We start from the raw sequence: 114466 nt of genomic DNA, 5'->3' as shown, positions 1-114466 counted from the left end.
GGCCATGAGGATCCTGGCCGGCGATTACGGGGAAGGGGACACGGCCGTGATCGGCGTGGACAAGGCGGGCCAGTTCGCCTTCGGCAAGAAATAGGCGGCCGGCACCGCCGCCGCGTGCCCCTTTCGCCCGGTTCGTAATATAATAGGCCGCACCTTCGCGCAACGGAGACACAGATCATGACCAAGAAGATCCTGATAGCGGCCCTGGCGGCCCTTGCCGTTCTGCCCTCGATCGCGCCGGCGAACGGCCTCAACCTGAACAGCCTCGGCTCGCGGGCCCAGGCCATGGGCGGCGCGTTCGTGGGCGTCGCCGACGATTTCAGCGCCGTGTTCTGGAACCCCGCCGGCGCGGCCTGGTTCAGGCAGACGACCTACGGCTTTTTTGCGACCGACCTCATGCCGAAGACGAGCTACGGCCTCTCGATCAAGCCGGGATTTGTCTACATCCCGGAGTATCCTCCGCCGGCCGTTGACGCCAGGACCAGGAAGGCCAATTACCTGGGCTTCCTGGGGGCCTACTACAGGCCGGTCGGCCGCAAGGTCGTCGTCGGCCTGGGCTTCGGCACGCCCTCCGGCATGGGGACGAAATGGAACGGCGCCGACTTCGCGGACCTGGCCGGCGGGACGACGTACGACTGGTCGAGCAAGATCTGGGTTTTCTCCCTCTCCCCGCTCGTGGCCGTGAAGCTCGGCGACCGGATCTCCGTCGGGGCCACGGTCAACATCCAGTATGGGAATTTCAGCCTCAAGATGCCGGCCGGGTCGGCCGACCTGGGCGAGGGGACCGTCGACCTCGGCCAGTACGAGGAGAACATGAACGGCTGGGCGGTCGGGGCGACCTTCGGCGTCCTGGCCCGGCCCAGCGACCGGCTCAGCCTCGGCCTGACGGTGCGGACGCCGTCGACCATGACCTACAAGGGCTCGGCCCTGATGTCCTATCTCCCGATGTACGGCCTGCCCGGCGCCTCGCGGCTCGAGCGCAAGATGACCTGGCCGCTCTGGATCGCCGGCGGCGTCGCCTTCCGGCCCGTCCCGCGGCTCGTCCTGAGCGCCGACGTCCAATGGACCCAGTGGTCGAAGCTCGACCACATCGCCACGGACTATTTGGATCCGGCCTGGGCGGCCATCATGACGGCGAACGGCAACGACGTCCGGGCCTTCGACTGGGCCGACAGGACCCAGCTCCGGATCGGGGCGGAATTCAAGCTGAACGCGACCACGGCCCTGCGGGCCGGCTGCTACCACGACCCCGCGCCGGGGCCGGCCTCGACCCTCAACGTCTTCCTGCCGAACTTCACCTATAACACGGTGTGCCTCGGCCTGGGCAAGACCCTCAGCGGCGGCCTGCAGCTGGATTTCGGGCTGGAGTACTATGCGGGCCGGGAGCGCGTCCAGGATTCCGAGACCTACGATATCAGGTACGGGATGCACATCGTCGTCCCGTCGGTCTCGGTCAGCTATAAGTTCTAGACCGCGGCCGCCGGCCCGGGCCCGCCCGCCTCATTCGTGGGCGTGCTCCTCGCCGTGCCGGCAATGCGGGCAGGGGACGAATCCCCGGCGCTTCGCCTCCCCGGCCGTGTCCGGGGAGAAGAGCCGGACCTCCTCCGCGGGGATGCGATCGATCCCGCAGCCGCCCGAGATCATCAGCGGGGCCTCATAGACCGAATCGTGGAAGATCTTCAACCTGTTGTCCCCGATGAACCTTTTCCCGTCGAAGGGAGAGTGAAAGCGCGTCATTCCTGCCTCCCGGACCAGCCTGTCAGTCCGCCGTCCTGAGACCCGGCCCGCTTTCCCCGGCCTCCGTCGGCCGGCGGCAGGGTCGCCTGAAGACTTTCGCGACGACGCGCCCCCCGCCCGCGGCGTCAAGGTAATGGAAGAAATCGTCCCGCCAATGGAAGATCTTCCTGGTCCGGGCCTCCCGGCCGACCTCGTCGAGCTCGTAGAGCGCGACGCTGCACTCCGACGGGTGCGCGAGCAGGAACTCTTCGCCGGCGGCGGTGGCTTCCTCAAAGGTCGGAAATCGTGTTTCGATGCCGCCGGGCCGCACGAGGATGACGCCGGATGCCTTGTCCAAGTCCTTTTCTCCTTCTTCCATCAGCTCGCCTCCCGGCCGCCGGCGGTCAGGCCGGAGCCCTCCGGCCGGCAACGCTCCTGTCATTCCCACGTTGCCTCCTTCCTTCCGGCAAGCGCAGAAATCGGCCATGGTATATAAAAGAGCGTTTTGGAGGGCGAAAATTACCGGGACCGGAAAAAAACCCTCAAAAGGAGTCTCCGGGGAGCCGGGCCGGCGGCATCGTCCTCGCCGGCGGGAAACGGCGGATGGGGACGATCACCGGGATAGAAAAGAAAAAATGGCTAGGGACGGAATTGAACCGCCGACGCAAGGATTTTCAGTCCTTCGCTCTACCAACTGAGCTACCTAGCCATTTGGACCGCCGAACGAGCGCCCGACGGCGGGACAAGTATAAATATTCCACCCGATAAAGTCAATATTCCGAGCCGGATGCCCCAAGCGCCGGACTCTCGGCCCGGAAACCGGGGAGAACATGCGATACTGGCTTCCCCGGAGTGGGCCCATACTTCCGGCGCCTGCCCGCCGACCCCGGGAGGAACGGATCCCTGCGGGGGAAGTCCCCGAAAGCCGTTCCCGCCCCAAATTGAAACGACCCGGTCGATATGATATTCTGGCCGCGGAGGGAACGAACGTATGGATGAACAGGCGCTCAAAGAGCTTCTCCTCAGGGAGAACGCGGAATTTCGCCGGGCCCACGACGACCACCAGGCCTGCGACAAGGCCCTCGAGGCGCTCCGCGGCAAGTCCCATCCCTCGCCGGCCGACGCCGACCGGGAGCGGGAGATCAAAAAGAAGAAGCTCGCCCTGAAGGACCGGATGTACCAGCTGATGGCCGAATACCTCCAGACCCGATAAGGACCTCGATGACCCCGCCCAAATCCCGCAAACCCCGCCTGGGGCTCGTCGGCTCCGATACGCTGAGAGGCAAGGAGATCCTCGAGGTCCTGACGGTCCGGAAGTTCCCCCTGGCCTCGCTCGAGCTCTTCGATCCCGAGGTCGAGGAGGAGTACAGCAAGCTCGGCCAGTTCCGCGGCGAGGCCAAGGTCGTCCACGCCCTGACGCCGGCCGCGCTCGATGGCCTGGACCTGGTCTTCCTGGCCGCCGACGAGAAGACCAACCGCCGCTGCGGTCAGATGGCCGGCGAAAAGGAATACCTGGCCGTGGACCTGGCGGAGACCTTCAACGCCGACCCCGCCGTGCCGCTCGTCGTGGCCGGCATCAACGAGGCGGTCCTGCGGCGGGCCAAGACCTCCCTCGTCGCCAATCCGCACCCGGCGACGATCGTCCTCTCGCACCTGCTCGCGTCCCTCCGGGCCGGCTTCGGCATCGAGCAGGCCATCGCCTTCGTCCTCGAGCCCGTCTCGGCTTACGCCGAAGAAGGCATCCAGGAGCTGGCCGAGCAGAGCTATGCCATGCTCGGGAGCTCGGCCATGTCGAAAAGGGTCTTCCCCGACCAGGTCGCCTTCAACCTTCTGGCCCGCACCTCCAAGCCCGACAAGAACGGCTTCTCCGCCCTCGAGAGCCGGGTCACGGCCGAGGTCGGCCGGGTGCTCGGGCCGGAGCCGGTCCCGCTCGCCCTGTCCATCGTCCTGGCCCCGGTCTTCCACACCTATTCGATCATGGTCCACGCCGAGATCGGCCGCGACGCCTCGATCGGCGAGGTCGAGGCCGCGCTCCGGCAGGACCCCGTGCTTCACGTTCCGGCGGGCGGCGAAGCGGCCGTCTCGCCCGCGGCCGTCGCCGGCAAGGAGCGCATCCACCTGGGGCCGATCAAGAAGGATCCGGTCCTGCCTCGGGGCTTCTGGTTCTGGGCCATCGCCGACAACCTGACCGTCGGCTCGAGCCTGAACGCCTACGGCATCGCCCGGGCCCTCTTCGGGGGCGAGTGAGCGGGGACGGGCGGCGGGCGCGGGACGAGCGAGGAGAGAACGCATCATGATCCTGGGCATGACCGGATTCGCCGAAAAGAGCTTCGTGTCGCCGTCGATGCGGCTGAAGATCGGCGTCAAGACCCTGAACCATCGCTTCTTCGACTGGTCCTACAAGGGCGCTCCTCTGGGCGAGGCCGAAGGCCGCCTCAGGGCCCTCTGCGAGAAGAAGATCCGGCGCGGCCGGGTCGAGGTCTTCATCGACCTGACGCCGCTCGGCGCCGCGGGCTGGGACTTCTCCCTGAACGAGGGCCTGCTCGAGAAGATCCTGCGCTCCCTCGACCGGGTCAGCCGGCGGACCGGGCTGCGGCTCGAGATCTCGCTCGACAGCCTCTTCCGCGTGCCCCAGCTCATCGATGTCGGCCGCCGGGCCCTCAGCGCCCGGGACGCGGCCTTCCTCGAGCGCTCGTTCGTCCGGACGCTCGACGACGTCCTGGCCCTGCGTCGCCGCGAGGGCCGGGAGACGGCCCGGCTCCTCCGGACCCACATCGCCGCCGTCAGGCGCTCCGTCGCCCGGGCCGAGGCCCAGTTCAGGCGCCAGCCTGCCCGCCTCAAGGCCCGGATCGAGAAGCGGCTGGCCGGTCTCAACGGCGGCGCCCAGGTCTCTGAAGGCAAGCTGGCCGAGGAGGCCTCGATCCTGGCCCAGCGCTACGACCTGGCCGAGGAGATCGGCCGGCTCAAGACCCACCTCGACTCGTTCGAGTCCTTCCTCTCGCCCAGGGTCGGCGAGCCGGTCGGGCGCCAGCTCGATTTCCTGGCCCAGGAGCTCAACCGCGAGGCCAACACGCTGGCCTCCAAGTCCCAGGACATCCGCATCACCCGCGAGAGCCTGGCCATCAAGAACGAGCTCGAGAGCATCCGCCAGCACGTCCAGAACATCGAATAGGGGAGTCGACGCCATGGTCTTCGTCATCACCGGGCCGTCCGGCTGCGGCAAATCGACCCTCATCAAGCGGGTCCGCCGGGCCCTCGGCGGTTTGGAGTTCTCCGTCTCGCACACGACCCGGCCGCGCCGGCCCTCGGAAAAGGACGGCCTGGACTACCACTTCGTCTCCGAGCTCGTCTTCGAGCGCATGGTCCGGGAGAAGCGCTTCCTCGAACACGCCCGGGTCCACGGCAATCTCTACGGGACGGCCCGGGCCGAGGTCGAGACGAAGGGCCGCCGCGGCGACATCATCCTCGACATCGACGTCCAGGGCGCCCGGCAGGTCCGGGCCCGGGTCGAGGGGGCCGTCCTCGTCTTCATCATGCCGCCCGTCGCGTCGGAGCTCCGCCGCCGCCTCATGGCCCGCGGCGAGGACAGCCGCGAGGCGGTCGAGCGCCGGCTGCGGAACGCCCGGGCCGAGGTCCGGGCCTACGCCGAGTTCGACTACGTCGTGGTCAACGACGATCTCGCCCGGGCCGTGGCCGACCTCAAGACCATCATCGGCGCCGCGCGGCACCGCCCCGAGGCCATGTCCGGGCGGCTGAGGCCCATCCTGCGCAGCTTCGCCAAGGGGCGGCCATGACCGGGAGAAAGACCAAGATCGCCCTGGGCGTGTCGTCGTCGATCGGCCTCTACAAGGCCTGCGAGGTCGTCCGCGGCTTCCAGAAGGCGGGGATCGCGGTCCAGGTGGTCATGACCCCGAACGCGGCCCGGCTCATCTCGCCCCTGCTCTTCAGCTCGCTGGCCGGCACGAAGACCATCGTCGACACGTTCGAGGAGCCGGAAGCGAGGTCGATCCGGCACGTGGCCCTGGCCAGGGAGATCGCCCTCCTGTGCGTCGCCCCGGCCACGGCCAACGTCATCGGCAAGTTCGCCGGCGGCGTGGCCGACGATTTCCTGTCGACCCTGTTCCTGGCCACGACGGCGCCGGTGCTCGTCGCCCCGGCCATGAACGAGGCCATGTACCTCGACCGGGCGACCCAGGCCAACATCTGCCGCCTCAAGGCCCTCGGCGCCGAGTTCGTCGAGGCGGAGAAGGGCTATCTCGCCTGCGGCGACGCCGGCTGGGGCCGGCTGGCCGAGCCCGGGACGATCGTCCAGGAAGGCTTGCGGATCCTGGCCAGGACGAAGAGCCTGGCCGGCCGGACCGTCCTGGTCACGGCCGGGCCGACGCGCGAGCACCTCGACCCGGTCCGCTTCCTCTCCAACCCGTCGTCGGGCAAGATGGGCTACGAGCTGGCCCGCGAGGCGGTCGCCCGCGGCGCCAGGACGGTCCTCGTCTCCGGCCCGACGGGGCTGGTCCCGCCGGCCGGCGCGCGGACGGTGGCCGTCGAGACCGCAGCCGAGATGGAGAGAGCCTGCCTGAAGGCCTTCCCGAAGGCCGACATCGTCGTCATGGCCGCCGCGGTCTCCGATTTCCGGTTCAAGGACGCGCGCCGGCGCAAGGCGGCCAAGGAGGAGATCGGCCTGTCCCTGGCGGTCGAACGGACCCCCGACATCCTGGCCCGGCTCGGCCGGTCGAGGAAGCCCGGCCAGGTCCTGGTCGGGTTCGCCGCCGAGACCCACGACGTCGCCGAACACGCCCGGCGGAAGATGGCGGCGAAGAAAGCCGACCTCATGGTGGCCAACGCCGTCGGCGGCGGCCGGGGGTTCGGGACCGACGCGAACGAGGCCCTGATCATCGCCCCGTCCGGCCAGGTTCAGGCGACCGGCCTGCTCAGCAAGCGCGAGATCGGGCGCATCATCTTCGACCGCATCGAGGCTCTCCTTGACAAAAAAAAGCGCCGCTGAGATCCGCGAGGACCTCAAGGCCCACGTCGACTTCCTGGCCGAGGCCGGGGCCGGGTTCGTGCTGCGCCGGCCCGGTGAGGAGCCGCGCCGCGGGACGTACCGGCCCCCGGCCGGGACCGCGGCCCGGGCGTCGTCCCGGCCGGCCGCGCCGGCGGCTCCTTCGGCCCGCCGCGGGACGGGGCTCCAGCCGGCTCCGGCCGCCGCCGCCGCTCCCGCGCCTTCCCCGGCCTCCCTGGCCGGCCGGCCGCCGCAGACGGACGCCGAGCGGGCGGCCCTCGAGGAGATCGAGCGGCAGGTCCGGGCCTGCACGCGCTGCGCCCTCCACCGGTTCCGGACGAAGGCCGTGCCCGGCGAGGGCAATCCCTCGGCCGAGCTTATGTTCATTGGCGAGGGTCCAGGCCGCGACGAAGACCTCCAGGGCCGGCCGTTCGTCGGAAGGGCCGGGCAGCTGCTGCGCCGGATCATCGCCGCCATGACCTTCCGCGAGGACGAGGTCTACATCGCCAACATGGTCAAGTGCCGGCCGCCGGAGAACCGCGTCCCCCACGGCGACGAGATCGAGGCCTGCTCGCCCTATCTCGTCCGCCAGATCGAGCTCATCCGGCCGAAGGCCATCGTCACCCTGGGCAAGACCCCGACGGACTTCTTCGCGCCCGGCCGCGAGGGCATGACGGCCCGGCGCGGCCGCTTCGGGGAATACCGCGGCATCCCGGTCATGCCGACGTTCCACCCGTCCTACCTCGTCCGGAACGAGAACAACCGCGAGCTCCGGCGGATGGTCTGGGAGGACATGCAGAAGGTCATGGCCCTGCTCGGCAGAAAATGACGGTCTTCGCCCGGGTCGTCTTTCCGCTGCCCCTCGAGCAGTCCTTTCTCTACGCCGTCCCGGAGGCCTTCCGGGCCGCGGCCCGGCCCGGGGCGCGGGTGGTCGCGCCGCTCGGGGCCCGCCGGCAGAACGGCTTCATCGTCGCGGTCACGCCTGAGCCGCCGGCGGAGGGGGTCAAGGTCAAGGAGCTTCTCCAGGTCCTCGACGACCGGCCCTTCAGGGACGAGCGCTTCCTCGAGTTCACCGGCCGCCTGAGCGCCGAGTTCCGCTCCTCGTGGGGCGAGATCCTCCAGACGGCCCTGCCGCCTTCGCTCGCCGTCAAGACGCGGGTCGTCGTCGCCCTGACCGAGGCCGGGCGGGACGCGCTCGAGAAGGGCGGTCTGGGCCCGAAGGCCCGGGTCCTGGCCCGGGCCCTGGCGGTCGCGCCCAAGGGCCTGAGCCCGCTGGCCCTGCGGCGGAAGCTCGATGGCGGCGACGTCTCCGGCCTCGTTTCGCGGATGGAGAGGACCGGGCTCGTCGCGGTCGAGCACAAGGCCGGAGCGGCCCCGCGGCCCGTCCAGGCGGGGGAAAGCGCCGCCGGCGCGGTTCAACTGGGGCTGGCCTTCCCCGAGTCGCTCCGCGAGGCCGGCGCATTGGCACCGGTCGAGCGGGCGATCGTCGACGGCCGGGCCGGCGCCTGGTACCTCTTCGGCTCGGACGGACCGCGCCGGGCGGCTTTCCAGGCCCTGGTGCGGCGCGCCGTCGGGGCGGGCGGGCGCGTGCTCTTTCTCCAGCCCGAGGTGGCCCCCTCGGAGTCGCTCGTCTCCGGCTTCAAGGCCGATTACGGGCGACAGGCCGTCGTCTTCCACGGCCGGATGACCGGCCGGCAGCGTGAAGAGGCCTGGCGGACGCTCCGGAGCGGGCGGGCGGCCCTGGCGTCCGGCACGCGCTCGGCGCTCTTCGTCGAGACCGGGCCCCTGCGGCTGGTCGCCGTCGACGGCGAGCAGGAGGAATCATATGCCCAGGCCGAGAGCCCGGCCTACGACGCCCGCCGCGGCGCCGTGCTGCGGGCCGGGTCCGAAGGCGCAGTGGCCGTTCTCGGGTCGTCCCGGCCGACGGTCGAGGCCATGGCCGAGGCCCGGCGGCGCGGCATCCTGATCGACGTGGGGCGGGAGCCGCGGCGGCCCGCGGCGACCGTGGTCGAGCACGCCGGCGACGCCCCGATCGTCTCCCGCGAGCTCGAGCGCCGGCTCCGGGCGCGCCTGGAGAAGGGGGAGCCGGCCATCCTTTTCCTCAACCGCCGGGGCTACGCCGCCCAGATCGTCTGCCGGAAATGCGGCTCGGTCCCGCGCTGCCCCCGCTGCGACGTCGCCCTGGTCTACCACAAGGCCGACGACCGCCTGATCTGCCATTATTGCGATCACGCCGTGGACGCGCGCCGGGCCTGCGCCCGGTGCGGCGGCGAGCTGGCCGTCCGCCGGGGCGCGGGAACGCAGGCCGTCGAGGAAGAGCTGGCCCGGCTGTTTCCCAAGGTCCCGGTCGCCCGCTTCGACGCCGACACGGCCTCGAAGCCGGAGGACCGGGAGCGCCTCCTGGCCGAGTTCGCCAGGGGCAAGGTCCCGCTCCTCGTCGGGACCCAGCTCCTTGTCCACCAGCCCGGCGTGCCCAAGGCCGGCCTGGTCGGCGTCCTCCGGCCCGAATACCTCCTGGGCTTCTCCGACTACCGGGCGTCGCAGAAGACCTTCGAGGCCGTCTCGGCGATGCTCGAATTCGTCCGCGACGCCGAAGACGCGGAGGCCGTCGTCCAGACGGCCGGGCCCGTGCATTTCGCGATCGCGGCGGCGGCGGCCGGCGACTACGCGGCCTTCTACGACCGGGAGATCGAGTTCCGCCGGGTCCTTGGCTACCCGCCGTTCGCCAGCCTGGCCGAGGTCGTCCTGCAGGGGCGCGATGTCCGCTCCCTGGGGGCGAGGTCGCGCGAGCTTCGGGCGCTCCTTCAGAAGAACGCCCCGGGGCTCGAGGTCCTGGGGCCGGCCTTCGCCCCGGTGGCCCGCATCCGGGACGTCTCCCGCGTCCAGTTCATCCTCAAGGCCGCCGACCGGGCAGCGATCGACCGGGCCCTCGACGAGACACTGCCGAAGATCCGCCTGAAAAAGACGGTGACCTTCTCCTACTCGCCCTTCGGCGATCAGGGTCCATGCCCTGAGCCAGGCCGGAGAGAGGAATCCCCGGAAAATTAGCGGACTTTCCGGGCCCGTCATGACCGGCCGCCGAGGGGCCTCGGGGATCGTCTCCGCTCGCTGCGGTGATCCTTCACGCCGTCACGGTCCGGAGCCGACGTGTCCGTCTCCGTCCCGATGCCGGCTGAATCGCCGCTTTATGCTCGCTCCGACGCACCCCGCGGCCCCTTCTTCGGCGGCCTCTGCCGGGCATCCTGTCTGACCGGACCGGCGTCGTTATGCGGAATACAAAAAAAGGCCCGTCCCGGAGGACGGGCCATGGTCTGACGCGGACGGGAGAGGTTACTTCTTGATCGGCGCCACGGTCTGGTAATCGGCGAAGTAGATCGTCAGGTAGCCGGTCGCCGTGACCGGATGGTCCGACAGGTCGTGGCCGAAGATCTCGATCTTGGCCCGCCGCTCGAGGACCGTGCTCGTGCCGATCAGGCCGACCAGCGGGGCGGCCTGCTTGGCCGCCTCGGTGACGACCACGAAGGGGATGGACGTCGTATCGTCGACGGCGCAAAGGACGGTCGAGAAGTTGCCGTCGAAGGGCAGGGGGACGTCGGTGCCCGGCGTGCCCGGCCCGCTCGCCAGCTCGTAGGTGACGCGATAGTTCGTCAGCACGACGTCGTTGAACTGCGAGGGCCCGCTTCCCGAGTTGGGGTTGACCAGGCTGACCAGGATGTTGGCCGTGGCGTTGCTGACCCGGACGAGGCCGTCGCTGTCGAGGACGTCGGACTGGAGATAGGCGACCTCATCTCCGTCGACCGTCGTGCCGGTGAGGCTCTCGATGATGATCATGCTGCTGGATTCGGCCTCCCGGGAGATCTTGTTGCATCCGGCCAGCATGAGGAAGGCGGCCGCGGCCGCCAGGACCTTGAGAGTCGTTGTCATCTTGCTCATGTCTCGTTCTCCTGTTACTTGATGATCCGGGGCGTGATGAAGATGAGCAGCTCCCGGCTGGTCTTTGTCCGGGCGAAGTTCTTGAACAGGGTGCCCAGGATCGGGATCTGGTTCAGGAACGGCGTGCGCTCCCGCGTCACCGAGTCCTCCGTCCGGTAGATGCCGCCGATGACCGTCGTGCCGCCGTCGGGGACCATGACCGTGGTCTTGGCGCTCTGCATGGTGATCGGCGGGATGCCGTTGACGAGGTTGGCGAAGTCGGCCGCGTTGTTCTGGATCTCGATGTTCATGATGATCGTCCCCTCGGCGGTGATCTGCGGCGTGGCCCGCAGCTCGAGGGCGGCGTTGACGTACCGGGTCGTCACCGTGAAGTTGGCCACGGTCTGCACGGGGATCTGGCGGCCCTGGATGATCTCGGCCTGCTGGTTGTTCTGGGTGACGACGGAGGGCCGGGAGATGATCTTGCCGTCGCCGGCCGTCTCCAGGGCCGACAGGGCGACGTCGACCCGGAAGGAATCGAGGACGTTGGCGAAGGACAGGCCGAGGGCCGAGTTGAAGGACGGGGCCGGCAGGTTGACGGCGTAGCCGCCGAGAGGGCCGCCGATGCCCTTGGTCACGGTGCCCTGCGGGATGATGGCGCCGTCGACCTGGATGCTGTTGGGGAACTGGAGGTTGGTGGCGTTGCCGTAATACTGGCTCGCCTCCGCGTTGAAGCCCCACTGGATGCCCAGGTTGCGGACGAACGTGGTCGAGGCCTCGACCACGCGGGCTTCGATGGAAACCTGGGGCGTCGGCGTGTCAACGACGCTGATGAGCTTCTCGAGCAGCTCGAGCTTGTCGCGGACCTCGGAGATGAGCAGCGTGTTGGTCCGCTCGTCGACGATGATCTCGCCCCGGCTGGAGAGCTTGGACCGCAGCAGGGTGTTCACGTCCTTGGCCTTGGAATAGGACAGGGTGATGGTCTTGACCGTGACCGGCCCGGACAGCTCCTTGCTCTCCTTGAGCCGGCGCTGCTCCTCTTCCTCGCGCGTCAGGACCGAGACGGGGGCGACCCGCAGGATGTTGCCCTCGATCGTCTTGCCCATCTTGTTCTGCTTGAGGATGATGTCCAGGGCCTGGTCCCAGGGGACGAGCTGCAGGTTGACGGTGACCGTGCCGCGGACGTCGGGATCGAAGACGACGTTCAGGCCGGCGAACTCGGCCAGGTAAAGGACGACGTCGCGGAGGTCGGAATCCTTGAGCTTGAGGCTGAGGACCTCGCCGGAGTACTTGTCCTCGTCGGCCGCGATCGTCCTCGGCTGGAACTTGACCGACTTGTCGTCGACGACGACGGCTTTCTGCTGGGCCTTCGGGGCCGGCGCGGCGGCGGGGGCGGGAGCGGGGTTCGACGACGGCGCGCAGAGCGTCGTCACCGGGACCTCCCTGGCCGCGGCCTTCGCCTCGGCCCCGGGCTCGGGCTTGGGCTCGACCTTCGGGGCGGCGGGCTCGGGCCGGGCGGGCTCCGTCCGGGCCGGCGCGGGCACCGGGGCCGGCGCGGAGGCCGGGGCCGGCTGCACCAGCGCGGCCGGCGCGGCGGCCGCGGCGGCGAAGAAGGACACGACCAGGCCGTTGCCGCGGGAATCCAGGTCGTAGAGGCCGGCCTCCTTGAGGTCGAAGACCATCCGGGTGATGGGGCGCGGGCCGGCGGTCTGGAACTGGGCGACCCGGACCCGCTGGACCGTGGAGCGCGGGTCGTCGATCGGCCAGACGTCGGACTTGGTGGAGAGGAGCGTATCGAAGAGGTCGACGACCAGGCGCGGCGGGTTCTCCAGGGCGAAGACCTGGGTGACGACCGAGCCGGTCAGGGCGGCCGTGACCGACAGCGATTCGGCGCCGGCGGCCGTGTCGACCCGGCTGAGCCGGATCTCGCTCTTGGCCTTGCGGTCGAGCTCGGCCTGCGTCGCGGCGTCGATGACGTAGCCGGCCTGGCCCCTCTGGATGCCGTTGAGCTCGACCACGGTCCGTCCGGCTTCCCGGACGAGCCGGGCCGGCACGCGCTCGGCCAGACGGACGAGGAGGCGGAGCGCGTCGGCCCCGGCCTTCTCGACCTGGACGTCCCGCACGAGCCCGGTCCCGGAGGAGGGGAGGGCCGGCGCGGCGGCCGTCGAGGCCCTGGCGATGTCGAGGACGAGCGTCCGCGGCGTCTCGGCCGGATAATAGGCCCGGTCGACGGCCAGCGGCCCGTCGGTCTCGAGGACCAGCCTGGTCGCGAGCGCGCCCGGCAGGACCTGGATCTTGCTGATATGCACGGCGGGGGCCGGCGCCTGGGCGTTCAGGCCAAGGAGGCCGAGCACGCACAGCCCGGCGAGGACGGCCGGAAGGGTTCTCTTTTTCATGTTACAGCTCCTCCGTGATTTCCTTGATGACGTCTCTCGGCCTCATGAGGGGGATCCCCCGCTCGTGGGTCTTGCGCAGGACCACCTGCGTATCGCTGATGGACAGGACGTATCCGTCCGCGAACTTGTCACCGACCTTGGCGAACATGGGAAAGCCCTGGGGCATGCCGATCAGGGCGGTGTAGACGCTCTTGTTCTTGACGATGCCGAAGAGGATGAGGTCGTCGATGAAGTACTGCTCTTCGCCGACGGCGTTCTTCTCCCTGAGGTCGCGGCCGGCCAGGAGGTCCTTGAACGGGTCGCGGCGCCCCTCGGGACTGTAAGTGAAGCCCGTCTGGACGGTCAGGGCCGGCATGGCCGCGGACGGCGGGGCCTGCTCCTGGGCCCGGGGCGTTTCCTGGGCGAGGAGAGGGACCAGGCCCGCGCAGACGATACCGATCAGAAGAACGGCGGTTTTTTTCATCGTTTGGGCCTCGCTTGCTGTTTTTTGGCCGGCGCCGCGGCCGCCGCCGGCTCGGCGAAGAAGTAGGTCTTGGCCGTCCAGTTGGCGGAGATCGTGTTCAGATCGGTCTGCCGGCTCAGGGACTTGATGCTGAAGTTGTCGATGGTGAAGACCCGGGCGAACTTGCTGAGCTTGTCGAAGAAGAGCCCGAGGTTATGGTAGTTCCCGGAGACCTGGATGGGGATGGGCCACTCGGCGTAGAAGTCCTTGGCGACCTCCTGGCCCGGGGCGAAGCGGAGAACGTCCAGCCGGGAATCATAGGCCAGGGCCTGGATCTGCCGCAGGATGTCCGCGATCTCTTTCCTCTGGGGGATGTTGACCTCTAGGGTCTTGAGCTTGGCCGTCATGGCGGCGATGTCGGCCTCGATCTTGTCCAGCTCGCGCTTCTTCTGCTTCAGGTTCTGGACCTCCTGCTCGACCTTGACCCGGTCGGCCTTCAGGGCCCTGAGCTTGGCGTCCTGGGGCTTGAAGTAGAACATGAAGGCCAGGGCGAAGATGAAGACGGCGAAGACGAGGTGTCCGTACCAGGGCCAGTTTTTCATTTCTTCACCCCTTTCTTGGCGGCCGGCTCGGCCGGGCCGGGCGGCGGCGGGACGGGCTCCGGCTTCCTTTCGACCATGGCCCGCAGCTGGAACTCCAGGTACTGGTCGCCCTGGACGGTCCTCTGCGTCGAGGCGACGAGGTTGACGTTCATGACCTGGGGGCTGGCTTCGAGGTTGGTGATGTAGTCGGCGATCAGGTTGTTGGACAGGGCCCGGCCCTTGAGAGAGATGCCCTTGGCGTCATAGACGACCTCGGTCAGCCAGACCCAATCGGGGAGCCGTCGGCTGAATTCGTCCAGGAGGCGGGGGGCCATGTCGCGCTGGGCGTTGAGGCTCTCGATGAGGGTGATCTTCTTGTCCAGGGCTTCCCGGGCCGCCTGCTGCTTCTTCAGCGCGTCCTCGACGTAGGCGAGCTTGGCCTTCTCCTGCCGGGCCGAGGCCAGCAGCGCCCGCTCCTGGTCCATGGCCTTCTTCTGGAAGAAGTAGAACGCTCCAAGGGCGATGACGAGGGCGAGGAAGATGAGGTTGCCGACGTTCGGCCCCTTCCTGCCCCCCCGGCCGCCTTCCTCGACGGCGCCCGGGGCGACGATCGGTTCCTTGTCCCTGGTTTCCGGCTTGAGGAGATTGATCCGTATCATGGTTACTTCTCCACCTTTCGGGTTGCCAAGCCGACGGCGACGCCGAAGATCGGCGCCATGTCCGTGAAGTAGACCGCGTCGAACTTCTTGTCATCGACCCGGATATTGCTGAAGGGATTGAGGATCTCCGTCTTGATCCGGAACTTGGTCTCGAAGGCGCTGACCATGTTCTGGACATTGGCCAGCCCGCCGCTGAGGATGATCTGCTCGATCTTCCGCTCCCGCTTCTCCGAGGCCTCGTAGAACGAGAAGGTCTTCTCGATCTCGTCAAGGAGGTCCCGGACGTTCATCTGGAGGAGCGCCGTGAACTGGTCCGGGGCCGCGGCCTTGCCGGGGATGCCCTTGAGGAGCTTCTCGGCCTCCTCGAAGGAAATGCTGAGCTCCTTGCGGATGTTCTCGGTGAAGAAGAAGCCGCCGAGGGACAGGTCGCGGAACAGCTGCGGCGTGCCGCGCTCGACGATGACGACGTTGGTGATGTTGGCCCCGATGTTGATCAGGGCGATCGTCTTGCCGGAGAAGCTCTCCGGGTAGGAGATCTCGAGGACGTTCTGCAGGGCGAAGACGTCGACCTCGATGCTTTGCAGGTTCTTGCGGGCCTGGGCGATGACGTTGCTGTAGTTGGCTATCTTGTCCTTCTTGGCGGCGACGAGCAGGATGTCGAGGTTCTTCTCGTCCGTCGATCGCGACGGCTTGAGGATGGCGTAGTCGACGTTCGTCTCCTCGTAGGGGTAGGGAATGTTGTGCTTGGCCTCCCAGATGATGCTTTCGGCCAGCTCCTGCTTCTCCATGACCGGGAGGGAGATCTTCTTGATGATGACCGAGTTGCCGGAGATGGAGATGGCCACGTCCTTGGTCGAGATCTTGTTCTCCTCGAAGACGAGGCGGATGGTCTCGACGACCGCGGAGGAGTCGATGATCGTGCCCTCGACGATGGCGTCATGGGGCAGCGGCTCGTAGCCGATCTTGACGAGGTCGTAGGCCTCCTCGCCGCCCTTCTTCCGGGAGCGGAGCTCGACGGCCTTGACGGCGTAGGATCCAATATCCAGCCCGACCACGCTTTTTTCCCGAGAGAGTCCGAACATGTTTGCCCGCCTTTATGGGATTTGGACCTTTTTCGACCTGCGCAACTTGTCCCGGAGCTTCCGGACCACGGACCCGGGAACGAGGCCCTCGACCGAGCCGCCTAGGCCGGCGACCTCCTGGACCACGCTCGAGCTGAGGAACGTATAATCGACGCTCGGCATCATGAAGAACGTCTCAATGTCCGGGGCCAGGCTCCGGTTCATCAGGGCCATCTGGAATTCGTATTCGAAGTCCGAGAGGGCCCGCAGGCCCCGGATGACCACGGTCGTCCCCTGGTCCCGGGCGAAATCGACGAGCAGGCCGTCGAAAGCCCGGACCTCGACCTCCGGCCTCGAAGCAAAGATCTCTTGGATCATTTTTACCCTCTCTTTAGTCGTAAAGAGAGGGTGCTTTTTGGGGTTTTTCAGGACGGCCACGACCACCCGGTCGAAGATCTTGAGCCCGCGCTCGATTATGTCCACATGGCCGTTGGTGATGGGGTCGAACGATCCGGGGTAGATGGCATTCTTTTCCGGCATCTCGACTCCCAGTTAGTTCCACATCGGATTTGCTTATCCAAATATCATGAAATCAGGTGATTGTCAACGAAAATCCCGGGGGGAGAAGGCCCCCAAAGCGCCCTCCGGAAGGGGCTGGTTCGCCGCGCCGGGATGTGCCATAATTGGGGGCGGAGGGACCGCCCATGAGGGGCTCGGCAGACGAGGGGGACCCGACAGGGAGGGGACAGAATCATCTCCGCCCTAACCCGCTGTCACCGCTGGGGGTGATGGCCCTGGGCCTGCTCCTGGCCGCCGCGGGCGCCGGCAGCCCGGCGCAGACCGAGGCGGACTTCGCCGCCAGGCGGAAGGCCATGGTCATGCTCCAGATCGCGGCCCGGGGCGTCCGCGACTCCCGCGTCCTCGCGGCCATGGCCGAGATCCCCCGCCACCTCTTCGTCCCGGCGGAAGCCGCCGGCCAGGCCTATGAGGACCATCCCGTGCCGATCGGGGCAGGGCAGACCATCTCCCAGCCCTACGTCGTCGCCTTCATGACCGAGTGCCTGAAGCTCCGGGGGCGGGAGAAGGTGCTCGAGGTCGGCACGGGGTCCGGGTACCAGGCGGCCGTGCTCGGACGCCTGGCCGCGAGCGTCTTCACCATCGAGATCGAGGCCGGGCTGGCCCGGCGGGCCGCCGCCCTCCTCGGGCGTCTCGGCTTCGCCAACGTCCACGTCCGGGCCGGGGACGGCTTCTTCGGCTGGCCCGAGGAGGCCCCCTTCGACGCGGTGATGGTCACGGCCGCCGCGCCGGAGGTCCCGCCGGCCCTGTTCGCCCAGCTGGCGGAGGGAGGCCGCCTGATCATCCCGCTCGGCGACCCTGCGGCGTTCCAGCGCCTGACCGTGATCACGAAACACGCCGGCCGGCCCCGCGTCGAGCGCGTCCTCGACGTCCGCTTCGTCCCCATGACCGGGGAGATCCTCAAAAGGAAATGACCGCGGGGAATGAGGGCCGGCGCGTTGCTTTTGGGGGGAGTTTGTGCTAATTTCCAGACAATGATCATCCGTTTCGGCACATCCGGCTGGCGCGGGGTGATGGGCGAGGACTTCACCTTCCACAACGTCCGCGTCGTCATCCAGGCGGCCGCCAACTACCTCAAGGGCCGCTACGGCGACGCCCCGGTCGCCGTGGTCGTCGGCTACGACACGCGGTTCCTCTCGGACCGCTACGCGTTCGAGGCGGCCAAGCTCCTGGCCCGCAACGGGATCCAGGTCCTCCTGGCCGACCGCGACGCGCCCTCCCAGGCCCTGGCCTGCCAGATTATCAAGAGAAAATGCCAGGGCGGCATCAATTTTACCGCCTCGTTCAACCCGCCCCGCTACAACGGCCTCAAGTTCAACGGGGCCGCGGGCGCTCCGGCCATGCCCGAAGTGACCGACGCCATCGAAGCCGAGGTCCGCCGGCTGATGCCCCGCTTTTCCGGCCTGACCACGCATCTCATCGACGCCGACATCTCCCGCATCGACCTCCAGGCCGACTACCTGGCCCATCTGCAGAGCCGGATCGACTTCGACGCCATGCGCCGGGCCGGCCTCAAGGTCGCCGCCGACCCGCTCTACGGCACTAGCCGCGAGTACCTGGACGAGATCCTCGAGGAGAACGGGATCGAGGTCGAGGGCCTCCACGGCTACGTCGATCCCTACTTCGGCGGGGTCAGCCCTTCCTGCACCGAGGAGAACCTGGCCGAGCTAAAGGCCCACGTCGTCGCGACCGGGTGCCGCGTCGGCCTGGCCACCGACGCCGACGGCGACCGCTTCGGCATCATCGACGAGCAGGGCGGCTTCGTCCACCCTAACATCATCCTGGCGCTGCTGCTGCGCTACCTCGTCGAGGTCAAGGGCTGGCGCGGCGGCGTGGCCCGGTCGTTCACGACCACCCATCTCCTCGACCGCATCGCCCGCCGGCACGACCTGCCGCTGACGGAGACGAAGGTCGGCTTCAAGTACATGGCCGACCTCTACCTCAAGGGCCAGATCATGTTCGGCGGCGAGGAGAGCGCCTGCATCGCCGTCAGGGACCACCTGCCCGAGAAGGACGGCATCTTCGCCGGCCTGCTGGTGGCCGAGATGATCGCCGCGACGGGCCGCAGCCTCGGGGCCCTGCGCGAGGAGCTCGTCCGGGACTACGGGACCCTGACCGGCGGCCAGCGGACGCTGCCCCTGACCCCGGAGCGGGCCAAGAAGCTCAAGGCGCTCGTCCAGGAACCGCCCTCGAAACTGGGACGGCGCAAGGTCGAGGCCGCGGAGACGCTCGACGGGCTCCGGCTGAACTTCGGCCAGGGCCGCTGGGTCGTCCTGCGCCAGTCGGGGACCGAGCCGGTGATCCGCTGCTACGCGGAGGCGGAGTCCGGCGACGAGGTCGCCGCGATCCTGAAGAAGGGGATCGAGGCGGTCCGGTGAAAAAGAAGATCCTCGTTCTCGGCGGCGTCTGCGTTCTCCTGATCATGGTCTTCACGGCCCTGTTCGGCAAGAAGGGCGTCATGGAGCTGCGCCGGTCCCGCCGCGAGCTGGCCGCCCGGGCCGAGCGGATCCGGGCCCTAGAGGTCGAGCGGGACCGCCTCGAAGCGGAGATCCGCCGGCTCGAGACCGACCCGCGGGCCGTCGAGAAGCCGGCCCGGGAGAAGCTCGGCCTGGCCGCGCCCGGCGAGAAGATCGTCGTCGATCCCGCCCCGCCGGCCGGCAAGAAGTAGGCCCGGCCCGCCGCCATGCCACGCCCGCCGGAGGAAAAGGCCCTGCTCGAGGGCCTCAATCCCGCCCAGCGCCGGGCCGTCCTGCACGGCGGGGGGCCGCTGCTCATCGTCGCCGGCGCCGGGACGGGCAAGACCAAGGTCCTGACCCACCGCATCGCCCGGCTGATCGCGGCCAAGGCCGCCCGGCCCGACCAGATCCTGGCCGTGACCTTCACCGAGAAGGCCGCCAGCGAGATGGAGGCCCGGGTCGACGTCCTGGTGCCCTACACCTCGTCCTTCGCCGAGATCAGCACGTTCAACTCCTTCGGCGAGCGCGTCCTGCGCGACTACGCCCTGGACGCCGGCTATCCGCCGGACTTCCGGCTGCTGGCCGACGTCGACCAGGCCGTTTTCTTCCGCGAGAACCTGTTCCGCCTGCCGCTCGACTATTACCGGCCCCTCGGCCAGCCGACCCGGCACATCCAGGAGGTGCTCGAGGCCATCCGCCGTCTGAAGCAGGAGGACGTCCGGCCCGAGGACTATATCCGCTACGCCGAGGATCTCGGCCGCCGGGCCGCTGACGAGGCCGCCCGGGAAACGGCCCGCAAGCACCTGGAGATCGCCCGGGTCTTCGCCGCCTACCAGGCCCTGCTCAAGGACCGGGGCCTGATCGACTTCGAGGACCAGGTGACGCTCGTCGTCGACCTGCTACGCCGCCGCCCCTCGGTCCTCGACGAGGTCCGCCGCCGCTACCGCTACATCCTCGTCGACGAATTCCAGGACACGAACTATGTCCAGTTCGAGCTGGTCAAGATGCTGGCCGCGGAGCACCGGAACCTGACCGTGGTGGGCGACGACGACCAGAGCATCTTCCGCTTCCGCGGCGCCTCGCTCAGCAACATCCTCGGCTTCGAGGCGGTCTACCCGGAGGCGGAGCGGATCGTCCTGACGCGCAACTACCGCTCCACCCAGCCCATCCTCGACGCCTCCTATCGCCTCATCCGGCACAACGATCCGAACCGGCTCGAAGCCCAGGACCGGGTCGACAAGCGGCTCAGGGCGGCCTCGCGCGGCCGGGCCAAGAGCATCCACATGCTGTCCTTCGACACCCTGGCCCACGAAGCCGACGCCGTGGCCGGCCGGATCCTCGGGATCCGCGGGCAGGGCGCGGCCTGGCGGGACATGGCCGTGCTCGTCCGCCGCAACGCCGACGCCGACCCGTACCTGCGCTCCTTCAACATGAAGCAGATCCCCTACCGCTTCTCCGGCAGCCGCGGCCTCTACCAGCAGGAGGAGATCAAGGTCCTCGTCGCCTTCATCCGGGCGCTGACGGATTTCGAGAACAGCCGCGATCTCTTCTACCTGGCCCTATCGGACGTCTACAGGGCCGACGCGTACGACCTCAGCCGCGTCGCCGGCTACGCCGAGAAGAAGAACATCAGCCTCCACGACGTCTTCAAGACGATCGCCGCCGGTCCGAGCCCGGTCGAGATCGCGGCGCCGACCGCGGAGACGATCCGGCGCGTTTTCGCCGACATCGCGGCCTTCGCCGAGCTGGCCGGGGCCAAGAGCGCCGGCGAGGTCGTCTACGCCTTCCTCGAGCGGACCGGCTACCTCAAGGCCCTGGTCGAGCCGATGACCCTGGAGTCCGAGGTCCGGGTCAAGAACGTCCGCCTGTTCTTCGACAAGATAAAGGGCTTCTCCGAGTTCGTCGAGAACGCCTCGATCCGCTCCTTCGCGCGCTACCTCGACCTCCTGGCCGAGGTCGGCGACAATCCGGCCACGTCGGAGGCCGAGCTCGACGAGGACGCCGTCAGCGTCCTGACCGTCCATAAGGCCAAGGGGCTCGAGTTCGGGACCGTCTTCATCGTCGGCCTGATCGAGGACCGCTTCCCGGGCCGGGAGAGGCGCGACCGCATCCCCGTGCCGGACGGCGTCCTCAAGGAGACCCTGCCGGGACGGGAGAACTACGTCCAGGAGGAGCGGCGGCTCTTCTACGTGGCCATGACCCGGGCCAGGCGGGCTCTCTACATGACCTGGGCCCGGGACTACGGGACGAAGCGGTTCAAGCGGATCAGCCCCTTCATCCTCGAGGCCCTGGACATCCCCAAGATGCCCGAGGACGTGCTCAAGGCCTCCGTGCTCGAGGAGATCCGCCGCTACGCCCTGGCCGCGGGCCGGCCGGCGGCGCCGGCGTCCGTCCGTCCGTCCGGGACGCCGCGGCTAAGCTTCGTCCGGATCGAGGACTATCTCCTCTGCCCGCTCAAGTACAAGTTCCGCCACGACATGCGCGTGCCCATCCTGCCCCACCACGCCATCGTCTTCGGCCGGGTCCTCCACGGGGTCGTTTACGATTACCTCAAGAAGCGGATGCACGGCCGGGCCGTCACGATCGAGGACGTGCTCAACGATTACCGGGCCAGCTGGGTCAACGAGGGGTTCCTCAGCCGCGAGCACGAGGAGCTGCGCAAGGCGGCGGGGGAGAAGGCCCTGCGCCTCTTCTTCGAGCGCGAGGAAGGGTCCGGCCGGCGGCCTGCTTTCCTGGAACGGCCCTTCCGCTGGCAGGAGCGCGGGCTGCGCTTCTCGGGCCGGTTCGACCGGGTCGACTTCGAGGACGCCGGGGCGGTCATCATCGACTACAAGACGGCCGAGGTCGCCTCCCGGAAGGAGGCCGACCGGGCCGCGGCCGACAGCCTCCAGATGGACGTCTACGCCCTGTCTTTCCTGAAAACGGAGGGAATGGCCCCGGCCGAGACCAGGCTCCATTTCCTCGAATCGGACATCGTCGGCCGGGCCGCGAAGGGGCCGCAGGAGCTGGCCCGGGCGGCGGAGAAGATCCGCGAGGCGGCCGAGGGCATCAAGGCGGGCGACTTCGGGGCCAGGCCTGACTGGCACAGCTGCTCGGCCTGCGAATTCAAGACGATCTGCCCCTCGTCATTCGCCTATTGAGGGGCTGCACCCCAGGGAAGTCGCTTTAAGAGAGGGATCCCCCGAAATTCGAAGAGCCCGTCCTACTGCGGCTTGACCCAGAAGGGCATGACGGCCCAGATCCGGGTCTGGTTCATCATCCGGGCGGTCTCCAGGATCCGGTCGCGCCCCGCCGCGCTCTTGATCTCGGCCCCCAACCCGGGCCGGCTGAGGAGCGACTGCCAGAAGGTCCGTTTCCGCGGCCAGACGTCCAGGCGGACGTCCTCGTCGGCGTCGATCCCGGCCTCCTTCTTGGCGATGCCGATAGCCATGGTCAGGCCGCCGAGCTCGTCGACCAGCTTGAGGCCCTTGGCCTGACGCCCCGTCCAGATGCGGCCCTTGCCGACGGCGTTGACCTGGTCCCGGGTCAGGCCCCGGCCCTCGGCCGTCCGGGTCAGGAACTGCTCGTAGGTCCAGAGGATCTCGTCCTTGAGGATCTTGCGCTCCCGGTCCGTGAACGGCCGGAAGACCGAGAAGACGTCGGCCTTCTCGCCGAAGGTGACCTTTTCCGCGGTCACGCCGAGCTTGCTCAGCAGCCCGTCGATGCTGAACTTGCCGGCCAGGACGCCGATGGACCCGGTCAGGGTCTGGGGCGCGGCCACGATCCTGGTCGCCGACATGGCGATCCAGTAGCCGCCGGATCCGGCCACGTCCGACATGGAGACGATGACCGGCTTGGCCTTCTTGGCCAGGGCGACCTCGCGCCAGATGACGTCCGAGCCGACCGACGACCCGCCGGGGCTGTCGATCCGCAGGACGATGGCCTTGATGCCCGGGTCGGTGCGGGCCGTCCGGATCCAGCGGGCCACCGTCGAGCCGCCCATGATCGGGGACAGGCTCTCGCCGGTCATGATCGTGCCCACGGCGTAGATCAGGGCGACCGTGTGGGGGCCGGTCTCCAGGCCGAGCGACGAGGGCTTGACCCGCGTGTAGTCGTCGAACCGGACCGGGGCGGTCGTCCCGCCGTTGCGGCGGAGAAGCTCCTGGATCTCGTCCTCGTAAAGGCAATCGTCGACCAGGCCGGCCGCCTTGGCCTCGTCGCCCTGGAAAAAGCCGCGGTCGACCAGGGCCCGGAACTCGGCCTCGGTCTTGCCCCTGGCCTTGGCGACGGCGCTCACGTACTGGGCGAAGAGGTCGCCGTAATAGGATTCCGTCTCCTCGCGATGGGCCGGGGTGAAGCCCTTCTCGGTGAACATGTTGTAGGCGGTCTTGTACTCCTCGACGTGCTCGAACTCAGCACGGATGCCGAGCTTGTCCAGGGTCCCCTTCAGGAACGGGACGTAGCCGCCGATGCCGTTGACGCCCAGCCAGCCCAGGGGATGGAGGATGATCCGGTCGCAGGCCGTGGCCAGGAAGTACTCCATGTCGAAATCGGGCGCCTCCTCGATCACGGCATAGGCCTTCTTGCCCGAGCGGCGGAAGTCGAGGACGGCCTCGCGCATCTCGTTGGCCTTGGCCCAGTCGCACTGCATGAGGCCGAGGCGCAGGACGACGGCCTGGACCCGGTCGTCGACCTTGGCTTTCCGCAGGTTGGCCCAGAAGTCGTGGACGGCCAGCGGCCTCGTCCCCGTGATAAAGGCAACCAGGGCGTCGGGCGGCGCGATCTCGGCGATCTCGCCGGAGAGGCGCACGTCGAGGTAGCCGCGGGCCGGGATCTCGACGGCCCGCCCTCCGACGTCCTCGACCAGTACGAAGAACGTGCCCACGGCCGCCAGGGCCAGGAAGAACAGGACGATGAGGACGATGTACGTGGATTTCTTCATCGGGATGCTCCTCCGTTTCCGGGCTTCTCGATTCTATCAGAAACGTGCTTGATTTCAATCCGTGAAATATGGACAATGGGCTCTCGGGAAAAACAGGAGGTGTGGGGAATGTCGCTTTCAAAGCTCTACGTCGGGAACCTCAACTACCGGACCACCGAAGACGCGCTGAAGCAGCTGTTCGCCCAGCACGGCGAGGTCGCATCGGTCAACATCCTGCAGGGCCGCGGTTTCGGCTTCGTCGAGATGGCGACGCCGGAGGCCGCCCAGGATGCCAAAGGCAAGCTCAACGGGACGGAGTTCGACGGCCGCAAGCTCATCGTCAACGACGCCCGGCCGCGGGCCGAAGGGCCCGGCGCCGACCGGCGCTTTCCCGGCGGCGGCGGCGGCGACCGCCGCGGCTTCTCTCGCTTCTGATCGCCTCCGGGTTCCCTCCGGGACCGGCCCTCCGCCGGGAGGCCGGCGCCTCCACGGGCCCGTCCTCTCTCCATCCTCCGGCGGGGGCGGGGATCTCGTCCCTGACCGCGGCTTGATATCGTCTCGCGAAGGCGTAAACTTTGGGCGGTCCGGGTTCGTTGATCCCTATGAGGGCCCATGAGTGAAGTCCCCGTGGAAAAAGAGGTCGGAGCGGCGGAGATCGCCGCGCTCCTCGAGAAGGTCCGGGACGGGGACCGCGAGGCGTTCATGACGATCACGAGGCTCTATCAGCGGAAGGTGTTCGTCATGACCTACTCCATCCTGCGCGACCGCGAAGACGCCCTCGACGCGGTCCAGGAGACCTTCCTCCGGCTCTACCAGAAGGCCGGAATGTACAAGCCCGGCAACTCGTTCCAGGGCTGGCTCCTGCAGATGGCCAAGAACATCAGCATCGACCATTACCGCAAGAACAGGAAGAAGCGGCGGGAGTGGGAGACGACGACGCCGGTCGACGAGATCCAGGTGGCAGCCGATCCGGTCCGCGAGGGCGATTCGGCCGCCACGGATCTGCGGCAGGCCTTCGCCCGGTCCGTGGACACGCTGGCCGAGCGCCAGAAGATGGTCTTCATCATGAGACATTACAACGAGCTCCAGTTCAACGAGATCTCCGAGGCCATGGAGATCTCGATCGGGACGGCCAAGTCCCTCCATTTCAAGGCCGTCCAGAATCTCCGGAAGCGCCTGGCGCCGGTCCTGGGGATCGAGTCATGAGCCGGCGCAAGACGGCCGGGACGGAGTGGGCCGACATCCTCGCGGAGGGACCGGGGGAGGGAAGGAGAAAGGCGATGGACGAAAAGAAGGGGAACAGCCACGGAAGCCGGGCCGGGGCGGCGGCCGCGGCCGTCGACCGGCTCCTCGGGGAGACGGCGGCCGTCCGGGCCGAGATCCGCCGGGCGGCCGATTCGGTCGACTGGGACTCCCTGCCGGCCATCATCGCCGGCCTGGCCATGGCCGGGGGAGAAAAGGCCGTCCCCGGGAGGGCGCGCTCCCGGGCCCGCCTGTCCTGGCCGGCGGCCTTCCGGATGCGGCCCGCGCTGGCCGGCCTGGCCGCCGGCCTGGCCGTCGGCGCCGTCGCCATGTACGTCGTCCTGAAGGCCCCGGGCTCGCGCCCGGGCCGCGACGACGCCTATTACGCCTCCGGCGAATTCCTGGACCGGGCCGAGCGCGAGATGGCCCGCCGGAACACGCTCGATTACCTGGAGAAGAGCCAATACGTGCTCCTCGATGTCTTCGAATCGGCCGGCGAAGGCCCCGTCGTGCCGGCGGCCGTCCGTACGGAACGGGCCCGGGACCTGCTGCAAAAGAAGAAATACCTCAACGCCCAGCTCGAGACGCTCCAGATGGCCAAGGCCAAAGCCATCTGCGACCAGATCGAGACGCTCTTCCTCGAGCTCTCCCAGATCGACAACGAGCTGCCGGCCGCCGAGCTCGGGAGGATCCGAAGCTATGTCGAGGAGCGCCAGCTTCTCCTCAAGATCAACCTGGTCAAGAAAGAACTGCAAAGCGGGATCTGACATGAGAAAAACCACCCTGACATTCTGTCTGGTCCTGGCTCTCGGGCTGGGGCAGGCGGCCTCCCTCAGGGCCAGCGTCCAGGCGGCGACGGATGAATCCCTCTTCCGCGAGGCCAAGCTCCTCGTCTTCGACAAGAGCTGGACGGCGGCCCTCGACAAGATCGACGAGCTCATCGACAAGTTCCCCTCGAGCCCGCTGGCCGGCCAGGTCCTCTTCTATAAGGGAGAGTGCCTGAGCGGCATGGGCGGCCGGGAGAAGGACGCCCTGCGGGCCTATAAGAGCTATATCCGGCTGGAGGACGCCAAACCCAGCCTCGTCGAGGAATCGGAAGGTTCGATCGTCGACCTGGCCTTCGACCTGTACCAGGGCGGGGACGAGTCCGCCCTCCGGGACATCGAGAGCCGGCTCGACCACGCGAACAAGGTCGTCCGGTACTACGCGGCCTACAAGCTGAGCTTCGTTTCCGACAAGAAGGAGGCCGCCAAGGCCGCCCCCGTCCTGGCGAGGGTCGTCGAGACCGAGAAGGACCCCGAGCTCCTCGACCGGGCCCGCATCGCCCTGCTGCGCGTCTCGCCGGAGAGCCTCAAGTCGGCCGAGGAGAGAAAGCCCCGCGTGGAATCGACGGTCCGCATGCTCCGGATCCGGATCCGGGAAGCCGGCCGGAAGGAACCGGCCTTTTCGATCAACATCCCCTTCGCCCTGGCCGACCTGGCCCTGAACGCCATGGACGAGGACGCCAAGGCGGCCATGCGCAAAAAGGGCTACGACATCGCCAAGATAATGAGCGAGCTGGCCAAGTCCAAGGAGAGCCTCCTGCGCATCGCCGGCGAGGATGGCTCGGTCATCGAGATCTGGATCGATTGACGGAGAGACAAGGAGGATCGTCATGAAGAGGACAGCGTTCGCGGCCATTCTCATCCTGAGCGTCGCCGTCCCGGCCGTCCCGGCCGGGGCCGCCAGGCGCAACGACTTCCGGGTCATCCAGAACGCCGTGAAGAACTCTCCCGCCCCCGAGAGGAGCCGGGACCGGGAGCCCCGCTGGCTCAAGGTCACGATCCAGGACGCCGGCTCGGGCGAGGCCGGCGTCAGGATCACCCTGCCCGTCGCCCTCATCGAGGCCGTCCTCGGCTCGAAGGACTGCCGGCGCTTCAAGCTCGACGAGGACTGCTGCGAGATCGACCTCAAGGCCGTCTGGAGCGCGCTGAAGAAGGCCGGGCCGCTGGCGCTCGTCGAGATCAAGGGCGACGATGGAGCCGTCATCAAGGTCTGGTTGGAATAGCCTCGAGGTCGCTTCCCCCCGAGACTCATCTCGCCCGTCTTCGGACCGGCTGGATCAGCGCTTAGGCTCGCGTCGACGACGCCCTCGGCCAGGCGATCGCCGGACGCGTTGACAAGGCCTCCGGCGCCCCATAAAATGGGGTTTCAGGAGGTCGAACGTGGGAAAGACGCTGTCGGAAAAGGTCCTCGGCCGCAAGGCCGGCAAGGACGTCCAGGCGGGCGAGGTCGTCACCGTCTCGCCCGACTACGTCCTGTCGCACGACAACTCCGCGGCCATCATCAAGGAGTTCCGGAAGCTCGGCGTCGGGAAGGTCAAGGCGCCGGGCCGGATCGTCATCGTCCTCGACCACGTCGTCCCGGCCGCCGACGAGAAGTACGCCCAGAACCACAAGTCCATCCGCGAGTTCGTCGCCGAGCAGGGCATCCCGAACTTCTTCGATATCAACGCGGGCGTCTGCCACCAGGTCCTGCCCGAACAGGGCTTCGCCCTGCCGGGCCTGGTCATCGTCGGCAGCGACTCCCACACCCCGAGCTACGGGGCCCTCGGCGCCTTCGCCACCGGCATCGGCCGGACGGAGACCGCCTGCACCTGGGCCACCGGCGAGATCTGGCTCCGCGTCCCGGAGACCATGCGCATCGACCTCTCCGGCCGCCTGGGGCGCGGCGTCTTCGCCAAGGACCTCAGCCTGAAGCTCATCGGCGACCACGGCGCCGAGATGGCCAACTACAAGGCCGTCGAGTTCGCCGGGCCGTCCGCCGGCGGCTTCAGCGTCGGGGCCCGCCTGACCCTGGCCAACATGTCGGCCGAGATGGGGGCCAAGAACGGCTACTTCGCCCCGGACGACAAGGCCCTGAAGTGGCTCGAAGGCCGGGCCCGGCAGCCCTTCACGGCCCTGTCGTCCGATCCCGACGCCCGGTACGAGTCGGTCCTGGCCGTCGACCTCGGCGCGCTCGAGCCCCAGGTCGCTTGCCCGCACACGGTCGACAACGTCAAGCCGGTCGCCGCCGTCGCGGGCAAGCCCGTCAACCAGGTCCTGATCGGCACCTGCACCAACGGCCGGCTCGAGGACCTCGAGGCCGCGGCCGCGATCCTCAGGGGCCGCAAGGTCCATCCCGCCGTGCGGGCCCTGGTCCTGCCGGCCTCCTGGCAGGTCTATCGCGAGGCCCTCGCATCCGGCGCCCTGTCGGCCCTCGTCGAGGCCGGCTGCGTCATCCTCAATTCCGGCTGCGGGCCGTGCCTCGGCGCCCACGAGGGCCTCATGGCCGCCGGCGAGGCCTGCCTGAGCACCTCGAACCGCAACTTCCGCGGCCGCATGGGGAACCGCGATTCCGAGATCTATCTCGCCTCGCCGGCCACGGCCGCCGCGACCGCCGTCACCGGGCGGATCACCGATCCGAGGGAGTTCTCATGAGCCAAGGCAAGGTCTGGAAATACGGCGACAGCGTCAACACCGACGTCATCTTCCCCGGCCGCTACACCTACCAGATCATGACGCCCGAGGAGATGGCCAAGCACGCCATGGAAGACCTCGATCCCGGCTTCGCGGCCAAGGTCAAGCCGGGCGACGTCGTCGTCGCCGGCAAGAACTTCGGTTGCGGCTCGTCCCGGGAGCAGGCCGCCGCCTGCCTCAAGGCCGCCGGGGTCCAGGCCGTCGTGGCCAAGTCCTTCGCCCGCATCTACTTCCGCAACGCCATCAACCTCGGCCTGGCCGTCCTCCAGTGCGCCGAGGCCGTCGACGCCCTGGAAACGGGCGACTCGGCCGACATCGACTTCGCCCGCGGCGAGATCAGCTCGGCCAGGGGGCTCTTCCATTTCAGCCCCCTGCCGGAATCCGTGCTCGGCATCATCGCCGCCGGCGGCCTGATCGAATACACGAAGAAAAAGCTCGAAAAGGAGTGACCATGCCCAAGTACAGGATCGCTGTTCTCCCCGGCGACGGGGTGGGGAAGGACGTCGTCGAAGCGACGATGATCGTCCTCAATAAGATCGGCCTGGACGCCCAGTTCATCTATGGCGACATCGGCTGGGAATTCTGGTGCAAGGAGGGGAACCCACTGCCAGACCGGACCCTCAAGCTCCTGCGGGAGACCGATGCCTGCCTCTTCGGCGCCATCACCTCGAAGCCCAGGGAAGACGCCGACCGCGAGCTCGACCCGTCGCTCCGGGGCAAGGGCCTGTCCTATTTCAGCCCGATCGTCCGGCTGCGCCAGGAGTTCGACCTCTACCAGAACCTGAGGCCCTGCAAGGCCTACGCTGGCAACCCCCTGAACTACAAGGAAGGCATCGACCTGGTCATCTTCCGCGAGAACACCGAGGGCCTGTACGCCGGGGTCGAGTTCTTCCCCCTGTCCCAGGTCGTCCGCGACGCCCTGCTGACGAACCCCAAGATGAAGCGGTTCAAGGACGTCCCGGCCGGCGAGATCGCCATCTCGACCCGGATCATGACCAAGCCGGCCTGCGCCCGCATCGTCCGGGCGGCCTTCGAGTTCGCCCGCAAGTATCACCGCAAGTCGGTCACCCTGATCGAGAAGCCAAACGTCCTGCGCGAGACCGGCGGCCTGATGCTCGACACGGCCCGCGAGGTCGCCAAGGGCTATCCCGACATCAAGTTCTGGGACGCCAACGTCGACGCCATCTGCATGTGGCTGCTCAAGAACCCCCACGACTACGATATCCTCGTGGCCGAGAACCTCTTCGGCGACATCGTCTCCGACCTGGCGGCCCAGCTCGTCGGCGGCCTGGGCTTCGCCTGCAGCGGCAACATCGGCGACAAGTACGGCGTCTTCGAGCCGACCCACGGCTCGGCCCCGAAATACGCGGGGATGTACAAGGTCAACCCCATCGCCACGGTCCTGGCCGCCAAGATGATGCTCGACTGGATCGGCGAAACGGCCAAGGGCGCGGCCATCGAGGCCGCCGTCGCCGAGGTCATCAGGGAGGGCCAGGTCCGGACCTACGACATGGGCGGAAAAGCGACCAGCCTCGACGTCGGCCGGGCTATCGCCGCCAAGCTCTAGGCAGGCTTCAGGCAGCCGGCCGTGCTCATTCTTGCAGTCGACACGACGACGCCCGGGGGCTCCGTGGCCCTCCTCGAGGACGAGACGCTCCTGGGCGAAGTCAACGTCGAGTCGGCCGCGACCCACTCGGCCCGGCTCTTCCGGTCGATCGATTTCCTGACGGGCGCGCTCGGCCGCGACATCCGGGCCGTCGACGGCTACGCCGTGGCGGCCGGGCCCGGCTCGTTCACCGGCATCCGCATCGGCCTCGGCGCCGTCAAGTCGCTGGCCTTCGCCTCGGGCCGGCCCGTCGCCCCGGTTTCGACCCTCCGGGCCCTGGCCGAGAAGCTGGCCGCCGACGGCGCAGGCGGGGGCCTCGTCTGCCCGCTCCTCGACGCCAAGAAAGGCGAGATCTACGCCGGGCTCTTCGAGGCCCGGGAAGGCGGGCTCGTCGAGGTCCTGCCCCAGGGCGCCTACGATCCGGGCGAGCTCTTTGCCCGGCTGCCCGCCGGCCGGGTCATCGCCTTCGCCGGGAGCGGCCTGGCCGCCTACGGCGACGCGCTCCGGTCGCGGGTCGGGGACCGGGCCCGCTATCCCCGCCGCTCGCCGTTCATCGCGGCCGAGGTGGGTCGTCTCGGCGGCCGCCTGCTCCGGGAGGGCAAGGGCGTCGACGCGGCCTCGCTCGAGCCGCTCTATTTCCGGAGATCCCAGGCCGAGGAGACATGCCGGACCTGACCCAGGAAGGGGAGCGCTTCTTCATCCGCCGGATGAGGGAGTCCGACCTGGCCGCCGTCCGGGCCATCGAGACCCTGTCCTTTTCCAATCCCTGGAGCGAGAACACCTTCCTCGGCGAGATCCAGAACACCTCGGTCTCGTTCCCCCTGGTTGTGGTCAAGCGGCCGGCCGGCACGGTCGTGGGCTATATCATCTACTGGCAGATCAGGGACGACGTCCAGGTCAACAACCTCGCCGTCCATCCCGACTGCCGGGGCCTGGGGCTGGGCGAGGCCATGCTGCGCCACGCCATCGCCAAGACCCGCGAAGCCGGCGCGGCCTTCATGACCCTGGAGGTCCGGCAGTCCAACACGCCGGCCCTGACCCTCTACAAGAAGCTGGGCTTCGAGATCATGGGCGTCCGGAAGAACTATTACACCAGGCCGGACGAGGACGCCTTCGTCATGGCCCTCGTCCTCGATCAGTAGTCGATCCGGACGAGGGTCAGGCCCCTGGCCGCGGCCGTCGGCCCGGCCAGGGAGCGGTCCTTGCGCCTGAAGATCCCGTCCAGCTCCTCCGGCTCCAGCCGGCCCCGCCCGACCTCGAGGAGCGTGCCGACGATCGTCCGGACCATGTAGCGGAGGAAGCCCGAGGCTTCGATCGTGTAGACGATCTCGTCGCCGGAGATCCGCAGCTCGGACCGGGTGACGGTCCGGACAGGGGAGCGGTCCCGGTTCGAGGAGAAGGCGGTGAAATCGGCCGTCCGGGCGAACAGGCGGGCCGCCTGCCGCATCTTGCCGGTCCGGAGCGGGTAGGGCCAGTGCAGGACGTAGCGCCGGTCGAGCGGGCTCGGCTGGGGCGCGTGGACGATCCGGTAGCGGTAGAGCTTCGACCGGGCGGACTTGCGGGCGTGGAATTCCGGCGGCGCCTCCTCCAGGGAGAAAACCCGGACGTCCCCCGGCAGCACGGCGTTGAGCGCCCGGAGGAGGACCTCGCCGGAGAGCTTGAAGGCGCCCCGGAAGCTGGCCACCTGTCCCAGGGCGTGGACGCCGGCGTCGGTCCGGCCCGCGCCGTGGACGACGGTCCTCTTCCCGGTGATCTTGTGGAGAGCCGCCTCGAGGACGCCCTGGATCGTCCGGGCCTCGGGCTGGCGCTGCCAGCCCTTGAAATCCGTGCCGTCGTAGCCGAGGACGATCCGGTAGTTCTTCATCTCAGCCGGCCAGCCCCTCGAGGGCCCGGCGGACCGCCTCTTCGGGCGTGGCCGCCGCTTCGACGCCCTTGACCTCCCAGGAGCCGAGCCCGACGACCCGCTTGCCGTGGATCTTGCCGTAAGCGATCTCGGACAGCGTGCCGTACTCGCCGTCCACGGCGATGACCGCGTCGGCGTTCATGACCACCAGGGCGTTGCGGGTGTAGCCCAGGCCGGTGGCGATGGGCACGTCGACCCAGGGATTGGCGTCGGCCGGCGAACTGCCGGGCAGGATCCCGACGACCAGGCCTCCTTCCTCGCGGGCGCCGCGCGAGGCCGCTTCCATGACCCCGCCGAGCCCGCCGCAGACGACGACGGCCCCGGCCCGGGCGATGAGCCGGCCGACTTCGACGGCCGCCTCGACGGCCTGCCGGCCGGGCCGGCTGCCGCCGATCACGGCGACGCGGATCCTCTTGCGGAGATCTTTCATGGGCGTCCTCTCCCGTTCGATCGTCCGCCCCATTTTACCACACGCGCGGGGCGGTCATCGGACTTGATAGGTTCGTCCGGTTTTTGGCATAATAGCCGCAACAACGGGAAGCACCATGCCATTCATCAATTACGCCACCAAGTCGATCGCCATCAAGATCGTCTATTACGGCCCCGGCTTGAGCGGCAAGACGACCAACCTCCGCTACATCTACTACAAGCTCGACAGCGCCTCCCGCGGCGAGCTCGTCTGCCTCGAGACGGATACGGACCGGACCTATTTCTTCGACCTCCTGCCCATCCGGGCCGGGATGATCGCCGATTTCAAGGTCCATTTCCAGCTGATGTCCGCCCCGGGCCAGGTCTTCTACGAGGCCTCGCGCAAGAGCGTCCTGCGCGGCGCCGACGGCATCGTCTTCGTCGCCGATTCCCAGATCCCGCTGCTCGACGCGAACCTCGAGAGCTTCGACGGCCTGCGCCGCAACTGCGTCCAGAACGACATCGACCTGATGAAGATCCCGCTCGTCTTCCAGTACAACAAGCGGGACCTGGAATACCTCATCCCCGTCGAGACCTTCAACAACCTGCTCAACCCCCGCCGCTCGCCCTGGGTCGAGGCCGTGGCCGTCAACGGCGTCGGCGTCTTCGAGACCCTGCGCGAGATCTCCAAGCTGACCGTGCCCATCGTCCGGGACCGGCTCTTCGGCCCCAGGCCCCGGCCCGAGGCCGAGCCCGCCACGATCGCGGCGCCCGTCCCGCTCGAGCCGCCGGTCGCCCCGCCCGCGCCGCCGGCGCCGGTGCCGAACTACACGACCCGGATCACGGTCAAGTCCCGCAAGGAGATCGAGGAGGAGCTCGAGCGGCTGTCCCGGGAGTACGTCGGCAAGTAGCCGCCGCGAGACGCAACCAGCGGGCCCGCGCGTCCTTTATAGACGGGCCCCATGCTGTACCGTATCACCAGCGCCGCTCTCCACGGGATCGAGGCCTACCCTGTCGAGGTCGAGGTCGACATCTGTCCCGGCTTCCCGACCTTCGTCACCGTCGGTCTGCCTGACGCGGCCGTCCGGGAGAGCAAGGAGCGGGTCCGGGCGGCCCTCAAGAACTGCGGCTACGACCTCGCGTCCAAGCGCATAACCATCAACCTGGCCCCGGCCGACCGGCGGAAGGAGGGCTCCGCCTTCGACTTGCCCATAGCCCTGGGCTTCCTTGCCTACCTCGACGTCGTGCCGGCGGCCCGTCTCGGCGACTATCTCTTCGTCGGCGAGCTGGCCCTGGACGGCCGGCTCAAGCCGGTGCGCGGCGTCCTGCCCATCGCCCTGATGGCCAGGCGGGCCGGGTTCCGCGGCATCGTCGTGCCGGCCGTGAACGCCCGGGAAGCGGCCCTGGTCCGGGAGATCGAGGTCTTCGCCCTTGACGACATCGTCCGCGTCGTCCGCCTCCTCCGCGAGCCGGGCGACGTCGCCCCCTGCCGCTTCGACGAGAGGGAGCTCGTCGGGCCGGCCGCCTACCCGGTCGACTTCGAGGACGTCAAGGGCCAGCAGCACGTCAAGCGGGCCCTCGAGGTGGCCGCGGCCGGCGCCCACAACGTCCTCCTTGTCGGGCCGCCCGGGGCGGGCAAGACCATGCTGGCCCGGCGCCTGCCGACCATCCTGCCGGAGATGTCCTACGACGAGATGCTCGAAGTGACGCGCGTTTACAGCGCGGCCGGCCTGCTGGCCGGCTCGGGGACGGTGGCCACGCGGCCGTTCCGGGCCCCGCACCACACGGTCTCGGACGCCGGCCTCGTCGGCGGCGGCCTGACGCCCAAGCCGGGCGAGGTCAGCCTGGCCCACCACGGACTGCTCTTCCTCGACGAGCTGCCGGAGTTCAAGCGCAAGGTCCTCGAGGATCTGCGCCAGCCGGTCGAGGACGGCCGGGTCACCGTGGCCCGGTCGGGCTACTCGGTCGAGTTCCCGGCGGCCTTCATGCTGGTCGCGGCCATGAACCCCTGCGCCGACGTCCGCCGCGGCCTCCTCGGCCGCGAGGCCGACTGCACGGAGAGCGAGAAGGCCCGCTATTATTCGAAGATCTCCGGGCCGCTCCTCGACCGCATCGACATCCAGCTCGAGGTCCCGGAGGTCAAGTTCCGTGACATCGTCTCCCGGACGCCGGCCGAGAGCTCGGCCGCCATCCGGGCCCGGGTGACGGCGGCCCGGGCCCGGCAGTCGGCCCGGTTAGCCGGGCGCCGCATCTTCGCCAACGCCCGGATGGGGCCGAAGGAGGTCAAGCAGTTCTGCCGGCTTCCCGGCGAGGCCGAGGCCCTCCTGGAGACGGCCGTGACCAAGCTCGGCTTCAGCGCCCGGGCCTACGACCGCGTCCTCAAGGTGGCCCGGACGATCGCCGACCTCGAAGGGAGCGACGGGATCGCCGCGGCCCACGTCTCCGAGGCCGTCCAGTACCGGATGCTGGACCGCCTGCGCTGACGGCGCTGTCGCCGGCCGCTCCTCGGGGGGCTATGGCGGGATGGATGACAAGGGCCGCGCGTCGCGTCCCGGCCCTTCCCGAAGCGTCCGAATTCCTCAGGCAAACCGCGATTGCGCTTTTTCCCGGCTCTTGATAGAATTCCGCGCTATGGACGTTCCGGTTAAAAGGAGTTAAGCCGCATGGACCAGAACCCCCAAGTCTGCGTTCCCGTCGACAAGACCAAGATCGCGCTGCCGCGCATCCTGTCTCTCTGGGACGTCGTCATGATCGTCATCGGCGGCGTCGTCGGTTCGGGCATCTTCCTGTCCCCCTCCGAGATCGCCGCGGCCGTGCCTTCGCCGCTCCTGATGCTCCTCGTCTGGGTCGTCGGGGGCATGTTCAGCTTCTTCGGCGCCGTGGCCTTCGCCGAGCTCGGCGCGGCCATGCCCGAAGCCGGCGGCATCTACATCTACCTCCGGGAGGCCTACGGCCCGCTCCTGTCCTTCCTTTTCGGCTGGACCCTGTTCCTGGTCATCGACTCGGGCTCCATCGCCACCCTGGCCGTGGCCTTCTCGCACAACATCCTGCCCCGCTTCGTCGACATGTCGCCGGTCGTCATGAAGATCATCGCCGCCGCCTTCGTCCTCTTCCTCGGCGCGGTCAACTACGTCGGCCTGCGCTGGGGCTCGAAGCTCCAGAACTGGACGACCTATCTCAAGATGGGCGCCATCGGCATCATCTGCATCGGCGTCTTCTTCTTCGCCAAGGGCCACGGCCAGGTCCGGAACTTCGTCGAGCCGGGCCCGGGACCGTTCAATTTCGGGCTGCTCGGCGCCTTCGGCATCGGGCTGGTCGCTTCGCTCTGGGCCTACAAGGGCTGGGAAGCGGCCACCTACAGCGCCGGCGAGGTCAAGAACCCGAAGAAGAACCTGCCCCTCGGCATCCTGATCGGCACCGTGGCCGTCATCGTCCTCTATGTCCTGGCCAACCTGGCCTACCTCTACATCATGCCGGTCGGCAAGATCGCCGCCTCGGAAGGCCGGGTCGCCCTCGACGTCATGCAGATCATCGGCGGCCCCTTCTGGGCCTCGCTCATCACCTTCCTGATCCTCTTCTCCATCCTCGGCGCGGCCAACCAGAACATGCTGACCTCCCCGCGGGTCTATTTCGCCATGGCCCGCGACGGCATGTTCTTCAAGAAGATCGCCGAGTGCCATCCCAAGTTCCTGACCCCTCACGTCTCGATCATGGCCATCACCGCCTGGAGCATCGTGCTGACCCTGACCGGTACGTTCAAGCAGCTCTTCACCTACGTCATCTTCGGCGAGTGGATCTTCTTCGGCATGACCGTCTTCTCGGTCATCGTCCTGCGGAAGAAGCGGCCGGACCTCGAACGGCCCTACAAGACCTGGGGCTACCCGGTGACGCCCGTCCTCTTCGTCCTGGCGGCCATCTACGTCGCGGTGGGCGCGCTCCTCGGCTCCTTCAAGAACGCCATGTTCGGGCTGCTCATCATCTGCCTGGGCATCCCGGCCTACCTGTACTGGAAGACCAAGCTCGACAAGGCGGCCAAGCCGGCCGCCTGATCGCCAAGGCAAGAGGGGCGGTCCCCCTTCGGGGACGGTCCCCCGGGGAGGACGGCATGAAGTATTTCGTGCTGGGATCGACCTATGTCGTCCGGCTGGACGCCGGAGAGAAGATCGTCGAGACGCTCGCGGCCCTCTGCGAGCGCGACGGCATCGGGGGCGGGTACTTCCAGGGCCTGGGCGCGGCCGGAGAGGCCGAGATCGGCTGGTTCGACGCCGCGGCCAAAAGCCATGTCTGGACCACGCTGCCGGGGCCGTCGGAGATCGTCTCCCTCGCGGGCAATATCACCAAGGTGGACGGACATCCCTTCGTCCACGCCCATGTCTCGTTGGCAGGTAAGGACCTGGCCGTCCGGGGCGGGCATCTGAAGGAAGCGGTGGTTTCGGTGACCTGCGAGATCACCCTGGTCCGGTTCAGGGACGATATCGGCAGGAAAAAGGACGAGGCCAGCGGCTTCCTGAAGCTCGCCCTCGAGCCGGACGGGGATTGAGGGCCAGGGCGGCGTGAGCGGGGCGGCGGCCGAGCCAGGCCAGGCGGATGACGTAGCGGCGGGGATCGAGGCGGGGCGACATCAGCGGGCCGCCACCCGGCGGCCGTCCTCGACGACGACCCGGCCGTTCTTGATCACGGTCCGGACCGGGTTGCGCCCGGCCTCGTAAGCCAGCGAGACGTGATCGGGGACGTCGCACAGCAGCAGGTCCATCTTTTTCCCGGGCTCGAGGCTGCCCACTGCGTCGTGACGCCGGATGGCGTAGGCCGCGTTGGCGGTGCAGGCCGTGATGGCCTCCTCGACCGTCATCCCCAGCGTGAAGACGCCGAGCTGCAGGACGAACGGCATCGAGCCGATGTGCGAGCTCCCGGGGTTGAAATCGGAGGCCAGGGCCACGGCCGCCCCGGCGTCGATGAGGCGGCGGGCGGGCGCGCGCCTGTCCATCATCAGGAAGAACGGCACGCCCGGCAGGAGGATGGCCGCCGTGTCGCTGGCCGCGAGGCGCGAGATGCCCTCGTCGGAGACGGCGATGAGATGCTCGGCCGAGACGGCCCCGGCCCCGACGGCGAGCTCGGCCCCGCCGAGGGAGACGAATTCGTCGGCGTGGACCTTGATCTTGAAGCCGGCCGCCTTGGCCGCGGCGACGAGCGTCCCGGTCTCCTCGAGGGTGAAGGCGCTCGGCTCGCAGAAGACGTCGAAGAACTCGGCCAGGCCGCGCCGGCCGACCTCGGGGATGAGGGTCTCGACGAGCAGGCGGACGTACTCGCCGCGCCGGTCGCGGTATTCGGGCGGGATGTCGTGGGCGCCCATGAAGGTCGGGACGATGTCGACGGGGTGGAGGGCGGCGGCGTCGCGCAGGGCCTCGAGCTGCTTCACCTCATCCTCGAGGTTGAGGCCGTAGCCGCTCTTGGCCTCGGCGGTCGTCGTGCCCGTGAGGAGCATGCGGTCGAGGCGCTTGAGGGTCAGGGCGAGGAGGTCGTCGAGCGAGGCCGCCCGCGTCGCCTTGACCGTCGTCTGGATGCCCATGCCGCGCTCGGCCAGCTGCTGGTAGGTCCAGCCCTGGATGCGCAGGCCGAATTCCCGGGCCCGGTCCCCGGCGAAGGGGAGATGGGTGTGGGCGTCGACGAAGCCGGGCAGGGCCACGAAGCCCCGGGCGTCGACCGTGACCGCCGCCGGCTCGGGGGCGACGCCGGCGTGGAAGTCCTCCTCGGTCCCGGCGAAGACGATCGTGCCCCCGGAAGACGCCACCCAGCCGTTCTCCACCGCGCCGATCCGCCGCAGGTCCGGGCCGCGCCTGGGCAGGGGCCCGGCGCAGGTGACGAGCTCGCGGCAGCCGGCGACGACGAGATCAGCTGATGTCATGGGGCGACTTCCTCATCGTCGAGTGCTTGGTCCGGCGGATGAACGAGGGCGTCTCGTACGTCTCCCACTGCTTGTCGGCGGCGGCCGGCGGGTCCCAGGCCGGCGCCGCGGTCGCCCGCGGCTCGAACAGGTAGGGCGGGGTCTGCTGGGAGACGGGGAAGGGGGCCGGCGTCCTGGAGCGGGCCGGCCCGGGGGCCGGCTCTTCGATCCCGGCCGGGGTCGGCGGGGCGGCGGCCAGGGCCTTCTCCGGAGATTGCTCGAACCCGGTGGCGATGACGGTGACCTTGACCGTGTCCTTCATGCCCTCGTCGATGACCGTGCCGAAGATGATGTTGGCGTCGGGGTCGGCCATGCTGTGGATGAGCTGCGAGGCCTTGGAGACCTCGTGGAGGGTCATCGTCTTGCCGCCGGTGATGTTGATGAGGACGCCGTGGGCGCCCTCGATCGAGGTGTCGATGAGGAGCGGCGAGGAGATCGCCTTCTCGGCGGCCTCGAGGGCCCGGTTCTCGCCCGTGGCCAGGCCCGTGCCCATGAAGGCCATGCCCATGCCCTTCATGACCGACTTGACGTCGGCGAAGTCGAGGTTGATGAGGCCGGGCTTGGTGATGAGATCGGAGATGCCCTGGGCGGCCTGGCGCAGGATGTCGTCGGCCAGCCGGAAGGCGTCCTGGACCGAGGTGTTGATGCTGACCGTCTGGAGCAGCCGCTCGTTGGGGATGGCTATGACCGTGTCCACGGCCGACTTGAGCTCCTTGAGCCCTTCCTCGGCCTGGCGCGTCCGGACCCGGCCCTCGAAGCCGAAGGGCAGGGTGACGATGGCGATGACCAGGACGTCGAGCTCGGCGGCCAGGTTGGCGACGATCGGGGTCGCGCCCGTGCCCGTCCCGCCGCCGAGGCCCGTCGTCAGGAAGACCATGTCGGCGCCCTGGAGGACCTCGAGCAGCTTCTCGGTGTCCTCCATGGCCGCCTGGCGCCCCGTCTCGGGCCGGCCGCCCGAGCCGAGCCCCTTGGTCAGCTGGCCGCCGATCTGGATCTTCGTCCGGGCCCGGTTGCTGTTGAGGGCCTGGGCGTCGGTGTTGACGGCGATGAACTCGACGCCCTGGACGCCGTGCTCGATCATGCGGTTGACCGCGTTGCCGCCGCCCCCGCCGAGACCGACGACCTTGATCTTGGCCCCGAGCTGGTCTTCGACCAGGCGGAATTTCAGCCGGGATTCGTCGCTCATGATGTCCTCCTTATCCTTCCTTGAACCAGTCCTTGAACCTGGCGAAGGCGCCCTTCTTGCGGTCCTTGGCCAGCCCGCGGTCCTGCCAGATGTGAAAGCCGTAGAGCACCAGGCCCACGGCCGTCGCGAAGTCGGGGGTGGAGACGCGGTCGACGAGGCCGCCGACGCCGCCCGGGTCGCCGCGCCGCACCGGCAGGTCGAAGATCTCCTCGGCCACCTCTTCGAGGCCCTCGAGGAGGGCCGTGCCGCCGGTCAGCACGATGCCCGAGTTGAGGGACTTGTCATAGCCCATGCGCTTGATGTCGGAGTCGACCAGGCGGAAGATCTCCTCGGCCCGGGGCTGGATGATGTCGGCCAGGAGCTGGCGCGACAGGACCCGGGGCTTGCGGCCCTTGCCGACCGAGGGCACCTCGATCGTCTCCTGCTCCTCGACGGGCGGCCCGGCGATGCAGCCGTACTTCTTCTTGATCCGCTCGGCCTCGGGGATGGGCGTGCGCAGGCCGACGGCGATGTCGTTGGTGAAGTTGTCGCCGCCGATGGGGATGGTGGCCGTGTACCAGAGGCTGCCGCGCTCGTAGATGGCCACCTCGGTCGTGCCGGCGCCGATGTCGATCTGGCCGACGCCGAGCTCGCGCTCGTCCTGGGTCAGGACGGACTGGGCCGTGGCGATCTGGTTGAGGACGATCTCCTCGATGCCGATGCCGGCCCGCTCGACGCAGCTCTTGAGGTTCTGGAGCGAGGTCAGGGCGGCCGTGATGATGTGGACGTTGACCTCGAGCTTGATGCCGCTCATGCCGACCGGGTCCTTGATGCCGTCCTGGTCGTCGACGATGAACTCCTGGGGGATGATGTGGATGATGTCCCGGTCCGGGGGGATGGGGATGGCCTTGGACTGGTCGACGACACGGCGGACGTCCTCCCGGGTGATCTCCCGGTTCTTGCCCGAGACGGCGACGACGCCGCGGCTGTTGAAGCTCTTGATGTGGGCCCCGGAGATGCCGAAGAAAGCCGAGTCGATCTCGACGCCGGCCATGAGCTCGGCCTCCTCCTGGGCCTTCTTGATGGCCGAGGTCGTGGCCTCGAGGTCGACGACGACGCCCTTGCGCAGGCCGTGCGAGTCGGCCGTGCCGATGCCGATGACCTCGATCTTGCGCTCCTCGGTGACCTCGCCGATGATGGCCACGACCTTGCGCGTCCCGATGTCGAAGGCGACGATGTAGCTGTTCTTGGGCATGCCTCAGTCTCCTTTGTCAGGTTGGGGGGAGCCGTCCCCGGCCGGCTCGGCTGGCCTCAGGTAGACCCGGCCGTCGAAGCTCATGTTGGCCAGCGCCAGAGGCCCGAAGAGACCCTCCCAGCCGGCCCGGCCGGCCCGGAAGGCGGCCAGGCCCTCCGCCGGCGAGGCGGCGGAAACGACGATCCGCACCGGGTCGCCGCGGAAAGCGAGCTCGAGCGTGCCGTAGTCGCTGCAGCGGACGCCGGCCAGCCGCCCCTGTTCGGCCGGCGGCAGGCTCCGGAGGCAGCGGCTGGCCGCTTCCCACTTCTCGTCGAACCCGGCGGCGAAGCCGGTCTCGTCGGAGACGACCGGCAGGGCGTATTCGTCGGGCGAATAGACCGGTTCTAGGGAGCGGCCCTCCCCGTCGGCCAGGCGCAGGCCGTCCCGCTCGAGCAGGGCGAACGGCGTCCGCTCGACGACGGTGATGCGCAGGCCCGAGGGGAAGACCTTCTGGACGGCGGCGTCCTTGACCCAGGCCAGCCGCCGGACCTGCATCCGCACGGCCTCGAGGTCGCAGAGGAGGATGTTGCCGAGCCTCGGCCCGGCGTAGTAGGCCTCGATCGCCCGCTTGAGATCGGGCCGGGAGGAGACGGCCGTGACCTTGCGGATGGCCAGCTCGTCCCAGGTGACCAGGAAGAGCCAGGCCTCGTGGAGGGCGACGAAGAAGGCGGCCTGGAGCGCCAGCAGGGCCAGGACCTGGCGGACCCCGAAGGCGCGGCGGCGCCGGCTCTTCTGCAGGGCCCGGGCGCCTGGCCCGGGGCCGAAGCGGCGGGCGAAGAGAGGCGGCTTCCTCTCCCGGCCCAGGTCTCCGATGACGGTCGCCATGTCAGTCCCTGGCCTCCAGGCGGGCGATGATGTCGGGGATGGTCCGGTTGATGTTGCCGGCCCCGAGGACGAGCAGCAGGTCGCCGGGGGCGAGGATCGTCCGCAGCAGGGCCGCGATGTTCTTCGGGTCGGGCTCGTAGTGGACCTGCTTGTGCCCGAACTGGCGGACCTCCTCGTAGAGGGCCCGGCCGGTGACGCCGGGGATGGGCTCCTCGCCGGCCGGGAAGATCTCGGTCAGGACCAGGACGTCGGCCTGGTTGAAGGCCGTGGCGAAGGCGGTCATCAGCTTTGACAGGCGGGTGTAGCGGTGGGGCTGGAAGACGGCCACGACCCGGCGGGGCCAGCCGCGCTTGGCCGCCTCGAGCGTCGCCTTGATCTCGGTCGGATGGTGGGCGTAGTCCTCGACGACCATGATGTCGTCGACGACCTTGCGCAGCTCGAAGCGCCGGCCCGTCCCGGTGTAGCTCTCGAGGGCCTCGAGGATCGTCCGGGCCGGGATGCCCAGGTCGAGGCCGACGGCGGCCGCGGCCATGGCGTTGAGGATGTTGTGCATCCCCGGGACCTGGAGCTTCAGCGGCCCGAGGGCCTTGCCCTGGGCGAAGAGAACGGAGGCGCTGCGGAACTCGTCGAAGACGCAGTCGCGGGCGGTCAGGTCGGACTGGGCCGAAAAGCCGTAGGTGATGACCCGGCGCTCGATCTGGGGGATGATGCTCTGGAGGTTGGGATCGTCCAGGCAGAGGATGACCGGGCAGTAAAAGGGGACCTTGTTGGCGAAATTGACGAAGGTCGTCTTGAGGTCGTCGACGCCGCGGTACTGGTCGAGGTGCTCCTCGTCGATGTTGGTCAGCACGGCGATGAAGGGCGAGAGGAGGAGGAAGGAGCGGTCGCTCTCGTCGGCCTCGGCGACCATGAAATCCCCGGCGCCGAGCTTGGCGTTGGCCCCGATCTTGTTCAGGCGGCCGCCGACGATGATGGTCGGGTCGAAGCCGCCGGCCTCGAGGACGAGGGCCGTCATCGACGTCGTCGTCGTCTTGCCGTGGGACCCGGCCACGGCGACGCCGTTCTTCATCCGCATCAGCTCGGCCAGCATCTCGGCCCGGGGGATGACGGGGATGAGGCTGGCCCGGGCCTGCTCGACCTCGACGTTGTCCTCGCGCACGGCCGAGGAGATGACGACGACGTCCGCAGCCTGGACGTTCTCGGCCCGGTGGCCGATGGCGATCCGGGCGCCGAGGGCCCGGAGCCGGCGGGTGGCGTCGTTCTCCTGGAGGTCCGAGCCGGAGACCGCGTAGCCGAGGTTGAGCAGGACCTCGGCGATGCCGTTCATGCCCGTGCCGCCGATGCCGACCATGTGGATGCGGTTGAGCTTGCGATAGCCTTTCTTGGTCACGACGCGGCCCCCTTGGGCGGGCGCTTCATCAGGGACAGGCAGAGGGCGGCGATCCGTCCGGCCGGGTCCTCGGGCTGCAGCCGGGCCGCGTTCCGCTCCATGCCGTCGAGGTCCCCGGGCTGGTCGAGGAAGCGGAGGATCCGGGCGGCCAGCGCCCCGGCCGTGGCTTCGGCCTCGGACAGGACGACGGCCGCGCCGACCGACCCGAGCTCGCGGGCGTTGACGGTCTGATGGTCCTCCGCGGCCCCGGCGAAGGGGACGAGGATGGCCGCCTTGCGGGCGGCGATGAGCTCGGCCAGGGTGGTCGCCCCGGCCCGGCAGACGACCAGGTCGGCCCGGCCGAAATAGGCGGGCATATCGGGGATATAGGCGGCCACCTCGGCCTGGGCGAAGCCGCCCGCCTTGTAGGCGGCGGCGACGGCGTCCAGGTCGGCCGTGCCGGTCTGATGGGTCAGGCGGAGCCGGCCCTTCGCCGCGGCCAGGAGCGGCAGGGCCTCGACGACGCGGGTGTTGAGGAAATGGGAGCCCTGGCTGCCGCCGAAGACGAGGACGTCGAGCGCCGGGCCGCGCGTTTTCGCCGGCAGCCGGTAGAATTCCTCGCGGACGGGATTGCCGAGGACGACGCCCCGGCCCCTGAGGTAAGGCAGGGTCGAGGGGAAGGCGGCGACGGCCCGCCGGACCCAGCCGACGAGCAGGCGGTTGGTGAACCCGGGCCGGACGTTCTGCTCCAGGATGACCGTCGGGATGCGGAGCCAGGAGGCCAGCAGCACGATCGGCCCCGAGCTGTAGCCGCCGACGCCGATGACGAGCGATGGCCGGGTCCGGAGCAGGATGCCGAGCGACTGGACGAAGGCGAGCGGCAGGATCAGGAGGCCGCGCAGGCTCCTGAGGCCGCGGCCCTTGAGGCCCTCGATGCGCATGGGGATGAAGCGCACGCCCTGGCCGGCCATGATCCGGCCCTCGACCTCGCGCCCGGTCCCGACGTAGGTCAGCTCGATCTCCGGGGCCAGGGCCGAGAGCTTGCGGCCGACGACCAGGGCGGGGTAGAGGTGGCCCCCCGTGCCCCCGCCGCTGATGATGACCTTGGGCCGCTTCATATCTTCACCGTTCCCCACGTGTCGCCCCGCTTCCCGCTGATGTGGAGGAGCAGGCCGACCGCGGCCAATGTGCAGAGGAGAGAGGACCGCCCGTAGGACAGCAGGGGCAGGGGCGTGCCCTTGGCCGGCCCGAGGCCGAGGACGATCGACATGTTCATGAGAGCCTGGGCGACGATGAGCAGGGTCAGGCCCGCGGCGATCATCTTGTAGGCCGGGCTCGGCGCCGTGAGGGAGATCTTCAGGCCCCGCCAGAGGAAGAACAGGTACAGGCCGAGGATGGACAGGGTCCCGGCGAGCCCGGTCTCCTCGCCCACGATGGCGAAGATGAAGTCCGTGTGGGCGAAGGGCAGGAAGTTGAGCTTCTGGGTGGACTGGCCGGGGCCGACCCCGATGAGCCCGCCCGTGCCGAACGCCAGCTTGGACTGGTCGACCTGGTAGCCGCTGCCCAGGACGTCCTTCTCGGACGACAGGAAGCCCTGGAGCCGCTGGACCCGGTAGTCGGCCTTGACGAGATAGAAGCCGAACAGGGCGCCGGCCACCAGCCCGGCGGCGGCGATGTAACGGAACTTCAGCCCGCCCATGAACAGGACCATCGCGGCGATGCCGGCCAGCAGGACGGCCGTCCCGAAGTCGGGCTCGATGAGCACGAGGACCACGGTGGCGACGACGACGGCCACCGGCCAGGCCAGGGTCTTCGGCTGGTTGAGCGTGTCCTTCCTGGCCTCGGCGTAGGTGGCCAGGAAGAGGATGAGGCTGATCTTGGCCAGCTCCGAAGGCTGGAAGCGAATGCCGCCCAGGACCAGCCAGCGATTGGTCCGGGCCACGCTGGGCATGGCCAGGCAGAGGGCCAGCATGGCGATGGTCAGGCCGAGGAGGCCGTAAACGAAGGCCGGCTGAAGGAAGAACGATTTCTTGACCTTGACCAGGAAGGCGACGATCAGGAGCCCGGCCACGGCGCCGAGGACCTGCTGGACCATGAAGTGGAAGGACTGGTTGTATTTCTCGCGGGCCATGAAGCCCGACGAGCTGAAGACGAAGAAGACGCCGAAGCAGGCCAGGGCCAGCGCGGCCGCGAGCAGCGGCAGGTCGATGCCCAGCCGGCGGACGGCGCTCATCGTCCGGCTCCGTTCTTCCGCAGGCCCGCGGCCAGACGCCGGACCTCCCGCTTGAAGGTCCGGCCGCGCTCCTCGAAGTTCCTGAACATGTCCCAGCTCGTGGCGGCCGGGGCCAGGAGGACGACGTCGCCTCTGCGGGCCCGGGCGAAGGCCGCGCGGACGACCTCGCGGTAATCGGCCGCGCGGTCGACCGGCGCCGCGCCGCCGAGGGCCTTTTCGATCTTGTCCGCGGCCTCGCCCACGAGGACGACCGAGCGAACCTGCCGGCGGACCGCGGGGCGGAGCGGCCCGAAATCGCCGCCCTTGCCGCGGCCGCCGAGGACGAGGACGATCGGGCGGTCGAAGCTGGCCAGGGCCTTGAGCGTGGCGTCGACGGTCGTCGCCTTGGAGTCGTTGACGAAGCGCACGCCGCGGACGGTCAGGACGTCCTCGAGCCGGTGCTCGAGGCCGTGGAAGGACCGGATCGTCCGGCCCATCGAGGCCGGGCCGGCGCCCAGGAGGCGGCCGATGACGGCGGCGGCCAGGACGTTCTCCAGGTTGTGGGCGCCGGGCAGGGGGATGCGGGAGACGGGCAGGACCCGCTCGGCCGCGCCGTCGCGGACGACGACCCAGCCGTCGTCGACGAAGGCGCCGCGGGCCGGCCGGCGCCTGCGGCTGAAGCCGTGGACTTCGGCCCGGGTCTCGGACCGGAGCCCCCAGACCGCGGCGTCGTCGCGGTTGAGCACGGCCCGGCCTTCCGGTCCCATCCGGGTGATGAGCTTCTTCTTGGCCGCGAAGTAGTTCTCGAACGTGCCGTGCCAGTCGATGTGGTTCTCGGAGACGTTGAGCAGGGCGGCCACGGCCGGGGTGAAGCGCTCGGTGTACTCGAGCTGGAAGCTGGAGATCTCGGTGACGTAGAGATCGTCGTCGCGGCTCCTGTCGACGAAGGAGATGAGCGGCGTGCCGATGTTCCCGGCCAGGCGGGCCCGCAGGCCGGCGTCGGCGAGGATGCGGTGGACGAGCGTGACCGTCGTCGACTTGCCGTTCGAGCCGGTGACGCCGATGATCCGGCCACGCAGGAAGAGATAGGCCAGCTCGATCTCCGACAGGACCGGCACGCCCTTGTCGCGGGCGGCCCGGATCTCGGCGATGGGCGGGACGCCGGGGCTGGGGACGATGAGGTCGGCGGCCAGGAAGGACTCCGGCCGGTGGCCGCCGGTCTCGAAGGCCACGCCGAGCGCGGCGAACTCCCTGATCTTCGGCCCGAAGGCCTCGGCCGGCTTCTTCTCCGTGACCCGGACCCGGGCCCCGCGGCCGACGAGGAAGCGGGCCAGGGCCTCGCCGGTCCGCTCGAAGCCGACGATCAGGACGTTCTTGCCGCTGAGCTCCATGGCTATCTCAGTTTCAGGGTCGACAGGCTGAACAGGGCGAAGATGATGCCCAGGATCCAGAACCGGACGACCACCCGGCTCTCCGGCCAGCCGGACAGCTCGAAGTGGTGGTGGAGCGGGGCCATCCGGAAGACGCGCTTGCCCCCGCTGATCTTGAAGTACGAGACCTGGAGGAGGACCGAGAGGGCCTCCAGTATGAAGACGCCGGCCACGGTGAAGAGCAGGAACTCCTGCTTGATCAGCAGGGCGATGACGGCCATGGTCGCGCCGAGCGACAGGGCGCCGACGTCGCCCATGAAGATCTGGGCCGGATGGCAGTTGAACCAGAGGAAGCCGAGGCAGGCGCCGGCCAGGGCGCCGGCGAAGACGGTCAGCTCGGCCGCCGGCGGCACGTAGGGGATGTTGAGGTAGCCGGACCACTTGACGTTGCCGGCGACGTAGGTCAGGGCCGTCAGGGCGGTGATGCTGATCAGGGTCAGGCCGATGGCCAGGCCGTCCAGGCCGTCGGCCAGGTTGACGGCGTTGGAGGAGCCGACCAGGATGAACATGATCCAGGGCAGGTAGAACCAGCCGAGGTAGGGGATCCAGTTCTTGAAGAAGGGGAAGCTCAGGTAGAGCCGGAACTGGCCGTGCAGGCCGAGCCAGACGAGGACGAGCCCGACCGCCGCGGCCAGGACGACCTGGAGCGCCATCTTCTGCCAGGGCCGCAGGCCCAGGGACCGTTTCCGGCGGACCTTGAGGATGTCGTCGGCGAAGCCGACCAGGCCGAACAGGATCATCGACCCCATGGCCACCCAGACGTAGGCGTTGCTGAGGTCGCCCCAGATGAGCGTCGTGACGGCCGTGCTGAAGATGATCAGCACGCCGCCCATGGAAGGCGTTCCCTTCTTGGCGAGATGGGTCTTCGGGCCGTCGCTCCGGATCTCCTGGCCGATCCGGCCCCGCTCGAGGCGGCGGATGAACCAGGGGCCCAGGGCGAACATCAGGACCAGGGCGGTGATCCCGGCCAGGGCCGTGCGCACGGTGATGTAGCGGAAGACGTTGAACAGGAAGAAGCTCTTGCTGAGGGGGACGAGGAGCCAGTACAGCACGGCCTACTCCTTTCCTCGGGCCTTGAGGGCCTCGACCACGCCCTCGGTCCTCATGCCGCGCGATCCTTTGACCAGGACGAGATCGCCGTCCCGGACGATCGAGGCGATGGCCGCCGCCGCGCTCCCGGCGTCGTCGAAGCGGTGGATGGCCGCGGCCGGCATGCCGGCCGCCGCCGCGCCGTCGGCGATGAAGGCCGCCAGGGGGCCGATCGCGACCAGGACGTCCCAGCCCGTTCGGGCCGCGGTCTCGCCGGCCTGGCGGTGGAACTCCGGCCCGCCCTGGCCGAGCTCGAGCATGTCGGCCAGCACGGCCACCCGGCGGGCGGCCGGCAGGACGGCCAGGCTGGCCAGCGCGGCCTCGAGGGCCCGGGGATTCGAATTGTAGGAATCGTCATAGATGCGGAGGCCCCGGCCCGCTTCGTGGACCGAGCCTCGCCCGGCGAACGGCCTCAGGTCCCGGATCGCCGGACGGATCTCGTCCAGGCGCAGCCCCAGGGACAGGGCCACGGCCGCGGCGGCCAGAAGGTCGGGCACCGCGGCCCGGTTGACGCAGGGCAGGGCCACCCGGCCGGATTCCCGTCCATAGCGAAGCAGGAACTCGAAGCCCTCGTAGCCCCTGGAGGCGATGTCCTCGGCCCGGACCTCGCAGCCCGGGGCCTGGCCGAAGAGGATCTTCCGGCCGGGGAACCCGGAGGCGATGTCCAGGACGAGCGGGTCGTCGCCGTTGAGGACGGCCGCCGCGCCCGGCTTGGCCCCGTCGAGGATCTCCTTCTTGGCCCGGGCGATCCCGGCCAGGTCGGCGAAGAACTGGAGATGGACCGGGCTGACGTTCGTGATCACGGCGACGTCGGGCGGGGCGACGCGGGTCAGGGCCAGGATCTCCCCTGGCGCGCTCATGCCCATCTCGAGGACGGCGACCTCGAGGCCGGGCTCGAAGCGCAGGACCGACAGGGCCAGGCCGAGGTAATTGTTGAAATTCCCCTCGGACTTGATGACCCGGAAGCGGGCCGCCAGCAGCGCCGCGGCGAATTCCTTGGTCGTCGTCTTGCCGACGCTGCCGGTGATGCCGACGACCTTGACCGGCCGGCGGACCAGGACCTCGCGGGCCAGGGCCTGGAGGGCCGCGACGGTGTCCCGGACCAGCACCAGCCCGAATCCCGGCGGCAGGTCCGCGGCGACGGGCCTGGCCACGACCGCCCCGGCGGCCCCGGCCGCGGCGGCGGCGGCGACGAAATCGTGGCCGTCGCGGCGTCCGGGAACGGCGAAGAAGAGGCTGCCCGGAGCGCAGAGCCGGGAGTCGATGGCGTAGCTCGCGAAAGTCAGCGCGGGCCCGCCCCGGAGGATGGCCCCGCCGGCGATCCGGGCGACTTCGTCGAGCCTCAGCGCGGCCATGGTCAGGCGGCCTCCAGCCCGCGCAGCGTCTCTTCGACGACCTCGATGTCGCTGAAATGGACGGTCCGGTCCTTGAAGACCTGGTAGGTCTCGTGGCCCTTGCCGGCGATGAGGACGATGTCCCCCTTGTTGGCCGCGGCCAGGGCCCGGCCGATGGCCTGCCGGCGATCGGGCTCGATCTCGTAGGACCGGGCGCCTTCCTTGGCGAAGCCCTGCTCGATGGCGGCGATGATGTCCCGGGGATCTTCGGAGCGGGGATTGTCGGAGGTCAGCACCGTCCAGTCCGCCAGGCGGGCGGCGACGCGGCCCATGCGCTCCCGCTTCTCCCGGTCGCGGTCGCCGCCGGCGCCGAAGACGAGGACGACGCGGCGGGGCTTGAGCTCGCGGGCGGTCATGAGCAGGCTCTCGAGGGCCCGGTCCGTGTGGGCGTAGTCCACGACGACGGACAGGCCGCGGCGGTTGGCGACCCGCTCGAAGCGTCCGGGGACGCCCTTGAGCGCGGCGATGCCCTTGACGATGTCAGCCGCGGAGATGCCGAGCGCGAGCGCGGCCCCGATCGCGGCCAGGAGGTTGTAGAGGTTGTGGCGGCCGACGAGGGCCGACTGAACGTGCATCGTGCCGCCCGGGTAGGTGACCTGGGCGTCCAGGCCCTCGCCGGAAGGCACGTACTTCAGGGCCCGGACGATGGCCGCGGGCTCGAGGCCGAACGTGACCGTGGCCATGGGCAGCTGGCCGACCAGCCTCTGGCCCCACGGGTCGTCCCAGTTGACGACGGCCGTGCTCTTCTTGTGGTCGAGGAAGAAGAGCTTCTTCTTGGCCTCGAAGTAGGCTTCCATGCTCGGGTGGTAGTCGAGGTGCTCGCCGCTGAGGTTGGTGAAGACCGCGACGTCGTAGCCGACGCCCCAGACCCGCTTCTGCTCGAGGGCGTGCGACGAGACCTCCATGACGACGTGGCTGACCCCGTGGTCGAGGAAGTCCCGGAGCATGGCCTGGAGGTCGGAGGACTCCGGGGTCGTCCGCGGCGCATCCATCCGCCAGCCCGGGCGGCGGTATTCGATGGTCCCGATCAGGCCCGCCGCCGCGCCGGCCGCCCGCAGGATCTCCTCGAGGATGAAGGTGGTCGTCGTCTTGCCCTTGGTCCCGGTGACCCCGACGATCTTCAGCCGGTCGGCCGGATGACCGAAGAAGCTGGCCGCGGCCAGGGCCAGGGCGGCCCGGGCGTCGGCGACCTGGACCCAGGCCGCGTTCACGGCGGCCGGCCGGGGCCAGGCGGACAGGATGGCCGCGGCGCCGTTGCCGACGGCCTCGGCCACGAAGTCCATGCCGTTGCGGGCCGCGCCGGGCAGCGCGGCGAAGAGATACCCCGGACGGACGGACTTCGAGTTGTAGGCGATGCCGGAGATGTCCTCGCCGCCGCCGGAGCGGGCGATGACGGGGATGTCGCGCAGGACCTCGTCGAGCTTCACGTCCGCTTCTCCTTCTTCCGGCCCGCCGCCGGGACGTCCGGGGGCATGGCGCGCTCCGGCGCGATCCGGAGATAGCGCAGGATCTGCCTGGCGATGTCCCGGAACACGGGCGCGCAGGCCTGGCCGCCGTAGTAGGCCTCCTTGGGGGCGTCGAGGACGACGATGATGGACAGGCGCGGCCTCTCGAGCGGCGTGAAGCCGACGAACGAGGCCGTGTATTGCTTGGTGTAGGCCCTGAGGGCGTCGTCGTATTTCTGGGCCGTCCCGGTCTTGCCGGCCGCGCCGAAGCCGTCGATCCGGCCGTCCTTGGCCGTGCCCTGTTCGACGACCTCGGAGAAGACGCGGTCGACGAGCTCCCTGGCGATCTTCTCGCTGACGGCCCGGCGGGAGCCGTCGCCGTCCTCGACCGCCGCGTCGGCCGCGGTCCCGTCGGCGTCGCGGACCACGTGCGGGCGGACGCGCTGGCCGCCGATGGCGAAAGCGTTCATGGCCACAAGGGTCTGGAGGGCCGTGACCTGGACCTCGTAGCCGATGGCGACGTGCGGCAGCGAGTTCTTCCTGTTCCAGTCCTCGGGCCGGCGGACCTTGCCCGAGGACTCCCGGGGCAGGTCGATGCCGGTCCGCGACCCGAACCCGAAGGCCCTGATGGTCTCGCAGTATTCGGGGATGGTCAACCGCTGGGCGAACAGGACCGTGCCGACGTTGGAGGAATGGATGAGGACCTGGGGGAAAGTCAGGACCCCCTCGCGCTGGTGGTCGGTGATGGTCGTGCCGCCGATCCGGATGGATCCGGCCGAGCAGTCGAAGATCTCCCCGTAGCCGACCCGGCCCCGCTCGCGGGCCGCCGCGGCGGTGACGATCTTGAACGTCGAGCCCGGCTCGTAGCTGGCCTGGACGGCCCGGTTCATCCAGGCCTCCTGCGGATACGGGTACTGGTTGAGATCGTAGGCCGGCCAGTTGGCCAGGGCCAGGATCTCGCCGGTCGGCGGGTCCATGACGATGACCGAGCCCCAGTCGGCCTGGTGTTCGACGATCGCCCGGGCCAGCTCCTTCTCGACGATGTACTGCATGGTCGAGTCGACGGTCAGGACCAGGTCCCGGCCGGGCACGGGCGACTTGAGGACCTGGGCCTGGTAGTTGCGGCCGCCGCCGACCTCGTAGGTGATCTGCAGGCCCGGCTCGCCCTTCAGGCGGTCGTGGTAGCGGGCCTCGACCCCGGTCCGGTTCTCGCCGTCGGGGGCCATGCCGCCGATGATGTGGGCGGCCAGGGCGCCGTGGGGATAATACCGCCGCGTTCCCGGCTCGAGCTCGACGCCGGGGAGCTTCAAGACCATGGCCCGGGCGGCCTCCTCTTCGGGGATGCGGCTTTTCACGTAGGTGTACTTGGCCCCGTCCCGCAGGCGGCCGAGGACGCGGGAGGCCTCGCTCTCCGGAAGGTCCAGGGCCCGCTTGAGCGCCAGGACCTTGTCGCGCTCCTGGCCGGGCGTCTCCCTGTCGAGGTGGCGGACGGCCACGGAGGGGGAGGGCAGGCTGCAGGCCAGGATCTCGCCGTTGCGGTCGTAGATGCTGCCGCGCTGAGGCTCGATCGTGACCTTGTCCTGGGTCTGGCGCTGGACGATGGCCTTGGCCCGGGCATGGCCGAAGACCTGGATCTGGACGAGCCGCCCGGCGACGACGGCGCCCCAGGCGGCCAGGACGAAGGTCAGGATCTTGATCCGCCGGCGGATGTCGCTCTCGTAGAAGGATCTCATGGCCTGAGCCTCACCGGGGTCTATCCGGCGTCCGGAAGACGATGTCGCCGTTGGGCGGATCGGTCAGCCCCAGCTTCTCCCGGGCGATCGCCTCGACCCGGCCGGGGTCGAGCAGGGCGGCCCGCCGCAGCTTGAGGGCCTCGATGGTCTTCTCGAGCTCCAGGATCCTGGCGTCGCTCTTGGTGATGTCGAGGCCGAGCTTGACCGACTCGGTCTGGTACCAGACGTAGAAGGTCAGGATGCCGACGGCCGCGAGGGCCACGGCCGCCCCGAGGGCGATCCCCTTAACGTTCCACTTGCGCCGGACCATCAGATCCTCTCCGCGGCCCGCAGCTTGGCCGACCGGGACCGGGGATTGGCCGCGACCTCGGCCTCGGAGGCCATGACCGGCTTGCGGGTCAGGACCTTGACCAGGGGCGCGCCCTCCTCCGGGGCGGCCAGGGCCAGGAAGGCCCGCTTGACGATCCGGTCCTCGAGCGAGTGGAAGGAGATGAGAACGAACCGCGTCCCTTTCGCGGCCCTGCGGACGGTCCCCTCGATGAACTCGCCGAGCCCCTCGAGCTCGCCGTTGACCTCGATGCGCAGGGCCTGGAAGGCCTTGGCGGCGGGATGGATCCGGCCCTTCTGAGGCCGCCAGCGGTAGATCCGCTCGATCAGGATCCGGAGGTCGCCCGTCGTCTCCAGCCGGCCGAGCTTGCGCAGGTGGACGATCTCCCGGGCCAGCCGGCGGGTCTGGTCGAGCTCGCCGTAGCGGGTGAACAGATCGGCCAGCTTCTGCTCGGGGTAGGTGTGGAGGATCTTGTGCGCGGTCGTCTTCATCCGCTGGTCCATGCGCATGTCCAGCGGGCCCTCGTGCATGTAGCTGAAGCCGCGCTCGGGCGAATCCAGCTGGAAGGAGGAGATGCCCAGGTCGGCCAGGACGCCCCGGACCTTGTCGAAGGGGATGTCGAGCTCGGCCAGGTCCTTGAAGTCGGCCTGGTAGAGCGTGACCCGCCGGGCGAACGGCCTCAGCCGCTCCCGGGCCGACTCGAGGGATTGACCGTCGCGGTCGAGGCCGATCAGGCGGGCCCGGGGATTCCTCTCCAGGATGGCCAGGGCGTGGCCGGCCAGTCCCAGGGTGCAGTCCACGTAGACGCCCGCCCGCCCCGGGTCAAGGAATTCGATGACTTCGGCGGGCAGGACCGGCAGATGTCCGTTCTCCGTCATTCCGGCTTTCCTCGAGGGATCAGGCGGGCAATGCTCTCGAAATCCTCGTCCGAGAGCGGTTTCTCCTCGAGAGTTCCGTCGAGAACGTCCTTGTTCCAGATCTCCAGGTGGTTGGACAGACCGAGGACCTCGACCTCGTCGTGAAGCTTGGCCTTCTCCCTAAGGGCCTGGCTGATCAGGACCCGGCCCTTGGAGTCGAGCTCGTGCCGCGAGCCGTTCCGATTGACGCGCAGCATGAACCTGCGGACATCGGGGCGGAGATGGAGGGCGCCTTCGGAGGCCAGGTCGGTCATCGCCAGCCAGACGCTGAGCGGATAGATCTTGATCGAGTCGTCGGAAAGGGAGGTCACGAAGAGGTCTTTGCCGTACACCTGCTCGATGACTTCGCGGAATTTTTCCGGGATCTTGATGCGCCCGCTGGCGTCAAGCCGTGCGGTGTAGTTGCCGATAAGAACGTTCGCCATCTCTGCTCAGTCCCGATTTGTCCCGTTTCGTCCCAAATATATGAGTAAAAACAGGGCTTGTCAAGCAAAAAGAGCCCAGAATAAGGGGAAAGTGGAGGGGCCCCAAAAGTGGGCCGGGAACGGTGGCGGGATACCAGCGGTTGGGTGCTTCGGCGGGGCGGTTCTAAGCCGGGTCCTGCGGGCCCCGGTCGTCGTCCGGCGCGGGCTTGGCGGCGACGAGGTCGCGGGCCTCTTCGGCGTCGTCCTTTTGGACCAGGACCTTGAACTCGGCCAGGCCGTCGACCGTCAGCGGATAGACGAAGGGCGCCGTGCGGCCGCGGATCACCGAGGGGATGCCGTGGCTTTCGAGGACGCTCTGGATCAGCTCCGCTTCGAACGGGCCGTAAACGCGCGCGACCTCGACGAGGTCGGAGCCGTCCGGCGTTCCGCGGCGGTCGTCGTTTTCGGACATGGGCATATCCCTTTCCTGGACGCGAGGTAATCGTCGAGGATCCTGCGGTGATCGAAGGCCAGCGGCCGGCGGCGGTCGCGGGGATCGGCGACGATGGCCGTCCGGGCGTCGTCGCCGCCCCTGGGCCGGCCCGCGGCCCGGGCCAGGAAGACCGTCGAGATGGTGTGGAAGCGCGGGTCCCGGGCCGGGTCCGAGTAGGCCCCGAGCTGGCCGAGGAGCTCGACATCGAGCGAGGTCTCTTCGCGGGCCTCCCGGACGGCGGCCGCCTCGAGCGTCTCGCCGTAGTCGACGAAGCCGCCGGGCAGCGCCCAGCCGGGCGGCGGGTTCTTCCGCTCGACGAGGACGATGCCCCGGCGCCGGCGGCCGTCCATGACCTCGATGATGATGTCCACCGTGGGGAACGGGTTGCGGAACTTGCGGCGGGCCATGGACTCTCGACCTTTCGCGCCCATTGTAGGGGCCGGGTCCGGAACTTGTCAACGGGCGAGAACGGGGACGAAGCGTCCCCTTTTTCGCCCGCCCAGTCCTCCAATGGGGACATCCTCGGCCAGGGCCATCCCGTTCTTTAAGGCGGCGGGCTTGGCATGAAAAGTGCTATTATAATGACGTCCATTGTCCATGAAAGGGAGGACGGCCATGAAGAGAAGGGGTTTTAGCGGGGCGGTCATTGCCGCGATCTTTCTCGTCTCAGCCGCCGGCCTGCAGGCGTCCGGTCACTACAAGGTCCTCAACGGGCCGAAGGATTTCTATTTCGGCCACATCAGCTACATCGAGCCCGGCCCCGAAGGGGCGGCCCCGTCCGTCCTGCGGGAGGGAAGCGTCAGGCCCGAAGACGGCGCGCTCAACGTGCCCGTCGGCCCGGGCGACACGGTCCGGACGTCCTCCGGCCGGCGCTGCGAGATCCAGTTCGACAGCGGCACGATCGTCCGGCTCGATTTCGGCACGGAAGTGAAGGTCGAGACCATCCTGGCCCGCAGCTTGAGCAGCCTTGACGAGATCTCCGTCCTGTCCCTGGCCAAGGGCCGCCTCTGCGTCATGTACAAGGAATACGACCGCCAGGAGATGTTCCAGGTCCTGACCCCGAACGCGGCGGTCAAGCTGTCGCACAACTCGGTGGCCTTCGTCGCCGCGGCCGGCGACGGGACGACCGAAGCCCAGGTGAGATACGGCCGGGCCCGGCTGCTCTTCGGCCCCTCGGAGGACCGCCTCCAGGACCGGACGGTCCGGAAGGGCGAGCGGCTGATCGTCCAGGCCGACCACCAGTCGCAGCTGGCTCCCGCGATCGATGCCTCGGCGTTCGAGCTCTGGAACAAGGAGGTCAACGCCCATTTCGAAGCTCTCCACGAAGGGGTGACGGCCCTGCCCAAGCCCATCCAGAAGCTGCCCCCGGCCGTCTTCTATTTCGCCCAGGCCTACGGCAACCGCTACGGCGAATGGCTCTGGGACGACCTCTACGGCTATGTCTGGCGCCCCTACATCGACAACGGCCGCTATCCCTGGGGCTGGAGCCCCTATTTCTACGGCCGCTGGTCCTATACCGGCGGACAGATGTTCTGGGTGTCCGAGGAGCCCTGGGGCTGGGTCCCTTATCACCTCGGGATCTGGCAGTGGGACAAGAAGCGCGGCTGGTTCTGGCTCCCCGGCTCGACGTTCGCCCCGGCCTGGGTGGCCTGGGATTTCTATTTCGGGTACGCCTGCTGGCGGCCCTGGAGCATGTTCGATTGGCTGAGCGATCCCTATATGTACGGATCCGATCCCGCCTGGATCTCCTACTTCCGCTACATGAACGGGGCCTGGAACTATGATTGGCTCCGCAACGGAGGAGGGGCGGGAGGGGTCTTCGTCCCGGACCGGACCGGCGTCCGCAAGGACGCGCTGAAGCAGCCCGCCGCGGGCTCGCTGCCGGTTCCCTCGGAGCTCAAGGGCGTCGTCAAGAAGGTGACCGCGGCCTATCGGGCCGGCGACGCCGGCCTTCGGGAAAGCGCGGCCGCCGTGCCGGGCCAGCTTGTCTTCGTCGCCGGGGGGGACCTCTCGGCCCGGGCCGTCCACGAGAAGGCCCTGACCTGGGACAAGGTCCCGAAACAAGGTGCGCCGGCGTCCCGCGCGAACGTCGCGCCCCGGCGCGTCGCCGACCCGCGCCGCGAGGCCGCCCGCATCTTCCGCGGCGCAGACGGCCCGGCCGCCGCTCCGCGGCCGAAGGCCATGCCGTCCGCGCCCCAGATCCGCGGCGGCGCGCCCGCCGGGCCGGCCGTCCGCGCCGCCGCGCCCGTCCGCGCGTCGGCCCCGGCGACGGCCCGCTTCCGCGACTGGAACCCCGACCAGCGCGTGGCCCGCGAGCTCGGCGTCCATATCGAGTACGGGAGCATGCGGAACGAGATCCGCTGCCCCGAGCTGAGGATCGCGTCACGCGACAGGGACAGGACCTCCGGCCCGTCGGCCCGGCTGACCTCGCACGGCGTCGTCGCCTCCGCTCCCGTGTCCGCGTCCGGCGGCGGTTCCGGCGTTTCGGGCTCCGGCGCCACAGCGACCTCGTCCGCCTCGACGGCCACCGCCCGCGGCGGGTCCGAACGGACCTCGTCGGCGGGGGGGAACAACGGTTCAAAGAGCGGAGAAGGCGGCGGGAAGGTCAAAAACTGACGGCCGGCGTCAGGCTCGCCGCCCGGAGGATCTCCGGCAGCCGCAGGGCGACATCCAGCCGGGCGACCTCCTTCCGATAATCCTCCAGGAATTCCTTGCGCAGGGGCTCGGCCGGCTTGAACTTGTGGCCTAACGGGTTGACCGGGCCGCCGTGGAAGTAGATGCGGTAATCCAGGTGGGGGCCCGTCGAATCGCCCGTCGAGCCGACATAGCCGATGATGTCGCCGCCCCGGAGCGAGGCGCCCTTGCGCACTCCGGGCCCGAAGCGGCTGAGATGGAGGTAGGCGGTCTCGTAAGCGTTCCTGTGCCGCATCCGGACGATGTTGCCGGACCCTCCCTCCCGGCCGGCGAAGGTCACCTCGCCGTCGGCCGTGGCCTGGACCGGCGTCCCGACGGGCGCCGCGTAGTCGACGCCGTAGTGGGGCCGGAAGATCTTGTAGATCGGGTGGAAGCGGCTGGACGAGAAGCGCGAGGTGATCCGGGCGAACTTGATCGGCGAGCGCAGGAAGTCCTTCCGCCGCGAGCCGCCGGTCTCGTCGAAGTAGTCCCAGGCCTTGGTGTCGGGGTAGGCGAAGCGGTAGGCCCGGTAGGTCTTCCCTTCGTTGACGAACTCGGCGGCCAAGATGTTGCGGTAGCCGGCCGGCCGGCCGGCCAGGTAGCGCCGCTCGAAATAGATGCGGAACGCGTCGCCCCGCCGCAGGTCGGTGTTGAAGTCGATGTCCCAGCCGAAGCAGCGCTCGACCAGGTCGATGGCCAGCGAATCCTCCTCGCCGGCCTTGTTAAGGGCGGCGATCAGGCTGTCCTCGATGATCCCGGCGACGAAGGCCGTCTTGTACTCGACGGGCACGGACCTCATCTCCGCCCGGACCCCGGCGCCGTCGCGGTCGATGACCAGGTAGCGGGTCTCGTCGACGTCGTATTCCAGCCGCTGCCAGGGGCCGTCCGGAAGCGAGGCCAGGCGCAGCTCCTGGCCGGCCCTGAGCCGGGCCAGGTCGTAAACCGGCTTGACCGCCTGTCCGAGATCGTGGATCTCGCGTGCGGTGAAGCCGCGCCGCTTGAGCAGGTCGGCCAGGTTCGAACGGGCCGGCACGATGATCTTTTCGATGACGAGCTCGGGCGGGGCCGGCGGGCCGGGCGCCTCGGCGGCGGGCAGGGGCCGGAAAGGCTCTGGCGGCGCGGGCGGGAAGACGACCCGGGCCAGCAGGACCAGGGCGGCGATCAGCGCGGCCGCGACGGCCAGGACCGCCGCGAGACGGGCCAGGCGGAGCCGCGCCCTCGGCCGGGCCGGGCGTTCCGGCGGCGCTCCTCCGAGGGTCATCCGGCGGCCGCCCCTCCCTCGGGCGGAGTCGCCGGGTGGGGGCTTTCCGTCCGGGCCTTCCGGTGCGGCTTCTTCCTGAGCGCCCTGACCAGGGCCGCGACCGGGCCGGAGAGGACGTTCAGCCCGAAGAACAGCAGCAGGAAATAGCGCGCGTAGAAGAGCACCCCGAAGAGGATGACGGCCACGATCAGGCCGGTGCGGATGTTGACCCGCCGGCCGATGAAGGCCTTGATGTAGTTCGGGTAGGGGAAAGTGCTGACCATGCACAGGGAGATGAGGAGCGTGATGACCGCGATCAGGAATCCCGATTCGCGGGCGGCCAGGGGGACCGGGTGGAAGTTGACCAGGGAGGACATGAAGATGGCCGCCGAGGGCACGGTCAGGCCCTGGTAGTGCTTGCGGTCGGACGGGACGTGGCTGCGGACGTTGTAGCGGGCCAGGCGCAGGACGCCGGCGCTCAGGAAGACAAAGCCGAAGAAAACGGCCGGCGGGCCGGCCATCTCCATGCCCCAGTAATAGATCAGGAGCGACGTGGCCAGGCCGAAGGACACGGCGTCGGCCAGGGAGTCGAGCTCGATGCCGAAATCGGACGGCGTATGTGTGGCCCGGGCGACCAGGCCGTCGAGGCCGTCCATCAGGGCGGCGATGATGATCATGAGCCCGGCCCAGCGGTAGCGCCCGTGGAAGGTCAGGAGGATGCTCATGAACCCGAAGAACAGGTTGGTCAGGGAGAACAGGCTGGGCAGGACGTTGAGGCCGTAGATCGGTTTCTTCTGTTTCATTTTCATTGCGGAACCTCGCCGAGGACGGTCAGCCCCCCTTTGACCTTGTCGTGGGGCGCGACCCGGACCGCCACCGTTCCGGGCAGGGTCAGCTCGACCCGGGAGCCGAAGTACATCAGGCCGATCCTCTGGCCGCGGGCGACAGCGTCGCCGGCCTTGACGAAAGCCTTGATGCGGCGGGCGGCGACGCCGACGCTCATCTTCAGGACGATGTCGGCCGGGCCCCCCGTGAGGAGGAGCGTCCGTGATTCGTTGACCTCGCCGGCCTCGGGCCGTGAGGCCTTGAGGAACTTCCCGGCGCGGCACTCGGACCGGGCGACCGTCGCCGCGAGCGGGGACCGCACCAGGTGGACATTGAGCAGGGACAGGAAGATCGTGACCCTGGTCACGGGCCCGGGCAGGTCCGGGTGGCCGGGCAGGGACTCGACCCCGAGGACCTCGCCGTCGGCGGGGGAGACGAGCAGGCGCTCGCCGGCGGGCGGCAGGCGTTCGGGATCGCGGAAGAAGAAGGTGAAGGCCGCCGCGAAGAGCAGGAACAGGATCGCCGGCGGCCACCAGCCGAGGGCCAGGACCAGCGCGGCCGCGGCCAGGGAGGAGAGGATGAAGGGCAGGCCTTCTTTGGCGATCCTCATGGCCCTGCTCAACGGTCGGCCCAGGCGTAGCCGGCCAGAAGGGCCAGCCTGGCCGCGTCGGCCATGATGTCGGGATTGATCCGGTAGATCGTGTCCCCGGTCTGGTGATAAGCGAGATGAGGGCCGTTGGAGCCCAGGGTGGCGGCCGGGATGCCCTTGGCGAAGAACGGCGCGAAGTCCGAGCCGCGGACGCCGACGCCCCGGATCGTCCCCAGGCCGCGGAGGACTTTGACCGATCTGTCGGCCGCTTCGAGGGCCTTGGCGAAATCGGGCGGCTCGGCCCCGGCGGCGCCCCAGAGGCCGTCGCCCTCGCCGGTCATGTCGAAGTTGATCATGCCCGCGACCTTGTCGAACGGGGCGGGGAGGTGCTCGGCGAACCAGGTCGAGCCCTGGAGGCCCATCTCCTCGCCGCCGAAGAGGGCGATGACGATCGACCGCTTGGGCTTGCGGGCGAGCCTGGCGAAGGCCTTGCCCGCCTCCATGGCGGTGGCGCTGCCGCTGGCGTTGTCGTCGGCGCCGGGGAAGAGGAGGCCCAGGTGGGAGCCGGTGTGGTCGAAGTGCCCGCCGATGACGACGCATTCGCGGCGGAGCCTCGGGTCGGAGCCCTCGATGAAGCCGACGACGTTGCAGCCGACGGCCTGGGGGAAGTGCCGCGACTGAACGGCCAGACGGATCCTGGCCCGGAGCGGGAAAGAGACCGGCCGCTTGTAGGTGAGCAGAGCCTTTCTCAGATCGGCCGCGGTCGAGCCGGCATCCTCGAGGACGGCATCCATGATCTTCAGGCTGATCATGGCCGGGGTGAAGCCGGCCAGGAAATCGCCGTTCGGATTGGAGGCGATCTCGTCGTAGATATAGACGATGCCCAGCGCGCCCTTGTCGAGGGCCGCCTTCATCCGGGTCCGGTGCTCGTCATGATGCTGGTATCTCGGGTCGTCCCCGTCCGGCGTGCCGCGGAAGCAGAGGACGAACTTGCCCTTCACGTCGAGGCCGGCGTAATCGTCGTAGCCGATCTCCGGGGCCGAGATGCCCCAGCCGGCGAAGACCGCGTCGGCCGTCCGGTCGCCGCTGTCGGAGTAGAGCAGGGGCAGGAAGTCCTTCTCCGGAACGAGCTTCATCTCCTTGTAGGCCGGCGCCTTGGCCGGGTCCGGCGGCCCGGCCGGGAGGAAGACGGTCATCTCGGCCTTGTCGACGACGGTGTACGGCGAGGGGTAAGGCTGGAGGTAGCCGCCCTTGCCCGGGATGGGCTTGAGGCCCCAGGCGGCGAACTTCCCGGCGGCCCACCGGGCGGCGGCGGCGTAGCCGGGATGGCCGGTCAGGCGTCCGGCGAACTCCGGACCGGCCAGGGTTTTCACGATGTCATAGGCCTCGGCCGGGCTGATCGCCGCCAGGCCGTCCTTGAGATCCTGGCCGGGCGCCTGGGCGGCCGCAGGCGGGAGAACCTGCGGGGAGGCCAACGCCAGGATCAGAATCAAGACCGGGACGCGCGTTTTCATGCCCAGATTCTAGCCGCATCCCCCCGAAAAGTAAATGCGAGCCTCGGGAATCACCCCCTCGCCGCGCTGATCTTCCGCCCCGCTCCGACGAATGCCCTCGGCCAGGATCAGCGGCCGCGGTTCTGTTCTCTGAGGGCCCGGCGGCGGGCGATCTCCTTCTTCACCCCCGGATGGAGGAGGAAGACATAGTAGATGGCCAGCAGGATGACGATGACGCCGAAGCGGGGGACGTTGCCCCGCGCCAGCGAGACGAAGGCGTAGGCCAGGAGGCCCAGAAGGGCCCCCAGGTGCAGGAACGGGAAGATGGCGTTGAACAACCCTGCTTACTTGACGACCGTCGCCGAGAGGATCGTGATCGGCTCGAGCGGCACGTCGCGGTGGCCGCGCTTGCTCCCGGTCTGGACCCTGGCGATGGCGTCGACGACGTCCAGGCCGGCCACGACCTGGCCGAAGGAGCAGTACTTCATCTCGTCCAGCCGGAAGTTGTCCACCAGGTTGATGTAGAACTGGCAGGTGGCGCTGTCGAGCTCGCTTGTCCGGGCCATGGCCACGGAGCCGCGGGCGTTGGTCAGCCCGTTGCCGGATTCGTTCTTGATGGTCCCTCCGGACTGCTTCTCGTGCATGTCGGCCGTCATCCCGCCGCCCTGGATCATGAAGCTCGGGATGACGCGATGGAAGATCGTCCCGTCGTAGAACTTCTCGCTGACGTAGGCCAGGAAATTCTTGACGGTGATCGGCGCCTTGGCCGGATAGAGCTCGATGGTGATGTCGCCCATCGTCGTCTTGAGAAGGACCTTGGGATTGGCGGCCGGGACCTGGGCCAGGGCCAGCCCGCCGGCGAAAACGATCGCGGCGGCGAGGACGGGGAGAAGATTGCGGGTCATGGATGCCTCCTGGAATGCGCTCCTTAAAGGCCAAAATAGCAGAATCGGCCGGCCGAATCAATCCGGCCGCCGCGGGCGGGAAGAACGGCTTTGACTTGCGCGGCGGCCCGACCGTAGAATAGCCCCTCGGTTCGATCACGAAGGAGGAAAAGCAATGACCTTGACACGCTCCCGCCGCACGATGATCGCCGCCCTCCTCGCTCTCGCCGCCGCTGGCGCGGGATTGCGGGCCCAGCCGGGCCGGCCGGCCCCGGCCCCGCAGACCGACGAGGCCAGGTTGCTGGCCGCCATGCACCTCATCCAGAGCCAGCCGCTCTATAACTACGTCGCCGAGCTCGTCTCCGAGAAGTACGGCGGCCGGCTGACCGGGACGAAGGAGTACGAGGCCTGCGTCGCCTGGGTCGAGTCCCTGCTCAGCGGCTGGGGCGTCGAGCCCGGCGGCGACAACGGCACGTACCGCCAGCTTTTCCCCAATCCTTACACCGTCGTCCTGCCCGGCGGCGTCTGCGAGATGACCATCCCCGCCGGCAAGGGCGGGACGATCACGAAATCCTATCGCTACGAGGACGACTTCATCCCCGGCGGCACGTCCGGCTCCGGCACGGTCAAGGCCGAGGTCGTCTACGCCGGCTACGGCATCTCCGCTCCAGAGCTCGGCTACGACGATTACAGGGGGCTCGACGTCAAGGGCAAGATCGTCCTGATAGAGAGCGAGGTCCCGGTCGGGCCGGGCGAGAAGACGCTCGAGCTGTTCAAGAAGTGGCGGCCCTACTCCTTCCACCAGTACAAGCTCAGGAACGCCGCGGCGCACGGAGCGGCCGGCATGCTCTACAACTACGGGCCCATCGGCAATCCCAACAACGCCTACGTCGAGGGCTTCGTCTACCACCATGTCGGCCAGACCGTCGTCGCCGACGTCTTAGCCGGGACGGGCCGGAGCCGCGCCGATGTCGTCGCCCGCATCCGCAAGGATCTCAAGCCGCAGTCGTTCGCCACGGGCAAGACGATGACCATCGGCAACCGGACCGAGCACCATCCCGACGGCGTCGGCATCAACCTCATCGGCAAGATCACCGGGTCCGACCCGGTCCTCAAGGACGAGGTCATCATCATCGGCGGGCACCTCGACCACCTCGGCCGGATGTGGAAGCTCATGCCGGGCGCGAACGACAACGCCACCGCCGCCGCCGTCACCCTGGGCGTGGCCGAGGCCATGGCCAAGAGCGCGATCAAGCCCAGGCGGACCGTCGTGTTCTTCTTCTTCGGCAGCGAGGAGCAGAGCGAGGACCAGGGGACGCAGGGCTCGCACTATTACACCGATCACCCGATCTATCCGCTCGACAAGACGGCCGTCTTCATCAACATGGAAGGGCCGGGGACCGGCGACCGGATCGGGGCCTCGGGCGGGACGAACTATCCCGGCTTCTGGAAGTTCGTCGAGAAGGCCAACGCGAGCTATATCCACCGGGTCCTCAGCACCGGCCCGGCCTCCTACCCCGGGCGGCCGCGCCAGGATTCGGCCTGGTTCTTCTGGAAGGGCGTGCCCTCGCTGACCTTCGGCGCCGACGGCGGCCCGGAGCCGCCCTACTCGACCTACCACAACACCCGCGACTCGCTCGAGCTCATCACCCCGGAGATCATGGAGGACCTGGCCCAGCTGCTGTTCATGACCATCATGGACATCAGCGACGAGCCGGTCATGAATTTCCGGCAATAGGGGAGTCGCCGAGCGGGGGCGCCCTCTTCCGCGGGAGGTGCATATGGCCTTTGCGACGAAGAAAGCGCGGGTCATTAATGTCGTCCTCGGCTTCGCCCTGGTCGGGCTCGTGTTCGCGGCCGCGGGCACGTTCCGCTGGCCGGCTTTCTGGGTCCTCTTGGGCGTCTATGACGGGGCCCTGATCGGACTGATGTTCTGGCTCAAACGCCGCGATCCGGCGCTGCTCAAGGAGCGGATGGCCGGGGCGGCGCGGCCCGGCATCAAACCCTGGGACAGGAAGATCCTTCGGGCCTACACGGTGCTCTTGGGCGTCATGCTCATCGTCGCACCCCTCGACGCCGTCAGGTTCCGCTGGTCCCGCGTTCCCCTGGGCGTCCAAGGGCTCGCGCTTCTGGGTATGCTCGCCGCAGGGGCCCTCCTCATGGGAGTTTTCCGGGAGAACACCTTCCTCGCCGAGTACGTGAGGATCCAGGGGGAACGGGGTCACGCCGTCTGCACGACGGGGCCCTACCGGATCGTCCGCCACCCGATGTACGTCGGCATCATCGTGACCGTTCTCTGCGTCCCGGTCATGCTCGGCTCGCTCTACGCCCTCATCCCGGCCGGGCTCATCACCGGGCTGTTCGTCCTGCGGACCGCTCTTGAAGACCGGACGCTCCAGAAAGAACTTCCGGGATATGCGGACTACGCCCGTTCCGTGCGCTGGAAACTTCTGCCGAAAATCTGGTGAGTTTCAGATGTGCAGCTCGACGATGTCCTCGTCGGCCAGGACGTAGTCGCGGTTGACCCGCAGGCCGTCGAGCCCCGAGGCGTTCCAGACCCGGGCGTACTGCAGCTTCTCGGCGAAGTCCTTGTGGACGGCCCTGGCCATGTCCATCACGGTGCTGCCGGTCCGGAGCGTGAAGGGCGAGTCCCTTTCCGTCTTCTTGCCCGGGATCTTGCTGTAGACCCGGACGACCCGCAGGAGCCCGAAGACGGCCCGCCGCAGCGGCTCGAGGCCGCGGCCGGTCCCGGCCGAAACGGCGATCCGCTCGTAGGGACCTTCGAGCAGGACGTTGAGCTCCTCGAAGGCCTGGGGCGCGCCTTCGAGGTCGATCTTGTTCGCGGCCAGCGCCGTCCGCTTGCGGAAGGGGAAATACGGCGGCGGCACGTCGGTGTCGGCTCGGACCAGCTCGACCTTGCGCTCCAGGAGCCGGCCGACGATGCCGTCGAGGGCCCCGGCCGCGTCCGGGTCGGAGAGGTCGGCGACGAGCAGCACCGCGTCGGCCGTCTTGACCATCTCCGGAAACCAGGTCTCCATGAGATCGCCCGAGACCGGCGGCGTGTCGACGAGCTGGACCTTGACGTTCTCGAAGGGCATCATGTAGGGGCCGGGCTGACGGGTCGTGAACGGATAATCGGCGACCTCCGCCTCGGCGCCCGTGAGGGCCTTGACCAGGCTGGACTTCCCGGCGTTGGGCGGGCCGGCCAGCACGACCTGGCCGGCGCCGGTCCTCTCGATCTTGTGCGTCGGGGCGTGCTTGGCCGTCGAGGCCTGGCGCTCTCCTTCCTCGCGCGCCTTGGCGATCTTCTGCCGGTACATGGCGATGAGCTTGTCGGTGCCCTTGTGGTGGGGGATGACGGCGATCAGGCGCTCGTAGATGCCGATCTTCTCTTCCGCCGTCCGGGCCGTGCGCAGCTCGGCCTCGATCCTGTGATATTCCGGGGGGAGATTGGCGGGCACGCCGGGATTATAGCAAAAATGCGTGGCCCGGTCTTCGCCAAAGGGAGGCCGCCAGGAGCTTCGGCGAAGACAGGGCCCCTCGTCCCGCCGGAGCAATAAGTAAGCCTGCGGCCTTATTTTAGCCGGTTCCACCCTCCTAACTGTGAGAAAAAATAGCTCCCGCCGGCGTCTTTTTTCGTGTCCCGGGACCGGGGGGCGCCGGCGGGCCCGATTTCGGCCCGTAACATGATGAATAAAAACAATTTAAAATTGAGCAAAAACGAAGAAATAACTTGCCTCGGAGGGCCCTTTTTTGATAAAATAACTTCTGGAAAAAATGGCCCCCGGATCCCGTGAGGTCGCGGCCCCGGGAGCCGGCATTTTTTTTATAAGTGAACGGATATGACCCAAGAAAAGTACACCGCTGAGAGCATCAAGGTCCTCAAGGGCCTCGAGGCCGTCCGCAAGCGCCCGGCCATGTACATCGGCAGCACCGGGCCGGAGGGCCTGCACCACCTCGTCTACGAGGTCGTCGACAACAGCGTCGACGAGGCCCTGGCCGGCTTCTGCACCGAGATCAACGTTTTCGTCCACGTCGACAATTCGATCACCGTCGTCGACAACGGCCGCGGCATCCCCGTCGGCCTGCACAAGAAGGAGGGCAAGTCGGCCGCCGAGGTCGTCATGACCGTCCTCCACGCCGGCGGCAAGTTCGACCAGAAGAGCTACAAGGTCTCCGGCGGCCTCCACGGAGTCGGCGTCTCGGTCGTCAACGCCCTGTCGAAACGGCTCGACCTCGAGGTCAAGCGCGAGGGCGGCATCTTCACCCAGAGCTACGAGCGCGGCAATCCCGTCACCAAGCTCAAGCAGATCGGCAAGACCAAGAAGACGGGGACCAAGGTCACCTTCTGGCCGGACGAGGAGATCTTCGAGACGACGGAGTACAACTTCGAGATCCTGGCCCAGCGCCTGCGCGAGCTCTCGTTCCTCAACAAGGGCCTCAAGATCACCATCGCCGACGAGCGGACCAACAAGTCTCACGAGTTCCAGTACAAGGGCGGCATCCGCGAGTTCGTCGAGTACCTCAACCAGAACAAGCAGACCATCAACCCCAAGCCGGTCGTGTTCGAGGGCGAGCGCGAAGGCGTCGGCGTGGACCTGGCCATCCAGTACAACATGTCCTACGCCGAGACGATCTATTCCTTCGTCAACAACATCAACACGACCGAGGGCGGGACCCACGTCATCGGCTTCAAGGCCGCCCTGACCCGGTCCCTCAACGCCTACGCCGGTGCTCACAACCTTCTCAAGGACCTCAGCGAAAGCATCACCGGCGACGACTGCCGGGAAGGCATCACCGCCGTCCTCTCGATCAAGATCCACGATCCCCAGTTCGAGGGCCAGACCAAGACCAAGCTCGGCAACTCCGAGGTCAAGGGCATCGTCGAGTCCATCGTCAACGAGCAGCTCTCGGCCTTCCTCGAGGAGAACCCGACGGTCGCCAAAAAGGTCGTGATGAAGATCATCGACGCGGCCCGGGCCCGCGAGGCCGCCCGCAAGGCCCGCGAGCTCTCCCGCCGCAAGGGGCTCCTCGAGTCGACCTCGCTCCCCGGCAAGCTGGCCGACTGCCAGGACCGCGACCCGGCCACCTCCGAGATCTTCATCGTCGAGGGCGATTCGGCCGGCGGCTCGGCCAAGCAGGGCCGCGACCGCCGCTTCCAGGCCATCCTGCCCCTCAGGGGCAAGATCCTCAACGTCGAGAAAGCCCGCTTCGACAAGATCATCAAGAACGAGGAGATCGGGGTCATGTTCGCCGCCCTGGGCGTCGGGGTCGAGGAGAGCGATGACAAGCTGGCCAAGCTCCGCTACCACAAGATCATCATGATGACCGACGCCGACGTCGACGGCGCCCACATCCGCACCCTGCTCATGACCTTCTTCTACCGCCAGATGGCCCAGCTCATCGAGCAGGGACACCTCTACATCGCCCAGGCGCCCCTGTACAAGGTCACCCGGGGCCGGGACATCCAGTACATCAAGGACGAGCGCGAGTACGAGAAATTCATGGTCCGCAAGATCTCCGACGAATTCAAGGTCAGGGCCGGCAACCGCAAGGATGTCCTCGAGGGCGACAAATTCCGCAAGTTCTTCCGCAACCTCATGGCCAAGAAGAGCTATGCCCAGTTCTTCGAGCGCAAGAACTTCCCGCTCTTTCTCATCGACCTCCTCGTCCACAACGGCGTCGACAGCCAGGAGTTCCTGAGCTCGAAGAAGAACGTCGAGAAGGTCATGAAGCTCGTCGCCGAGAAGGGCTTCACGACGAAGCTGGCCCGCGACGAGGAGTACGGCGTCTTCGAGATCGAGTTCGGCTATCAGCTCAACGGCATGGCCGCCACCGGCAAGATCGGCATGGACCTTGTCACCTCGGCCGAATACAAGAACCTCTACCGCATCACCCAGGAGCTCGACGAGACGAAGGGACCTTACGCCGTCCTGACCAACGGCGACGGGGCCGAGAAGGAGATCCTGGAGAACGAGAACAAGCTCCTCGACTACCTCTTCGAACGGGGCAAGAAGGGTATCTCCATACAGCGCTACAAGGGCTTGGGCGAGATGACCGCGACCCAGCTCTGGGAGACGACCATGGACCCGGAGCGACGCACCCTGCTCAAGGTTTCCGTCGTCGACGCCGCCGAGGCCGACCGCATCTTCACCATCCTCATGGGCGACGAGGTTGACGAGCGCAAGAAGTTCATCGAGACCAACGCCCTGGAGGCCCTGAACCTCGACATCTGATGAGCCAGGCCGGTCAAGGGTTCTGAGAAGGAGTTTTCATGGACAGCGAACAGCCGAAAGAGCACTTCCCGGTCGTCAGCCTCGAAGAGGAGATGCGCCAGTCGTATCTCGACTACGCCATGAGCGTCATCATCGGCCGGGCCATCCCCGACATCAAGGACGGCCTCAAGCCGGTCCACCGCGCCGTCCTCTACGCCATGTACGAGAGCGGCACCTACTACAACAAGCCCTTCAAGAAGTCGGCCCGCATCGTCGGCGACGTCATCGGCAAGTACCATCCCCACGGCGACACGGCCGCCTACGACACGCTCGTCCGCATGGCCCAGGACTTCAGCCTGCGCTGCCTCCTCGTCGACGGCCAGGGAAACTTCGGTTCGATCGACGGCGATCCGCCGGCGGCCATGCGCTACACCGAAGTCCGGCTGAAGAAGCTGGCCCACGAGTTGATGGCCGACATCGACAAGGAAACGGTCAACTTCATCCCGAACTACGACGAGAGCCTGACCATGCCCGAGGTCCTGCCCTCGAAGTTCCCGAATCTCCTCGTCAACGGCAGCAACGGCATCGCCGTCGGCATGGCCACGAACATCCCGCCCCACAACCTCGGCGAGATCTGCGACGGCGTCATCCACCTCATCGAGCACCCCGACGCCCCGCTCAAGGACGTCCTGAAGCACGTCCAGGGCCCCGACTTCCCGACCGGCGGCATCATCTACGGCCGCCAGGGCTTCCTCGACGCCTACAAGGACGGCAAGGGCATCGTCCACCTCCGGGCCAAGACCGTCATCGAGCGGGGGGCCAAGGGCGAGAAGGACAAGATCGTCATCACTGAGATCCCGTACCAGGTCAACAAGTCCCGCCTCCTCGAATCGATCGCCCAGCTGGTCAACGAGAAGCGGATCGAGGGCGTGGCCGACATCCGCGACGAGTCCGACCGCGAGGGCATGCGTGTCGTCGTCGAGGTCAAGCGCGGTGAGCTCGCGGAGATCATCCTCAACAACCTCTACAAGCACACCCAGCTGCAGGTCTCCTTCGGCATCATCATGCTGGCCATCGTCGACAAGCAGCCGAAGACGCTGTCCCTGATCGAGATGATGAAGTACTTCATCGCCCACCGCAAGGAGGTCATCCTGCGGCGGACGCGCTTCGAGCTGCGCAAGGCCGAGGAGCGGGCCCACATCTTGGAAGGCCTGGTCATCTGCCTCGACAACCTCGACGCCGTCATCAAGCTCATCCGCGCGTCGAAGACCACGGACGAGGCCCGCCGTGGCCTCATGGAGAAGTTCGGCCTGAGCCAGATCCAGGCCCAGGCCGTCCTCGAGCTCCAGCTCCAGCGGCTGAGCCAGCTCGAGCGCCTGAAGATCCAGGAGGAGTACGCCGCGATCAAGAAGAGGATCACCGAGCTCCGCAGGATCCTCAAGGACGAGAAGCTCGTCTTCGCCATCATCGTCCAGGAGCTCAGGGAGATGAAGGAGGAGTACGGCGACGAGCGGCGGACCGAGATCCGGGACGAGGCCGTCTCGGAGCTGCGGCCCGAGGACCTGGTCAAGGAGGAGGACGTGGCCGTCGTCTACACCTCGAGCGGCTACATCAAGCGGACCTCGCTGACCTCGTACAAGTTCCAGGCCCGGGGCGGCAAGGGCCGCAAGGGCATCGAGATGAAGGCCGAGGACGTGGTCGAGGACCTCTACGTCTGCTCGACCCACAGCTATCTCCTGGTCTTCACCAACCAGGGCCGGCTCTACTGGCTCAAGGCCCTGGACGTCCCCGACGTCGGCGTCTCCGGACGGGGCAAGCCCATCGCCAACCTCCTCGAGTTCCAGCCGGGGGAGAGGCCGGCCAGCGTCGTCACGGTCAAGGAGTTCAGCGAGAACGAGTTCGTGGTCATGCTCACCACCGACGGCGTCATCAAGAAGACGCGGCTCTCGGATTTCCGGAACGTCCGCAAGGGCGGCATCCTGGCCATGAACATCCGGCCGAAGTCGGAGCTCTTCTCGGCCCGGGTCTCGAACGGCAAGAACAGCATCGTCATCGGCACCAAGCTCGGCCGGGCCCTCCAGTTCAAGGAGGCCGACGTCCGGCCGATGGGCCGGACGGCCTCGGGCGTCCGGGGCATCCGCCTCAAGCCCAAGGACCGGGTCATCGGCATGATCATCGTCGGGCCCGACGACAAGTTCGTCTTCACCGCGACCGAGCGCGGCTACGGCAAGAAGACCGCGTCCGAGATGTACCCGATCAAGCACCGCGGCGGGCAGGGCGTCCTCAACCTGCGCATCACGCCCAAGGTCGGCAACGCGCTGGCCATGGTCGGCATCAACGAGGAGGACCTCCTGATCATCACCGTCGAGGGCAAGGTCATCGGCATCCCGACGACCCAGGTCCGCTCCTCGGGCCGGGCGACGCAGGGCGTCCGCATCATCAACCTCGAGGACAAGGACCGGGTCTGCTCGATCGCCAAGGTCCGGGAGAGCTGAGCGAGCCGGGCTCTCGAGGCCGGGGAGCGGAGGTTTCTGAACTTAAGCCAGATGCGCGACGAGGTGGCACTGCTTCCCGCCTCGCCGGAATGACTTGAGCATCTCGACCCTGCAGGAACGCCCCAGGGGGATCGTCCGCGTCAAATCGATCAGATGACCATGCCCTCGGCCCGGTCGAAGGACCGCTCCAGAGCGAAGAGGCCCAGGTCGACGGGACCGAGGCCGGACGGCAGGTCGAGCGAGGCCGCGTCCCGGCCGCGGCCGACGAGCTCGGCCACGATCAGCGCCGAGAACGGCGCGTGCATGACGCCGTGGCCGCTCATCCCGGCGGCGTGGACGAGGTTCTCGACCCTCCCGTCGTAGCCGAAGAGGGGATTGTGGTCGGGCGTCGTGTCGTAGAAGCCAGAGGTGGCCGCGGCGATCTTGCCCATGTCCTCGACCGAGGGCAGGACCTGGGCGATCTCCTTGCGCACCGCCGGCCCGTACTCGCCCAGGCCGGGGCCGAAACCGGGCTCGATCTCGTCCTGGTTGTCCAGCGTGGCGGCGGCGGGCCGGGCGAACTGCAGCCAGCCGATCATGAGCTGGGCGTTATCGGGCCGGCAGTAGGCGCCCGTGGGGGTGACGATCATGGGCAGGCGGGGGAACTCCTCGAGGCCGAGGCCCCAGTCGCTGTCGGCCTTGAGCCCGGCCAGGAAGTAGAGATAGCGGCGCTCGACCTTGATCGGCAGCTCCCGCCCGCCGAAGAGCTTCGAGGTCGCGTTGGCCAGGAAGCCGGTGGCGTTGACGAAGACGTCCCCCTCGATCCGCCGGCCGGAGGCGAGCCGCACGGCCGCGGCGCGCCCGCCGGATGTCTCCGCGCCGACGACGGGGTCGTTCTGGACGATGGCCGCGCCGAGGGCCCGGGCGGCCTCGGCCCCATCCTGGTAGATGATGGCCGGGAAGAGGAAGCCGTCGCGCGGGCACCAGCTGGCCGAGGCGACGCCGGTCGTGTCCAGGTAGGGCCAGCGCTCGTCGACGCCGGCCTTGTCGAGGAACTCGACCTCGGCCAGTCCGGCGGCGCGCTGGATCTCCACCGTCCTGCGGATGGCCTCGGGATCCGCGGCGTAGTTATAGAGAAAGAGGTAGCCGTTCTCCTTGAAGCAGGGCTGGCTCTGCGGGAAGGTCCGGGTCCAATCCCTGAAGAAGCGCTCGGCATAGACGAGGCCGCGGACCGTCGAGGGCACGTCGAACTGGGCCCGGATGGCGGCCGCCGACCGGGAGCTCGACCCGTTGCCCAGGGCCCGGGCCTCGACCAGGGTGACGGCGTGGCCGGCGCGGGCCAGCTCCCAGGCGGAAAGCACGCCCGTGACGCCGCCGCCGATGATGATAACGTTCTTCATTTCGTTCCCTCCGAATGACCGTCCGAAGCAGGGTTCTATTAGAGCACAACCGGGGGGATTCCGCCACGGCCCGCGGGAAGGGCTCCGCCAGGGCCGAAGCAACTTTCCGCTTTCTTCGGGCGTCATAATGTTGGAAGATCCGTCCTGGAAGTCCGTCCGATCGGAAAAGGAGTCGCACCGATGGAACAGCGCCGCAGCTCTATCTTGGCTATGATCCTGGCGGTCGCCCTGGCGGCCTGCGCGCCCCGTCAGCGGCCGGATGCGTCCGCGGCGGCCGGGCCCTTCTATACGCCCGAGGTCCCGCCGTCCAGCCGCTACGTCATCGACGCCCGGGTGGATGTCGCCGCGGGCGCCGTCGAGGGACGGGAGACCATCACGCTCAAAAACACGGGCCGGTCGGCCATCGGGACCGTCGCCTTCGATTGGCCGGTCGGCGCTTCCTCGACGCTCGAAGTGGCGGCGTGCGGCCGGCGGCTTTTCCCGCCGGACGGGGGCTCCGCCGGGCCGCGGCCGAGGCCGATCATGATCGCGCTGCCCGAAGCGCTTGCCCCCGGCGCCGCGGTCGATCTGGCCGTCTCGTTCCGAGAGGCGGGTGACGGCAAGAAGCACGCGGAGTTCTCATCGGACAGCTGGTACCCGCGGCTGTGGTGGGACGGGCTCGAGCGCCACGACGCGTTCTCGGTGAGGCTCGACGTGCCCGACGGGATCGCCGTCGTCGCCAGCGGCAGGCTCGATCCGCGGACCGGGCGCTACGAGGCCGCCGCGGCCCGGACCTTCGGCCTCTGCCTTCTGCCCGGTCTCAAGAGCGCCTCCCGCGAAACGGACGGCGTTCTGATCACCTCCTACTTCACCGACAAGGGCGCCAAGGCCGCCGCGATCTGCCTCGAGACGGCGGTGGACGCGGTCCATTTCTACAAGGACTGGCTGGGCTTCTATCCCTTCCCGTTCCTGAACATCGTTCCCGGCGGCGAGGGGCGCTGGGGCGGGTACCCGTTCGCGACCGGCATCGTCGCCATCCACGGCCTCGAAACTTACGTCGAGGGCGAGTCGCCGCGCCATTGGCAGCACATCACCTCCCATGAGATCGGTCACCAATACTGGGGCGAGTGGGTCCTCGACGCCGACGCGCCCGCCTGGACCTGGATCGCCATGGGCATCTTCGCCGACACGGAGTTCATGACCGTCCGCGGCTTCGACCCGGACCGGCGGGCCGGCTGGATGCAGAACTACATCGACGCCATCCCGATGCACTACGACATGACCCTCGACGCCCCGGCCGGCCGGGACGAGGCGGTCCGGTTCGACTTCAACAACATCGTCGTCCACAGCAAGGGGCCCGCGGCGATCTTCGCCCTCGACTCCGTCCTCGGGCGCGAGGCGTTCCTCCGGTCCTACAAGCGCTGCCTCGCGGACTTCGGCGGCCGGCGGCTCGGCTGGCGGGCCCTGCAGGCGGCCGCCGAGGCGGAGAGCGGGCAGAGCCTGGCCTGGTTCTTCGACGCCTGGGTCCGTTCGAATCAATACCTCTGCTACGGCGTCGAGGCCCGGGACTGCCGCGAGGCCGGCGACGGCGGCTTCGTCTCCGAGGTCCGGGTCAGGCGGCTCGGGACGATGTCCATGCCCGTGCCGGTGCAGGCCGTCTTCGAGGACGGCTCGATCCAGCTCGGGCGGACCGACCGGACGAAGCCCGTCACGACGCTGGTCTTCAAAAGCCGGTCGCGGCTGCGGCAGGCCGTGATCGATCCCGAACGCAAGCTGGCCCGCGTCGAAACCCCCGTGCCGCCGCTATCCCCGGCCGCGGCCGCGGCGCTCGCTTTCGGCTGGGATCCGGGCGAGGCCGAGCGGGTCTATGCCGCCCTGAAGGACCAGCCCCTCTCGTCCGGAGACACCTGGTATCGCCTCGGCGCGCAACTGTACGGGGCCGGGCGCCTCGACGAGGCCGCGGACTGTTTTGCCAGGGCCGGCGGTCTCGAGAGCGATCCCGCCTGGAAATTCGGAGCCCTCGGCTGGCTCGGCCTCCTCGACGACCTCAAGGGGCGCCGGTCGGACGCGCTTGTCCACTACAAGGCCGCCCTGGCGATCGCGCCGGAGCGGCCGGTGCGGCACGATCGATACAGGATCGTCATGAACAAGGCCTGGATCGAGGAGCGGCTGAAGACGCCCTTCATCCCCGGCCAGAAAGCCGGCCTGCCCGAGCGGCCGACAGCCGCCCAGCTTATCGCTTTCGTCGACAGCCTGAACTGGGAGAAGGAAGGCGGGACGCCGCTCCTCGTCTATCGGAAGGCGGCGGGACTGCCGATCGAGGACTCGGGCTTCTGGTTCAAGCTGGGATTGCTGCTCTACGACAGCGGCCGCGACCGCGAAAGCCTGGCCGCCTTCGAGAAGACGGCCGCCCTGGAGAAGACCGGTGTGACGGCCTTCGCCGCCCTGGTCTGGCAGGGTCACATGAACGACCTCATCGGGAACCGGGCCGCGGCCGTGGACTTCTACAAGAGGGCCCTGAAGATCGACACGGGCTCGGCCATGAAACACAGCCAATGGAGGATGACGATCGACAGGGCCTGGGTCGAGGACCGGCTGGCCGTCCCGTTCGCCCGATAACGGAAGATCGTCCGACGTCCTTGACACCGGCCCGGGCCGGGCTTATCCTCGCTTTCGGCAAAGATGAGCCGGGAGGAGGGCGTCATGCCGAAAACGATCGCCGTCATTGGGGCCGGGCTGGGCGGGCTCACCGCCGCCAATCTCCTGGCTGACCGCGGCCACAAGGTCACGGTCTTCGAGGCCTGCGGCCGTCCCGGCGGGTACACGGCCGGCTTCCGGCGCCAGGGCTACTATTTCGAGAGCGGGACGCTGTCGTTCGAGAGCAGCGGGGTCTTCGGGAAGCTGATGGCCGACCTCGGCCTGGCCGGCCGCCTGCCCCTCGTCCGGATGAGGATGCGCGTCGTCTCGCCCCGGTTCGACTTCATGATGGATTCGCTGCCCGCCCTGAAGGAAGCGCTCCGGGCCGCGTTCCCCGAAGACCGGGCCGGGATCGACGGCTACCTGGGCCGGGTCGAGCCGATCATCACGGCCATGCGGCCGCTGGCGCTGCTGCCGATACCGACGCAGTTCTCGGGCTTCGGGCAGCTCAAGGCGCTTCTGCCCTATGCCGTCGCCGGTCCGCGGTTCGCCCTCAGCAAGCGCCGGGTCAAGGGGATGACCGTCGACGAGCTGGCCGCCGGGTACTTCAAGCCCGGGACGCCCGTCTTCCGGTTCTTCACCGGGCTCGGGTACCCGAAGATGGAGGTCTCGACCCAGGCCGGCATGTTCCTCGTCCTGGCCGAGGATTACTGGCACGTCAAGGACGGCATGCAGCGCTGGGCCGACCTGCTGGCGGACCGGTTCCGGGAACGGGGCGGCGACCTGAGGCTGGGCTCGCCGGTCGAGCGCATCCTGACCAAGGGCGGGGCGGCCGCGGGCGTCGTGTCCGGGGGCGAGCCGTTCGCCGCCGACGCGGTCGTCTCGGGCTGCGACTACAAGAAGACGTTCCTGAACCTCCTCGACGACCCGTCGATCGTGCCGGAGGCCGGGCTGCGGAAGATCCGCGAGGCCGCCGTATCCGAGGGCATCTTCACCGTCTACCTCGGGCTGCGGATGAGCGGGGCCGAGCTGATGTCGAAGATGAAGAGCCATTCGGCCGCGTTCATGCCGCTCGACCGAGACGTGGACCCGGAGGACGCGAAGGCCGCGGACCATTTCGACAAGGACGGCTTCTCGCTCTACTCGCCGTCGCTCGTCAACCCGGAGCTGGCCCCCGAGGGCCGGTCGTCGCTCATGATCCAGTCGGCCTGTCCCGGGCACTGGCAGGACGACTGGCGCCGCGACGACCCCGAGGCCTACCGGGCGCTGAAGGCTCGGGTCAGGGACCGGCTCGTGGCCCGGGCCGAGACGATCGTCCCCGGCCTCGGCGCGGCCGTCGAGTTCGCGGACGCGGCGACGCCGCTCACGTACGAGTGCTACACCGGCAATACCGACGGCGCGACGTCCGGCTGGTCGTGGAATCCCAAAAAGCCCTTCTACAAGGGCGGAGCGTTCGCGGCCACGGTGACGACGCCGGTCAGGAATCTCTGGATCGGCTCGAGCTGGGCGGGGCAGATCGGCGGAGTCCCGAACGCGATCAACGCCGCGTACCTGGCCGCGAGGAAGATCGGGCGCTGAGCCCTAATCGCCGAAGATCTCCCGCTCGATCGCCCCGAGGACCTCGCCGGCCTTGCCCGGGAGGTATATATCGGTGATCTCCCGGGTGAATCTCGATTCCTCCGGATTGACCTCGATGATGAAGGCGCCTTTTTCCTTGGCCCTGACCGGAACGAAGGCCGCCGGGGTCACTTCGCCCGTCGAACCGACCACGACGCAGACGTCCGACCGGCCGGCGTTCTCGAACGCCGCCTGCGCGGCCTGGGGCGGGATGGCCTCGCCGAAGAAGATGAAGTCCGGCTTCAGGATGCTCCGGTCCTTCGGGCAGCGGGGCGGAAGGCGGTCCCAATCGACCTTGTCCGCGGCGACCGCGGCCCCGCACTCGAGGCAGAGCAGGCGGCTCGAATTGCCGTGGAACTCGTAGACGGCGCGGCTCCCGGCCCGCTGATGAAGGTTGTCGATGTTCTGCGTGACGACGCACTTCAGCAGGCCGGCCTGCTCCATCCGGGCCAGGGCCCGGTGGGCGGCGTTCGGCTCGGCCCGGCCGAAATGGTCGTAGAAGATCTCCTTGATATAAGGCCAGCACTCTTCGCCGTTCTTGAGGAAGTAGTCGATCTCCAGGACCTTCGGATCGTACCGCGTCCACAGGCCCTGGGAGCCCCGGAAGGCGGGGACGCCGCTCTCGACGCTGATCCCGGCGCCGGTGAAGGCGATGGCGTGCTTCGCCTGCCGCAGGATCCTCGCCGCTCTCCTGATCTTCTCGCTCATCGCCGGCGGCCCCGCCGCCCCGGAGGACGCTACTCCGCGATCTTGTTGGACCTTCCCGCCGAGCGGTTCTCGACGGCCGATCTCCACGGTCCCTGCACGATGTTGTCGGAAACGCTGATGTGATCCGTCTTCTCGCCGATGAGGATGGCGGCGGCGTCCGAGGCCTCGACCTTCCTCGTTTCGACGATCAGGTTCCTCGAGAAGCTGTAATACTCGTAGATCCCGTCCTCGGGGCTCTGCATCCAGATCGCCGGGGTCCGGCCCGGGACCCCGTTGTCGGAGATGATGTTGTCGACGAACGTGTTGGACCTGCCCGCGAACGCGCGCCGTACGGCGATGATGCCGCAGCCGCCGTTCCGGCTGATGATGTTGCCGGAGAAGACGTTGCGCTCGTCGTAGGGCCCGATCAGGAAGCCGTCGCCGCTGTTGTCGGTCACATGGTTCCCGATGAAAACGCCTTCGAACACGTTCCAGCAGACATAGACGCCGACCATGGCGTTGTGATGCGCCCGGCAATCCTGCATGACGCAGCGGGTCGCCCCCTGTTTGGAGAGCCCGAGATGGTAGCCGTGCCAGCCGTTGGCGAAGCTGTCGCAGCCGATGAAGCGGATGTTCTCGCCGCCCGAGGCGCTGATGCCGTTCCCGCCGCAGTGGAAGACCCGGCAGTTGACGACCTGGCAATCCGTGCAGTCCGTGAACTGGATGCCCATCTGCTGATGCCCGGTCTTGTAGGCCCCTCCGCCCGCGTAGCCCCCCGGCTCGGTGAAGACGAAGTCGCGTTCCGAGTCCTTGAAGCCGCCGTCGATCGTCAGGTCGACGATCCTGGCCCCGGAGATCTCCAGGCCGTGAATGCCGTAGAAGGCGTTGGTCAGGATGGCGCCCTTCCCGACGAGATAGGCGTGGGGCAGGTCCCGGTCCAGGACGATCCGGTCCTTTTCGACCTTCTTGACGATCGCCCAGGAACGGTCCATCGTGACGGCATCGAAGTTCGCGGCATCCCAGCACAGGACCTCCATCCCTTCCTCGAATCCCGCCGTCCCCTTGACCTGGACCTCACGGGCTCCCTTCACGGCATCCCCGGCCAGGGCGACCTGGACAAAGGGGACCCTCTTAAGGACCGTGGCCCGGCCTTCTCCCCGCAGGGTGACGTTGCTTTTCAATCTGACGGCGGACTTCAGGATGTATTCGCCGGCGGGCAGGAAGACCGTTCCGCCGCCCGCCGCCGCGACCTTGTCGACGGCCTGTTGAACGGCCGCGCTCGTCCTGGCGTCCACGATCGCGGCCGCAACCTGGCCGGCCGCTCCATGCGAAACTACGGCGCCGGCCAGCAGGGCCAGCCCCAAGGTCAGCTTCTTCATTCCGTGCCTCCTTCCGATCAGCGGAACAGGATGTCAGGGCGGTTAGAATAAAGTCCATTTGGCCGGTCTTGTCAACAGGATCGCGAAGAAAATGTTGAATGATCGTCGGCCTCCGCATATAATCGTCGGGCTTTTCGGCCAGGTCGTTCAGTTGACAAGGAGGCGTCAGATGATCTTTTCCCCGGCCCGAAGACGAAACGCTTTTCCGCCGGCCATCCGGCATTGTCTCGCCGGCGCCCTGGCCATCGGCCTGCTCGGCGCTCTCTGCCCGCAGCCGGCGCCGCCCTGCCAAGCGGCCGCGGCCGGCGCCGCCGTGAAGCATCCCGTGTTCCCGCTCCGGACGCCGCTGCGGATCCCATACTACGGGCTCGATGTCGCCTCGGCCGAGGACGGCATGCGGCAGGCCGCGAAGGTCATGAGCATCCCGGACGAGACGCTCGATTCCTGGAACGCTCCCCTGGCCTGCTTCAGCAACGTGGGCTGCCCGAACTGTTCGCAGGGGATCCAGTTCTCGAGCCGGAACCTGGAATGGACGCCGGACAAGCCCGACCAGATCCGGTGCAAGTACTGCGGCGAGGTCTATCCCAGCAAAAGATACCCGCTGACCTCGGTGACGGAGATCGTCTCCCCGGCCGGCACGCGCCAGGCCTACCGCTATTACCCCGGCCCGGACGGCAGGCCGTACTACATGGAGGCCTGCATGCAGAACCTCCGGCGGGAGTGGCTGCTCAAGAACGCCTATCTCCTGGCGACGGTCTACAACGAGACCCGGAAGCCCGAATACGCGCGCAAGGCCGCGGTCATCATCAGGCGCTTCGCCGAGATCTACCCGGAGATGCCCGTCCACGGGACGTCGGGACCGAAAGAGTTCAGCTGTTTCTTCGATTGCCCCATCGTTCCCGCGCCCGCCGGCGGGGTCATGCCCGTTCCGGTCCAGTCGGGGGAAGCCGCCCTCGGCGCCAAGACCGCGTATCCGTATCACGCCGTCCGCATGAACACGGGGCATTGGTTCTACAACGAGTTCCCTTCCGATCTCGTCAGGGCCTACGACCAGATCGCCGACACCCTCGACGGCCGGACCCGCGCCCTGATCGACGATTATTTCCGCCAGATCATGAACTACGTCCGGACCTATCCCCGTTACCTGGGGAACATGGACGGCGCGGTCATCGAGGCCGGGTTCCTCTGCGGCCGGATCATCGGGGAGCCGGAATTCGTCCACGGCGGGGTCATCCAGACGAAGATGGGCCTGGAAGTCCAGTTCTACGCCGACGGGGCCTGGAAAGAGGGAACGCCCGGCTATGGGCTGGGGGTCTATGAGGCCATCGTCTCCAACCTGGACCTGATCCAAGGGTACAGCGACCCGGACGGCTTCGCCGGGGCCGAGGACGGCGTCCATTACCGGGACCTCGACTCCCGCCGGATCGTCCCGAAGCTCTCGCTCCTCGAATCGGCCCTCAAGAGCCTGGTCACGCCCGACGGGACCCTGGCTTCCGTTTACGACAGCGCCGGGAGGGCCTCCAGGATCCAGTTCGGGCCGCGCCCCGCGGCCTCGAAGCCGGAACTCCTGTGGGCCTGCGGGCACGGCATGCTGGGCCGGGGAGAGGCCGGGAACCAGATCCAGGCCCGGCTCCAGTTCATGGGGCAGGTCGGGCATTATCATCATGACCGCCTGAGCCTCGAGCTGTTCGCCAGGGACCGGGAGATGCTCCCGGATATCGGCTACAGCCACACCTGGCTGCGGCCCTACACCGGGTCGACGTTCGCCCACAACCTGGTTATGATCGACGAGTCGAGCCAGGCCCAGGACCGGTCCTCGATGGGCGGTGAGATCCTCGCTTACGCCGCCGGGCATCCGGACATCCAGTTCATGTCCGTCAGGGCCGACAAGGCCTATCCCAACGCTTCGTTGTACCAGCGCTCGGTCGCCCTGGTCGGGGTCTCTCCGGACCAGGGGTACCTGGTCGACGTCTTCGAGGTCGCCGGCGGATCCCGGCACGATTGGCTGCTGCACGGCGACGCCGATCTCGACGGCAGCCTGGCTTCCGGGCTCAAGATGAGCCCTCGCGAAGGCTCCCTGCTGCCGCCCGGGCGCGAGTTCGTGAGGTGGGAGACGGAGGCCGGGGCCGGCAGCCTCGACGACGCGGTGAAGAATTCCCTCGGCCTGGTCCGGAATGTCCGGACGGCCAGGACCGACGCGGACTGGCAGGCGACGTTCCGGGTCGCGCCCGACGACGGGTCGGCCCTTCGGGTCACCATGCTGGGGAACCGGGGAACGGAGGTCGTCTTCGGCGAGGTCCCGTCGGTCCGGCGGGCCCGGCGCCTGGAGAACGGGAGATACGGCGAAGTCCAGGGCCTGGTCCTGGATTTCTGGATGCCGGTCATCGTAGCCCGCCGGACGCTCGAAACGGGCGGGCAGGGGGCAGCGGGGCGGCTCGAGAGCACCTTCACCGCCGTTTACGAGCCGTATTCGGGCCAGCCTTTCATCGACCGGGTCGGCCGCGAAGGCAAGGCCGTCGTCGTCAAGTCCGGCCGATACGAGGACATCCATCTCTGGGGCCGCGGAGACCGGAAGTACCGGATGGAAGGCCGCTACGGCTTCATCCGGCTCGAGAACGGGAAGGTCAAGACCGCCTGTCTGGTCGACGGCACGCTCCTGGCGTACCGGGATCGCGTCATCAAGCTGCCGCCGGCTCCCGAGGGCACGGTGCTCGAGGCCGATGGTACGACACTCGTCGTTTCCGGCCGGCTCTCCGCGGACGACGGAGGCCGGATCCATCTGATCTTCCCGACGGGCGAGACCTATTCGGTGCCGATCGAAAGGGTCGAGCCGGGTGCCGGCCGGTCGACCGTCATTTTGAGGGAAGATCCGTCCTTTGCGCTCAATGCCGGCGGCCAGGGAGGGAAATTCCTGGCTTTCCCGAACAAGACCTTCGGGCAGCCGGTTCGCTATAGGATCCCCCGGACGGCATTCTGGGAGTCGGGCCGGTAAGGCATCTTGACATCTGGCCGGCCGCCGAATATCCTAAATTCTCCCGGTTCTCCTTCATAGCGACGGATAGGAGCGCGGGAACGAAGTTGATATCGGATATCGGCGATTATTCGGAGTCAAAGCATGCGAAAAAACGTTCGGCTCCTGACGCTCGGCTTCGCGGTGTTGGTCCTGTCGCTTCCTGCCTCGGCTGAGAAGGTCGCGTCGGCCTGGAAACACGACGCCGGGACCATCTATGACCAGGGTTTCATGCACCGGCTCATGAAGGACGGCAGCGGCGGGGTGAGCCTCTTCAACATGGATCTCGTCGAGACTGACTCCGCCGGTTCCGGATACAGCGAAAAAGGGATCTTCACGGACGTCATCTGGGGGAAGAACCGGGCCCGGAAGATTTTCGTCCTGGACGATCCGAGGGCCCGCGCCGCCTATCTCGTGGTCTTCGTCACGCCGTACGGCGAGAAAGGATTCCTGGGGAAGATGAGCCCCGGCTACGGGATCGGCAAGCATCCGCTCAAGCTCGCCGTGAACGGCCACGGCGCGGAGCTCGAGAACTGGGATGTCCCGGGCAATTATACCGGGTACAGGTGGGTGGCCTTCCCTCCGGAATGGCTCAAGAAAGGGGCCAACACGGTCGAGCTGTCCTGTCCCGAAGCCGGGAAAGAAGACGAAGGCTGGACCCTCTGCCTGTCGCGCGCGGACGAGTTCGAGAGCGGGGGAGGGGACCCGGCCGGGGTTGGGAACGCCTCCATGAAGTCCGTGGACGGCGGCCGGACGTGGCAGGTCAGCCCGTTCGGCCCGCAGAAGCGGACCCGGGCCGAATACAGCGTCCGGCTGAGCCTGGACCGCTATGTCCGGACCGGATGGCTGGCCAGCCCGGTCATCGATCTCTGGAAGGGCGATGCCGGGGACACGATCGTGCCCATCCGGGCCGTGCTGAAGATGAAGCTCGCCGTTTCGGCCGAGGTCCCGGCGGGCACGGACGTCGAGTATTATTGCCGGAAGGGCAGGGACGCCAGCCCGCTCTCGAAAGAATGGAGCGCCTACGAGCTTTTCGGCAAGGGGCCGTCGGCGGTCCTCGAGCTCGACCGCGCCGGCCTCAACCGCCGTTATCTCCAGTTCCGCGCGGTCCTGTCCACGTCGGATCCCCTCCGGAGCCCGGTCATCAGGTCGGCTGAGGTCACGGCCGAGATGAACCAATCCTCGCCCCGGCACGGCAACATCCGGGTGCTGGACGCGGACAACCCGCCCATCCGATACTCCTCGATCGATTGGGAATGGGAGAAATGGGACCGCCCGGAATTCGCGGAGCTGCGGAAGCTCGAGGGGCTCGACGAGGTCGTCGCCGGGACCCGGACCGAGCTCGGGGCGCAGGCGAGGCTCCTCGACTACGTCACCAAGCGCTGGCGGAACAACGAACCGCTCCCGGAATACCCAGGCTGGGACGCCAAGTCCATCGTGGACCACATCAACGACGCCGGGGGCGGCGGCATGTGCATCCAGCTGAACAACGCCCTGGGCGGCTTCTGCCTGGCCTACGGGTACCAGGCCCGGCTCGTCAACCTGGTCGGCCACGAGGTCTGCGAAGTGTGGAACGACGACCATCGCAAGTGGATCTACATGGACGCCAGCTGGGTCGATCATTTCCTCTGCGACAGCGAGACCCTGGAGCCCTTGAGCCTTCTCGAGATCCACCGCCTGTACACGGACTATTTCTTCCCGGACCGGCCCATCGATTGGATGAAGGACCTGATCCGCCGCCGGCCTGTCGACGAGGGCCGGCCGCCGTCCTTCCGGCGGAGCTCCGTCGCCGCGACCGCCCCGGGGTCGCTGGCCGGATTCCAGAACGCGGCGTTCCTGTTCATGGCGCCGCGCAACAACTGGTATGAGAAACCGTTCCCCCGGCCGCTCAACAGCGGTCGGTCGGCCTGGCCCTGGAACGGGTACGCCAACTGGTACGACGAGAAGACCCCCCCGCTCCGCCAGCACGCCTGGTTCACCGACCGACCCCGGGACCTCTGGCCGGACCTGAACACCGTCCACGTGGACGCGACCACGGCGGTGGGGAACGACCGGCTGTTCCTCCGCTTCGAGACCTACACCCCGAATTTCAGTCATTTCGAGGTGAACGTGGATGACGCCGGCTGGACGGAAGCGGGGGAGCGGTATACCTGGCTGCTGCAGCCCGGCCGGAACGTCATCCGGGTCCGGGCGGCGAGCAAGCTCGGGGTCAAGGGACATCCCTCGTACATCGCGCTCAACCACGCCAACACCCCGCTCGGAGAATGACGAACATGAGAAGACCCCGCTCGATGGCGGCCCTCCTGGCGGCGACGGCCGCGCTCCTGGCCGTCTTGCTCTCCGTCCCGAGGGAAGGGGCGCGGCCGGGCGGACCGGCGGCGCCGCAGCCGCCGGCCGACGGCTGCACCGTCGTGATGGTCGGCAGGGACGCCTCGCTCGACGGTTCGACGATGACCACCCATGCCGCCGACTGTCTCCGCTGCGATTTCACCTGGCGGCATGTGCCGGCGGCGGATCACCGGCCCGGCGAGAAGCGCCGGATCTACCGCGTCTCGCAGCACGCCCCGTGGCCGCCGACCGAGGAGCAGTACGCCGGCCTGGAGATCCCCGAGGCGCCCCACACCTTCGCCTATCACCAGGGGATCTTCGGGTATCTGAACGAACACCAGCTGGCCATCGCCGAATCGACGATCGGCGCCCGTCCCAAGATGCTGAACGGGACGCCGGCTCCCGCCTTCACGACGATCATGCTGACCGTGCTGGCCATGGAGCGCTGCCGGACGGCCCGGGAGGCCATCGCGCTCATGGGATCGCTGGCCGAGAAATACGGCTACGGTTTCTACGACAGCGGGGAGATGCTGGCCGTGGCGGATCCCCGCGAGGTCTGGGTTTTCGAGATCATGCCGGTCGGGCCGCTCTGGACCCCCGGCAGCGGCCAGCCGGGCGCCGTCTGGTGCGCCCAGAGGGTCCCGGACGACCACGTCAGCCTGTGCGCGAACGAGTCGAGGATCGGCGAGATCGACCTGAAGGACCCGGACCGTTTCATGGCCTCCCCGAACGTCGTTTCGTACGCCGTCGAGCATGCCTGCTATGACCCGTCGAGCGGGCGCCCTTTCAGCTGGAAGAGGGCCTACAGCCCGGTCGAGGAGAGCGCCGCCTCTTCGGGGGGCGGGGCGAGCCGCCTGTGGCGCTTCCTCGATCTCGTGGCCCCGTCCCTGAAGATCGACCCGGCCAGGCCAAATATGGACCTGCCCTTCTCGGTCAAGCCGGACCGGAAGCTCTCGGCGCGGGACGTCATGGACATCACTCGGGACAGGTCCCAGGGCTCCGTCTTCGACCCGGTGAAGGGCATCCAGGGGGGACCGTTCAGGAACCCCAACTACCTGCCTTACGGGTTCGAGGCGGACGGCCAGGCCTACGGCACGACCCGGACGATCAGCGTGAACCGTTCGGAGTACACGACCCTGACGCAGTGCCGGAGCTGGCTGCCCGATCCGATCGGCGGGCTGGTCTGGGTGGCCCTCGGCGCCCTCGACACGTCCTGCTATATCCCGTTCTACGCCGGGGTCACGGACCTGCCGGACTCGTTCGGGATCGGGGACCACTGGCGGTTCGACCGGAGATCCGCGAGATGGGCGTTCGACTACGTCGATTTCCATGTCCAGGTCGCCTATTCCTACGCGATCGAGGACGTCAGGGAATGCCAGCGGAAGTGGGAGACGGCCGCCCTGGAGGCGAGGCCGGAGATCGACCGGGCCGCCCAGGAGCTGTACCGGAAGGATCCCCAGCAGGCGAAGGATTTCCTGACCGGCTATTGCCTCGACAACGCCGGCCAGGTCATCGAGGCCTGGTGGGATCTCGGCGACCGGCTGCTGGTCAAATACGATCACCTGCACGTCTACGACCCGGCCGCGAAGAAGGCCGAATCGCTGAAATATCCCGAGGGCTGGCTCAAAGCCGTGACCTCGGTCGACAAGCCGGAAGCGTTGAAAAGGAAAGGCCGCTAGGGAGACCATAATGACGCGAGACGAAGCCCTTAGGATCATCCTGGAAACCAAGGTCATCGCCGTCATCAGGATGGCGGAAGCGGACAAGCTCCGCAAGGTCGTGGAAGCCGTCAGCCGGGGCGGCGTCCGGGCCATCGAGATCACCATGACCACGCCCGGCGCCCTGGACGCCATCCGGGCGCTGGCCGCCGGGAAGCCGGACGGCTCGCTCATCGGCGCCGGCACGGTCCTCGACGCCGCGACGGCGGCGGAGGTCATCCGGGCGGGGGCGGAATTCGTGGTCTCTCCGGTGCTGGACGGCGGCATGGTCCGGACCTGCCGCGACGCCGACCGGTTCGTCGCGCCCGGCGCGTTCTCGCCGACGGAGATCCTGTCGGCCTGGCGGCTCGGGGCGGACGTGGTCAAGGTCTTCCCGGCGACGTCCCTGGGGCCGAAATTCTTCAAGGACGTCAAGGGCCCCCTGCCCCAGGTCCGGATCATGCCCACGGGCGGCGTCTCGATGGCCAACGCCGCGGATTTCCTCGCGGCCGGGGCCTGCTGCGTCGGCATCGGGACGGCCCTGCTCGACAAGGAGCTGATCCGGCGCGGGGATTGGGACGCGCTGACCTCGAGATCGCGGGAACTTGTCGAGTCGTTGGCCCGGCCGGCCGGGCCCCGGTAAGGCCAAGCCGGAAGCGTCAAGACCCTCTCGGCCGCCGGAGGCCGCTGGCTCCGGGGCTTCGGTCCGATAAGCTGGAACGAAGGGAGAAGTCGAATGTCCGGAAACAGCCTGACCGGGAACCGGGTCAGCCGGGAAAGATCGGCCCCGAACCCTGATCTCTACGGACTGCCGTTCACCATCGACGATTTCGCGGGCCTGCCGTTCAGGCGCCTGGGGCCCTCGGGGCTCCGGGTCTCGTCGATCGGCCTGGGGACGTGGAAGTTCGGCTATCCGGAGACCGGCGACGGCTCCCGGACCGGCGAAGCCGCGGCCCTGAAGATCCTCGACCGGGCCTTCGAAGAAGGCGTGACCTTCTGGGACACGGCCAACCGCTACAACGATTCCTCCGGTAACTCCGAGCGGGTGATCGGGGCCTGGTTCTCCGGGAATCCGGGCCTGCGGCGGAGCGTCGAGCTCGCGACCAAGGTCTTCGGCGCCATGGACGGCCGGACCCCCAACTTCTGCCGCCTTTCGAGGACCAATATCCTGGAGTCCGTCTACGCCTGCCTGGACCGCCTCGGGACCGACCACATCGATCTCCTCCAGTTCCATCAGTTCGACGCCGCGACCCCGGCCGAGGAGAGCCTCGCGGCCGTGGAGGACCTCGTCGGCCGGGACCTGGTCCGGTACTTCGGGGTCTCCAATTTCACCGTCGAACAGATCGAGGGCTACGCGGCCCAGGCCGGGATCTTCCGGCGGGCCCGGCTCCTGTCCGTTCAGAACAGGTTCGACATCCTCTGCGGCGAAGAGCCGGGAAAAGCGGGGGTGCTGGAGCTCTGCGCCAAGCGGGGCCTGGCCTTCATCCCCTGGAGCCCGCTGCGCGGCGGGCTCATCTCCGGGCGCTATCTTGACAGGGAAAAGGCCAAGCCCGGAGACCGGCTCGTGGACGAGAAACGGCTCGACGGCGAGCTGACCCCGGCCGCGCTGAGGAAGCTCCGGGGCCTGGCGGAGCTGGCCAGCGAGTGGGGCTGGAGCGTTTCCCAGGTGGCGATCGCCTATATGCTCCGGATGCCCGGCCTGGGCCCCGTCATCGCGGCCTGCTCCAGCCCGGAACAGGTCTCCGAGAACGCCCGGGCCGGACGGATCGTCCTCACGGCCGAGCAGGCGGAGAGGATCGCCGGCATCCTCGGGTGAAAAAGGGCTCTTCTCCCATCTCCGGGATTCCCTCTCGCGGCGGCGATGGGCGTACGGCAGGGAGCGGAGTCCTCGAAGCGACCATCAGAAGCATGGCGGAGCGACTCGGAGCCGTGCTTCTGGGAAATATCGGAAGAAAGCGCTTTCCTGAGATACTTCTCAGAATCCCGGCCTCGAGTGCTCGGCCGTGATTCTGATCTCCGCTCCCCAGAGTGCTCCGCGCCGGCCGGGGGACGAAGCCACGGCCCGAAAGAGTCAGTTATCGCGGGCCTTGGCCGGCCTCGTGGCCAGCCACATGGCCGTCCCCATAACGATCAGGACCGCGGCTACGATCAGGTTGGCCCGGAAGGCGGCGGCGTCCTTGTAGCCGATCAGGATGAAGAGGGAGATCGCGGCGATGAGGACGCCGAAGCCCCCGACCATTAAGCCGATGATCTTCCAGGGGGACAGGGGCTTGTCCGCCGTCTCTTCGGCCAGGAAGGGGACCTCCAGGTCGGCGAAGAACTTCCCGACCCGTTCCGTTTCCTCGGCGGGCGTCGGCTTGGTCGCGGACCCGAGCCACATGCCGATGACCGTCGCGGCGATGCTCAGGACGTTGGTGGCCGAGTTCCAGCCGCTGCGCAGCCAGAACTCCAGCGTCCGGTTGTCCGACATCTGCGCGGAGAACTTCTGGACCAGGAAGAAGTTGGCCAGGACGAGGACGAAGCCGGTGAGGCAGCCGGCCGCGAGGCCCCAGAGGGCGCCCCGGGAGTTGAACTTCCGGAACAGGAGGCCGAAGGCCAGGGGGATGATGGTGGCCGGGCCGAACGCGCCGAAGATCCTGAACATGATGTCCATGAGGTTGAAGCCCTTCAGGCTGTTGAAGAGCAGGGCCAGAAAGATAGTCAGGGCGCCGATGACGATCGTGAAGGCCCGGCCGGTGAAGATCTCCTGCTTCTCGGTAAGGTTCGGCCGGATCTTCTTTTTGAAGAAATCGCGGGTCAGGATCCCGGACAGGGTGTTGAACTCCGAGCCCAGGGTGGACATGGTCGAGCTGATGATGGAGGCCAGGACGAAGCCCATGAGGCCCACGGGCATGATCTTCATGCTGATGAGGGCGTAGACCTCCTTGGCGTTGGGGATCTCAGGCAAGAGGACCCTGGCCGCGATGCCGGGGAAAAAGAAGATGGGCGGCGTGACGAACATCAGCAAGGCGACCCAGCGGATCATCTTCCCGATCTCCTTCTCGCTCTTGAGGGTGTTGTATTTCTGGACGAGGGCCCAGCTGCCGCTGTAGCTCAGGGTCATGATGAGGAAGACCGTGAAGACGAGGTAGGACCAGCCGTACGGCTCGGGGGCCGGGTTGAAGAACCCGGGCGGCAGCCGGTGGACGAATTCGCCCAGGTTGCCGACCTTTAGCAGGGTCAGGACGAAAAGGGTGATGCAGGAAACGGCCAGGATGATGACGTTGACGAAATCCGTGATCATGATGGTCATCTGCCCGCCCATGAACGAGTAGAGGATCATGATCACGCCGATGATGGCCATGAAGGCGGCCAGGGAGAGCCCCAGGCCCCGCAGCGCCACGACGAAGATGATCGAGGTCGACAGGATCTTGAGGGCGTTGTCGGACATGCGCAGGGGGATGCCGGTCCAGACGAAGACCTGGTGGGTGGTCGAATTGTAGCGCCGCTCCATGAAGCCCAGGGGCGTGACGACCCTGGACCGCCGCCAGCGCCGGGCCAGGAAATGGCCCGAGAGGAGGACGCAGATGGGGAAGATCCACATGATGATGATGACGACGATGCCGTACTTGTAGGCGATCTCGTTGTAGATGACGAACAGGAGCGCGCTGAACGAGGCCTTGAAGAAGGACGTCCCGGCCAGCCACCAGGGCATGGTATTGCCGGCCGCGAAATAGTCCTTGGCCTTCTTGATGTAGCGGGCGAAATAGAAGCCCATGGCGAGGATGACGACGAAGTAGGCCAGGATCACCAGGTAATCCGGGAGCCGGATGCTCTGCATTCTGTATCTCCTCCGAGGGCCGGCCGGCCGGCCCCGCTGATCTGGGTGGAACCTCGGGCCCTAAAGCTCCGACAGGACCTTGTCCAGGATGCCGACCGAGCGGTCGATGAGCTCGGGCGTGATGACCAGGGGAGGGGCCACGCGCATGACGTTGCCGTAGATGCCGAGCTTCCCGACCATCAGCCCGTTCTCGACGCACTTGACGACGACCTGCTTGGCCGTGTCCGGCGCCGGTTCCCTGGTCGCGCGGTCCTTGACGAACTCGATGCCCATGACGAGGCCCATGCCCCGGACGTCGCCGATGACGGCGTGCTTGGCCATGAGCCCGAGGAGCTTGTCCTTGAGGTAGGCGCCGTTCTTGGCCGCCTTCTCGACGAGCCCTTCCTTTTCGATGATATCGAAAACCGCCAGCGCTCCCGCGCAGCTGAGGGGATTCCCGCCCATGGTCGAGGACAGCTCCCCCGAATCGAGGCAGGAGATGATCTCGGACCGGGTCGCGACGGCGGCGATGGGCACGCCGCTGCCGATCCCCTTGCCGAGAAGCAGGACGTCCGGCTCGAGCCCCTCGTGCTCGAGGGCCCACATCGTCCCCGTCCGCCCGTAGGAGGCCTGGACCTCGTCCAGGATGAAAACGAGGCCCTTCTTCCTGGCCCAGGCTTCGAGCTTCTTCAGGAAGCCCGGAGGGGGGAAGATGAAGCCCGCCGTCCCCTGGTAGGGCTCGATCATGACGGCCGCCAGGGAGCCCGAGGACTGGACCCGGACCGACTCGTCGATGAAGTCGAGGCAGAACAGCCCGCATTCCGGATGGGTTTTCCCGAACGGGCAGCGATAGCAGTAGGGGTAGGGGACCAGGATCGTTCCGGGCACGAGCGGCCCGTAATTCCGCCTGATCTTGGGGATCCCGCTGAGGCTCATCGGCCCGAACGTCCGGCCGTGGAAGCCTCCCCAGAACGAGACGATCTCGTACTTGCCCTTGTATCTTTTGACAAGGCGGATGGCGGCGTCGGCGGCCTCGGACCCGGTCGTGACGAAGATGACCTTGTCCAGGTGCGGCGGCGTGGTTTCAACGATCTTCCGGGCCAGCCGCAGCCGCTCCGGGGTCGGGAAGTCGAAGGGATTGAGGAGCCGGGAAGCCTGCGAGGCGAGGGCCTCGGCCAGGCGCGGGTGGGCGTGGCCGACATTGGCCACCAGGACGCCCGACGTCCAGTCGATATAGTGCTTGCCGTCGACATCCCAGATCTCCGCTCCGAGGGCGTGGTCCCAGACGACGGGCGCCTGCCAGTTCATGCAGCCGGGCTCGTACTTGCGGGATATCTCCAGGAACTCTTTGGTTTTTGAACCGGAATTAGGCATGGTGTGGTTTCCTTATCATCGGGAACTTGAGATATATGGCCTTCTTTCTGGGCGGCCAGGCCGGCCGCCTGGCCGGGTCTCCCCCCTCATCGCTGCACGCGCCCCGAAGCGTCGCCGCGCATGAGGGACAGGACGTCGGCCTCCGAGACCAGGTTGAAATCGCCGGGGATCGAATGCTTCAGGCAGGAAGCCGCGACCGCGAAGGACAGGGCTTCCGCCCCTCGCCCGAATTTCTTCAGCCCGTGAATGAGGCCGGCCGCGAAGGCGTCCCCGCTTCCTATCCGGTCGACGATGACCGGGATCTCGTACCTGGGACCCTGGATGAACCCGCCGGCATCTCTCAGGACGGCCGACCAGCCGTTGCGGTCGGCGCTGAAGCTCTCGCGGAGGGTCAGCGCGATCGTCTTGAGGTTCGGGAACAGTTTTAGGACCTCGAGGGTCAGGGCCTCGTAGCCGGCGAGATCGAGGCGCCCCGACCGGACATCGCCCGGGGCCGCGAGGCCCAGGGATTTCTGGCAGTCCTCTTCGTTGCCGATGGCGATGTCGGCCAGGGCCAGGACGCGGCGCATGATGTCCGGCGCCGGAGTCCCGTATTTCCAGAGCTTGCCGCGATAGTTGAGGTCCACGGAGATCGTGACCCCCCGGCGCCTGGCCGCCTGCAGGCCCTCCACGGTCAGCTCCGCCGCGGAGGCGCTGATGGCCGGCGTGATGCCCGAGGTGTGGAACCAGTCGACGCCCTGGAGGGCCTCGTCCCAATCGATGTCGCCGGGGACGGCCTCGGCGATCGCGGAACGCTCCCGGTCGTAGACGACCTTGGACGGGCGGCGATCGGCCCCCGTCTCGGCGAAATAGATGCCGAGCCGCTTTCCTTTGCGAACGACGAAATCCGTCCCGACGCCGCGGCGCCTCAGCTCCGCGACAGCGGCGTCGCCGACGGGATTGTCGGGAATGACGGATATGAACCGGGCCTCATGGCCGAAGCACGCCAATGATACGGCGACGTTTGCTTCTCCCCCTCCGAATGTGGCATTGAATAATGGAGACTGGAGAAGTTTCTCCTTCCCCGGGGAAGAGAGCCTGAGCATGATCTCGCCGAATGTCGCGACCTTTATCACGCGCATCCCTCCTTCAAAATTCTTTTTGACGAAACAGCTACAGCATGATATATATCGTATATGATATATGTTATCAATCTTTGCTTATGAATAGCAAGTAGAAAAATGAACAAACCCGATATTTTCCGGACGATCGATAAGAATCTTGAAGGATCGATCGAGATCCTGGCCGAGCTGATCTCGTTCCCCTCGACGCGCGGGAACGAAGCCGGTCCCGGCCGCTACCTCAAAACCCGGCTCGAAGGCTGCGCCGATTCCGTGGAACTCATTCCCGTTCCCGACTCTCTCCAGGACGATCCCGATTACGCCTTCCGGCTGGATGGCTTCAGCTATGCCGGCGCGGCCAACCTGAGGCTGAAGCTTCTCGGGACAGGCAAGGGGAGGAGCCTGGCCTTGAACACTCATCTCGATGTCGTGCCGGCCACGCCCGGGCAGGACGATGCGTTCAAGGCCAGGATATCGGACGGGAAAGTCTTCGGCAGGGGATCCTGCGACGCCAAGGGCCAGGCCGCCGTGCTCTGGCTCGTCTTCAAGACGCTCTCCGACCTCGGTCTCAAGCCGCGGGGCGACCTGACGGCGGATTTCGTGCTCGAGGAGGAATGCGGCGGCAACGGCACCCTTTTCGTCCAGCGGAACGGGCTAACCGCGGACGCCGCGATCGTCCTGGAGCCGACGGCCCTCGAGGTCGCTCACCTCGTGCGCGGGGCGGTCTGGTTCGAGGTCAGGACGTCCGGTATCGCCGGCCACAGCGGCAGCCCGGGCACGACCTCGAGCGCCCTCAAGACGGCCATCCGGGTCATGGAGGCCATCGAGGCGGTCCGGGCCGAAACCTTGGATGTCTCCCGGAAGAGCGTCGCCGCGATCGCCGGGCACCCCGACCCGGCGCCCTGCACCTTCGGGATGCTTCAAGCGGGGAACTGGCCGGCGGCCTCGCCCTCGGAAGCCGTCCTCAAAGGCGTCTTCGGCTTCCTCCCTCCCTTCCGCAGGGAAGAGATCCGGGAGAAGCTGGCCCGGGCCGTCAGCCCCTTCCGGGCCGAGATCACCTTCCCCATGCTCAACAACGACCCGTCGTTCCTGCCGGCCGATCATCCTCTGGTCGAGGGGCTCGCGGCCTCGGGCCGCCGGGCCGGCGCCGCGTCGCGGCCGGCGTTCATGAACGCTTCTTGTGACGCCTGGAGATACTCGGTTGGCCTCGGCATCCCGACGGCCGTCTTCGGCCCGGGGGCCCTGGCCTCGGCGCACAGCAAGGACGAACATATCGTGATCGACGATATCCGGAAGGCCGCCGCGGCCATCCTCGGATTCATCGATGATTGGAGCGGATTGGACCATGCCTAAAGAAAGCCGGATGAAAGCCTTGGTCAAGACCGCGAAAGGGGAGGGCCTGGTCGAGCTTCGGGACGTCCCGGTCCCGAAGATCGGCGCGGGCGAGGTCCTCATCGAGGTCAAGGCCGCCGGGATCTGCGGCACCGACCTGCATATCTTCCACGACGCCTTCCCGTATTGGCCGCCCGTCATCATCGGGCACGAGTTCTCGGGGGTCATCGCCGCCAAGGGCCCGGACGTCCGGGGCTGGGAGGTCGGGGACAGGGTCGTCGGGGAGCCGCATACCCTGGCCTGCGGCAGCTGCTGGCTCTGCCGGACCGGCAACAGGCAGATCTGCGCGTCCAAGAGGTCGCCGGGCTGGGGGATCGACGGATGTTTCGCGAAATATATGCGCTTTCCCGAGCCGGCCCTCCTCCACCGGATCCCGGACGACATGCCGTTCGACGAGGCGGCGTTCGTGGAGCCCGCCGCCAATGTCGTTCGCGACGTCCTCGAACGCGGCCGGGTCGAACCCGCCGACACGGTCGTGGTCATCGGTCCCGGGCCGATCGGGCTCATGGCGGCCATGGCCGCCAAGGCGGGCGGGGCCGCCAGGGTCGGCGTGGCCGGGACGAACGCGGACGAGGGCCTGCGCCTCTCCCTGGCCCGGGCGAACGCGGCCATCGACAATGTCTGGAACGTCCAGCGGGAAGACGTCCCCGCCGCCGTCGAGGCCCTCACGGGCGGACGGGGGGCGGACCTGGTCGTAGAGGCCAGCGGATCCGAGGGCGGCATCGGCCTGGCCGCGCGCCTCGTTCGCAAGATGGGCCGGGTCACGGCCATCGGCCTGACGGGCCGGCCCGAGGTCCGGTTCCCTTATGGCGCGATGATGTCCAAGGCGGCGGACTGGATCTTCAACATGTCCACGTCCTACACTTCCTGGGACCGGGCCATCCATCTCATCCACTCGGGCCAGATCGACGTGCGGCCGCTCATGACCCACGCGGGAGGGCTCGAGAAGTGGGCGGAATTCTTCGCCGACCTCGAAAGCAAGAAGGGCATCAAGGGGATCTTCCTCCCCTGATCTCAGCAATATCCGGAACAAGGAGATCCACATGGCATTGAGATTCGGCATCATCGGCGCCGGGATCATGGGCAATTCCCTGGCCCGGGTCCTCGGCTTGGTCCCCGGCGTCGAGGTCGCGGCCTTCTGCGATCCCGACCGGGAGCGGCTCGAGAAGAGCGGCCGCGAGTTCAACGTCAAGGCCCTGTACACGAACCACAAGGCGATGCTCGAGAGCGAACGGCTCGACGCCGTGGGCGTGGCGACGCCGGACAACTTCCACAAGGCCCCCGTCGTCGATTCGCTCCTGGCCGGCTGCCACGTCTACGTCGAAAAGCCGCTGACGACCTCTCAGGCCGAGGCGGAGGAGATCTGCCGGGTCGTCCAGAAGACCAGGAAGAAGCTCCAGGTGGATTTCAACCATCGCTGGCTCTCGCCCTATCACAAGGTCAAGGAGCTGGTGGCCTCCGGCGATCTCGGCGAGCCCATGATCGGCTTTGCCCGGAAGAACAACCCGATCTCCGTGCCCACCAAGATGATCCGGTCCTGGTCGGCCCGGACGACGCCGGCCTGGTTCCTGTCGTGCCACGACATCGACCTGATGACCTGGTGGTTCGACGCCGACCCGGTCGAGGCCTACGCCCGGGGCATCAAGAAGGTCCTGGTCCAGGAAGGCTTCGATACCTATGACGGCATCCAGTCGGTGGTCACCTACGAGGGCGGGAAATTCGCCACGTACGAGGCCGTCTGGATCTACCCGGAGACGAGCCCCTACATGCCCGACTCCTATATGGAGCTCATCGGGAGCAAGGGCACCCTCCAGATCGACCGGCAGGCCGAGGCCGTCGATGCCATGCTCCAGGAGAAGTTCAGCTGCCCCAGGACTTTCCTTAATTACAAGGTCTTCGACGAATGGCAGGGGGCCTTTCCCGCGGCGATCCGGGGCTTCATCTATGCCATCGAGCACGACACGGAGCCCCACGTCAATGCCCGCGAGGGCGTTCGGAGCACGGCGGTCCTGGAAGCCATCCATCGGTCGCTGGCTTCCGGCAAGCCGGAAAAGATAAAGATCAATATCTGAACGGACCGGGCCTCTGAAGACCGCTCCGGAGGCCGAGGAACTTCCATTGTCCACCAGCCATCGGTCGAAGGCGTTCGAGAGGCCGGCCGGGCTCTTCCTTGGGCCGGCGGTCCCGGCAATGGTTGATTTAGACGAAAGGTCTATGATATACGATATACGATTTATCCAGGCTATTAAAAAGGATGAACTATGAATTTCAAGAACGAAGTAGAGATGTTCAAGTTCATGGAACGCGTTTTCTACTCGGGCGCCCTGTCCGATATCCTGGATGAGATGGGTTTCTCCGAGTGCGCGGCCAGCCCTCATGCCCTGGTGCGTCCCCTCTTCCCCCAGGCCATATGCGCAGGCAGGGTTCGGACCCTTCTCAACGCTCCGATGCTCACGGGGCGCGAGAATCCGTACAAGCTCGCGATCGCCCTCATGGACAGCCTCAAGCCCGGGCAAGTCGTGCTGGCCACCTCGACCAAGCCCCTGGAAACGGGGATCATGGGAGAACTCTCGGCCACGGCCATGAGCAGCCGCGGCGCCCGCGGCTGCCTGGTCGACGGCTACACCCGCGACGCGCGCAAGATCGTCCGGATGCGGTTCCCGGTCTTCGCCAAGGGCGTCTCTCCCATCGACACCACGGACCGGGCGGCCGTCGTCGAATGCGATCAGCCGGTCCTGTTCGCGGGCCGCAGGGTCTTTCCCGGCCAGATCGTCTTTGCCGATCTGGACGGCATCGTCTTCATTCCCAAGGAGGCCGAGAAGGCCGTCGTCAAGGAGGCGGCCCGCCGGGTCCGGGCCGAAACGAAGGTCCGCACGGCCCTCAAGGCGCGGGCCAAGGTCAGCGACGTCTGGGACAAGTACCATGTCATGTAGGCCGGGGCGGTCATGAACAAGAGATCGGCCGTCCTGGGGTTCCTGGCCGTCTCGCTGGGGTCCGTTCTTTTCGCCGCGGGAGCGAAGCCCGCCCTCGAGCCTTATATATATAAGGAGGACTTCGAGTCCAACGAGCTCAATGCCTGGGCTCCCTATCCCCTCGGTCAGGACACGGCCTTCGACCCGAGCTTTCACCCGGGTCTCATGGTAGCCGGCGACCCGAACATCTCGCTCATCCAGCGGCTGGCGCCCGGCTCCGCGTTCGAGGCTTACGCCGGCGCCCAGAAGGTCCTGGACGCCTGGCTCGTGCCGGGCTCCAAGATCGGTTTCCGCTTCTATCTCAAGACGGAACTCGCGGCCGAGTTCCTGAAGGTCCGGCTGGCAGCCGGCGAGGCGGGGACGGTGGAGATCGCGTTCCCCGCTCCCCGGACCAACGCCTGGCAGACGATCGACGCGACCTACGAGGACGTCATCCGGCAGAACCCCCGCCTCGGGGGACAGGATATCAAGGTCAACGCCCTGGCCGTGCTAGTGAAGTTCCCCAAGGCCGATCCGGCCATGCCGATCTATTTCGGCCTGGATGATATCCTCTTCAGCGCGGCCCGCGCGGCCCGCTTCGCTTTCTCCGAGCCGCGGATGTCCGAGCTTGCGGAATGGCGGCCCCGCATCCCGGAGAGCCCGTATCGCAGAGGCGACAGTCTATTCCTGAAGGGGCGCTGGCCGTTCCGGGCCGACAGCGTCGAGATCAAGATCGAGGATTTCCCGGCCCGGAAGAAAGTGTTCCATGACGGCCGGATGGCCCTGAAGGCCGGGGAATGGCAGGCGCGGATCGATCTGGCCTGGCCCGAGGGCCTCTACATCGGCCGGTTGACGGCGCGTTCGGGACAGGAGGCGCTGGCCGAGACCGAATTCACCGTTCATATCGCCCCGCCCGCCTCGCGGCTCGGCCACCCGCGCCTTCTCTGGACCGCCGGCAAGGTCGAGGCCGTCAGGGCCCGTCTCTCCGAGAGCCGGTTCGACGGCGTTCGGAAAGAGATCGCCAGGGACCTGGCCTGGAGCCGCGAGAAGCTGCCACCCGGCAAGGTCGTCTTCGATATCGACCGCTTCCCGCGCGACGAGCCCCTCATCGGCAACCTGCCCAGGTCCATCAGCCCCTGGGGCCAGAGGATCGACGCCTGGTCCATGGCCCTGCGCTCGAGCTCCCTCTCCTACGCCCTGCTGGGCGACGCGGAGGCGGGCGCCTACGGCAAGTCCGTCCTCCTGAAGGTCTGCGACTTTCCGTTCTGGCTGCACCCCTGGTTCGAGAACCGGGGCCAGCACAGCTATTACCCGGTCGGCGAGCTGGCCATGGACGTGGCCCTGGCCTATGACCTTCTTCATGACACGATGAGCGCGGCCGAGCGCCGGGCCTGCCGGGACGGGCTTTTCCGGAACGTCATCTCGGGGGTCCACCGGAGCTACGTCGAGGACAACCTCGTGACGAACGACACGTCCAACTGGGTGGCCCACATCTGCGGCGGCTCGCTCGTGGCCCAGGCGGCAGTCTTCGGCGACGGCCCCGATGTAGAAGGCCGGGAGCCCTATTTCACCGGCGCGATCCTCAAGCTCGAGGATTTCATCCGGAGGTCGGTCGGCCGGGACGGCGGCTACGGCGAGAGCTTCGGCTACTGCGGCTTCACCATGCTGTCGCTGTCCAGCGCCCTGCCGGCCGTCGAAGCGGTCTTCGGCGTCGACCTGGCGGGGCCCCTCGCGCTCAATTACCTGGACATGATCTGGGCCGGGCTCATAAAGGACCGGCTGTTCTTCCAATTCGGCGATTCGACGGGCGATCTGACGCCCCTCACGAGCTGGGCCTGGTTCCTGCCCAAGGCCCGCGACCCGCTCCTGACCTGGCTCTACCGTTTCCTCAAGAAGGGCGAGACGTTCGCCGACGTCCTGTATCCGACGGAGGCGGGACCGGAAAAGAGCCCCTTCGACGAACCGCCGGTCCGGCTCTTCCGCGACCTGGGGACGACCGTTTTCAAGAGCGGCTGGGAGAAGGACGACTTCGTCTTCGTCATGCGGACGGGCGCCTTCTACAATCACCAGCACCTCGACCAGGGAACGTTCTGGCTGGCCGACCGCGGCACGCTGTTCGTCGAAGAGCGCCACGGCAGCTCGTACTACGACGACCCCTTCTATCCGTCCAGCTACATCCAGCCGGTCGCCCATTCGACCATACTAGTCGACCGCAACCCGCAGAGCCAGAGGGCCGGCGACCCGCGGGACTTCGCCGCGGGCTTCGAGGACCACGCCTTCGTCCGCCATTTCCTGGACGGGACGGACACGGCCTTCGTCTCCGGCGATATCGGGCGCCTCTACTGGGGCAAGGTGAAGGAGATGCGGCGGAACGTCCTCTACCTCAAGCCGCGGACAATCCTCCTGATCGACACCGTCGTCCCGGCCGAGAAGGACGTCGACGTCACGCTCCTTTTCCAGACCGCCCGGTTCGACGACATCCTGCCTGGCGACGCGTCGTCCCGGATCGTCAGGGGCGGCAACGCCCTCCACATCGCGCATCTCGCGCCGGGGGAGGTCAAGGCGGCCGCCGAGAGAACGCCGATCTATATCAAGACGCTGGCGTCCGAGAACCCGCTGACGGCCGAAGGCATGCTGACCGTGACCGCCCGGACCGGCCGGCGCCCCCTGGTCCTGGCCAATCTCCTGAAGGTCGGGGGGCCCGGCGAGCGGATCTGCAGCGCCGAGGCCCGCGGCGGGTGCGTCTCGGGCTCGACCGGCGGCCGCGAATTCGCCTTCAGCACGGAGCCAGGCCGGACTTTCGAAGCGGGCGGCTTCACCACGGACGCGCTGGCCCTGGCCTGGGGGGGAGACCTGGTCTTCGCCGCGATGGCCAGGACGCTCGACCGCGCGGGGACGAAGCTCCTCGCCTCGACGGAGCCCGTGACCTGCGAGATCGGCCCGCGCCGGATGAAGTACTGCCTGGACGCTCCGGCGACCGTGACCCTGCGGGCGGCCGCGCGTCCGGCCGCCGTCCTGATCGACGGGAAGATCCGGCGCGCCTTCAAGTACGACGAGGCCGCCGGTCGTCTGACCCTCGCCCTGGAAGCGGGGGAAGGAACGGTCACCTACTAGGAGGAGCGGATCCCCGGGGGACCTTTGCCCGGGGGGAGAGGGGACATGGACAGGCTGAACTATTTCGACTGCAACTGCTCGGTCGGGCGCGTCGGATGCCCCCTGCTCCTGGACATCCCCGACGTCGCCGGATTGAAGGGGGAGATGGCCGCGGCCGGCGTCGGCCGGGCCCTCGTCTATCACACGGTGGCCCGTTTCGGCGATCCGGTCCAGGGCAACGCCCTGCTGATGAAGGAGATCGCCGGCCATCCCGATCTGGACCCCGTCTGGGTCATCCTCCCGCCGCACACCCGGGAGATGCCCGCGCCGGGCCGGCTCGTTGAAGACATGCGCCGCGCCGGCGTCAGGGCCGTCCGGATGTTCCCCGGCCGGAGCCGCCACGGCTTTTCCCTGTCCGAGTGGTGCGCCGGCGAAGTCCTGGAGGCGCTCGAGACCGCCCGCCTCCCGCTGATGCTGGATACGGAAACCGTAACCTGGGAAGAGGTCTTCGCCGTCCTCCAGCGCTTCACAAGGCTGCCTGTCATCATGACGGAGTGCAGCTACCGGCACGACCGCTTCCTCTATCCCCTGCTCGAGAAGTCCGAGACCCTCCACGTCGAGATGTCCCGATTCATGGGCGCGGGAGCGATCGAGGACCTCGTCGGCCGCTTCGGCTCCCGGCCGCTCCTCTTCGGGACCAACATGCCCTCCTATACGGGGACGGCGGCCGTGTCCAGGCTGGCCTACGCCGACATCGACCGGCGCGACAAGGAGGCCATCGCCGGGGGCAACCTGCGCCGGCTGCTCGGGGAGGCCGGATCATGAACAGCCTGGAAGACAGGATCCACGCCGGGCTGCCCCTCGAGGGCGTCGAGATCATCGACATGCACGCCCACCTGGGCCCTTATTACAACATGCACATCCCGGCCGCGAGCGCCGGCGACATGGTCCGGGTCATGGACCGGTGCGGCATAAGCCGGACGGTGGTCTCGACCAACCTGAGCTGGGATACGGACATCGTCCTCGGCAACAACATCATGCTGGAGGCGGTCGCCGCCCACCCCCGGCGCCTCTACGGCGCCTGCACGGTCAACGGCAACCACCCCGAGCTGTCGGTCGACGAGCTCGGGCGCTGCTTCGAGCGGCCCGGGGTCCTGATCGTCAAGGTCCATCCCTGGGGTTCGCGGTGCCGGATGAACGACCCGCGGATGAAGGGCATCTACGAATTCGCTTCGAAGCGCCGGCTTTTCGTCCTGGCCCACACCTGGTACGACAACGATCCCTTCGGCTCCCAGGACATGTTCGCCGCGACGGCCCGGGACTATCCGGAGGCCCGCTGGATCATGGGCCATTCGGGCGGCCCTTACGGCAGCCGCCATGCGGTCGAGCTGGCCGCGGCCGTCCCGAACATCTTCCTCGACATCACCCTGTCCATGTGCCCGGCCCGGCAGATCGAGTTCTTCGTGAAAGAGATCGGCGCGGAGAGGGTCCTGTTCGGAACGGACAACCCGTTCATCGACCCGCGCCCGCAGATCGGCCGCGTCGGCCTGGCCGATATCCCGCTTGCGGCCAAGATCGATATCTTCGGGGCCAACGCCAGGAGGTCCCTGGACTTCTGAGGCGCGGCGCCCCCGTCATGGCACAGAGAACGGCTTCAATTCTATAAAGGAAGGCGACCCGAATGAAAAGAACGAACTTGGCGATCGCGGCCCTGGCCGCTGTCTTTTCCCTGGCCCTCGGCGCTCACGCCCAGGACGGCTGGTACACCGAGGGGGACTTCGCCCCGGCCACCCGGGTCAAGGTCGTGCTGACCAATACTCTCGACATCTCCCGGGCCAACTGCCCGATCGTCATTCCCCGCCGGCTCATGCCGGTCGTGAGCACGGTCGAAGCCGACGTCACCGTGGTGGACCCGGCGCTGCCGCCTCAGCCGGACCCCAGTCCCGAACGGGCCAAGGCCGTCGGGAGCGGGGTGACCTTCAAGGAAACCAACGGGCATCTGATCCCCTACCAGCTGGACGACCTCGACAAGGACGGCATCTGGGACGAATTGTTCTTCATGAGCGATTTCAAGCCGAACGAGACCAGGACTTTCTACGTCTACGTCGGGGTTAATGAGCGCGGCCAGTTCGAGCATTTCACCCATGCCGAGGTCGGCAACTACGGCAAGCACATCGTGCCCTGGTGGGAATCTGAATACATCGGCTGGAAGCTCTGGTACTTCAGCGATGTGGACCTTTACGGCAAGGGCAAGCCCCGGCTGGTGGCCAACCACGAGAACACCTCGAACCTGTCCGGGTACACGGCGGGCTCCGAGTACGGCAACGACATCATGACCGTTTCCGAATCGTTCGGGGCGGGCGGCGTCTGCCTGTTCGAGGATCCTTCCCGCCCCGACAAGCCTTCCCGGGCCCGCTTCAGCCCCTCCCGGGGCCGGGGACAGCTCTATGACACGCGGTATGCCTATGACGTCGTGGCCAACGGCCCCCTCCGGAGCATCATCAGGGTCCACGTCATGAACTGGCGATCGGGGCAGGGGGTCTACGAGTACGAGCAGCAGTACACGGCCTTCACCAGGCAGATCTACTCGACCTGCAAGGTCAAGTTCCCGACGTTCATCCCGGAGAATCCCGGCACGGTCTTCGGCTGCGCCATCCGGAGGATCATGAGCGAGGACAAGACCTATCAGAAGGGCGGCACGGTCATCTCGCTCGGCAAGAACGTCGATATCTTCGATCCGGATGTCCGGCGGATGTACATGACCAAGATCATCGTCCCGTTCGAAGGCATCGCCCTCGTGGTGAAGGACGCTTACCGTCCGGAATACGTCCGGGTGGACGATTCCGGCGGGGCGCACGGCTTCCGCGTCCCGGTCACTCCGGACTGCGCCTTCGAATACCTGATCGCCGGCGCCTGGAGCGAGGGGCCGGTCAGCAACACCCCGGAGAAGTTCCAGCAGGACGTCCTGAAGGCCGCCCGGGAATTCAACGCTCCGATCGGCGTGGCGGCGGTGGAGCTGGAAAAGAAATAACGGCTACTTCAGCCGTTCGAGGAGGGACAGCGAGGCGTCGACGCAGGCCTGCTCCGCCTTCGGGCTGAAGGGCGATCCCAGGACCTCGTAATTCTCCTCCTTGAACTCCTCGGCCGTGGGCAGGTAGCCCACGTCGGACTCGTCGGCCAGGCCGATGACGAAGGTCCTGGAGAACGGCGACCTCTTTTTCACCGCCAGGCCGATCTCCGAGAAGACCTCGGCCGGGAACGAGACGAAGGCCGCGTCGCCGATGCGAACGGCCTGTTGCTCCAGCTTCATGAGCGTCGGGCGGTTCTTGTCCAGGGACTTCTTCGCATTGGTCAGCCGCATCCCGGCGAGGAAAACCTCGACCCTGGCGCGGTCGAGCACCCGCCGGCCGACGGCGTCCTGTTGTTTTTCCAGATCAGCGAGCTTCTCCCGGGCCGCCGCCAGCTGCCGCTCCGCCTGTTCGACCGTCAGCGCGAAATCCCCGGCCAGGGGATACTCGAAGATCCCGTTGACGTTCTTCACCGGCCCGGAGGGCGCGGTCCGCACGCGGGGAAGGGCCTGGAGCACGGCGTCGGCCATCTGGCGGCCCTTGAGCTCCGCGTATTCCCAGGTCCGGAGGGGCATGGCGGCGCCCACGGCCGACAGCTCGGCCGTGTACCCGACCTTTATGTCCCCCTGGGCGGATTGAAAATAGGCGACCCAGACGTCCCGGCCCAGCCTATCCTTGATGCCCTTGATGGCATAGTACGGCCAGTCCTCGGTGAACAGGAGGTTGTGCAGATCGAGCGTGGAGGGATGGCAGCCGTAGATGAACGCGACCCCGAGGAGCTTGCCTTTCGCGTCGGCGACCTTGATGAGCCCGACCTGCGGGTCCGGATGCATCCCGCCCCAGTCCAGCCGGCGGTTGTTCCTGCCCAGCTCCATGACGACGGTCGAATCCACCCCGATCCGGCCGGGGACCCTCTTCGTCCAGGCCATGACCGCGCTCTCGACGGACTTGGCGATGAGGGCCTTGGTGTACGGATCCTCCAGGCCGCCGACGTCCGGACCGGAATGCGTGTGCGTGGCGCTGATCAGGATGCTCTCGCCCGGAATGCCCGTCCGGCGGGCGACGCCCTCGCGGATGGCCTCGACCCAGGGCCGCCGGACCTCGACCAGGGACAGGGTCATCAGGACGACCGTCTTGCCGTCCGGCCCTTCGACGAGGAGGCTGCGGGCGAACAGGTCGTCGTGAACGCCTTTCGACACCTCCGTTCTCCGATACCCGGCCATGGCCATCCCGGCCGGGGGGGTTATGATCGTCTCGCCGACGCCGACTTTGAGCGCGGCTTCGGCCCGGACGGGCGTCGCCGAGAAAAGCGCGAACATCGCGCCGAGCGCCAGCGCCAGGCCGAGGGAACGGATTGTGCGAGCAGTTTTGATCATATGTCGATCCTCCCTGATAATTGATGATAGCGGGATGCCGGGATCGCCGCGCCGTCCCGCCGGAAGAGGCGCCCGGGCCGCCCGGCGCGGGCCGGGAACCTGAGGGGAGACCCGCTCAGCCGCGGCGGGGTTCATCGCTCTTGAGCGGATATCTGAGGCCGGGCGCGGCGAGGACGTCCCGGTTGATGACGAAGCGGGGGAGACGGCCTTCGAGGAAAGCCCTGACGTCTTCCATGATCATGCGGCGGATGTCGAGCCCGCCCTCCTCGCTGTACCAGGCGACGTGAGGGCTGAGGACGACGTTCTTCATCTTGAAGAGCTCGAGCTTGGGCTTGGGAGGCTCCTCCTCGAAGACGTCGAGGGCCGCGCCGGCGATGACGCCTTCCCTGAGGGCCCGGACGAGGTCGGCCGTCCTGATGATCGGCCCCCGGGCGGTGTTGACGACGACGGCGGACGGCTTCATCAAGCTGAACTTGGCGAAGTCGAACAGGCCCCGCGTCTCCTCCGTCACGGGGACGTGGAGGCTGACGATGTCGGACCTCCGGAGGATCTCATCGAGGGGCGTGTTCCTGACGCCCAGCTCCGCGAATTTCCCGGGGGAGAGATAGGGGTCGCAGACGAGGACATCCATGCCCAGCCCCCGGACCTTCCCCAGGACCCTCGATCCGATGTTGCCGCAGCCGACGATGCCGAGGGTCTTGCCCAGGAGACGGTAGATCGGGTGGATCCTTTTGGAGCTCCAGCGGCCCGTCCTGATCCAATCCCTGAGGATGACGTCCTGCAGCCGTTTCTTCTTGTAGGCCTCGAACATCAGCATGACGGCGTGTTCGGCCACGTCCTCGCTCGACGCGGTGGCCTCGTTGGCGAAGACGATGCCCCGGCGGCTGCAGGCCGCGACATCGACGTTGTCATAGCCGATGCCGTGCCGGAGGAGGAGACGCGTCCTGGCCAGGCCGGCGACGACCTTGGCGGTGATGCCGGCCATGTTGACGAGGACGATGTCGGCGTCCCCGACCTGGCGAACGATCTCCTCCGGAGGTGCGTCCTTCAGCTGAAAGCAGGAGAAGCGGACACCGAGCTTCCGGCATTCCTCCTCTTCCCAGGCCAGATCGCGCTCGACATAGTCCGTGACCTTGAAAACGACCGGAGCGGATGTGCCCATGATCATTCGGTCTTTTTCGCCGCCCCGTGCTCGAACTTGTAGTAGCGGACGATGTACTGTCTCTGGACGGCGAACGACCAGATGGTGTTCTCGAGATAGTCCGCCGCCTCCCGGAACTGGCCGCGGTCGAGGAACTCCACCAGCTTCCGATGCTCCTCCAGGGAGATCTCCTCCCATTCCGGGATGAACTCCTCGGGGCGGGAGAATTCGTAGAGCCTCTTCTTCATGATCTCGATCACGTCCACGAGGGCCTCGTTCTTGGCCAGGGTCAGGTAGAGGCCGTGGAACTCGAGGTTCTTCGCGTAATAGCCGTCGAAATCCTTGGCGGAGAGGCAATCGCTCATCTCGGCGTTGAGGATCTCCAGCCTGCGGATGTCATATTCCTTCATCCGCGGTCCCGCGGCCAGCATGGCCGACCTCTCCAGGGCCCCGATGATCCGGTAGCATTGCTCGAAATCCTTCAATTCGACGGTGTTGACGATCACCCCTTTCCAGGGGATGATCTTGACGAAGTTTTCCGTCTCGAGCTTGATCAGGGCTTCCCTGAGCGGCGTCTTGCTGATGCCGAGGCTCTTAGCCGTCCGGTCCATGTTGATCGGATCACCGGGCTTCAGTTCGCCGCTGCGGATCTGGTTCCGGAGATAATCATAAACTAGGTTTTTCAATGACCTATAGCCTAAATCATGATTTTGAAGCATCTTATTTATCCCCCAGAGGATGGTTGTATATCATATATCTTATTTTGTTGTCAAACATAAATCCCGTGACGCGTCGCCGGAATCGGTGATGATCCTGACGTCCCTGATCAGGCAGCTGAACGTGCCGTCGCCGGGTCCTCTTAGCCTGAAGCCGACGGCCCCCGCGCCGAGCGGGTCCGGAGCCTGGTCTTCTCCTTCGCAGACCAGCGCCCCGTCGATCTTCAGCCAGAGCTTGGCTCCCTTGCGGCCGACCTCGACCTCGTACCATGTTTCCGCCGTGGCGACATCCTTGGCCTCGCAAACGAGGACACTGCCGGGATTCCTCCTTATATATGCGTTCGGCTGGTGGAACCCGGTGTGAAAAGCCGCCATGTAGTTCGAGATGCTCCCTGTCGTCCAGAGGTCCATGGCCCCGTCGGACTTGTCGGGGAGGGCGGGGAGACCCCCGGCCTGCTTGTCGGAGACCGCGAGAAGCACCACGTTGACGCCCTTGGCCTGGAGGGGCTTGGCGGCAAACCGGAGGACGAGATCCCTGCCGCAGCTTTCCCGGGAAACCAGCGTTATCCCCTTGGATCCCTTGCCCTCGGAAAGTCGAACGGCCTTTTCTCCGCCGTCCACCTGGACGCTTCCGGCGCCGACCAGGGTCCAGCGGGATATTTCTTCAGGTGAATAAGCTCTTTCGGTCGAGGCCGGAAAACACAGGAGCGGCGCTGCCGCCGCCGCTAGGATCACGGCCAGCCCGATCGCGGATCTCGACATTCCAATCCTCCTTCGCAAACGGCATATCAAGGAACACGAGGCTCGCGCCGGTCTCGCAATCCGGCCCGCGACGTCCTTGATTAAAAGTGAAGGTCGATATCGTTTTGTCATTCTTCAGGAACCGCTTGACTATATTCTTACCGCTATGATATACGATATACGATATTAATCCAACTCAAATCAATATGGCAAGCGCAGGATCAACATGACCGAAAAGATCCCGGAGACGGCAGCGGACCCCGCCCTTCCCAAGTCCAAGGCTTCCGAGCGCTTCGTCACGCTCGACGTCATGCGCGGCTTCGTCATGCTGGCGCTGAGCTGGGGGCTGATCGGACGCGACGCCCTCGGCCAGCAGTCCGCCTGGGCCTGGCTTGGACAGCAGCTCCATCATGTCAAGTGGACGGGCCTGGCCTTCTGGGACATGATCCAGCCGTTCTTCTGGTTCGTCGTCGGGGCGGCCCTGCCTTTCGCCCGGGCCCGCCGGCTCAGGACCGGCGAGCCGCGGTCCGCCATGCTGAGGCATTCGCTCTGGCGGGCGGTCAAACTCGTCCTTGTCGGTCAGATCCTGCTGAGCATCCAGATCTCGAAGGCGGTCTTCAGCTCCCACGAGACCCTCACCCAGCTGGCCGCGTGCTACTTGCTCTGCGTCCTCATCTTCGAGCTGCCGCTGCGCGGCCAGATCCTGACGTCGGCCGGGCTCATGGCCCTCAACTGGGGCCTCTATCAGGTCTTCCCGGGGTCGGCCGGGCCGTTCTCTCCCGCGGACAACGTCGGCGTCGTGATCGACCGCGCCGTGTTCGGCCTGGAGAGCGCCGGGAGCTGGGTGACGATCTATTTCATCGGCAGCGCCGTATCGATGCTCATCGGGGCCTGGGCCGGGACGTTCCTGCTGGGGCCGAAGACGCGGGAGGCCAAGACGAAGATCCTGGCGGCCGCGGGGACCGGCGGCCTGGCCCTCGGCCTGATCCTGTCGCCGTTCAACCCGGTCATGCAGAAGACCTGGACCGCCTCGTACACCTTCCTGACCTCCGGCATCGTCGTGCTCGTCCTGGCGGCGCTGTTCTGGACGCTCGACGTTAAGGGCTGGAAAAAGGCGGCCTACCCGCTGGTGGTGGTCGGCATGAACGGCATCTTTTTCTACGCGCTCAGCCAGGCCCTGGGGGCCTGGGTCGACCAGTCCCTGGCCGTCTTCAGCCATCGGTTCGCTTTCGCCGGAGCCCTGGCCCCGCTGCTCCAGCCGACGGTCGCCGTCGGCCTGATGTGGTACGTCTGCCTGTGGCTCTACAGGCGCAAGATCTTCTTCAAACTCTGAACGGCCGGAAGGCGCCGTCCGCAAAGGTGATCGGCGATGCTTTTCAACTCCTGGACCTTCGCCGGCTTCTTCATCGTCGTCCTGGCGGTCTACTACGCCCTGAAGCCGGCCGGGCTCCGGATCGTCTGGGTCCTCGCGGCCTCGTATGTTTTTTACGGCTGGCTGAACCCGCTCTACCCGGCGCTCCTGGCCTACGCCACCCTGGTCAGCTACGGCGCCGCCCGGGCCATGGCCTCCTCCCCGAGAAAAAAATGGTGGCTGGCGCTGGCCGTCGCCAACGGCGTCGTCATGCTCGGGGCCGCCAAGTACGGCGCCTTCCTCGTGAACAACCTGAACGGGCTCTTGGAGATCCTGCGGATCAACGTTTCCTTCAAGCCCCCCGGCCGGCTCTTCCCGGTCGGCATCTCGTTCTACACCATGCTGATCATCGGGTACGTCGTGGACGTCTATCGCGGCAAGGTCCCGGTCGAGAAGAACATCGTCCGCTACGCGGCCTTCACCTCCTTCTTCCCCTACCTCCTGGCCGGCCCGATCGAACGGGCCGGGACGATGCTGCCCCAGCTCCTCCGGCCGGCGAGGCTCCGGGCGGTCAACATCAGCGAGGGCCTGTCGCTCTTCGTCGTGGGCCTGTTCAAGAAGGTCGCCCTGGCGGACTTCCTCGGCGTCTATGTCGACAAGATCTACGGCAGTCCGGCGGGCGCCTCGGGTCTGGCCCTGCTCGTCGCGACCTACGCCTTCGCCTGGCAGATCTATTTCGATTTCAGCGGCTACACCGACCTGGCCCGCGGCGCCGCCAAGATGATGGGCTTCGATCTCAGCCTCAATTTCAACAACCCCTACCTGGCCGACGGCCTGGGGGATTTCTGGCGGCGCTGGCACATCAGCCTGTCCTCCTGGATCCGGGATTATGTCTATTTCCCGCTGGCCGGCCGGACGATCGCGGCGACCGTCCGGAGCTACGCGGCCATGATCGCCGCCATGGTCCTGGCCGGGCTCTGGCACGGGGCCGCCTGGACGTTCGTCATCTGGGGGGCCATCCACGGCGTCGGCCGGGCCTTCACCCGCGAGCTCGAGGTGACCTCCTTCTACAAGCACCGGATCCCGAAGCCGGTCAAGCAGTTCGTCGTCTTCCACGTGGTCTGCCTGACCTGGGTCTTTTTCCGGGCGGCGACGTTCCGGGACGCGACGGCCATCCTGAAGGGGATCCTGAGCTTCACGGCCGGCGATCCCCGGTTCCCCCTGATCGGGATCATGTTCATCGGGCTCGTCTGGGGGTACCAGGCCCTGTTCAAGTCGAAGCGGCGGCGGATCCTGGAGCATCCGGCCGTGCGCGTCGGGCTCATGCTGGCCATGATGCTCTACCTCGTCTTTTTCAGCACGCCCGGCTACGAGAAGTTCTACTATTTCAGGTTCTGAAGCGCCCATGAGCAACCTGCGGAACGAAGGACGGCGGGATGAAACCGACGATACCGAACTCGAATAGCGTCATCCTGACCGGGAAGGAGTGGATCCTGACCATCGCCCTGTTCCTGGCCGTGAGCTTCGGCGCCTGCCTCGGCTGGGGCCGCTGGGAAAGGATCCCGCTCGAAAGCGATTACCGGTCCTCCTGCTGGGAGGAGCGGATGAGCGATTACTGGGCCTACGCCCAATGGTGCCGGGTCGCCCGCGACAACTACAGGATCCTCCTCATCGGCGATTCGGTCGTCTGGGGGCAGGAAGTGCCCAACACCGAGACGATCTCACACGCCATCAACGTGGAACTCGGACGGGAAGAGGTCGCGAACCTGGGCATCGACGGCCTGACCAATGCGGCCATGACCGGGCTGTTCAGCCACTACGGCCGGTCCCTGCGCGGCGCCCCGGTTATCCTCGAGTTCAATCCGCTCTGGATGTCCAGCCCACGGCGCGACCTGCGGGGCCGGGGGAGCGACCGCTGGGAATTCCATCATCCGCGCCTGGTCCCCCAGCTCGATCCCCGGATCTCCTATTACCGCAGCCTCGACGAGCGGCTCGGCTATCTCCTGGAGAACTACCTGAAGATCCCCCCGTTCGTCCGCCACCTGATGGTCAACAATTTCGAGAACAAGAGCCTCGCGGCCTGGCTCATGGACCATCCCTACCGGCTGCCGCTCGGCGCGATCTCGTTCGCGGCCGCGCCCATGATGAAGGACAGGCAGGGGCTGGGAACGGCCTGGTCCAGCCGGAAGGGAGCCCAGTTGAGGGATGACCCGTTCATGCCGGCCGCCGAGTCCATCCAGTGGGAGTTCTACCTGAAGGCGCTTGACCGCCTCAGGAAGAGCGGCAACGACGTTTTCGTCCTGCTGGGGCCGTTCAATACCCACTGCCTGACGGCGGCCAGCCGCGAGCGCTTCTTCGTCATGATGGCCGAGGTCAAGGAGAAGCTCGGGGAGCTGGGCTATCCCTTCTTCGATTCGACGGGAGACCTCCTGCCGAGCGAGGAGTTCGCCGACCAGTGCCATCTTCTGAAAGGCGGCCACATCCTGCTCGCCCGGGCCCTGGCCCGGGACCCCGGTTTCGTGAAATGGCGGAGCGGCCTGAAATGAAGGACCCGCGCGGCCGGTCCGCAGCCCGCGTCGATCGGGCCCGGCCGGCTTTGACTAAGGGCCTACTTTTCCTATATTGATATCCTGATCGCGGCGATCGAACATGACGCATAGAGCCAAAGGAAGAACTAACAGGGATCGGCGGGCCCCTCGAAAAGGGGATGCGGCCCCTCGTCAAAGACGCGCCCGCCGGCTCGTCCTGCCGCTCGCCGGGCTCGGCCTGGCGATCGCCCTGGTCGTCCTTTTCCCTTTCAAGCCCAGGACCCGCGCCGGGGGGGGGCGCGCCTCGAACGTCCTGCTGATCACGCTCGACACGACCAGGCCCGACCGGCTCGGGAGCTATGGATGCGCGGCCGCGAAAACCCCGAGCCTGGATTTCCTGGCTTCGAACGGGGTCCGGTTCTCCAACGCCTATTGCCAGGTCCCGCTGACCCTGCCTTCCCACAGCTCCATCATGACCGGGACCTATCCCGTTTATCATCAGGTCCACAACAACGGCACCTACCGCCTCAACCCGGACCTGACGACCCTGGCCGAGGTCCTGAAGGGCAACGGGTTCCGGACGGCGGCTTTTGTCAGCTCCTTCACCGTGAATTCCAGGTTCGGCCTCAACCAGGGATTCGAGGTCTACGACGACGAGCTGGGGAGCGGCGCTCTTCCCGTCGACGCCGGGTCCGAACGGCGGGCGGAAAAGACCTTCGAGGCCTTTTCCGCGTGGCTCGACGCCAACGGCCGGCAGAAATTCTTCTGCTGGGTGCATTTCTACGACCCGCATCTTCCCTACGATCCTCCGTCCCCGTTCAAGGAGAGGTTCGCGGCCGATCCTTACGACGGAGAGATCGCCTACATGGATGGATCGATCGGGAAGATCGTCGACCGGCTCAGGGACCAGGGCCAGCTCGAGAACACCCTGATCGTCGTCGCCGGAGACCACGGCGAGGCCCTGGGCGAAAAGCGCGAATTGGACCACGGGATCTATATCTACGACGTCACGCTGAGGGTCCCCCTAATCCTTTACGGCGAAAAGCTGCTTCCGCGCGGGCAGGTCGTCCGGCCCCTGGTGAGGTTGATCGACGTCATGCCCACCGTTCTCGATCTCCTGGACCTGCCCCCGGCCGGCCAGGTCCAGGGGCTGAGCCTCCTGGACCATATCCGCGGCCGCAGGAAGGACGATCTGGATTCCTATATCGAGACCTATTATCCCCGCGAGAATTACCATTGGTCCGAGCTCATCGGCCTCATCGACCAGGGCTGGAAATATATCCGGGCTCCCCGGGAAGAGCTGTACGACCTGAAGAGCGATCCCCGCGAGGAAACTAACGCGATCGGGCGGGAAGCCCGGCGCTCCTCGGAGATGCGGGCCAAGCTCGACTCGATGGTCAGGACGTATTCCTCGGCCCTGGATTCGGGCAAGGCCCTGACCAGCGAGGAGAGGGAGCGGTTGAACTCCCTCGGCTATCTGGGCGGGGGATCGACGGCCGGCGCTTCCCGCGAGGCCCTGCCGGACCCCAAGGACAAGATCGAGGAATTCAACAGGATCTGCCAGGCGAAGATCCACGAATTCGCCAAGGAGCTGCCGGAAGCGGCCGAAAGCTACCGGGCCCTGATCGCGTCCTATCCCTCGGCCCCGGACAATTATTCCCGCCTGGCCGACGTCTATATCCGGATGGGCGATTTCGCGGCCGCGGCCGGCGTCCTGGCCCAGGGCGTCGAGCGCGTCCCGGAGGCGCCCCTCCTTCGCTCGAAGCTGGGCATGGTCTATTTCAAGCTGGGCCGGCTCCCGGAGGCTTACGAGGCCGATCAGGCGGCCCTGGCCATGAACCCGGTCGATTTCGACGCCCTCCTCTCGTCGGGCTGGATAATGAGCCGGATGGGACGATACGGCGAAGCTATCGACTATTTCGAGAAGGCCCTGGGCATCGAGCCGGAGAACCGTCCCCTTCGGAAGGACTGCGCCCGGGCCCTGGCCGCCGCCGGCCGGGCTTCGGAAGCCCTCGAGATCTACGGGCTGCTGAAGGACGAGGATCCGAACGATTATGCGGCTTACCAGGAAAGCGGCATCATCCTGGCCTCCCAGGGGAACATGGCCGGGGCCCTCGAAAGCCTGGCCAGGGCCGTCAGCCTGAACCCCTCCGCCGAAACGTACCTGAACTACGCGGCGGTCCTGGAACGGGTCGGGAACGGGAAGGACGCCGTCAAGTACCTTCGGCTCTATCTGGAGACGACGACGGAAGGGGACACGCCGAGAAAGGCCGCCGCCCGGAGGGCCCTCGAGCATCTGGAAAAGACGAACGGTCCGATGTGAACCGGCCGGCCGCCGGACGACGGGCCTTCGGAAAGGAAAGCATGAGAAGACATCTTTTCGCCTCCGCAGCGCTCCTCCTGTCCCTGGCCGCCGTCTTGGGGGCAGCCGAGCCCGCCGGTCTCCCGAAGCTGTTCCAGGCGCTGCGCGGCGAGGTCTCCGGCAACCGGGCCCGCGATTATGTCATGCGGCTGTGGGTGCACGAGAAGTGGTTCACGCTGCCGGCCTGGCGGAAGGCGGCCGAGACGGCCCGGACGATCATGACGGAGCGGGGACTCGACGAGGCCGAGCTCCTCGGGACCCCGGCGGACGGGGTCACCAAGTCCTGCGCCTGGACGAACCCGATCGGCTGGGACGTGACGCAGGCCACCCTCGAGGTCATCGAGCCGCCGGTCCCCGACGAATACCGCTATCTCTGCAATTACCGGGACAATCCGACGTCCCTGAACGCCTGGAGCGCCCCGACGCCCCCCCAGGGGATCGAGACGGAGCTCGTTCTCATGGAGACGGCCGACCCGGCGGAGCTGGGCCGGCTGGACGCCCGGGGGAAGATCGTCCTGACCTCGGCCTACACGCGAGCCATCAAGAAGCAGCTCGACCGCTACGGCATCCTCGGCTATGTCGGGGACTGCATCGAGGAGAAGAGCGCGGAATTCGTCAACGCCAACCAGTGGCTCAACGGCTGGTCGGACATGCCCGGCGGCTGGTGGATGACGGGCTACGACAGCCGGAACGGTTTCGGCTTCTCCATTTCCCGGAAAAAGGGCGACTACCTTCGCGATCTCCTCAGGCAGGGGAAGAAGATCCGGGTCCGGGCCAGGATCGACAGCCGCTACTACACGGACGGCCAGCTGCCCTACGTCGTCGGCCTGGTCAGGGGATCTGGCCCCGAGGCGGACGAGGTCCTGGTCACCGGACACATCAACGAATGGGGAGCGAACGACAATTCGACCGGCGTCTCGGCCATCCTGGAGGCCGTCGGCACGCTCAACGAACTGATCGGGTCCGGGACGCTGCCCCGGCCGAGACGGTCCGTCCGGGTTCTCCTGGGCGGCGAGATGTACGGCTCCCTGCCCTACGTCGAGAAGAACCTCCCGCGCCTGCGGGACAAGACCGTGGCGGCGGTCTGCCTGGATACGGGCGCGGAGAGCCTCGACCTGGCGACGACGGCGGTCAGCCTGTACATGAACCCGAATTCCTGCCCGACCTTCACGGACGCCCTCTTCCCGGAGATCCTGCGCCGCTACTACGCCCGCTACGATCCGGGCCGCAGCTGGTCCACCGAGCCCTTCGGCATGGGGACCGACACCTATTTCTGCGAGCCGATGATCGGGGTGCCCACCAACCTGGTTTACCTGAGCGCGGGCGGCCATCTGCACCACAACTCCATGGACACGATCGAAAAGGTGGATCCCCGGACACTGCGCGAGCTCGGCCTCATCACCGCGGCCTATCTCTATTTCGTCGCCGACGCCGGGATGGACGAGGTCCCCTTCATCGCCGGCCTGACGCAGGCCCGCGGCGCGGACGTCATCATGGCCAAGGCCCGGGAGATGGGGGCCAGGGCCGAGGACGCGAAGGACGGCACGGCCCTGGGCCGGGTCCTGGCCGACGGCCTGGAAGCCATCCGGTATTACGCGGGCCTGCAGGGCGCGGCCCTCGGCAGCATCGCGCGCCTGGCGCCGGCCGGCCGGAGGGAGGAAGCCCGGAAAAGGCTCGGGCCGTACATCGAAAGGACGAGCGAGCTGGGCGAGGTGATGATCCGGCAGTTCCGCGAGGCCGTCGCCGGTAAGGCCGCGGCGGCGTCGCTCAAGATCGTCAGCCCGGCCCCGGCGGACGGCGCCTGGGAGAAGGAAGCGGCGGCCCTGGTCCCGAGGCGGTTCCAGCCGGGCACGCTGTTCTTCGAGGAGATCCCGTCCTCCGAATGGCAGGAGATCCGCTTCTCGCCGCATTGGTGGCAGCCGGCCAACTGGGCCGCGGCCTCCTACTGGTGGGT

97 protein-coding genes, 1 tRNA gene and 1 pseudogene (1 of these 99 cut by a window edge) are annotated in these 114466 nt (G+C 67.6%); 52 read left to right on the top strand and 47 right to left on the bottom strand.

Annotated features, from left to right (window positions below; all coding sequences use genetic code 11):
* A protein-coding gene (gene clpB / locus ABFD52_13940) for an ATP-dependent chaperone ClpB (protein MEN6561866.1) crosses the window boundary here: on the top strand, positions 1-94 show its final stretch. Its footprint begins 2492 nt before the window's first position; 94 of the gene's 2586 nt are visible here — the last part of the coding sequence; its start codon lies off the left edge, out of view; it ends in the stop codon at positions 92-94.
* A gap of 83 nt (positions 95-177) precedes the next feature.
* Positions 178-1470: an outer membrane protein transport protein gene (locus ABFD52_13935; GenBank protein MEN6561865.1), complete on the top strand. Its 1293-nt coding sequence runs from the start codon at positions 178-180 to the stop codon at positions 1468-1470.
* A 30-nt stretch (positions 1471-1500) separates the two neighbouring features.
* Here the strand turns inward: ABFD52_13935 and ABFD52_13930 are convergent, their stop codons facing one another.
* From ABFD52_13930 to ABFD52_13920, 3 genes are all read right to left on the bottom strand, one after another.
* Complete coding sequence (locus ABFD52_13930; protein ID MEN6561864.1) at positions 1501-1737, bottom strand: hypothetical protein; 237 nt, start codon at positions 1735-1737, stop codon at positions 1501-1503.
* Positions 1738-1759: 22 nt separating this feature from the next.
* A complete protein-coding gene (locus ABFD52_13925) occupies positions 1760-2074 on the bottom strand; it encodes a hypothetical protein (GenBank protein ID MEN6561863.1) in 315 nt (104 codons plus the stop codon).
* A 278-nt stretch (positions 2075-2352) separates the two neighbouring features.
* Positions 2353-2425 (bottom strand) — tRNA-Phe (locus ABFD52_13920).
* A gap of 282 nt (positions 2426-2707) precedes the next feature.
* Here ABFD52_13920 and ABFD52_13915 point away from each other — a divergent pair.
* Genes ABFD52_13915 through priA form a run of 7 tightly spaced genes read left to right on the top strand, consistent with a single transcriptional unit; the run spans position 2708 to position 9763 of the window.
* A complete protein-coding gene (locus ABFD52_13915; protein ID MEN6561862.1) occupies positions 2708-2929 on the top strand; it encodes a YdcH family protein in 222 nt (73 codons plus the stop codon).
* 8 nt (positions 2930-2937) lie between these two features.
* Positions 2938-3963 (top strand): Asd/ArgC dimerization domain-containing protein, encoded by a 1026-nt coding sequence (locus tag ABFD52_13910; GenBank protein MEN6561861.1) that lies wholly within the window; start codon positions 2938-2940, stop codon positions 3961-3963.
* 46 nt (positions 3964-4009) lie between these two features.
* Entirely contained in the window at positions 4010-4888 is an 879-nt protein-coding gene (locus tag ABFD52_13905) for a YicC/YloC family endoribonuclease (protein MEN6561860.1), read from the top strand.
* Positions 4889-4901: 13 nt separating this feature from the next.
* Complete coding sequence (gene gmk, locus ABFD52_13900; protein MEN6561859.1) at positions 4902-5510, top strand: guanylate kinase; 609 nt, start codon at positions 4902-4904, stop codon at positions 5508-5510.
* Complete coding sequence (gene coaBC, locus ABFD52_13895) at positions 5507-6718, top strand: bifunctional phosphopantothenoylcysteine decarboxylase/phosphopantothenate--cysteine ligase CoaBC (protein MEN6561858.1); 1212 nt, start codon at positions 5507-5509, stop codon at positions 6716-6718. The genes gmk and coaBC overlap by 4 nt, the downstream gene beginning before the upstream one ends.
* The gene (locus ABFD52_13890; GenBank protein ID MEN6561857.1) at positions 6696-7544 is read left to right on the top strand and encodes a uracil-DNA glycosylase; all 849 of its coding nucleotides are present in this window, start codon (positions 6696-6698) and stop codon (positions 7542-7544) included. The genes coaBC and ABFD52_13890 overlap by 23 nt, the downstream gene beginning before the upstream one ends.
* Complete coding sequence (priA, locus tag ABFD52_13885) at positions 7541-9763, top strand: primosomal protein N' (protein MEN6561856.1); 2223 nt, start codon at positions 7541-7543, stop codon at positions 9761-9763. Before ABFD52_13890 ends, priA begins: the two co-directional genes overlap by 4 nt.
* Before the next feature lie 282 nt (positions 9764-10045).
* On the opposite strand, the gene ABFD52_13880 is transcribed toward priA, so the two are convergent.
* From ABFD52_13880 to coaD, 7 genes are read right to left on the bottom strand one after another with little or no spacing between them, the layout of a single operon-like run.
* Complete coding sequence (locus ABFD52_13880; protein MEN6561855.1) at positions 10046-10648, bottom strand: hypothetical protein; 603 nt, start codon at positions 10646-10648, stop codon at positions 10046-10048.
* A gap of 14 nt (positions 10649-10662) precedes the next feature.
* Positions 10663-13023, bottom strand: coding sequence for a type IV pilus secretin PilQ (gene pilQ, locus ABFD52_13875; protein ID MEN6561854.1), 2361 nt, complete (start codon positions 13021-13023; stop codon positions 10663-10665).
* A 1-nt stretch (position 13024) separates the two neighbouring features.
* On the bottom strand, positions 13025-13486 hold the full coding sequence (locus tag ABFD52_13870; protein ID MEN6561853.1) for a hypothetical protein: 462 nt from the start codon (positions 13484-13486) through the stop codon (positions 13025-13027).
* Positions 13483-14067 (bottom strand): type 4a pilus biogenesis protein PilO, encoded by a 585-nt coding sequence (gene pilO / locus ABFD52_13865; GenBank protein MEN6561852.1) that lies wholly within the window; start codon positions 14065-14067, stop codon positions 13483-13485. Before pilO ends, ABFD52_13870 begins: the two co-directional genes overlap by 4 nt.
* Positions 14064-14705, bottom strand: coding sequence for a PilN domain-containing protein (locus ABFD52_13860; GenBank protein MEN6561851.1), 642 nt, complete (start codon positions 14703-14705; stop codon positions 14064-14066). Before ABFD52_13860 ends, pilO begins: the two co-directional genes overlap by 4 nt.
* Before the next feature lie 2 nt (positions 14706-14707).
* The gene (gene pilM / locus ABFD52_13855) at positions 14708-15787 is read right to left on the bottom strand and encodes a type IV pilus assembly protein PilM (protein MEN6561850.1); all 1080 of its coding nucleotides are present in this window, start codon (positions 15785-15787) and stop codon (positions 14708-14710) included.
* Between the two features lie 12 nt (positions 15788-15799).
* Positions 15800-16306 carry a pantetheine-phosphate adenylyltransferase gene (gene coaD, locus ABFD52_13850; GenBank protein ID MEN6561849.1) on the bottom strand — a complete coding sequence of 169 codons (507 nt, stop codon included), beginning with the start codon at positions 16304-16306 and terminating at the stop codon, positions 15800-15802.
* A 248-nt stretch (positions 16307-16554) separates the two neighbouring features.
* On the opposite strand from coaD, the gene ABFD52_13845 reads away from it, so the two are divergent.
* Genes ABFD52_13845 through ABFD52_13830 form a run of 4 tightly spaced genes read left to right on the top strand, consistent with a single transcriptional unit; the run spans position 16555 to position 21938 of the window.
* Entirely contained in the window at positions 16555-17256 is a 702-nt protein-coding gene (locus tag ABFD52_13845) for a protein-L-isoaspartate(D-aspartate) O-methyltransferase (GenBank protein ID MEN6561848.1), read from the top strand.
* Positions 17257-17316: 60 nt separating this feature from the next.
* Positions 17317-18720: a phosphoglucomutase/phosphomannomutase family protein gene (locus ABFD52_13840; protein ID MEN6561847.1), complete on the top strand. Its 1404-nt coding sequence runs from the start codon at positions 17317-17319 to the stop codon at positions 18718-18720.
* Positions 18717-19010, top strand: coding sequence for a septum formation initiator family protein (locus ABFD52_13835; GenBank protein MEN6561846.1), 294 nt, complete (start codon positions 18717-18719; stop codon positions 19008-19010). The genes ABFD52_13840 and ABFD52_13835 overlap by 4 nt, the downstream gene beginning before the upstream one ends.
* Before the next feature lie 15 nt (positions 19011-19025).
* Entirely contained in the window at positions 19026-21938 is a 2913-nt protein-coding gene (locus tag ABFD52_13830) for an ATP-dependent DNA helicase (GenBank protein ID MEN6561845.1), read from the top strand.
* 62 nt (positions 21939-22000) lie between these two features.
* Here ABFD52_13830 and sppA read toward each other — a convergent pair whose 3' ends face one another.
* The gene (gene sppA, locus ABFD52_13825) at positions 22001-23719 is read right to left on the bottom strand and encodes a signal peptide peptidase SppA (GenBank protein ID MEN6561844.1); all 1719 of its coding nucleotides are present in this window, start codon (positions 23717-23719) and stop codon (positions 22001-22003) included.
* A 108-nt stretch (positions 23720-23827) separates the two neighbouring features.
* On the opposite strand from sppA, the gene ABFD52_13820 reads away from it, so the two are divergent.
* The 10 genes from ABFD52_13820 to rimI all read left to right on the top strand — a co-directional run bounded on the left by ABFD52_13820 (position 23828) and on the right by rimI (position 31185).
* Positions 23828-24133 carry an RNA-binding protein gene (locus tag ABFD52_13820; protein MEN6561843.1) on the top strand — a complete coding sequence of 102 codons (306 nt, stop codon included), beginning with the start codon at positions 23828-23830 and terminating at the stop codon, positions 24131-24133.
* 177 nt (positions 24134-24310) lie between these two features.
* Positions 24311-24904 (top strand): sigma-70 family RNA polymerase sigma factor, encoded by a 594-nt coding sequence (locus ABFD52_13815; protein MEN6561842.1) that lies wholly within the window; start codon positions 24311-24313, stop codon positions 24902-24904.
* 74 nt (positions 24905-24978) lie between these two features.
* Positions 24979-25707, top strand: coding sequence for a hypothetical protein (locus ABFD52_13810; GenBank protein ID MEN6561841.1), 729 nt, complete (start codon positions 24979-24981; stop codon positions 25705-25707).
* A gap of 1 nt (position 25708) precedes the next feature.
* Positions 25709-26572 (top strand): hypothetical protein, encoded by an 864-nt coding sequence (locus ABFD52_13805; GenBank protein ID MEN6561840.1) that lies wholly within the window; start codon positions 25709-25711, stop codon positions 26570-26572.
* A gap of 22 nt (positions 26573-26594) precedes the next feature.
* A complete protein-coding gene (locus ABFD52_13800; protein MEN6561839.1) occupies positions 26595-26987 on the top strand; it encodes a hypothetical protein in 393 nt (130 codons plus the stop codon).
* 157 nt (positions 26988-27144) lie between these two features.
* Complete coding sequence (locus tag ABFD52_13795) at positions 27145-28398, top strand: 3-isopropylmalate dehydratase large subunit (GenBank protein MEN6561838.1); 1254 nt, start codon at positions 27145-27147, stop codon at positions 28396-28398.
* Positions 28395-28886 carry a 3-isopropylmalate dehydratase small subunit gene (locus ABFD52_13790; GenBank protein MEN6561837.1) on the top strand — a complete coding sequence of 164 codons (492 nt, stop codon included), beginning with the start codon at positions 28395-28397 and terminating at the stop codon, positions 28884-28886. Before ABFD52_13795 ends, ABFD52_13790 begins: the two co-directional genes overlap by 4 nt.
* Positions 28887-28888: 2 nt before the next feature.
* A complete protein-coding gene (locus tag ABFD52_13785; GenBank protein ID MEN6561836.1) occupies positions 28889-30004 on the top strand; it encodes an isocitrate/isopropylmalate dehydrogenase family protein in 1116 nt (371 codons plus the stop codon).
* A 21-nt stretch (positions 30005-30025) separates the two neighbouring features.
* A complete protein-coding gene (tsaB, locus tag ABFD52_13780; protein ID MEN6561835.1) occupies positions 30026-30718 on the top strand; it encodes a tRNA (adenosine(37)-N6)-threonylcarbamoyltransferase complex dimerization subunit type 1 TsaB in 693 nt (230 codons plus the stop codon).
* Positions 30706-31185, top strand: a complete 480-nt coding sequence (rimI, locus tag ABFD52_13775) for a ribosomal protein S18-alanine N-acetyltransferase (GenBank protein ID MEN6561834.1) — start codon at positions 30706-30708, stop codon at positions 31183-31185. Before tsaB ends, rimI begins: the two co-directional genes overlap by 13 nt.
* Here the strand turns inward: rimI and truA are convergent.
* Together truA and ABFD52_13765 are read right to left on the bottom strand one after the other, a co-directional pair.
* Entirely contained in the window at positions 31179-31907 is a 729-nt protein-coding gene (gene truA, locus ABFD52_13770; GenBank protein ID MEN6561833.1) for a tRNA pseudouridine(38-40) synthase TruA, read from the bottom strand. The two genes, rimI and truA, sit on opposite strands and share 7 nt — an antisense overlap.
* A 1-nt stretch (position 31908) precedes the next feature.
* Positions 31909-32376: a TIGR00725 family protein gene (locus ABFD52_13765; GenBank protein ID MEN6561832.1), complete on the bottom strand. Its 468-nt coding sequence runs from the start codon at positions 32374-32376 to the stop codon at positions 31909-31911.
* 115 nt (positions 32377-32491) lie between these two features.
* Between ABFD52_13765 and ABFD52_13760 the strand changes: the two genes are divergently transcribed.
* From ABFD52_13760 to ABFD52_13745, 4 genes are all read left to right on the top strand, one after another.
* Complete coding sequence (locus ABFD52_13760; GenBank protein MEN6561831.1) at positions 32492-33265, top strand: hypothetical protein; 774 nt, start codon at positions 32492-32494, stop codon at positions 33263-33265.
* 51 nt (positions 33266-33316) lie between these two features.
* A complete protein-coding gene (locus tag ABFD52_13755; GenBank protein MEN6561830.1) occupies positions 33317-34837 on the top strand; it encodes a YifB family Mg chelatase-like AAA ATPase in 1521 nt (506 codons plus the stop codon).
* A gap of 180 nt (positions 34838-35017) precedes the next feature.
* The gene (locus ABFD52_13750) at positions 35018-36403 is read left to right on the top strand and encodes an amino acid permease (protein MEN6561829.1); all 1386 of its coding nucleotides are present in this window, start codon (positions 35018-35020) and stop codon (positions 36401-36403) included.
* 56 nt (positions 36404-36459) lie between these two features.
* The gene (locus tag ABFD52_13745; protein ID MEN6561828.1) at positions 36460-36894 is read left to right on the top strand and encodes a DUF296 domain-containing protein; all 435 of its coding nucleotides are present in this window, start codon (positions 36460-36462) and stop codon (positions 36892-36894) included.
* A gap of 81 nt (positions 36895-36975) precedes the next feature.
* Here ABFD52_13745 and hutI read toward each other — a convergent pair whose 3' ends face one another.
* The 17 genes and pseudogenes from hutI to ABFD52_13660 all read right to left on the bottom strand — a co-directional run bounded on the left by hutI (position 36976) and on the right by ABFD52_13660 (position 54800).
* A complete protein-coding gene (hutI, locus tag ABFD52_13740) occupies positions 36976-38256 on the bottom strand; it encodes an imidazolonepropionase (GenBank protein MEN6561827.1) in 1281 nt (426 codons plus the stop codon).
* Between the two features lie 250 nt (positions 38257-38506).
* Positions 38507-39481, bottom strand: a pseudogene (gene ftsZ, locus ABFD52_13735) (cell division protein FtsZ).
* A gap of 10 nt (positions 39482-39491) precedes the next feature.
* Entirely contained in the window at positions 39492-40715 is a 1224-nt protein-coding gene (gene ftsA / locus ABFD52_13730) for a cell division protein FtsA (GenBank protein ID MEN6561826.1), read from the bottom strand.
* 3 nt (positions 40716-40718) lie between these two features.
* Positions 40719-41579 (bottom strand): FtsQ-type POTRA domain-containing protein, encoded by an 861-nt coding sequence (locus ABFD52_13725; GenBank protein ID MEN6561825.1) that lies wholly within the window; start codon positions 41577-41579, stop codon positions 40719-40721.
* A gap of 1 nt (position 41580) precedes the next feature.
* Positions 41581-42930 (bottom strand): UDP-N-acetylmuramate--L-alanine ligase, encoded by a 1350-nt coding sequence (murC, locus tag ABFD52_13720; GenBank protein MEN6561824.1) that lies wholly within the window; start codon positions 42928-42930, stop codon positions 41581-41583.
* A 35-nt stretch (positions 42931-42965) separates the two neighbouring features.
* Positions 42966-44066 (bottom strand): undecaprenyldiphospho-muramoylpentapeptide beta-N-acetylglucosaminyltransferase, encoded by a 1101-nt coding sequence (gene murG / locus ABFD52_13715; protein MEN6561823.1) that lies wholly within the window; start codon positions 44064-44066, stop codon positions 42966-42968.
* Positions 44063-45181 carry a putative peptidoglycan glycosyltransferase FtsW gene (locus ABFD52_13710; protein MEN6561822.1) on the bottom strand — a complete coding sequence of 373 codons (1119 nt, stop codon included), beginning with the start codon at positions 45179-45181 and terminating at the stop codon, positions 44063-44065. The genes murG and ABFD52_13710 overlap by 4 nt, the downstream gene beginning before the upstream one ends.
* A complete protein-coding gene (gene murD, locus ABFD52_13705; protein ID MEN6561821.1) occupies positions 45178-46551 on the bottom strand; it encodes a UDP-N-acetylmuramoyl-L-alanine--D-glutamate ligase in 1374 nt (457 codons plus the stop codon). Before murD ends, ABFD52_13710 begins: the two co-directional genes overlap by 4 nt.
* A 2-nt stretch (positions 46552-46553) precedes the next feature.
* Entirely contained in the window at positions 46554-47642 is a 1089-nt protein-coding gene (gene mraY, locus ABFD52_13700) for a phospho-N-acetylmuramoyl-pentapeptide-transferase (protein ID MEN6561820.1), read from the bottom strand.
* Positions 47643-47645: 3 nt separating this feature from the next.
* Positions 47646-49034, bottom strand: coding sequence for a UDP-N-acetylmuramoyl-tripeptide--D-alanyl-D-alanine ligase (gene murF, locus ABFD52_13695; protein ID MEN6561819.1), 1389 nt, complete (start codon positions 49032-49034; stop codon positions 47646-47648).
* A 2-nt stretch (positions 49035-49036) separates the two neighbouring features.
* A complete protein-coding gene (locus tag ABFD52_13690; GenBank protein MEN6561818.1) occupies positions 49037-50500 on the bottom strand; it encodes a UDP-N-acetylmuramoyl-L-alanyl-D-glutamate--2,6-diaminopimelate ligase in 1464 nt (487 codons plus the stop codon).
* Positions 50497-52251: a penicillin-binding protein 2 gene (locus ABFD52_13685; protein MEN6561817.1), complete on the bottom strand. Its 1755-nt coding sequence runs from the start codon at positions 52249-52251 to the stop codon at positions 50497-50499. The genes ABFD52_13690 and ABFD52_13685 overlap by 4 nt, the downstream gene beginning before the upstream one ends.
* A 10-nt stretch (positions 52252-52261) precedes the next feature.
* A complete protein-coding gene (locus tag ABFD52_13680) occupies positions 52262-52561 on the bottom strand; it encodes a septum formation initiator family protein (protein MEN6561816.1) in 300 nt (99 codons plus the stop codon).
* Entirely contained in the window at positions 52561-53457 is an 897-nt protein-coding gene (gene rsmH / locus ABFD52_13675) for a 16S rRNA (cytosine(1402)-N(4))-methyltransferase RsmH (GenBank protein ID MEN6561815.1), read from the bottom strand. Before rsmH ends, ABFD52_13680 begins: the two co-directional genes overlap by 1 nt.
* Positions 53454-53921, bottom strand: a complete 468-nt coding sequence (locus ABFD52_13670; GenBank protein ID MEN6561814.1) for a hypothetical protein — start codon at positions 53919-53921, stop codon at positions 53454-53456. The genes rsmH and ABFD52_13670 overlap by 4 nt, the downstream gene beginning before the upstream one ends.
* 163 nt (positions 53922-54084) lie before the next feature.
* Positions 54085-54372, bottom strand: a complete 288-nt coding sequence (locus ABFD52_13665; GenBank protein ID MEN6561813.1) for a DUF2007 domain-containing protein — start codon at positions 54370-54372, stop codon at positions 54085-54087.
* The gene (locus ABFD52_13660; protein MEN6561812.1) at positions 54282-54800 is read right to left on the bottom strand and encodes an NUDIX hydrolase; all 519 of its coding nucleotides are present in this window, start codon (positions 54798-54800) and stop codon (positions 54282-54284) included. The genes ABFD52_13665 and ABFD52_13660 overlap by 91 nt, the downstream gene beginning before the upstream one ends.
* A 208-nt stretch (positions 54801-55008) precedes the next feature.
* Between ABFD52_13660 and ABFD52_13655 the strand changes: the two genes are divergently transcribed.
* On the top strand, positions 55009-57009 hold the full coding sequence (locus ABFD52_13655) for a DUF6600 domain-containing protein (GenBank protein ID MEN6561811.1): 2001 nt from the start codon (positions 55009-55011) through the stop codon (positions 57007-57009).
* Here the strand turns inward: ABFD52_13655 and ABFD52_13650 are convergent.
* The 6 genes from ABFD52_13650 to ABFD52_13625 all read right to left on the bottom strand — a co-directional run bounded on the left by ABFD52_13650 (position 56999) and on the right by ABFD52_13625 (position 62118).
* On the bottom strand, positions 56999-58327 hold the full coding sequence (locus ABFD52_13650; GenBank protein MEN6561810.1) for a peptidoglycan DD-metalloendopeptidase family protein: 1329 nt from the start codon (positions 58325-58327) through the stop codon (positions 56999-57001). The genes ABFD52_13655 and ABFD52_13650 overlap by 11 nt on opposite strands.
* Entirely contained in the window at positions 58324-59109 is a 786-nt protein-coding gene (gene pssA / locus ABFD52_13645) for a CDP-diacylglycerol--serine O-phosphatidyltransferase (protein MEN6561809.1), read from the bottom strand. The genes ABFD52_13650 and pssA overlap by 4 nt, the downstream gene beginning before the upstream one ends.
* A 2-nt stretch (positions 59110-59111) precedes the next feature.
* A complete protein-coding gene (locus tag ABFD52_13640) occupies positions 59112-59741 on the bottom strand; it encodes a phosphatidylserine decarboxylase (protein ID MEN6561808.1) in 630 nt (209 codons plus the stop codon).
* A gap of 8 nt (positions 59742-59749) precedes the next feature.
* Positions 59750-61234 carry a M20/M25/M40 family metallo-hydrolase gene (locus tag ABFD52_13635; GenBank protein MEN6561807.1) on the bottom strand — a complete coding sequence of 495 codons (1485 nt, stop codon included), beginning with the start codon at positions 61232-61234 and terminating at the stop codon, positions 59750-59752.
* 107 nt (positions 61235-61341) lie between these two features.
* A complete protein-coding gene (locus tag ABFD52_13630; protein MEN6561806.1) occupies positions 61342-61551 on the bottom strand; it encodes a hypothetical protein in 210 nt (69 codons plus the stop codon).
* Between the two features lie 6 nt (positions 61552-61557).
* Complete coding sequence (locus ABFD52_13625; protein MEN6561805.1) at positions 61558-62118, bottom strand: peptidylprolyl isomerase; 561 nt, start codon at positions 62116-62118, stop codon at positions 61558-61560.
* A 154-nt stretch (positions 62119-62272) separates the two neighbouring features.
* On the opposite strand from ABFD52_13625, the gene ABFD52_13620 reads away from it, so the two are divergent.
* Together ABFD52_13620 and ABFD52_13615 are read left to right on the top strand one after the other, a co-directional pair.
* On the top strand, positions 62273-63835 hold the full coding sequence (locus tag ABFD52_13620) for a M28 family peptidase (protein ID MEN6561804.1): 1563 nt from the start codon (positions 62273-62275) through the stop codon (positions 63833-63835).
* Positions 63836-63878: 43 nt separating this feature from the next.
* The gene (locus ABFD52_13615; protein MEN6561803.1) at positions 63879-64565 is read left to right on the top strand and encodes an isoprenylcysteine carboxylmethyltransferase family protein; all 687 of its coding nucleotides are present in this window, start codon (positions 63879-63881) and stop codon (positions 64563-64565) included.
* A gap of 3 nt (positions 64566-64568) precedes the next feature.
* On the opposite strand, the gene ABFD52_13610 is transcribed toward ABFD52_13615, so the two are convergent.
* Positions 64569-65558, bottom strand: coding sequence for a GTPase (locus tag ABFD52_13610; GenBank protein MEN6561802.1), 990 nt, complete (start codon positions 65556-65558; stop codon positions 64569-64571).
* A gap of 381 nt (positions 65559-65939) precedes the next feature.
* Here ABFD52_13610 and gyrB point away from each other — a divergent pair, with 381 nt between their 5' ends.
* Both gyrB and gyrA read left to right on the top strand, forming a co-directional pair.
* Complete coding sequence (gyrB, locus tag ABFD52_13605) at positions 65940-68333, top strand: DNA topoisomerase (ATP-hydrolyzing) subunit B (GenBank protein MEN6561801.1); 2394 nt, start codon at positions 65940-65942, stop codon at positions 68331-68333.
* 38 nt (positions 68334-68371) lie between these two features.
* Positions 68372-70807 (top strand): DNA gyrase subunit A, encoded by a 2436-nt coding sequence (gene gyrA, locus ABFD52_13600; GenBank protein ID MEN6561800.1) that lies wholly within the window; start codon positions 68372-68374, stop codon positions 70805-70807.
* Between the two features lie 149 nt (positions 70808-70956).
* Here the strand turns inward: gyrA and ABFD52_13595 are convergent, their stop codons facing one another.
* The gene (locus ABFD52_13595) at positions 70957-72186 is read right to left on the bottom strand and encodes an FAD-binding oxidoreductase (protein ID MEN6561799.1); all 1230 of its coding nucleotides are present in this window, start codon (positions 72184-72186) and stop codon (positions 70957-70959) included.
* 180 nt (positions 72187-72366) lie between these two features.
* Here ABFD52_13595 and ABFD52_13590 point away from each other — a divergent pair, with 180 nt between their 5' ends.
* Positions 72367-74784 (top strand): hypothetical protein, encoded by a 2418-nt coding sequence (locus ABFD52_13590; GenBank protein ID MEN6561798.1) that lies wholly within the window; start codon positions 72367-72369, stop codon positions 74782-74784.
* 84 nt (positions 74785-74868) lie between these two features.
* Positions 74869-76380 (top strand): NAD(P)/FAD-dependent oxidoreductase, encoded by a 1512-nt coding sequence (locus tag ABFD52_13585; protein ID MEN6561797.1) that lies wholly within the window; start codon positions 74869-74871, stop codon positions 76378-76380.
* Between the two features lie 3 nt (positions 76381-76383).
* Here the strand turns inward: ABFD52_13585 and ABFD52_13580 are convergent, their stop codons facing one another.
* Together ABFD52_13580 and ABFD52_13575 are read right to left on the bottom strand one after the other, a co-directional pair.
* Positions 76384-77127, bottom strand: a complete 744-nt coding sequence (locus tag ABFD52_13580) for an NAD-dependent deacylase (protein ID MEN6561796.1) — start codon at positions 77125-77127, stop codon at positions 76384-76386.
* A 29-nt stretch (positions 77128-77156) separates the two neighbouring features.
* Positions 77157-78485 (bottom strand): right-handed parallel beta-helix repeat-containing protein, encoded by a 1329-nt coding sequence (locus tag ABFD52_13575; protein MEN6561795.1) that lies wholly within the window; start codon positions 78483-78485, stop codon positions 77157-77159.
* 169 nt (positions 78486-78654) lie between these two features.
* Here ABFD52_13575 and ABFD52_13570 point away from each other — a divergent pair, with 169 nt between their 5' ends.
* The 5 genes from ABFD52_13570 to ABFD52_13550 all read left to right on the top strand — a co-directional run bounded on the left by ABFD52_13570 (position 78655) and on the right by ABFD52_13550 (position 87336).
* Positions 78655-81477 carry a heparinase II/III family protein gene (locus ABFD52_13570; protein ID MEN6561794.1) on the top strand — a complete coding sequence of 941 codons (2823 nt, stop codon included), beginning with the start codon at positions 78655-78657 and terminating at the stop codon, positions 81475-81477.
* Between the two features lie 123 nt (positions 81478-81600).
* Positions 81601-83763: a hypothetical protein gene (locus tag ABFD52_13565; protein ID MEN6561793.1), complete on the top strand. Its 2163-nt coding sequence runs from the start codon at positions 81601-81603 to the stop codon at positions 83761-83763.
* A 5-nt stretch (positions 83764-83768) separates the two neighbouring features.
* Positions 83769-85502, top strand: coding sequence for a C69 family dipeptidase (locus ABFD52_13560; protein ID MEN6561792.1), 1734 nt, complete (start codon positions 83769-83771; stop codon positions 85500-85502).
* A 10-nt stretch (positions 85503-85512) separates the two neighbouring features.
* Complete coding sequence (locus tag ABFD52_13555; GenBank protein ID MEN6561791.1) at positions 85513-86163, top strand: bifunctional 4-hydroxy-2-oxoglutarate aldolase/2-dehydro-3-deoxy-phosphogluconate aldolase; 651 nt, start codon at positions 85513-85515, stop codon at positions 86161-86163.
* A 93-nt stretch (positions 86164-86256) separates the two neighbouring features.
* Positions 86257-87336: an aldo/keto reductase gene (locus ABFD52_13550; GenBank protein MEN6561790.1), complete on the top strand. Its 1080-nt coding sequence runs from the start codon at positions 86257-86259 to the stop codon at positions 87334-87336.
* A gap of 255 nt (positions 87337-87591) precedes the next feature.
* On the opposite strand, the gene ABFD52_13545 is transcribed toward ABFD52_13550, so the two are convergent.
* The 3 genes from ABFD52_13545 to ABFD52_13535 all read right to left on the bottom strand — a co-directional run bounded on the left by ABFD52_13545 (position 87592) and on the right by ABFD52_13535 (position 91814).
* The gene (locus ABFD52_13545) at positions 87592-89340 is read right to left on the bottom strand and encodes a hypothetical protein (GenBank protein ID MEN6561789.1); all 1749 of its coding nucleotides are present in this window, start codon (positions 89338-89340) and stop codon (positions 87592-87594) included.
* A 60-nt stretch (positions 89341-89400) separates the two neighbouring features.
* Positions 89401-90693 (bottom strand): aspartate aminotransferase family protein, encoded by a 1293-nt coding sequence (locus tag ABFD52_13540; protein ID MEN6561788.1) that lies wholly within the window; start codon positions 90691-90693, stop codon positions 89401-89403.
* An 86-nt stretch (positions 90694-90779) separates the two neighbouring features.
* Positions 90780-91814: a sugar kinase gene (locus ABFD52_13535; protein MEN6561787.1), complete on the bottom strand. Its 1035-nt coding sequence runs from the start codon at positions 91812-91814 to the stop codon at positions 90780-90782.
* 99 nt (positions 91815-91913) lie between these two features.
* On the opposite strand from ABFD52_13535, the gene ABFD52_13530 reads away from it, so the two are divergent.
* The 8 genes from ABFD52_13530 to ABFD52_13495 all read left to right on the top strand — a co-directional run bounded on the left by ABFD52_13530 (position 91914) and on the right by ABFD52_13495 (position 102260).
* Positions 91914-93146, top strand: coding sequence for a M20/M25/M40 family metallo-hydrolase (locus ABFD52_13530; protein MEN6561786.1), 1233 nt, complete (start codon positions 91914-91916; stop codon positions 93144-93146).
* Positions 93139-94197, top strand: coding sequence for an alcohol dehydrogenase catalytic domain-containing protein (locus ABFD52_13525; GenBank protein ID MEN6561785.1), 1059 nt, complete (start codon positions 93139-93141; stop codon positions 94195-94197). Before ABFD52_13530 ends, ABFD52_13525 begins: the two co-directional genes overlap by 8 nt.
* A 31-nt stretch (positions 94198-94228) precedes the next feature.
* The gene (locus tag ABFD52_13520; protein ID MEN6561784.1) at positions 94229-95257 is read left to right on the top strand and encodes a Gfo/Idh/MocA family oxidoreductase; all 1029 of its coding nucleotides are present in this window, start codon (positions 94229-94231) and stop codon (positions 95255-95257) included.
* A gap of 189 nt (positions 95258-95446) precedes the next feature.
* Complete coding sequence (locus ABFD52_13515) at positions 95447-96118, top strand: RraA family protein (GenBank protein ID MEN6561783.1); 672 nt, start codon at positions 95447-95449, stop codon at positions 96116-96118.
* 12 nt (positions 96119-96130) lie between these two features.
* Entirely contained in the window at positions 96131-99250 is a 3120-nt protein-coding gene (locus ABFD52_13510) for a heparinase II/III family protein (protein MEN6561782.1), read from the top strand.
* 45 nt (positions 99251-99295) lie between these two features.
* The gene (locus ABFD52_13505; protein ID MEN6561781.1) at positions 99296-100054 is read left to right on the top strand and encodes an amidohydrolase family protein; all 759 of its coding nucleotides are present in this window, start codon (positions 99296-99298) and stop codon (positions 100052-100054) included.
* Complete coding sequence (locus ABFD52_13500; protein MEN6561780.1) at positions 100051-100848, top strand: amidohydrolase family protein; 798 nt, start codon at positions 100051-100053, stop codon at positions 100846-100848. Before ABFD52_13505 ends, ABFD52_13500 begins: the two co-directional genes overlap by 4 nt.
* A 62-nt stretch (positions 100849-100910) precedes the next feature.
* Entirely contained in the window at positions 100911-102260 is a 1350-nt protein-coding gene (locus tag ABFD52_13495) for a DUF4861 family protein (GenBank protein MEN6561779.1), read from the top strand.
* A gap of 3 nt (positions 102261-102263) precedes the next feature.
* Here the strand turns inward: ABFD52_13495 and ABFD52_13490 are convergent, their stop codons facing one another.
* The 4 genes from ABFD52_13490 to ABFD52_13475 form a co-directional block, all read right to left on the bottom strand.
* A complete protein-coding gene (locus tag ABFD52_13490; protein MEN6561778.1) occupies positions 102264-103673 on the bottom strand; it encodes a hypothetical protein in 1410 nt (469 codons plus the stop codon).
* A gap of 115 nt (positions 103674-103788) precedes the next feature.
* Entirely contained in the window at positions 103789-104841 is a 1053-nt protein-coding gene (locus ABFD52_13485; GenBank protein MEN6561777.1) for a C-terminal binding protein, read from the bottom strand.
* Complete coding sequence (locus tag ABFD52_13480; GenBank protein MEN6561776.1) at positions 104838-105500, bottom strand: GntR family transcriptional regulator; 663 nt, start codon at positions 105498-105500, stop codon at positions 104838-104840. The genes ABFD52_13485 and ABFD52_13480 overlap by 4 nt, the downstream gene beginning before the upstream one ends.
* A 72-nt stretch (positions 105501-105572) precedes the next feature.
* A complete protein-coding gene (locus ABFD52_13475) occupies positions 105573-106292 on the bottom strand; it encodes a hypothetical protein (protein MEN6561775.1) in 720 nt (239 codons plus the stop codon).
* Between the two features lie 205 nt (positions 106293-106497).
* Between ABFD52_13475 and ABFD52_13470 the strand changes: the two genes are divergently transcribed.
* From ABFD52_13470 to ABFD52_13450, 5 genes are all read left to right on the top strand, one after another.
* Positions 106498-107604, top strand: a complete 1107-nt coding sequence (locus ABFD52_13470) for a DUF5009 domain-containing protein (protein ID MEN6561774.1) — start codon at positions 106498-106500, stop codon at positions 107602-107604.
* Positions 107605-107640: 36 nt separating this feature from the next.
* Positions 107641-109020: an MBOAT family O-acyltransferase gene (locus ABFD52_13465; GenBank protein ID MEN6561773.1), complete on the top strand. Its 1380-nt coding sequence runs from the start codon at positions 107641-107643 to the stop codon at positions 109018-109020.
* Between the two features lie 38 nt (positions 109021-109058).
* On the top strand, positions 109059-110168 hold the full coding sequence (locus ABFD52_13460; protein MEN6561772.1) for a hypothetical protein: 1110 nt from the start codon (positions 109059-109061) through the stop codon (positions 110166-110168).
* A 103-nt stretch (positions 110169-110271) separates the two neighbouring features.
* Positions 110272-112473 carry a sulfatase-like hydrolase/transferase gene (locus tag ABFD52_13455; protein ID MEN6561771.1) on the top strand — a complete coding sequence of 734 codons (2202 nt, stop codon included), beginning with the start codon at positions 110272-110274 and terminating at the stop codon, positions 112471-112473.
* 41 nt (positions 112474-112514) lie between these two features.
* The coding region (locus ABFD52_13450) for a M28 family peptidase (GenBank protein ID MEN6561770.1) at positions 112515-114466 on the top strand (1952 nt) is incomplete at its 3' end.

The organism is Acidobacteriota bacterium, from assembly GCA_039683095.1.
In the GTDB taxonomy this organism is placed as follows: domain Bacteria; phylum Acidobacteriota; class Aminicenantia; order Aminicenantales; family Saccharicenantaceae; genus RBG-16-66-30.
Note: the sequence above shows the minus strand (reverse complement) of the source record. Positions and strands in the feature narration are given on the sequence as shown.

What these genes read in the sequence shown, in the direction of transcription:
- ABFD52_13935 (MEN6561865.1), top strand. Translation starts at nt 178, where the DNA reads ATGACCAAGAAGATCCTGATAGCGGCCCTGGCGGCCCTTGCCGTTCTG.
- ABFD52_13930 (MEN6561864.1), bottom strand. Translation starts at nt 1,737, where the DNA reads ATGACGCGCTTTCACTCTCCCTTCGACGGGAAAAGGTTCATCGGGGAC.
- ABFD52_13915 (MEN6561862.1), top strand. Translation starts at nt 2,708, where the DNA reads ATGGATGAACAGGCGCTCAAAGAGCTTCTCCTCAGGGAGAACGCGGAA.
- ABFD52_13910 (MEN6561861.1), top strand. Translation starts at nt 2,938, where the DNA reads ATGACCCCGCCCAAATCCCGCAAACCCCGCCTGGGGCTCGTCGGCTCC.
- ABFD52_13905 (MEN6561860.1), top strand. Translation starts at nt 4,010, where the DNA reads ATGATCCTGGGCATGACCGGATTCGCCGAAAAGAGCTTCGTGTCGCCG.
- gmk (MEN6561859.1), top strand. Translation starts at nt 4,902, where the DNA reads ATGGTCTTCGTCATCACCGGGCCGTCCGGCTGCGGCAAATCGACCCTC.
- coaBC (MEN6561858.1), top strand. Translation starts at nt 5,507, where the DNA reads ATGACCGGGAGAAAGACCAAGATCGCCCTGGGCGTGTCGTCGTCGATC.
- priA (MEN6561856.1), top strand. Translation starts at nt 7,541, where the DNA reads ATGACGGTCTTCGCCCGGGTCGTCTTTCCGCTGCCCCTCGAGCAGTCC.
- ABFD52_13880 (MEN6561855.1), bottom strand. Translation starts at nt 10,648, where the DNA reads ATGAGCAAGATGACAACGACTCTCAAGGTCCTGGCGGCCGCGGCCGCC.
- pilQ (MEN6561854.1), bottom strand. Translation starts at nt 13,023, where the DNA reads ATGAAAAAGAGAACCCTTCCGGCCGTCCTCGCCGGGCTGTGCGTGCTC.
- ABFD52_13870 (MEN6561853.1), bottom strand. Translation starts at nt 13,486, where the DNA reads ATGAAAAAAACCGCCGTTCTTCTGATCGGTATCGTCTGCGCGGGCCTG.
- pilO (MEN6561852.1), bottom strand. Translation starts at nt 14,067, where the DNA reads ATGAAAAACTGGCCCTGGTACGGACACCTCGTCTTCGCCGTCTTCATC.
- ABFD52_13860 (MEN6561851.1), bottom strand. Translation starts at nt 14,705, where the DNA reads ATGATACGGATCAATCTCCTCAAGCCGGAAACCAGGGACAAGGAACCG.
- pilM (MEN6561850.1), bottom strand. Translation starts at nt 15,787, where the DNA reads ATGTTCGGACTCTCTCGGGAAAAAAGCGTGGTCGGGCTGGATATTGGA.
- coaD (MEN6561849.1), bottom strand. Translation starts at nt 16,306, where the DNA reads ATGCCGGAAAAGAATGCCATCTACCCCGGATCGTTCGACCCCATCACC.
- ABFD52_13845 (MEN6561848.1), top strand. Translation starts at nt 16,555, where the DNA reads ATGGCCCTGGGCCTGCTCCTGGCCGCCGCGGGCGCCGGCAGCCCGGCG.
- ABFD52_13840 (MEN6561847.1), top strand. Translation starts at nt 17,317, where the DNA reads ATGATCATCCGTTTCGGCACATCCGGCTGGCGCGGGGTGATGGGCGAG.
- ABFD52_13830 (MEN6561845.1), top strand. Translation starts at nt 19,026, where the DNA reads ATGCCACGCCCGCCGGAGGAAAAGGCCCTGCTCGAGGGCCTCAATCCC.
- sppA (MEN6561844.1), bottom strand. Translation starts at nt 23,719, where the DNA reads ATGAAGAAATCCACGTACATCGTCCTCATCGTCCTGTTCTTCCTGGCC.
- ABFD52_13820 (MEN6561843.1), top strand. Translation starts at nt 23,828, where the DNA reads ATGTCGCTTTCAAAGCTCTACGTCGGGAACCTCAACTACCGGACCACC.
- ABFD52_13815 (MEN6561842.1), top strand. Translation starts at nt 24,311, where the DNA reads ATGAGTGAAGTCCCCGTGGAAAAAGAGGTCGGAGCGGCGGAGATCGCC.
- ABFD52_13810 (MEN6561841.1), top strand. Translation starts at nt 24,979, where the DNA reads ATGGACGAAAAGAAGGGGAACAGCCACGGAAGCCGGGCCGGGGCGGCG.
- ABFD52_13805 (MEN6561840.1), top strand. Translation starts at nt 25,709, where the DNA reads ATGAGAAAAACCACCCTGACATTCTGTCTGGTCCTGGCTCTCGGGCTG.
- ABFD52_13800 (MEN6561839.1), top strand. Translation starts at nt 26,595, where the DNA reads ATGAAGAGGACAGCGTTCGCGGCCATTCTCATCCTGAGCGTCGCCGTC.
- ABFD52_13790 (MEN6561837.1), top strand. Translation starts at nt 28,395, where the DNA reads ATGAGCCAAGGCAAGGTCTGGAAATACGGCGACAGCGTCAACACCGAC.
- ABFD52_13785 (MEN6561836.1), top strand. Translation starts at nt 28,889, where the DNA reads ATGCCCAAGTACAGGATCGCTGTTCTCCCCGGCGACGGGGTGGGGAAG.
- rimI (MEN6561834.1), top strand. Translation starts at nt 30,706, where the DNA reads ATGCCGGACCTGACCCAGGAAGGGGAGCGCTTCTTCATCCGCCGGATG.
- truA (MEN6561833.1), bottom strand. Translation starts at nt 31,907, where the DNA reads ATGAAGAACTACCGGATCGTCCTCGGCTACGACGGCACGGATTTCAAG.
- ABFD52_13765 (MEN6561832.1), bottom strand. Translation starts at nt 32,376, where the DNA reads ATGAAAGATCTCCGCAAGAGGATCCGCGTCGCCGTGATCGGCGGCAGC.
- ABFD52_13760 (MEN6561831.1), top strand. Translation starts at nt 32,492, where the DNA reads ATGCCATTCATCAATTACGCCACCAAGTCGATCGCCATCAAGATCGTC.
- ABFD52_13755 (MEN6561830.1), top strand. Translation starts at nt 33,317, where the DNA reads ATGCTGTACCGTATCACCAGCGCCGCTCTCCACGGGATCGAGGCCTAC.
- ABFD52_13750 (MEN6561829.1), top strand. Translation starts at nt 35,018, where the DNA reads ATGGACCAGAACCCCCAAGTCTGCGTTCCCGTCGACAAGACCAAGATC.
- ABFD52_13745 (MEN6561828.1), top strand. Translation starts at nt 36,460, where the DNA reads ATGAAGTATTTCGTGCTGGGATCGACCTATGTCGTCCGGCTGGACGCC.
- hutI (MEN6561827.1), bottom strand. Translation starts at nt 38,256, where the DNA reads ATGACATCAGCTGATCTCGTCGTCGCCGGCTGCCGCGAGCTCGTCACC.
- ftsA (MEN6561826.1), bottom strand. Translation starts at nt 40,715, where the DNA reads ATGCCCAAGAACAGCTACATCGTCGCCTTCGACATCGGGACGCGCAAG.
- ABFD52_13725 (MEN6561825.1), bottom strand. Translation starts at nt 41,579, where the DNA reads ATGGCGACCGTCATCGGAGACCTGGGCCGGGAGAGGAAGCCGCCTCTC.
- murC (MEN6561824.1), bottom strand. Translation starts at nt 42,930, where the DNA reads ATGGTCGGCATCGGCGGCACGGGCATGAACGGCATCGCCGAGGTCCTG.
- murG (MEN6561823.1), bottom strand. Translation starts at nt 44,066, where the DNA reads ATGAAGCGGCCCAAGGTCATCATCAGCGGCGGGGGCACGGGGGGCCAC.
- ABFD52_13710 (MEN6561822.1), bottom strand. Translation starts at nt 45,181, where the DNA reads ATGAGCGCCGTCCGCCGGCTGGGCATCGACCTGCCGCTGCTCGCGGCC.
- murD (MEN6561821.1), bottom strand. Translation starts at nt 46,551, where the DNA reads ATGGAGCTCAGCGGCAAGAACGTCCTGATCGTCGGCTTCGAGCGGACC.
- murF (MEN6561819.1), bottom strand. Translation starts at nt 49,034, where the DNA reads ATGGCCGCGCTGAGGCTCGACGAAGTCGCCCGGATCGCCGGCGGGGCC.
- ABFD52_13685 (MEN6561817.1), bottom strand. Translation starts at nt 52,251, where the DNA reads ATGAGATCCTTCTACGAGAGCGACATCCGCCGGCGGATCAAGATCCTG.
- ABFD52_13680 (MEN6561816.1), bottom strand. Translation starts at nt 52,561, where the DNA reads ATGGTCCGGCGCAAGTGGAACGTTAAGGGGATCGCCCTCGGGGCGGCC.
- rsmH (MEN6561815.1), bottom strand. Translation starts at nt 53,457, where the DNA reads ATGACGGAGAACGGACATCTGCCGGTCCTGCCCGCCGAAGTCATCGAA.
- ABFD52_13670 (MEN6561814.1), bottom strand. Translation starts at nt 53,921, where the DNA reads ATGGCGAACGTTCTTATCGGCAACTACACCGCACGGCTTGACGCCAGC.
- ABFD52_13665 (MEN6561813.1), bottom strand. Translation starts at nt 54,372, where the DNA reads ATGTCCGAAAACGACGACCGCCGCGGAACGCCGGACGGCTCCGACCTC.
- ABFD52_13660 (MEN6561812.1), bottom strand. Translation starts at nt 54,800, where the DNA reads ATGGCCCGCCGCAAGTTCCGCAACCCGTTCCCCACGGTGGACATCATC.
- ABFD52_13655 (MEN6561811.1), top strand. Translation starts at nt 55,009, where the DNA reads ATGAAGAGAAGGGGTTTTAGCGGGGCGGTCATTGCCGCGATCTTTCTC.
- ABFD52_13650 (MEN6561810.1), bottom strand. Translation starts at nt 58,327, where the DNA reads ATGACCCTCGGAGGAGCGCCGCCGGAACGCCCGGCCCGGCCGAGGGCG.
- pssA (MEN6561809.1), bottom strand. Translation starts at nt 59,109, where the DNA reads ATGAAACAGAAGAAACCGATCTACGGCCTCAACGTCCTGCCCAGCCTG.
- ABFD52_13640 (MEN6561808.1), bottom strand. Translation starts at nt 59,741, where the DNA reads ATGAGGATCGCCAAAGAAGGCCTGCCCTTCATCCTCTCCTCCCTGGCC.
- ABFD52_13635 (MEN6561807.1), bottom strand. Translation starts at nt 61,234, where the DNA reads ATGAAAACGCGCGTCCCGGTCTTGATTCTGATCCTGGCGTTGGCCTCC.
- ABFD52_13625 (MEN6561805.1), bottom strand. Translation starts at nt 62,118, where the DNA reads ATGACCCGCAATCTTCTCCCCGTCCTCGCCGCCGCGATCGTTTTCGCC.
- ABFD52_13620 (MEN6561804.1), top strand. Translation starts at nt 62,273, where the DNA reads ATGACCTTGACACGCTCCCGCCGCACGATGATCGCCGCCCTCCTCGCT.
- ABFD52_13615 (MEN6561803.1), top strand. Translation starts at nt 63,879, where the DNA reads ATGGCCTTTGCGACGAAGAAAGCGCGGGTCATTAATGTCGTCCTCGGC.
- gyrB (MEN6561801.1), top strand. Translation starts at nt 65,940, where the DNA reads ATGACCCAAGAAAAGTACACCGCTGAGAGCATCAAGGTCCTCAAGGGC.
- gyrA (MEN6561800.1), top strand. Translation starts at nt 68,372, where the DNA reads ATGGACAGCGAACAGCCGAAAGAGCACTTCCCGGTCGTCAGCCTCGAA.
- ABFD52_13595 (MEN6561799.1), bottom strand. Translation starts at nt 72,186, where the DNA reads ATGAAGAACGTTATCATCATCGGCGGCGGCGTCACGGGCGTGCTTTCC.
- ABFD52_13590 (MEN6561798.1), top strand. Translation starts at nt 72,367, where the DNA reads ATGGAACAGCGCCGCAGCTCTATCTTGGCTATGATCCTGGCGGTCGCC.
- ABFD52_13585 (MEN6561797.1), top strand. Translation starts at nt 74,869, where the DNA reads ATGCCGAAAACGATCGCCGTCATTGGGGCCGGGCTGGGCGGGCTCACC.
- ABFD52_13580 (MEN6561796.1), bottom strand. Translation starts at nt 77,127, where the DNA reads ATGAGCGAGAAGATCAGGAGAGCGGCGAGGATCCTGCGGCAGGCGAAG.
- ABFD52_13575 (MEN6561795.1), bottom strand. Translation starts at nt 78,485, where the DNA reads ATGAAGAAGCTGACCTTGGGGCTGGCCCTGCTGGCCGGCGCCGTAGTT.
- ABFD52_13570 (MEN6561794.1), top strand. Translation starts at nt 78,655, where the DNA reads ATGATCTTTTCCCCGGCCCGAAGACGAAACGCTTTTCCGCCGGCCATC.
- ABFD52_13565 (MEN6561793.1), top strand. Translation starts at nt 81,601, where the DNA reads ATGCGAAAAAACGTTCGGCTCCTGACGCTCGGCTTCGCGGTGTTGGTC.
- ABFD52_13560 (MEN6561792.1), top strand. Translation starts at nt 83,769, where the DNA reads ATGAGAAGACCCCGCTCGATGGCGGCCCTCCTGGCGGCGACGGCCGCG.
- ABFD52_13555 (MEN6561791.1), top strand. Translation starts at nt 85,513, where the DNA reads ATGACGCGAGACGAAGCCCTTAGGATCATCCTGGAAACCAAGGTCATC.
- ABFD52_13550 (MEN6561790.1), top strand. Translation starts at nt 86,257, where the DNA reads ATGTCCGGAAACAGCCTGACCGGGAACCGGGTCAGCCGGGAAAGATCG.
- ABFD52_13545 (MEN6561789.1), bottom strand. Translation starts at nt 89,340, where the DNA reads ATGCAGAGCATCCGGCTCCCGGATTACCTGGTGATCCTGGCCTACTTC.
- ABFD52_13540 (MEN6561788.1), bottom strand. Translation starts at nt 90,693, where the DNA reads ATGCCTAATTCCGGTTCAAAAACCAAAGAGTTCCTGGAGATATCCCGC.
- ABFD52_13535 (MEN6561787.1), bottom strand. Translation starts at nt 91,814, where the DNA reads ATGCGCGTGATAAAGGTCGCGACATTCGGCGAGATCATGCTCAGGCTC.
- ABFD52_13530 (MEN6561786.1), top strand. Translation starts at nt 91,914, where the DNA reads ATGAACAAACCCGATATTTTCCGGACGATCGATAAGAATCTTGAAGGA.
- ABFD52_13525 (MEN6561785.1), top strand. Translation starts at nt 93,139, where the DNA reads ATGCCTAAAGAAAGCCGGATGAAAGCCTTGGTCAAGACCGCGAAAGGG.
- ABFD52_13520 (MEN6561784.1), top strand. Translation starts at nt 94,229, where the DNA reads ATGGCATTGAGATTCGGCATCATCGGCGCCGGGATCATGGGCAATTCC.
- ABFD52_13515 (MEN6561783.1), top strand. Translation starts at nt 95,447, where the DNA reads ATGAATTTCAAGAACGAAGTAGAGATGTTCAAGTTCATGGAACGCGTT.
- ABFD52_13510 (MEN6561782.1), top strand. Translation starts at nt 96,131, where the DNA reads ATGAACAAGAGATCGGCCGTCCTGGGGTTCCTGGCCGTCTCGCTGGGG.
- ABFD52_13505 (MEN6561781.1), top strand. Translation starts at nt 99,296, where the DNA reads ATGGACAGGCTGAACTATTTCGACTGCAACTGCTCGGTCGGGCGCGTC.
- ABFD52_13500 (MEN6561780.1), top strand. Translation starts at nt 100,051, where the DNA reads ATGAACAGCCTGGAAGACAGGATCCACGCCGGGCTGCCCCTCGAGGGC.
- ABFD52_13495 (MEN6561779.1), top strand. Translation starts at nt 100,911, where the DNA reads ATGAAAAGAACGAACTTGGCGATCGCGGCCCTGGCCGCTGTCTTTTCC.
- ABFD52_13490 (MEN6561778.1), bottom strand. Translation starts at nt 103,673, where the DNA reads ATGATCAAAACTGCTCGCACAATCCGTTCCCTCGGCCTGGCGCTGGCG.
- ABFD52_13485 (MEN6561777.1), bottom strand. Translation starts at nt 104,841, where the DNA reads ATGATCATGGGCACATCCGCTCCGGTCGTTTTCAAGGTCACGGACTAT.
- ABFD52_13475 (MEN6561775.1), bottom strand. Translation starts at nt 106,292, where the DNA reads ATGTCGAGATCCGCGATCGGGCTGGCCGTGATCCTAGCGGCGGCGGCA.
- ABFD52_13470 (MEN6561774.1), top strand. Translation starts at nt 106,498, where the DNA reads ATGACCGAAAAGATCCCGGAGACGGCAGCGGACCCCGCCCTTCCCAAG.
- ABFD52_13465 (MEN6561773.1), top strand. Translation starts at nt 107,641, where the DNA reads ATGCTTTTCAACTCCTGGACCTTCGCCGGCTTCTTCATCGTCGTCCTG.
- ABFD52_13460 (MEN6561772.1), top strand. Translation starts at nt 109,059, where the DNA reads ATGAAACCGACGATACCGAACTCGAATAGCGTCATCCTGACCGGGAAG.
- ABFD52_13455 (MEN6561771.1), top strand. Translation starts at nt 110,272, where the DNA reads ATGACGCATAGAGCCAAAGGAAGAACTAACAGGGATCGGCGGGCCCCT.